Genomic DNA, 110,447 nt, shown 5'->3' on the forward strand with positions numbered 1-110,447 from the left:
TGAAGGCCGCTCGGGCGGTCAGGGGCGCGGCCAGAGCCATGAGGGTCAGGGCGGCCGGGGCCAAGGATCGGATCAGGCGGGCGAAGGCCAGCAAGGGCAAGGGACTCTGGCTGACCGCCAACAGGCGCTGCGCGATGAACTGAATCGCCAGCAGCAGAACCTGCCGGGCGCCGGAACACCCGAAGGCGACGCCGCACGCGAGTCGCTGGGGCGTGCAGGTCGTGCCATGGATGAGGCCGAAGATGCCCTGCGGAGCGACGACCTTGCCGAAGCGATCGACCGCCAGTCCGAAGCAATGGAAGCGTTGCGCGAAGGGATGCGCGAGCTGGGTGAGGCCATGGCCCAGAACCAGCAGAACCAGCCCGGTCAGGGTACGCAGGAAGGCGACATGCAGGCCAACAACCGCGATCCGCTGGGTCGGAATCCGGGTGCTGCGGGCTCGATCTCGACCGAGGAGAACCTGCTGCAGGGGGATGATGTGTACCGCCGTGCCCGCGAGTTGCTGGATGAAATCCGTCGCCGCACGGGCGAAACCGACAGGCCCAGAATCGAACTGGAATACCTCAAAAGGCTGCTCGAGCGGTTCTGACCGGCAGAGTTACTCGGTCGCGGAGCCAGCCTGCGATTCCAGCCAGATCCGGGCCTGATCGACCATCGAGACATACGACTGCAACACAGGCTCGGCCTGGGGAACTGCCTCGCTGATCTGGCGGGCGTTGCCGTAGATCAGGAACAGGATGACCCCGATGATCAGGATCAGCGCAAAGCCCCGCAGGAACCCGCCCGATTTCCGCGGCGGGGCTTCGGCGGGCTCTGCCGCGGTCGGGGCGTCGTCGCTGCGCAAAGTCGAATTGATGCTGTCCACATCCGGCAGCGCCTCTTTCTGACCGGTTCCCGAGGCGGTTTCGGTCGCCGCAGGAGGTTTGGGCTTGGGGGCCGGTTCCGGCTGCAGATCCAGGCCCAGATCCGGCTGACTTTCCAGGCCGGACCCTTCTTTGGCGCGCAGTTCGGCCTCACGCGCGGCTTCCTCTCGCAGGATTGTCGCAACGGCCGGATCGACGTTGCCGGTCGGAGCGGCTGGCCGGGCTTCGTCCGTGGGTTCGGGATCGGGCTGTTCGGCTTCGACCTGTTCGTCTTCTGCCTGCTCCGGTTCCGGCGCAGCAGCTTCGGCGGCCGGCGGCTCAGACGTATCCGAGGGCGCGCTTTCGGCCGGCCCATCATCGGTTTCGGCCGCGACAGGCTCAGCCTCCGGGTGTTTGGGTTGGAACCAGGTCTGCTCGCAGCTCGAGCATTGCACGTCTCGGCCTTCTTCCGGAATGACCTCATCCGGAACCTCGTACTGGGCATTACAGTTCGGGCATGTTAGTCGCATACTGCCTCCCCGGCCGCCAGCGGCCTGTCGTCGTTTTTCCAAGAATGATAATCCGTTAAGGCGAAACAGCAAAGCGCGTTTTCGGCCCGGTGGATCAAGTGTCGCCAAATGGACTCGGTGCAGGCATTGAAACCGTGGTCGTGCTCGGGCAAGAAGGGCGCAAGCAATATTGAGGGCAGGCGTGATCGAGCTTGAAAATGTCAGCTACAGCTATGGCGGCGGTGAACTGCTGAGCAATGTCTCGGTCCAGTTGCAGCCGGGGTCGTTCCATTTTCTGACCGGCCCGTCCGGAGCGGGCAAAACGACCCTGTTGAAACTCTGCTATGGCGCGTTGCTGGCCAGTTCGGGGCGGATCAGCGCCTTTGACCAGGACATTGCCCGACTGGACCGGGACCAGATGGCCCTGCTGCGCCGCCGCATCGGTGTCGTTCATCAGGACTGCCGGTTTCTGGACCACATGACTCTGGCTGAGAATGTCGCCCTGCCACTGATGGTGTCGGGACGCTCTGTCGAGTCCGAGCAGGAAGATCTGACCGAACTCCTGTCCTGGGTCGGTCTTGGTGGCCGCCTGGACGCACTTCCGCCGGAGCTTTCGGGCGGCGAGCGGCAACGGGCTGCACTGGCGCGGGCGGTCATCCTGTCACCGGACGTGGTGTTGGCCGACGAACCCACCGGCAACGTCGACTGGGAGATGTCCCAGCGTCTGCTGCGTCTGCTGATCGAGCTGAACCACATGGGAAAGACCGTGGTGATCGCCACCCATGATCTGAGCTTGATCCGGGCGGCCAAAAGCCAGGTGCAGGCCCGGGTTCTTCGGATCTCGCAGCGGCGGCTGCAACTGGCGGGGGCGGATCTATGATTGCCGATGACATTCGCGCCCTGCTGCGCCGGGACGCCCGGGCCGACCGCGTCGTGCCGCCAACGGGATTTACGGCGCACCTGACCCTTTTCGTGTCAGGTGCGATGGCCTTTCTGACAGTATTCGCGCTGGCGCTGTCGCTGGCTTCGGGGAGGTTGGCCGATCGCTGGGCCTCGGAGCTGGCCGGAGCGGCCACTCTGCGGATCAATGCGCCTGCTGAACAGCGTGCCGCGCAGACCGAGGCCGCTCTGGAGGTTCTGAAACAGACCTCGGGCGTGGCCTCGGCCCGCGCGCTCAGCGCCGAAGAACAGGCCGCGCTGCTGGCCCCCTGGTTCGGGCCCGATCTGCCGCTGGACACCCTGCCGGTGCCGCAGCTGATCGAGATCATCGAGGGCGAGCCGGGGCTGGACACGATGGGCCTGCGCCTGCGGCTGGCGGCCGAGGTGCCAGGCGCGGTTCTGGATGACCATTCCCGCTGGCGCGAGCCGCTGGTCGATGCAGCCACCTCGCTGCGGCGGTTGGGCTGGATCTCGATCCTGCTGATCGGCGGGGCCACGGCGGCGATGATCACGCTTGCTGCCAATGCCTCGCTTGCGGCCAACGCCCAGATCATCGAGGTGCTGCGTCAGGTCGGCGCGCGCGACCGTTTCATCGCCGGTGCTTTCGTGCGGCGCTTCACCTGGCGCGCGTTTTTCGGTGCCGTGGTGGGGACGGTTCTGGGCCTGACCGGGGTGCTGCTGCTGCCCGAGGCATCGGATGCGGGCGGTTTCCTGACCGGCCTTGGATTCCAGGGCGCCGACTGGTTGTTGCCCGCCGTAATCCCCTTATTGGGCGCAGCCGTGGCCTTTGCCGCGACATGGTCGGCGGCCCGTCGCAAATTGAAGGAGCTCTCGTGATGGCAATGGCGGTCCAATGGGTGCGCTCGCTGATCTTCATGGTAACGATCTACGCATGGATGGCGTTTCTGGGCCTGGTCTTCGCGCCCTATGCGCTGTTCTCCAAGCGCGGGGCCCTGCGCGCCTGCAAGACCTATGCGCGTACGACCATATGGCTGGCGCGCTGGATGGTGGGCATTCGCGGCGAGGTGCGCGGCAACGTGCCCACGGGTGAAGTGGTGATCGCCGCCAAGCATCAATCCTTCTTCGACATCATCCTGATCTTCGACGCGATCCCCCATGGCAAGTTCATCATGAAGCGCGAACTGCTGTGGACCCCGATCATCGGCATGTATGCCCGTCGTCTGGGCTGTATCCCGGTCAATCGCGGCAAGCGAGGCGCGGCAGTGGCCAAGATGGTCAAGGACGTTTCCAAAGAGTTTACCGAGCCCGGGCAACTGGTGATCTATCCGCAGGGCACCCGCGTGGCGCCGGGGGTCTACAAGCCCTACAAGGTCGGCACCGCCGTACTGTACGAGGGGCTGGGCTTCCCCTGCGTGCCGGCGGCCACCAATGTCGGTGTCTTCTGGCCTCGGTCGGGGATTCTGCGCAAACCCGGCCATGCGATCGTCGAGTTCCTCGACCCGATCGAACCGGGCGTTGATCGCGACTCGTTCCTGGCCCGGCTGGAAGAGGTGATCGAGACGCGTTCGAACGCGCTGATGCGCGAAGTGGGGTTTGATCCGGATGCAGTACATCAATGACATCACCGCGCTCGAGGCGCTGTACGGCACCCCCGGCGCGGCCTCGATGCGGAAGGTTGCGCGGCAACTGACGCCGCTCTACCGCAAATGGATCATGGCGTCGCGGCTGTGCGTGCTGTCCACAGTGGGCCCCGAAGGCGTGGATGGCAGCCCCCGGGGCGATGACGGCCCGGTGGTGATAGAACTGGACCCAGGCACCCTGGCCTTGCCCGACTGGCGCGGCAACAACCGCCTGGACAGCCTGCGCAACATCGTGCGCGATCCGCGTGTGGCGCTGATGTTCATGGTGCCCGGCTCGAACAACGTGGTGCGGGTGAACGGTACCGCCCGGTTGACGGCCGACGCCGACCTGCGCGCCCGGTTCGAGAAAAAGGGCAAGCAACCGGCCACGGTGATCGTTATCGAAATCGGGGAAATCTACACGCAATGCGCCCGCGCCCTGATGCGGGCTGAAACCTGGACCGGCGGCGATCTCAGCGCCGGGTTGCCGACGGTGGGCGAGATTCTGGCCGAGGTGTCTCAGGGCGAGGAAGGCGGCGCACGCTATGATCGCGAATGGGGCGCGCGCGCCGCAAAGACGATGTGGTGATCACGCTGCCGTCGCGCCCAGCCGGGTGACCCGTGCGATCCATTTCTGGACGCTGTCCTGCTTGGGGTAGCTGGCACCGGAAAACCAGGTGAACCGCGTCGGCTTGAACCCGACAAATCCCAGAACCTGACCGCGCATCTGGTGAATCAGCGCCCGGCGGTAGACCAGCCGCATGAACCAGCCCGGCGTGTCCGAGGTGATGATGACCCGTGCAGTTCGGCCGTCGAGCATCGGCGCCGGGAATCCCAGTTTGTTGGGATTGCGGGTGTCGAACGTACGGCCGGGGATGAACATCCGGTCGATCAGCCCCTTGAGCTTGGCGGGCAGGCCGCCCCACCACATGGGCGTCGTCAGAACCAGGTGATCGCTCCATTCGAAATCCTGCAGAACCTGCTCCAGAACCGGCTCCAGCGGTTTGAAATCATGATAGTTGCCCTGTCCGAAATCGAAATCGAACTCCAAATCGCTGAGGTGAACGGTCTTCACGTCATGGCCCTTGGCGCGGGCGGCTTCGGCATAGGTGGCGGCAAAGGTGCGCGACAGGCTGCTTTCGGCGGGGTGACCGTCGAGGATGAGAATTTTCTTGGGGTGCATCGGGATTCTCCTAAAATTGACCACGGTCAGTTTATAGAATCAAAAAATGACCACGGTCAATATTAAATTTGACCACGGTCAAAAAACATGCGAACAAGCCTCATGCAAAAGACGATTCAGAAACGAACCCTGAAGACCCGCGCCAAGCTGCTGCAGGCAGCGGCGGACGTGGTGCAGAAAAACGGATACCAGGCGTTGCGCGTGGAAGAGGTGGTACAGGCCGCCGGCGTGGCCAAGGGCACCTTCTTTGCCCATTTCCACGACAAGGACGCGCTGATGGAGATCCTGATCGGGGAAAAACTGGACGCCTGCCTGGATCAGGCGCAGGCGGCGGAACCGCCGAAAACCGTGCCCCAGATCATCGAGGCTCTGGCCCCGGTGCATGATTTCATGATGTCCGAACGCTACGTGTTCGACCTGCTAATCCGCTATTCCGGGGCGGCCGCGATCTCTGAAATCGGGCCGATCGCCTATTGCTTCGAGAAATACTTCCGGATCGTGATGATGTGGCTGGATCAGGCCGAGGTTAGACAGGACGTGTCGACTGACCTGCTGGCCGAGGGCGTGCAGGCCTTTGCCATCCAGGCCATGTCACTGAAATTCTGCGCCCTGCATTCGGCGACCACATTCACCGACCGGCTGGAAACCTATCTGCGGGCGTGGCTGACTCCGGCGGCCTGACCGCCGGAGCCGAACTCATCAGGCGTGGATCGGACCATCGCCGCAGGCCAGCGCCGCTTCGCGCACGGCCTCGGAATAGGTCGGGTGCGCGTGGCAGGTCAGCGCCAGATCCTCGGCCGAGGCGCCGAACTCCATCGCAACGCAGACCTCGTGGATCAGGTCGCCCGCGCCGGGGCCGATGATGTGGCAGCCTAGAATGCGGTCGGTCTCCTTGTCGGCCAGGATCTTGACGAACCCGTCGGCGGCAAAATTCGCCTTGGCGCGGCCATTGCCCATGAAGCTGAACTTGCCCACCTTGTAGGCGCGGCCCTGCTCCTTGAGGGTGGCTTCGGTCTCGCCGACATTGGCAACCTCGGGCCAGGTGTAGATCACGCCCGGAATGACGCCATAGTTCACGTGCCCATGCTTGCCCGCGACCACTTCGGCGGCGGCCATGCCTTCGTCCTCGGCCTTGTGGGCCAGCATCGGGCCTTCGATCACGTCACCGATGGCGTAGATGCCCGGCACGTTGGTCTGCCAGTCCTTGCCGACCTTGATCTGACCGCGCGGGGTCAGCTCGACCCCCAGCGCATCCAGACCCAGCCCGTCATGGAACGGCTTGCGCCCGGTGGCGACCAGAACAGTGTCGGCCTCGATCACGTGCTCGCTGTCATCCTTGCGCAGCTTGTAGGTCACCTTGGCCTTGGTCTTGGTGGCCTCGGTCTTTTGCACCGCGGCGCCCATGACGAAGTTCAGGCCCTGTTTCTTGAGGATCCGCTGGAAGGTCTTCTGCACCTCGGGGTCCATGCCCGGGGTGATGACGTCCAGGTATTCGATCACAGTCACCTCGGCGCCCAGACGCTGATAGACCGAGCCCAGTTCCAGCCCGATCACGCCAGCGCCGATGACCACCAGCTTTTTCGGGATCTTGCCCAGCTCCAGCGCGCCGGTCGAGGTCACGACGACCTTTTCGTCGACCTCGACGCCGGGCAGCGACGCCGCCTCGGAGCCGGAGGCGATGATGATGTTCTTGGCCTCGTGCACCTCGTCACCGACCTTTACCTTGCCGGGCGCAGGGATCGAGCCCCAGCCCTTGAGCCAGTCGATCTTGTTCTTCTTGAACAGGAACTCGACGCCTTTGGTGTTGGTGTCGATCACGTCCTGCTTGTAGGCCAGCATCTGTTTCCAGTCGACCGAGGGGCTTTTGCCCTTGAGGCCCATCTTGGCAAAATTGTGCTCGGCCTCGTGCAGCTGATGGCTGGCATGCAGCAGCGCCTTGGACGGAATGCAGCCCACGTTCAGACAGGTGCCGCCCAGCGTCTCGCGCCCTTCGACGACGGCGGTTTTCAGGCCCAGCTGCGCGCAGCGGATGGCGCAGACATAGCCGCCGGGACCGGCGCCGATTACGATGACGTCATAGTTAGCCATTTTGTTCTCCCAAATCCGCGGAGTGTTCTTTTTGAAAAGGCGACCCACGGGGTGGATCGCCTGGGTGCCTGTTCAGACGGGTGTCAGAACCTTCACCTGAATATGTGCGACGCCGCCACGTTCATGGTGCATGGCCAGCTCTTCCGATTCGATGAAGCTCTGGGCCCGGTCCAGATCGGTAATCTCGAACAGGGCAACCGCATGATCGCGCTGTTCGGGGTCTTTCCAGACGTGCAGATCGACAATCCCGGCCGCCTTGCGCATCGGCTTGTCCTCGCGGAACACCTTCAGCCAGGCGTCGAAATCGGCCACGTCGGCCTGCCAGAGTACATGCGTCGCCATGATCACAGATCCATCAGCAGACGGCGCGGGTCTTCCAGCGCCTCTTTCACGCGCACCAGGAAGGTGACCGCGCCCTTGCCGTCGACGATGCGGTGGTCATAGGACAGCGCCAGATACATCATCGGGCGGATCTTGATCTCACCGTTGATGACCATCGGACGTTCCTGAATCTTGTGCATGCCCAGAATGCCCGACTGCGGTGGGTTCAGGATCGGCGAGGACATCAGCGAGCCATAAACGCCGCCGTTCGAGATGGTGAAGGTGCCGCCCTGCATTTCGGCCATGCTCAGCTTGCCGTCACGGGCGCGTTTGCCCTTCTCGGCGATGGCTTTCTCGATCTCGGCAAAGGACATCCGGTCGGCGTCGCGGATCACCGGAACCACTAGGCCCTGCGGGGTACCGGCGGCCACGCCCATGTGGACGTAGTTCTTGTAGACGATGTCATTGCCGTCGATCTCGGCATTGACCTCGGGCACCTCTTTCAGGGCGTGGCAGCAGGCCTTGGTGAAGAAGGACATAAAGCCCAGGCGCACCCCGTGCTTCTTCTCGAACTGGTCTTTGTACTGGTTGCGGAGGGCCATCACCTCGGTCATGTCCACCTCGTTGTAGGTGGTCAGGATCGCGGCGGTGTTCTGCGCGTCCTTCAGACGCTTGGCGATGGTCTGGCGCAGGCGCGTCATGCGCACGCGTTCCTCGCGGGCGGCGTCCTCGGCGGCCACGGGCGCGCGCGGGGCTGCGGCCGGTGCCGGGGCGGCCGCGGCCGGGGCAGCGGCGGTTGCGACGGCGCGGGCCACGTCTTCCTTCATGATGCGACCATCGCGGCCGGTGCCGGTGACCTGATCGGCCGACAGACCGGCTTCGGCCATGGCCTTTTCGGCCGAGGGCGCATTGGCCACGTCCTTGCCGGTCGCAGCTGCTGCGGGGGCAGGGGCTGCCGAGGCTGGCGCAGCCGGTGCGGCGCCTGCTTCAGCGCCCGAAATCACGGCAAGCTTGGCGGTCGCGTCGACCGTCGCGCCCTCGGGGGCCACGATCTCCGCGAGTACACCCGCAGCCGGAGCCGGGACCTCAACCGAGACCTTGTCGGTCTCCAACTCGCACAGCATTTCGTCCTGTGCGACGGTATCGCCGACCTTCTTGAACCAGGTCGATACGGTCGCTTCGGTGACGGACTCACCCAATGTCGGAACCATTACGTCGACGCTGCCGCCCGAGGCCGCAGGGGCCGCTGCCGGAGCGGCTTCAGCTTTTGGAGCGGGGGCCGCACCCTCACCGGCCTGGATCGTTGCCAACAGCGCATCAACGCCGACCGTCTCACCTTCGGCGGCTACGATCTCGCCCATCACGCCGGCTGCGGGCGACGGAACCTCGACGGTGACCTTGTCCGTCTCAAGCTCGCACAGCATCTCATCCACGGCGACGGCATCGCCGGGTTTCTTGAACCAGGTTGCGACCGTGGCTTCGGTGACGGACTCGCCCAGCGTGGGAACACGAACTTCAATCGTCATCGTTAATTATCCTTCAATGGTCAGCGCTTCGTTCACCAGCGCTTCTTGTTGGGCTTTGTGTTGGCTGGCCAGACCCGTTGCGGGCGAGGCCGAAGTGGCGCGGCCGGCATAGATCGGCCGGGTATGCTTGGCGCCGATGCGGGACAGGACCCATTCGATGTTGGGTTCGATGAATCCCCAGGCGCCCTGGTTCTTGGGCTCTTCCTGACACCAGACCATCTCGGCCTGTTTGAACCGCTCAAGCTCGTTGATCAGCGAATGGGCCGGGAACGGATAGTATTGCTCGATCCGCAGCAGGTAGACGTCGTCGATCCCGCGCGCATCGCGTTCTTCAAGCAGGTCGTAGTACACCTTGCCCGAACACATCACTACGCGTTTGATCTTGTCGTCGGGCACCAGCTGGGTGTCCGAGTTGCCTTTTTGCGCGTCGTCCCACAGCACCCGGTGGAAACTGGACCCGGTGGTGAAGTCCTCGGCGTTGCTGATCGCCAGCTTGTGGCGCAGCAACGATTTGGGCGTCATCAGGATCAGCGGCTTGCGGAAGGTGCGGTGCAACTGACGGCGCAAGATGTGAAAATAGTTCGCAGGCGTGGTGCAGTTGGCCACGATCCAGTTGTCCTGGCCGCACATCTGCAGGAAACGCTCCAGTCGCGCCGACGAGTGCTCGGGGCCCTGCCCCTCGAACCCGTGCGGCAGCAGGCAGACCAGACCGGACATGCGCAACCATTTGCTTTCGCCCGAGCTGATGAACTGGTCGAACATGATCTGCGCGCCGTTGGCGAAATCGCCGAACTGGGCCTCCCACAGTACCAGCGCGTTGGGCTCGGCCAGCGAATAGCCGTATTCGAAGCCCAGCACCGCGTATTCCGACAGCATCGAGTCGATCACTTCGTACTGCGACTGCCCGGCGCGGATGTGGTTCAGGGGATAGTAGCGCTCCTCGGTCTCCTGGTTGATGAAACCCGAATGGCGTTGGCTGAATGTGCCGCGGGTGGCGTCCTGCCCCGACAGGCGTACCGGATAGCCCTCGGTCAGCAGCGACCCGAAGGCCAGCGCCTCGCCGGTGGCCCAGTCAAAGCCCTGACCGTTTTCGAACATCTGCTTTTTGTGTTCAAGAAGGCGGCCCACCGTCTTGTGCAGGGCAAAACCTTCGGGCACCGTCACCAGCGCCTTGCCGACCTCGGCCAGGGTGTCCGGCGTGATTGCGGTGTCGCCGCGGACATATTCTTCCTTGTTCTTGTCCAGATGCGACCACCGGCCATCCAGCCAGTCGGCCTTGTTGGGTTTGTAGTCCTTGCCGGCCTCGAACTCGTCGTTCAGATGGGCCTGGAAGGCGGCCTTCATGTCCTCGATCTCGCCCTCAGGGATCAGACCGTCCTTGACCAGACGTTCGGTGTACAGCGACAGCGTGGTTTTGTGGGTTTTGATCTTCTTGTACATGATCGGGTTGGTGAACATGGGCTCGTCGCCCTCGTTGTGACCGAACCGGCGATAGCAGAAGATGTCGATGACCACGTCCTTGTGGAACTTCTGGCGGAATTCGGTCGCGACCTTGGCCGCGTGCACCACCGCCTCGGGGTCGTCGCCGTTCACGTGGAAGATCGGCGCCTCGACCATCAGCGCGATATCGGTCGGGTACGGGCTCGACCGAGAGAAATGCGGCGCGGTGGTAAAGCCGATCTGATTGTTCACCACGATATGCATGGTGCCGCCGGTCTTGTGACCGCGCAGACCGGACAGGCCAAAACCTTCGGCCACGACACCCTGGCCGGCAAAAGCCGCGTCGCCGTGGAGAAGAATGCCCATGACCTTGCTGCGATCGGTGTCGCCAAGCTGGTCCTGCTTGGCCCGGACCTTGCCAAGAACAACCGGGTTCACGGCTTCGAGGTGGGACGGGTTCGCCGTCAGCGACAGGTGCACGGTGTTGCCGTCGAACTCACGGTCGCTGGACGCACCGAGGTGATATTTCACGTCGCCCGACCCATCCACGTCCTCGGGCTTGAAGCTGCCGCCCTGAAACTCATTGAAGATGGCGCGGTAGGGTTTGCCCATCACGTTGGCCAGGATGTTCAGACGTCCGCGGTGCGGCATGCCGATCACGATATCGCTCAGGCCCAGGGCGCCGCCACGCTTGATGATCTGCTCCATCGCCGGGATCAGCGCCTCGCCTCCGTCCAGACCGAACCGCTTGGTGCCCATGTATTTCACATGCAGGAACTTCTCAAAGCCCTCGGCCTCGACCATCTTGTTCAGGATCGCCTTGCGGCCTTCCCGCGTAAACGAGATTTCCTTGCCATAACCTTCGATCCGCTCTTTCAGCCAGGCGGCCTCCTCGGGGTTCGAGATGTGCATGTACTGCAGCGCGAAAGTGCCGCAATAGGTGCGTTTCACGATCTCGACGATCTGGCGCATGCTGGCCATCTGCAGACCCAGCACGTTGTCGATAAAGATCGGCCGGTCCATGTCGGCATCAGTAAAGCCATAGGTCTTGGGGTCCAACTCGGGATGGTTGGTCGCGGCGCGCATGCCCAGGGGGTCCAGATCAGCGGCCAGGTGACCCCGGATCCGATAGGCCCGGATCAGCATCAGCGCGCGGATCGAATCCAGCACGGCGCGCTTGATCTGTTCGTCGCTGACATCAACCCCTGCCTTGGCGGCCTTTTCCTTGATCTTGTTGCCCGCTGCCTTGGCGTCGACCTCGATCCACTCGCCGGTCAGGGCGCCGGTCAGGTCATCATTCGGCATCGGTGGCCAGTCGGGGCGCGCCCACGAAGGCCCTTCGGCCTCTTTCTGGACGTCCGGTGCCGCGTCTCCCATCTGCCGGAAAAACTCGGCCCAGGCCGCATCGATTGCGCCGGGGTCCTTGGTGTACTGGGCGTATAGCTGCTCCAGGTACTCGGCATTGTGCCCCTGCATGAAGCTCGAGGCATGGAAGGCAGAATTGGGCGAGTGTTCGGTCATTGGGTTACCTCATATGGGTTGGGACCGTATTTGTTGGTGCCTGGTTGGCTGGGGCGGGACAGCCACCACAGAACCAGGAGGGGCGACACCAGAAGAACAAGCAGTGTCGGAATGACGACCAGCAGCGTGGCGCGCGTGAACAGGATGTCGAGGCTTCCGCCATGCTGGAAGCTTGAGGCGAGGCCGATGCCGAAGACCAGAACGGCAAAAGCCCCTAGGATCAAAAGGATCGGCAGCAGCGCATAGAGACCGTTGCGCCCGGTGTCATGCATGCGCCGCCACGCCACGGCCAGATGCGGAAAGAACACGATCAGCGACACGATGCTCTGCACCGGCTGGCTGGATGTGGCGGTCACCTCGACCGAGCCTTCGGATTGCACGGTCGTGACCTGTCCGAAGAAATGCCAGTCGATGACCGTGGCGATTGCGCTCCAGACCAGAATGAACAGGAAAAAATACCAATACTCGGGGCGAGAGGCCCGCCCCGAGAATGTGAAGTATTTGGAGAAACACGTTTTGACGGCTTCGTTGAAGGTCATGTGTTTCGCTCCGCTGAGGCCAGCCCGGTCAAGGGGCCGGCGGTTTACTTGCCGATTGCTTCCAGCACAGCCTCGCCCAGCTGCGCCGGGCTTTCGGCCACGACGATGCCGGCGCTGCGCATGGCTTCGATCTTGTCCTCGGCGCCACCTTTGCCGCCGGCAACAATCGCGCCCGCGTGGCCCATGCGGCGGCCCGGAGGCGCCGTGCGGCCGGCGATGAAACCGGCAACCGGCTTTTTGCGGCCCTTCTTGGCCTCATCCGCCAGGAACTGCGCGGCTTCTTCCTCGGCCGAGCCGCCGATCTCGCCGATCATGATGATCGACTCGGTCTCGTCATCGGCCAGGAACCATTCCAGCACGTCGATATGCTCGGTGCCTTTGATCGGGTCGCCGCCGATGCCCACACAGGTGGACTGGCCCAGACCCACATCGGTGGTCTGCTTGACCGCCTCATAGGTCAAGGTGCCGGAACGCGACACGACGCCGACCGAACCACGCTTGTGGATGTGGCCGGGCATGATGCCGATTTTGCAGGCGTCGGGCGTGATGACGCCGGGACAGTTCGGGCCGATCAGGCGCGATTTGCTGCCTTCCAGCGCGCGCTTCACCTTCATCATGTCCAGAACCGGGATGCCTTCGGTGATGCAGACGATCACTTCCATCTCGGCGTCGATGGCTTCGAGGATCGAATCCGCGGCAAACGGAGGCGGCACATAGATCACAGTGGCGTTGGCTTCGGTGACGTGCTTGGCCTCGTGGACCGAGTTGAACACGGGCAGGTCAAGATGCGTCATCCCGCCTTTGCCGGGGGTCACGCCGCCGACCATCTTGGTGCCATAGGCGATGGCCTGTTCAGAGTGGAACGTGCCCTGCGAGCCAGTAAATCCCTGACAGATCACTTTGGTATTTTCGTCGATGAGGACTGCCATTTTAGGCCTCCGTATTGTTTAAAGTTAGCGCAGCTCTGAAAGTCACCATCGCTGCAGCAATTCAGTTGGTCCGTGGTGTCACGTATCGCTTTTGCGCTGCTTCAGCACGTCAACCACTTGTTCTTTCGACCAGATCGCAACTGATCGTTGCATGCTGCCGCCACGAGTTTTGAGAAACTCGGGGTCGCTGTTGTAAGGGCCGGTTTCGCTGATCTCTTCTATCGGCTCGGGAAAGTTGAAAGGTTCGGCGCACGGGTTGAACAGCTTGAAACCCGCATTGTCGCGAACTCTGGCATTTCGCTTGTTATGGTGCTTGGTTGTCAGCAGGTACGGAATTTCGCTTTTGGCGAAGTTCTTGAAAAACTCCCACCTCAGCCACCATTTCAAGTGGAACAGGCAATCGCGGCACATCATAAGATCAGCCTTGGGCAGCGGGTCGGACGTTATATCAAGGTGCAAAAACTCCCGTGCCGAACCGCCATGCTGTTCTTTGACCGTCTCCACAACTTCGAGAGAGATATCCCCGCCGATGTAGTTAACGCCGCTCAGGTCTACTTCCTGCATCCAAGTCCAGTCACCGCAAGGCGCGTCGAGGAAGGTCTTCACGGAATAGTGGTCGAATATTGCCGGAAGAGCATCGCGCAGCGGAGCAGTGGCAGCAAGCGTCGAACCCGGACCTGAGCGCGGCACATTGCGCTGAGCCCAGCTCTTGGTCTCAAACGCTCGCCTGACATTGTGGCGCATAAGCGATGCCCTTTCGTACTTTCGCAGTGAACCCTAAAGCTGACGGTTAACCCTTAACCGCCTTCACGATCTTCTCGGCACCGTCTTTCAGGTTGTCCGCCGCGATTACGTCCAGGCCAGAGGTGTTGATGATCTCTTTGCCTTTCTCGACATTCGTGCCTTCCAGACGTACGACCAGCGGGACCTGCAGGCCAACCTCTTTCACGGCCGCAACCACGCCCTCGGCAATCACATCACAACGCATGATGCCGCCGAAGATGTTGACTAGGATGCCTTTGACGTTGGGATCAGACGTGATGATCTTGAACGCCTCGGTCACTTTCTCTTTGGTGGCGCCGCCGCCGACGTCGAGGAAGTTGGCCGGCTCGGCACCGTACAGCTTGATGATGTCCATCGTCGCCATCGCCAGACCCGCGCCGTTGACCATGCAGCCGATCTCGCCGTCCAGCGCGATGTAGTTCAGGTCGTATTTGCTGGCTTCCAGCTCCTTGGGGTCTTCCTCGGTGGTGTCGCGCAGTTCGGCGATGTCGGGGTGGCGGTAGACCGCGTTGCCGTCAAAGCTCAGCTTGGCGTCCAGCACCTTGAGGTCGCCGCCTTCGGCCACGATCAGCGGGTTGATCTCCAGCATCTCCATGTCCTTCTCGACGAAGGCCTTGTAAAGGATGCCCATCAGACGCACGCATTGCTTGACCTGCGCGCCTTCCAGACCCAGCGAGAAGGCGATGCGCCGGCCGTGATACGGCTGGTACCCGGTGGCCGGGTCAACCGAGAAGGACAGGATTTTCTCGGGTGTCGCTGCGGCTACTTCTTCGATGTCCATACCGCCTTCGGTCGAGCACACGAACGAGATGCGGCTGGTCTGGCGGTCCACCAACAGGGCCAGGTACAGCTCGCGCTCGATGCCCGAACCGGCCTCGATGTAAACGCGGTTGACCTGCTTGCCTACAGGGCCGGTCTGGTGGGTGACCAGCGTGCGGCCCAGCATCTTCTTGGCTTCTTCGGCGGCTTCTTCCACCGATTTGGTCAGACGGACACCGCCTTTTTCACCGGCATCGGCCTCTTTGAAGTGACCTTTGCCGCGGCCGCCCGCGTGGATCTGTGCCTTGACCACCCAAAGGGGGCCGTCCAGTTCACCGGCGGCTGTTTTGGCTTCCTCGGCGCGCAGAACTGCACGTCCGTCGGAGACCGGAGCGCCATAGCTGCGAAGAAGAGCCTTGGCCTGATATTCGTGAATGTTCATCGAAACTGTCCCGTCTGACTGCGATTAGATCGTTATAGGGGTGTCTAGCGGTAAAAATTAAAGGGTTTTCTGCTGCGATCGCGCTATTTGCCGAAGATTTTCAGCATTTGTGATCACACATTTTCGAGGTGTGATCACAAACAAACCGGTGCCAAAAAATGATTCGAGCGAGTCAGAATAGGCTTTGAAAACATATTCGAAGACCGTGTTCGCACCCCGTTTGCGCCAACATTTCCGGTCGCGTTCGAAGCGGCGGGACCGGACCTGCCAGGCCTTCTGGGCTTGGCGCATTCTCGCAGGCTGGCTAGTCTGACCGGGCCTGTGCGGGTCCGGTTGGGTCGGGCAGGTCAAACATGAACAAGCTCCGAGCAGATGACAGTGCCGAACCCAGATTTCCCCGATGTCATGACCTGGATCTTCGATGGATCCGGCAAAGCCGTGTCACTGGACGCCGATGAATTTGCCAGCTGGATACCGGCCGGACCGGAGGGGCAGTTCGCTTGGCAACACCTGAGGCTGGAAGCGTCTGGCACGGTTCCGCTTCTGCGCGCCGGCGGGCTTGATGAGTTCGTGATCGACGCTCTGACGGCGGACGAGACCCGGCCCCGCTGTACCGTCCATGGCGATGGCGTAATCCTGAACCTGCGCGGAGTGAACCTGCAAGAAGGGCAACCGCCCGAAGACATGATCTCGGTCAGGCTGTGGTTGACGGAGAACAAGATCATCGGTGTCTGGCGCCGCCCCTTGGATGCGGTTGCGGACATGCTGGCGGCAATCGACCGCGGGCAGGCACCGAAATCGCCGGGTGACTTCGTCGCGCGCTTGGCCTTGCGGCTGGCAGATAGGGCCGAACCTGCGATCACTGATCTGAACGAACGTGTGGATGATCTAGAAGAGGCGCTTCTTGAGGCGAATGCCGAGATTTCCCGGTCTGAGCTGGCGGCGATCCGCAGGTCCTCCATCGTTCTGCGCCGGTATCTGGTACCCCAGCGCGACGCGCTGACGACGCTCGAGATCGAAGACGTGCCGTGGCTGCAGGCTCACGACCGGTCGCGGTTGCGCGAAGCCTCGGAGCGCATCTACCGGATCGGCGAGGATCTGGCGGCCGTGCGGGAACGGGTTCAGATCATACATGATCAGCTGATGGACGAGCGGGCCGAACGTATGAACAGCCGTATGCTCGTGCTGTCAGTGGTCAGCGCTGTATTTCTGCCGCTGGGCCTGGTGGCGGGTGTTCTGGGGATCAATGTCGGTGGCATTCCCGGCGCTGAAAGTCCGCATGCGTTTTGGGTCGTTTGCGCCTTGCTGGTCGCACTTGGCGGGATGCTTCTGGGAGTAGCCAGGTGGCTTGGGATGTTCCGATAGAACTCGAGGGCTAAAAAGAAATGCCCCACCGGTTGGAACCAGCGGGGCAGGGTGTCATGCCTTTGGCCGGATCTTTAGTGGGGTCCAAAGATCCGATCAATGTATCAGGCCAATGAGCTGTCGATGCCCTTGCAGGCCTCGATCAGACCTTTCACGGCGTTGACCGAATTGTCGAAACCGGCCTGCTCTTCTTCATTGAGCTGGATGTTGACGACCTTTTCGATCCCGCCGGCGCCGATCACGGTCGGGACGCCCACATACATGCCCTTCACGCCCAACTCGCCATCGCAATAGGCGGCGCAGGGCAGAACGCGCTTCTGATCCTTCAGATAGGCTTCGGCCATCTCGATCGCCGAGGTTGCAGGCGCGTAGTAGGCCGATCCGGTCTTCAGCAGGCCGACGATCTCGGCGCCGCCGTCACGGGTGCGCTGTACGATGGCGTCCAGCTTCTCTTGCGTGGTCCAGCCCATCTTGACCAGATCGGGCAGCGGGATGCCCGCAACGGTCGAATAACGAACCGACGGTACCATCGTGTCGCCATGGCCGCCCAGAACGAAGGCGGTGACGTCTTTCATCGATACTTCGAACTCTTCGGCCAGGAAGTGGCGGAAACGGGCCGAGTCCAGCACGCCAGCCATGCCGCAGACCTTGTTGTGGGGCAGGCCCGAGAATTCGCGCAGCGCCCAGACCATCGCGTCCAGCGGGTTGGTGATGCAGATGACGAAGGCGTCGGGTGCATTGGCGGCGATGCCTTCACCGACCGACTTCATGACCTTCAGGTTGATGCCCAGCAGGTCATCGCGGCTCATGCCCGGCTTGCGCGGAACACCGGCGGTCACGATGCAGACATCGGCACCGGCGATGTCCTCGTAGGATTGGGTGCCTTTCAGCTTGGCGTCAAAGCCCTCGGACGGGCCGGATTCGGCGATGTCCAGCGCCTTGCCTTCCGGGATGCCCTCGGCGATGTCGAACAGAACGACATCCCCCAGTTCCTTCATTGCTGCGAGGTGGGCAAGCGTGCCCCCGATCTGACCTGCGCCGATCAGCGCGATCTTGGGTCTGGCCATTTGGATTGTCTCCGGTCGGTTTTGAAATCGCGGTTTTGCTAGTCGCTAAAACGCCGTTGCGCAAGGGTTCTGCGGCGCGGCATGCGACCGCATACCGTTTGCCTGCCCCCCGCCGGTTGCGCTAAACCACCCGCAGGACAAGCCGTTTCGGGGCCGCCGCATGGTTGAATTGAACCTGATGTTTTTTGCCGTGGCGATCCCGGCAGTGATCTTTGCGGGCATTTCCAAGGGCGGCTTCGGCTCGGGCGTGGCTTTTGCGTCGTCGTCGATTCTGGCGTTGATCCTTGATCCGGGGCAGGCGCTGGCGCTGATGTTGCCGATCCTGATGGTGATCGACCTGGCCACCCTGCGCCCCTACTGGAAACGGTGGAACTGGCCCGACGCGCGTCTGCTGATGCTGGGGGCAGTGCCGGGTGTGGCGCTGGGCGCGCTGCTGTACCGGGCGACCGACGAAGACCTGCTGCGCCTGCTGATCGGCGGCATCTCGGTGGGCTTCGTGGTCTGGCATGTAGCGCAATCCCGTGGCTGGGTGCGCGGTTTCGCCAACCGCCTGCCGCCGCCGGCCGGGCTGTTCGCCGGGCTGGTCGCCGGCTTCACCAGTTTCGTCAGCCACGCTGGCGGCCCGCCCGCCGCCGTCTACCTGCTGTCGCAACGCCTGACGAAAACCGAGTTCCAGGCCACCACCGTGCTGGTCTTCTGGGTCATCAACATCGCCAAGTTCGTCCCCTACGCCTATCTGGGCATGTTCACCCTGCAGACCGCCTGGGCCGACCTGCTGCTGACCCCCTTCGCTATCCTCGGAGCCTGGCTCGGCGTGCGTGCCCATTGGATGATGTCCGAGCGGCTGTTCTTCGGCATCGCCTATGTTCTGCTGACGCTGACCGGGTCAAAGCTGATCTGGGACGCGCTGATCTGACCCTCAGGTGTTCGTTCGGTGGCAGGGCATCGGCCAGCGTCTCATAGGCCTCGCCCGCGGCCACCAGACAGGTGAGCCCGTCGGGCAGGGTCACGGTGATCGTCCAGGTGCCGGTTTCGTCCGAGGCGAAGACCTCCATCACCGTACCCTGCCGCGCCATGCCGATGCCGCGCCGGGTCTCGCCATAGGTCTCGGCCAGCCGCTGCAGCACGTCCGGCCGGGGCGCACAGTTCGGCGCTTGCGCCTGTACCTGTTGTCCCGCCAGCACCATGATGCCCAGCCCTATCGTCATCTGAAACAACCGCTGATTCATCGCCGGTCCCCTTTGCCTGTTGACCGGACCAAGGCTGCCGGAACCCTCTGCAATTGCTGTAAAACCACCGCGCGTTGCGTCACATGCTGCAATGCGGCGATTTTGGCCTTGAAGTTTCCGGCAAAAAATGCCCCATTCTGCGCAACTTTATTTCAACGAGAGGTTCCCATGGACCCGCGCCAGCGCCCCTACCGATCCGTTCTCTACATTCCCGGCTCCAAGGAGCGGGCGCTCGACAAGGCGCGCACGCTGCCGGTCGATGCCATCATCTTTGACCTCGAAGATGCAGTTGCCGCCGATGAAAAAGAGAACGCACGCGAAACGCTCAAGGCCGCGCTGGCGACGGGCGGATACGGCCCACGCGTCAAGATCGTTCGAATCAACGGTCTGGACACCGACTGGGGCCGTGCCGATGCCGAGGCCGTCTGCGAGATGGATGCCGACGTGCTGCTGCTGCCCAAGGTCAACTCGGCCGCCGACGTGGATGCGCTGGCCGCGATCACCGGCGACCTTCCGATCTGGGCGATGATGGAGACCCCGCGCGGCATGCTGAACGCGGCCGAGATCGCGGCGCATCCGCTGATGGCGGGCTTTGTCATGGGCACCAACGATCTGGCCAAAGAGCTTCAGACCCGCTTCCGCCCCGACCGCCTGCCGCTGATGACGTCGCTGGGCCTGTGCCTGCTGGCCGCCAAGGCCGAGGGGTTGGTGATCGTCGATGGCGTCTACAACGCCTTCAAGGATACCGAAGGTCTGGCTGTCGAATGTGCGCAGGGCCGCGACATGGGCTTTGACGGCAAGACCCTGATCCACCCCGCGCAGGTCGAGACCGCCAACACCGCCTTCGCCCCCTCCGAGGCCGAGATCGACCTGGCCCGACGCCAGATCGCCGCTTTCGAAGAGGTCGAGGCCCAGGGGCAGGGCGTTGCCGTGGTCGATGGCAAGATCGTGGAAAACCTGCACGTTGTAACTGCCCGCGAAATTCTGGCAAAAGCAGAGGCGATATCAGCTTTGCAAGCGGGGTAAGCCAGCATGGGCTTCGTTCTTCTCATTCTCGGTGTGGCGCTTTGGTGGGCCGCGCATCTGTTCAAACGTCTGATGCCCGCGCGCCGCGCGGCCATGGGTGACGCCGGAAAGGGCGCCGTCGCGGGTGCGCTGGTCGTGTCGATCCTGCTGATGATCTTCGGCTATCGCATGACCGATTTCATCCATGTCTGGGCACCGCCCAGCTTCATGATCCACATCAACAACCTGCTGGTGCTGATCGCCATCTGGATGATGAGCCCGGCCGGAACCAAGGGCCGACTGCTGAACAAGGTGCGTCACCCGATGCTGGGCGGGTTCAAGCTCTGGGCCTTTGCGCATCTGCTGGTCAATGGTGATCTGGCGTCGATCATCCTGTTCGGCGGCCTGTTGGCCTGGGCCGTGGTCGAAGTGATCGTCATCAACAAGTCCGAGCCCGATTGGACCCCGGGCGAGCCCGGAACGCTGGGCAAGGATGCGATGTTCTTCGTGGCCTCGATCGTGCTGCTGGGCATCATCGGCTACATTCATGGGCTGGTCGGCCCGTCTCCGTTCCCGGGCTAGGCAGGTGATGTGATGGCAAAACTTTATCGACTGCTGACTGAAGAGGACACCTCGGACTTCTGCCACAAGGTGTCCGAGGCGCTGGCCAAAGGGTGGAAGCTGCACGGCTCTCCGGCCTATGCGTTCGATCCGTCCACCAGCAAGATGCGCTGTGCGCAGGCCGTGACCAAGGAGGTCGCGGCCGACTATTCCCCCGACATGAAACTGGGACAGCAATAATGGCAAAGACCAATCCGGGCCGCTTTTTCGAGGATTACTCCATCGGGCAGGTGCTGCACCACGCGGTGCCCCGCACCGTGACGGAGGGCGAGCGCGCGCTCTATCATGCGCTCTATCCCGCGCGCCACGCGCTTTATTCCTCGGACGAGTTCGCCCGGAGCTGCGGCCTGCCGCAAAGCCCGATCGACGATCTGGCGGCGTTCCATGTGGTGTTCGGCAAGACGGTGCCGGACATCTCGCTGAACGCGGTCGCCAATCTGGGCTATGCCGAGGGGCGCTGGCTGCAGCCGGTCCATCCCGGTGACACCCTGCGGTCGGACTCCGAGGTCATCGGGCTGAAACAGAACTCGAACGGCAAGACCGGCGTGGTCTGGGTGCGCACGCGCGGCCTGAATCAGCGCGACGAAGTGGTGATCGAATATGTGCGCTGGGTGATGGTGCGGAAATCGAACCTTGATGCGGTGGCGCCCGAAACCGTGGTGCCGGACCTGAAAAAGGCGCTGGCGCCCGGCGACCTCGTGGTGCCGAGCGGGCTGGATTTCAGCAAATACGACTTTGCTCTGGCCGGTGAACCGCACCGCTGGGGAGACTACCAGATCGGCGAAACCATCGACCATGTCGACGGCGTGACCGTGGAAGAGGCCGAGCACATGCTGGCCACCCGCTTGTGGCAGAACACTGCCAAGGTGCATTTCGACCTGACCTTCCGCCCCGATGGGCGGTTGATCTATGGCGGCCATGTGATCTCGATGGCGCGCGCGCTGTCGTTCAACGGGCTGGCCAATGCGCAGATGATCGTCGGTTTGAACGGCGGGGCCCATGCCAACCCCTGTTTCGCCGGAGACACCGTCAAGGCGTGGTCCGAGGTGCTGGACAAGGCCGAAACCGGCGTGCCCGGCGTGGGTGCGATCCGGTTGCGACTGGTGGCGACCAAGGGCGGCGAGGCCTTTGCGCTGCGCGGCCCGGATGGAAAATACAGCCCCGACGTCCTGCTGGATCTGGACTATTGGGCGCTGATGCCGATCTGAGCGGGCTGGCCCCCACAGTCTTGTGATCCCGACCGGGCCGAACCGTGCTAGGTTCGGCTCATGTCTTTTCTGCGTATCCTTGCCGCTGCACTTTGCCTTGCCCGCCCGGCGTCGGCCTGCGAACTGGCGCTGGCGCTGGCCGTAGATGTGTCCGGCTCGGTCGACAGTTCGGAATACCGCATCCAGATGGATGGCCTGGCGGCCGGACTGCGCGATCCGGTCGTGTCCGAGGCGCTGGTGCGCGGCCAGGCCCGGTTGATGCTGGTGCAATGGACCGGGACCTCGCGGCAGCGGATCACCATCCCCTGGACCAAAATTGACGGGTTCGACGCACTGGATGCGTTTGCAGCAAAAGTGTCGGCCGATCCGCGTGTCTGGCGCAATTTCTCGACCGCGATCGGTGAGGCGCTGGAAATGACCGTGAACAGCTTTCTCGAGGTGCCCGAGTGCAAGCGTCATCTGATCGACATCTCGGGAGACGGCGTCTCGAACGAAGGGGTTGAACCCACCGAGATCCGGGACCTTTTGCGCCGTCAGGGGATTACGGTGAACGCAATTGCTATCGAGGAGAGCGAACCAGACCTGACGGCCTATTTCTTTGAAAACGTCATAGTCGGCGAAGGGGCCTTCGTCGTATCGGCTGCCGGTTTCAAGGACTATCCCGAACGGATCCGGAAAAAACTTCTGCGTGAAGTCACGCGGCAGACTGCCGATCTGCGCTGAGCGCGGAAAGATTCGTGATCACATTGCTTGACCCTTGAAAACGCTAACATTGGAGGGTTGGAATGCATTTTGTGATCACGAGAATATTTTGTGTGATCACGTTTCCGAATTATCGGCCGAATTGCGGGTGATTTGATCTTTTTTGCACGCGCAGCGCGTGACAGGGTCGCAAAATGGAGTAAAAACTTCGGTAGCCAACCTCAAAAGGAGCCGCCATGGCCGATGTCAATCGGGGGAACCGCCCGCTATCGCCGCATCTGTCGATCTATCGTCCGCAGTTGACCTCTGTCACTTCCATCCTGACCCGGATCACCGGCAACGCCATGTTGGTGGCCGCGCTGTTGATCGTCTGGTGGTTCCTGGCCGCAGCCACGTCGCCCGAAGCCTTTGATCGCGCCAATGGTGTGATCACGTCGCTCCTCGGGGACTTGGTCATGGCACTGTCGCTTTGGGGTCTTTGGTACCACACGCTTGCCGGCATCCGGCACCTGATCTGGGACAACGCGATCGGACTGGATATCCCGACAGCCTACAAGCTGGGCTGGGCGGTTGTGATCGGCTCTTTCGTGCTGACTTTACTGACACTGTTGATCGTTGCCTGAGGGAGGCTGACATGCGTTATCTTACCGACCGCAAACGCGCCGTAGGCCTGGGATCGGCCAAGTCGGGCACCGAACATTTTTGGGCGATGAAGGTCAGCTCGGTTGCGCTGCTGATCCTTGTCCCGCTTTTTGTCTTCACATTCGGCCCCACGCTGGGACAGCCCTTTGACGTGGTGCTGGACTATTACTCGCGGCCATTCCCGGCGATCGTCGCGGCCCTGACGCTGGCCGTCGGGTTCAAGCATTTCGCTGATGGTGCCCAGGTGATGATCGAGGACTATGTGCACGGCACAATGGAAAAGGTTCTGATCATCCTCGTGAAGTGTCTCTCATATGGCGCCGCGGCCGCAGGTATCTTCGCCGTCGCCCGCATTGCCCTCTAACACCCCGGAGCTGAATGAAATGGCTGCTTACGAATACGAAACGCACGAATATGATGTGGTCGTGGTCGGCGCCGGTGGGGCCGGTCTGCGTGCCACGCTCGGCATGGCCGAACAAGGTCTGCGCACCGCTTGCGTAACCAAGGTTTTTCCGACCCGTTCGCACACCGTTGCGGCGCAGGGTGGCATTGCGGCGTCGCTGTCGAACATGGGCCCCGACCATTGGCAGTGGCACATGTATGACACCGTCAAGGGCTCGGACTGGCTGGGTGACACCGACGCGATGGAATACCTGGCGCGCGAAGCACCCAAGGCCGTCTATGAGTTGGAGCATTACGGTGTGCCGTTCTCGCGCACCGAAGAAGGCAAGATCTACCAGCGTCCCTTTGGTGGCCACACGACCGAATTCGGTGAGGGCCCCGCAGTTCAGCGCACCTGTGCCGCTGCCGACCGGACCGGTCACGCGATCCTGCACACGTTGTACGGGCAGTCACTGAAGAACAACGCGGAATTCTACATCGAATATTTCGCCATTGACCTGATCATGTCCGAAGACGGCCAGTGCCAAGGCGTTGTCTGCTGGAAGCTGGACGACGGCACCATGCATGTCTTCAACGCCAAGATGGTGGTTCTGGCCACGGGCGGTTACGGCCGCGCCTATTTCAGCGCGACCTCGGCCCACACCTGCACCGGCGACGGCGGCGGCATGGTGGCCCGTGCCGGCCTGGCCTTGCAGGACATGGAATTCGTGCAGTTTCACCCGACCGGCATCTACGGCTCGGGCTGCCTGATCACCGAAGGCGCCCGCGGCGAAGGCGGATATCTGACCAACTCGGAAGGTGAACGGTTCATGGAGCGCTACGCGCCCCAATACAAGGACCTCGCACCGCGCGACTATGTCTCGCGTTCGATGACCATGGAAATCCGCGAAGGGCGCGGCGTCGGTCCCGAAGGCGACCATATTCACCTGAACCTGAGCCATCTACCAGCCGAAGCCCTGCATGAGCGTTTGCCGGGCATCTCGGAAAGCGCAAAGATCTTCGCCGGCGTGGATGTCACCAAGGAACCGATCCCGGTTCTTCCGACCGTGCACTACAACATGGGCGGTATTCCGACCAACTATTGGGGCGAGGTGTTGAACCCGACCGCCGACGATCCGAACGCCGTCGTGCCCGGCCTGATGGCCGTCGGCGAAGCCGGTTGCGCGTCGGTTCACGGAGCGAACCGGTTGGGGTCGAACTCATTGATCGACCTCGTGGTCTTTGGCCGCGCGGCGGCGATCCGGGCCGGCAAGGTCGTCGACCCCGAAACGCCCAACCCGGTCCTGAACCAGGCCTCGGTCGACAAGGCGTTTGATCGGTTCGATGCGGTGCGCAATGCCAGCGGCGCAATCCCGACGGCCGATCTGCGGCTTGAAATGCAGAAAACCATGCAGGCGGATGCTGCGGTGTTCCGGACGGCCAAGACCCTGGCCGAAGGGGTCGAGAAGATGACTGCAATCGCGGCCAAGATGGAGGACATCAAGGTCACGGATCGCAGCCTGATCTGGAACAGCGACTTGATGGAGACGCTGGAACTGACCAACCTGATGCCCAACGCGCTTGCCACAATCGTCGGAGCCGAAGCGCGGAAGGAATCCCGCGGCGCTCATGCACACGAAGACTTCACTGAGCGCGATGACGAAAACTGGCGTGTTCACACCGTGTCCCGGGTTGACGGGAACAAGGTCGAACTCAGCTATCGCCCGGTCATCGTCGATCCGCTGAGCACCGAGGCTGAAGGCGGTATCAGCCTTGAAAAGATCGCGCCCAAGGCGCGGACATTCTGAGGAGAGGAACATATGGTCCAACTGACCCTCCCTACGAATTCCCGGATTACGACGGGCAAAACCTGGCCGAAACCGGAAGGCGCGAGCAACGTGCGTAAGTTCCAGATCTACCGCTGGAATCCGGATGACGGGCAGAACCCTCGGGTCGACACCTATTTCGTCGACATGGACGATTGCGGGCCGATGGTTCTGGATGCGCTGATCTACATCAAGAACAAGGTCGACCCGACCCTGACCTTCCGCCGGTCGTGCCGCGAGGGGATCTGCGGTTCCTGCGCGATGAACATCGACGGGATCAACACGTTGGCCTGTATCTACGGCATGGACGAGATCAAGGGCGACGTGAAGATCTACCCGCTGCCGCACATGCCGGTGGTCAAGGACTTGATCCCGGATCTGACCCATTTCTATGCGCAGCACGCTTCGATTATGCCCTGGCTGGAGACCAAGACCAACCGCCCTGCAAAAGAATGGAAGCAGTCGATCGAAGACCGGAAAAAACTGGATGGTCTGTACGAATGCGTCATGTGCGCCAGCTGCTCGACCTCGTGCCCCAGCTATTGGTGGAATGGCGACCGGTACCTTGGCCCCGCCGCGCTGCTGCACGCCTATCGCTGGATCATCGACAGCCGCGACGAGGCCACCGGCGAGCGTCTGGATCAGCTTGAGGATCCGTTCAAGCTGTATCGGTGCCATACGATCATGAACTGCGCAAAGACCTGCCCCAAGGGTCTGAACCCGGCCAAGGCGATTGCCGAGATCAAGAAGATGATGGTCGAACGCGCAGTTTGAACGATGACGACCAACGTGCTTGCCGCGTTGCGGCAAGTGCATGGCCCACATGCGAAATCATTGGATGTGGGCCGCCCCGGCCAAGACTATGTTCGGCACCGGGGAGGAGTGACGGATTGGAAACAGGATCACTCCGATGAAGAACGAATCCAAAAAAACAGACGCAGCCAAAGCCTTGGAATATCTTGAGCAAGCCTGGGCCTATTACGAGCCCGAGCCGGTCAAGCCTGCAAAAGATGCAGAGCCGGAGCTGTTTGAATACGCCAACGCGGCCTGAGTTTACCAAGCCAAGTCTTGAGTCCCGGCGCATATTGCGCAAAGCAGGGGAATGCCTGTACTTCTGCTTCTGCTCGGCGCCGGCGTGTTCGCCTATTTCGTCTGGCGGTCCCGCACGTCTTCTTTGACCCGGGACTGCCGGTGGCGACAGCACAGGCAGGCCGGCACGTGGAGTTGTGCGTATTGCGGGGCGGTTTCCGTCTCCGAGACGCAGCCCACGCGATGCGAACGGAAATAAGCCTTTTTGCCTGAGGGAAACGGGGTTTTCCCAAAAGTCATTCTGGGTCAATCTGCGCAAAACAGCGGAAAGATGCAGAATGCCAAATCCTCCTTCGGATGCCGCCGCCCGCCGCGGGATCGCTCCAGTCATTTGCTACCCAAATGACACCCTGCCCAGCGTTGACCTTGACCTGCTGCTGGACGCCCGAAAGAGCGCGCGAAAGACAGCCGAAGTTCTGGTGCCGCCACGTGATGCCCGTTGCTTTGAGGTGCCGGCCGGACACTTCTTTCGGATCACCTCGGTCGAAGGCCCGCAGGTCGGCGACCTGAACCTGTGGAACCTGCACGACCTGAACGAACGTTTCTATTCGGGCAAGACGCGTGCATTGCATGGCACCCATGTCACGACCGGCGAGCGGCTATGGTCCAGCTTTCCTTTTCTGCGCCCAATGGCCACGATCGTTGCGGACACCTTGGACTGGTACGGAATCGATCAATACGGCGGGTCGGTGCATGACGTGATCGGAACGCGTTGCGATCCCTATACCGGGAACTTGCTGTCGGGCACTCAATACCATCATTGCTGTCACTCCAACCTGACCAGGGCGCTGGCTGACCATACTGGTCTGGAAATTCCGGTAGCCGAGCGTTTGGTGCACGACGTGTTGAACGTATTCATGTGCACCGGCTTTACCCTCGATACGGGGCAGTATTTCATGAAGGCTTCACCGGTTCGACCGGGTGATTATTTGGAGTTCTTCGCGGAAATCGACCTAATGGGTGACCTCAGCGCTTGTCCGGGTGGGGATTGCTCGTCCGAGCACTCATCGGATACCGCCGCCTGTCACCCGCTGTTGGTCGAGGTTTTCGAACCTGCCGAAGGCACGCTGAGCGGCTGGCAAAGTCCGGCGCCCAATGGCTATGACCGTACGCATGGGCGCTGAGGCCCGGGGGTGACCCGGGCCGTTCTGTGTCAGGCGTTCGGGAAGGCGGCCTGCAGTGCGATTTCCAGCATGTCACCAAAGCTGCTCTGGCGCTCGGATGAGGGCAGCGCCTCGCCGGTCAGAAGGTGATCGGACACGGTCAGAACCGCCAAGGCCCGGCATTTGTGCCGCGCGGCCAGGATGTACAGCTCGGCGGCCTCCATTTCGACCCCCAGGATGCCGTGGCGCACCATCTGTTCGTTCAGGTCGGGGCGTTCGTCATAGAACACGTCAGACGAATAGATGCCGCCGATATGGGTTGCCGTGCCCTTGGCCTCGGCTGCCTTGGCGGCCGCCTGCAGCAGGCCCCAATCTGCACAAGGCGCAAAGTTGAGCTCTTTCATGATGCCCCGGGACGGGGTGCTGAGTGTCGTTGACGTCATGGCCAGGATAACATCCCGGACCTTCACGTTTTCCTGCATGCCGCCGCAAGACCCGATGCGGATCAGGGTTTTTGCACCGTAGTCCCGGATCAGTTCATTTACGTAAATGGACAGCGACGGCATTCCCATTCCGCTGCCCTGAATGGTGACCGGGTTTCCTTTCCATTCGCCGGTGAAACCCAGCATCCCGCGGACATCGTTGATTTGCCGCACATTGCTCAGAAAAGTTTCGGCGGCCCATTTCGCACGATACGGATCACCCGGCAAAAGCACGGTCTCGGCGATTTCGCCTTTTTCGGCGCCAATGTGAATTGTCATTTTGATACTTTTCCCGTTCAGATTTCCAGATCGGAAATATCTGCCCCGGCTTTCAGCGCTTCGTGGACCCATTTCGGTTTTCGCCCACGCCCCGTCCAGGTTTGCGCCGGATCGGCCGGATTGCGATATTTTGCTTTGGCTTTCGATCCCTTGCCGGACCGTGTGGGCTGGGATGCCAGGTCGGACAAGGAAAACCCGTAAGCGGCAGCTGCTTTCTCAGCGGCCATTAATGCTTCCTGACGCTCTCTGGCTTCAGCGTTTTCCAGCGCCTTGTCGACCTGATCGCGCAATTCAAGCAATTCCTTACGCGACAGCTTGTCCAGATTTATACCCATTGTCGTTCTCCATACCCACCTGATTCATTTTTTACTCATCAGGCAACGTTACGGAGAATCCCAATCAATGGCCATTCTTTAAACGAAATGGGCAATGGAATTAATTCTGGGCGATTATTCCGCGGCCAGCGTTTTTGGATCGGCCAGCAAAACGATATCCCCCATTATGGCATTCAGCTCGAAATTCTTGGGCGTATAGACCTTGGCAACACCCATCGATCTGAGACGATCCGCATCCTCGTCCGGGATGATGCCTCCGACGACAACCGGGATATCACCCAAGCCGGCTTCGCGCAGGCGTGTCATCACTTCCTGAACCAGCGGCAGGTGGCTGCCCGACAGGATCGACAGGCCGATCACATGGGCTTGCTGATCGATGGCCGAAGCCACGATTTCCTCGGGGGTCAGGCGGATGCCGTCATATGTAATGTCCATGCCGCAATCGCGGGCGCGGAAGGCGATCTGCTCGGCGCCGTTGGAGTGGCCGTCGAGCCCCGGCTTGCCGACCAAGAATTTCAGACGACGCCCAAGGCGGTCGCTGACTGCATCCACCGCTGCGCGCAAGTCGTCCAAGCCTTCGGTCTTGTTCGAGACCGAGCCCGAAACGCCCGTCGGGCCGCGATAGGTGCCAAAGACGCGGCGCATCTCTTCCGCCCATTCGCCGGTGGTGACACCGGCCTTCGCCGCGGCGATCGAGGGCTCCATGATGTTGGCGCCCGATTGCGCGGCGGCGCGCAGATCGGCCAGAGCCGCGGCCACGGCGGCCTCGTCGCGGGTGGCACGCCAGTCGTTCAGGCGATCGATCTGTTCCTGTTCGACCGCCGGATCGACGACCATGATCCCGCCATCCTCGGTCTGCAGGGGCGAGGGTTCGCCCTCGGTCCAGCGGTTCACGCCGACGACGATGGTTTCATTGCGCTCGATCCGGTTGAGACGCTCGGCGTTGGAATCCACCAGCCGCGATTTCATGTAGTCGATCGCCGCAACCGCACCACCCATCGAGTCCAGATTGGCCAGTTCGGCCCGGGCGCCCTGCTTCAGTTCCTCGACCTTGGCGTCGACCACCGGGTTGCCATCGAACAGGTCGTCGTATTCCAGCAGGTCGGTCTCATAAGCCAGGATCTGCTGCATCCGCATCGACCATTGCTGGTCCCAGGGGCGCGGCAGGCCCAAGGCCTCATTCCACGCTGGCAGTTGCACCGCCCGGGCGCGCGCCTTTTTCGACAGGGTCACGGCCAGCATTTCGATCAGGATGCGATAGACGTTGTTCTCGGGCTGCTGCTCGGTCAGGCCCAGAGAGTTGACCTGAACACCATAGCGGAATCGGCGGAACTTGGGGTTTTCCACGCCATAGCGCTGTTGCAGGATTTCATCCCAAAGATCGACGAAAGCCCGCATTTTGCACATTTCGGTGACAAACCGGATGCCCGCATTCACGAAAAACGAGATGCGGCCGCACAGCGCCGGAAAGTCCTCGGCCGGAACGCGGGGGCGCAGCTCGTCCAGTACCGCGATGGCGGTGGCCAGCGCATAGGCCAGCTCCTGCTCGGGCGTCGCGCCGGCCTCTTGCAGGTGGTAGGAACACACGTTCATCGGGTTCCATTTCGGTACGTTCGAATAACAATACTCGGCCACGTCCGCGATCATCTTCAGTGAAGGTTTGGGCGGGCAGACATAGGTGCCGCGGCTCAGGTATTCCTTGATCAGGTCGTTCTGCACCGTGCCCTGCAGCTTGGACACATCGGCGCCCTGTTCCTCGGCCACCGCGATATACAGCGCCAGCAGCCAGGGGGCCGTGGCGTTGATCGTCATCGAGGTGTTCATCTGCTCCAGCGGGATCTGGTCGAACAGCACCCGCATGTCGCCCAGGTGGCAGACGGGCACCCCGACCTTGCCGACCTCGCCCCGGGCCAGGGTGTGATCGCTGTCATATCCGGTTTGCGTCGGCAGATCGAAAGCCACCGACAGACCGGTCTGCCCTTTGGCCAGGTTGGATCTGTAAAGCGCGTTCGAGGCTTTGGCCGTGGAATGACCGGCATAGGTTCGGATGAGCCAGGGGCGGTCTTTCTGCGTCTGCGTCATGGTCAGAGCCTCATGCGTCGATGGGTAACAATATTTCTCTCATGGGTTCTAAAGCGCAATTTTCAGCACATGTCAATTCGCTGCGTTGCGGCATGTACGGCGTGCTGCCGATTGTGACAGCGGCGGTTTGATGGCACTGTGCGGGCATGACGCAGACCGTTGAGTTACCGATTTGGCTGTTTGTTCTGATCGTGGTGTTTGCCGCGGTCACCTTCGCCTCGCATTTCCTGTTCCCGTCGGTGCGCTGGTTCTTTCGCCGCCGGCTTGAACGGGCTGTTGAACGGTTGAACCAGCGCCTGCAACGGCCGATCCAGCCGTTCAAACTGGCCGAGCGTCATGACATGATCCAACGCCTGATCTATGACCCGCAGGTTGGTCAGGCTGTTCAGCACCACGCCGAAGAACATGGAATCCCCGAAGCGGTCGCGTTCGAGCAGGCCCGGCGCTACGCCCGGGAAATCGTCCCGTCGTTTTCGGCCTTCATGTACTTCAGCTTTGCCATTCGGTTGGCTCGATGGTTGAGCAACGCGTTCTACAATGTCCGCCTCAGCCACGAGGACGAGGCCGCATTGAAGCAGATCGATCCCAAAGCAACCGTGGTCTTTGTGATGAATCACCGGAGCAACATGGATTATGTTCTGGTGACCTATTTGGCCGCGCAACAGTCGGCGCTGTCCTATGCGGTGGGCGAGTGGGCACGGGTCTGGCCGCTCAGCCGGTTGATCCGCGCGATGGGAGCCTATTTCATCCGACGCAAGTCCGGCAGCGAGCTCTACCGACAGGTTCTGGCCAGCTATGTGCGCCTGGCCACCAATGCCGGTGTGACGCAGGCGATGTTCCCCGAGGGCGGTCTGAGCCTCAACGGGTCTTTGGGACGACCCAAACTGGGACTGCTGAAATACATCATCGACGGCACCAGTCCCGATGGTCGCGACGTCGTGTTCGTACCGGTTGCGCTGAACTATGACCGGGTGCTGGAGGATACGATTCTGACCGCCGCCGCCTTGGGCAGCGAACGGCGGTTCCGCGCGCGGATCGGCGTGATCACAAGGTGGAGCCTGAAACAGATATGGCGCCGTATCATCGGGCGTTACAAACGGTTCGGTCTTGCCTCGGTCCGATACGGCCTGCCCATTTCGCTGCAGGAGTTTCGCGAACAAGCCGGCCCGGACCTGATGACGGATCTGGCTCGAGAGTTGATGCGCCGGATTGGCCGGGCGATTCCTTTGGTCCCAGCGCCCGCCGCGTGCTGGCTCGTTCGCGAAAACGGCACCATCTCCGAGTCTGACGTTCAGTCACGGATCGTCGAGCTGATGCGGCGCGAGGGCGCCACGGACGAAGACCTGAAGGCCATCCCGCCAGCGATCGAACAACTGGTCGAACGGCGAATACTGAGCAGAAACAACGGTATGCTGTCGCCATCGGTCGAGCGGCTGGATCTGATGCAGTATTATGCGGCCTCAGCGCCCATCAGCGAAGACCCGGATGGTTCTGCGACTGCAAAAGAAATTTCTGCGGCCGCTGGGTCATAAAATTTCAATAATGATCCGAAATGGGTTGCAAAATTACTCATGGGCCAATATTCCAGCCTATGAAGCGCGCAATTCTGCGTCGCGGCGAACATGTTTGACAGAGGAGGCCACAATGGCTTTGGACACCGACGGCGGCATCGCGTCCTACGAGGCACCGGAAAAAGACCTCTACGAGATGGGTGAAATCCCTCCGATGGGATATGTGCCCAAACAGATGTATGCATGGGCCATCCGCAAGGAGCGCCACGGTGAGCCCAACACTGCAATGCAGTTGGAAGTGGTCGATGTGCCCAAGCTGGACAGCCACGAAGTGCTGGTTCTGGTGATGGCGGCGGGCGTCAACTACAACGGTGTTTGGGCCTCGCTCGGCAAACCGATCAGCCCCTTTGATGGCCACAAGGCCCCGTATCACATCGCGGGCTCGGATGCGTCGGGCATCGTCTGGGCGGTGGGCGACAAGGTGAAACGCTGGAAGGTCGGCGACGAGGTCGTGATCCACTGCAACCAGGACGACGGCGACGATGAAGAGTGCAACGGCGGTGACCCGATGTATTCGCCCAGCCAGCGCATCTGGGGCTATGAAACGCCCGATGGGTCATTTGCGCAATTCACCAACGTGCAGGCGCAACAGCTGATGCCGCGCCCCAAGCACCTGACTTGGGAAGAAAGTGCCTGCTATACGCTCACGCTGGCCACTGCCTATCGGATGCTGTTCGGGCACGAGCCGCATGACCTGAAGCCGGGCCAGAACGTTCTGGTCTGGGGCGCGTCGGGGGGTCTGGGCTCCTATGCGATCCAGCTGATCAATACGGCGGGCGCCAACGCGATCGGCGTAATCTCGGACGAAAGCAAGCGCGACTTCGTCATGGGCTTGGGCGCCAAGGGCGTCATCAACCGCAAGGACTTCAACTGCTGGGGCCAGTTGCCCACGGTCAACACGCCTGAATATGCCGAGTGGTTCAAGGAAGCCCGCAAGTTCGGTAAGGCGATCTGGGACATCACGGGCAAGGGCGTCAACGTCGACATGGTGTTCGAACACCCCGGCGAGAGCACCTTCCCGGTCTCGACCTTTGTCGTCAAAAAAGGCGGCATGGTCGTGATCTGCGCCGGGACCACCGGCTACAACCTGACCTTTGACGTTCGGTACATGTGGATGCACCAGAAGCGTCTGCAGGGTTCGCATTTCGCGCATCTCAAGCAGGCGTCTGCTGCAAACCGGCTGATGCTGGAGCGGCGTCTCGATCCCTGCATGTCCGAAGTGTTCACTTGGAAAGAACTGCCCGAGGCGCACATGAAAATGATGCGGAACGAGCACAAGCCGGGCAACATGTCTGTCTTGGTTCAGGCCCCGCGTACGGGCATGCGGACCTTGGAAGAGGTTCTGGACGCCCGCGGTTGATCACCGCGCTTTGAAAGCAAGCGCCCGCGAATCGTTCAGACGGTTCGCGGGCGTTTTGCGTTCAGAAGATGGGATATTGTTTTTCAATGCCATGCAAATTCGGGACCCGCTGTTTTTGGGGAGTAGAAAGCAGTGAATAGGCAAGAAAACAGCGTACATGTTATGGTTGTGTTAACCCTTCGTTAACTGTTTCGGAGAGACCATGATGGCGCAAAATGAGTGGATACTGGACGTATTGTCGGACCTCAACGCCTTCGCCGTTGCGAATGGGTTGACCGCGCTGGCCGAGCAGCTTGACGACACCAGGCTGATCGCAGCGGCCGAAATTGCGTCCCTGAACGATGAGGCAAAAGCGCCGTCGAATGGGAACACAGTTCGATTTGAGCCAGGTCCTGGAGGATTTGGAAAACACCAGCACGCTTGACGAGCTGGGTTCGGTTGCTGTCCGCATCAGGGACAAACTGAAGGTCGATCACATCGTCTATCACTGGGTCGATGGCGCTGGCGATCAATATGGCTACACCACCTATCCGGATGCCTGGGCCGACCGATACCGTGAACGCAACTATCACCGAATAGATCCCGTTATCCTGGGCTGTTTCCAACGGTTTCATCCGGTCAATTGGAAATCTCTGAACTGGTCCGGCAAGGTCGCCAAAGCCTTTCTGCAAGATGCTTTGGATCATGGTGTCGGCAATCAGGGCTATTCGATTCCAATTCGTGGGCCGAATGGCCAGTTCGCGCTTTTTACGGTCAATCACAGTTGCAGCGACGAGGCTTGGGAAGCCTTCATCGTAACCTACAGCCGCGAGTTGATACTGCTCGCCCACTACTTCAACCGCAAAGCTTTGGATTTCGAGCAGGACCGCAGGCCGGAATCCGCGCGCGGCCTCTCTCCGCGCGAGATCGACGCGATGACGCTGCTGGCCTTGGGCTACAGCCGGGCGCAGGTCGCGCACTCCCTGTCTATTTCCGAGCACACATTGCGTGTCTATATCGAAAGCGCCCGGTCCAAGCTGGGTGCTCTGAATACAACCCATGCCATCGCCACTGCCCTCAGCAGAGGATTAATAGTGGTTTAAGGCCCGCGCGAGGGCCACACGGTAAATTAACCACGACTTTGTACCCCCTTCGTTCCAGTACTGGACGACAAGGGGAAAAGTCATGCTGCGTTATGTTTACGCTGACGAGCTTCATAAATTTCCAAAATTGGCCGAGGGGATGTTTCGCGACCGCGCCGATCAATTCAAAACCCGCCTCGGATGGGATGTTCATGTCAATTCCAAAGGAGAGGAACGGGATCAGTATGATGATCTGAACCCGCTGTATGTCATCTGGGAAGAGCCGGACGGCAGTCACGGCGGATCGATGCGGGTATTGCCCACGACTGGCCCTGTCATGGTAAATGAGGTGTTCGGGCATCTGACCGGCGGCAGCCCAATCCGCAGCCCGTTGATCTGGGAAGTGACGCGGTTCTGCCTGTCCCGCACCGCTCATCCACACACGGCCGGGGCAATCATGCTGAGCGGGGGGGAGATCATGGAAGGCTTCGGTCTGACCCACATCGCCGGGGTCTTTGATGCAAGGATGATCCGTATCTATCGGCTAATCGGTTCCTCGCCGGTGGTCTTGGGCTCGGAGGGGGCGGGCCGTGACCAGATTTCGGTCGGTCTTTGGCCCTATTCCGCTGACGATTGCAACCGCGTGGCCGAGCGGGCGGGCATCCCGCGCGAACTGTCGCGATTGTGGTTCAAGACTGCGTTCGGGTCCGCCGCGCGGCATCGGTTCGCACTGTCTGCCTGACGTTGAATTCCGCATCTGGCGCAGGTTGGCGCGGCCCTGTAGGGTCGCGCCATGTCTCTGCCTAAGGTTACTTTTTCCGAAGATCAGGCCGCCGCGTTCGACAGCATTGCCCAGATGCTGAAAACCGCAGGCGTGGACCTGGAAGATGATGCGCTGCTCAAGCTGCCCGGCCAGGGCGAATCGGGGGTCATGGCGGTGATCGGCAAGGCCGGGTCGGGCAAGACCCTGCTGTTGGCCGAACTCTACAAGGCGCTGGCTGAGACCGGAGTTCAGATCGTCTCGGGCGACTATGAAAGCCGCAAATCGAAAGACAAGCGCAGCCTTGCCATTTTGGCCCCGACCAACAAGGCCGCCAGCGTGTTGCGATTGCGCGGTGTTCCGGCCACCACCATTCACCGCATTCTGTACACGCCGGTCTATGATCCGGAATACGAACGGATCGCCGAGTGGCTGGCGGGCAATGACGACCGCCCCGAGATCGAAGGCCTGACCGACGAGGCGTTGGACCGCGCGGCCGCGTTCTATGCCAACAACAAGTCCATCCCGGGTGCCCTGGCCGCCGCCGGCCTGCGCGGGTCGGATTTCATAACCGGATGGAAACGTCGCGACGAGCCGCTGGATATCGGGTTCGTCGATGAGGCCTCGATGCTGGATGACCGGCAGTTCGAGGATCTCAAGGAGATCTTTCCCACTTTGCTGCTGTTCGGCGATCCGGCACAGTTGGCACCAGTGAATCAGTCCGGGTCGATGGTGTTCGATGCTCTGCCCGAACCGCGCAAGCTGATCCTGCACCGGGTGCACCGGCAAGAGGCCGACAACCCCATCCTGGACCTGGCTCATGCGCTGGCCGATCCTGCGATGGGGTTCGAGGATTTCGAACGCCTTGTCGAGCAGACCGCACGCACGGATGACCGCGTGGTCTGGGGCCAGCGGGTCGAGGTCGACCTGATGGCCCGAAGCCCGGTTTTGGTCTGGCGGAATGCGACGCGTATCCGGCTGATCCAGGCCTTCCGCCAGGTGCATGGCGCCCCCGAGACCGAGCTGTTGGAAGGTGAACCGTTGATCTGTGACGGGATCGAGCTGCCGCTGAAGCACCGCAAGAAGCGGCTGGACCTCGAGGCGCGCGGGCTGATCAAGGGCGCGCAGGTGATCTATCTGGGGCCGGGGCGCAAGCCGGGGTTCTCGCGGCTGCATGTCATGGGGGCCGAAGACCCGCAGGTCAGCGCCGCGTCGATCGTGCAGATCGAAAAGCCCGACGAGGAAGAGCCCTTCATCCCCTTTGCCGCGCGCATGGGGGCCACGTTTCTGCATGGGGCCGCGGTGACGATCCACAAGGCGCAGGGCTCGCAATGGGACACGGTGCAGGTCTTTGCCCCTGACCTTTACGCCGCCGCCCGCATGGGCCGGACCGAGGCCGGGCAACCCCTGTGGAAACGGCTGGCCTATGTGGCCATCACCCGGGCGCAAGAGCGGCTGATCTGGGTGGTGCGCAACCGGCTGTCCAAACCAAGCCACCCGCTGCGGGTTGACGACCTGCGTGCGGTCCCGGCCGCAAAACTGACGCTGGAGGCGGAGGAGACGTGAAGACGATCATCGTAACTGGGGCAAGTTCGGGCATCGGGCGAGCGACGGCCGAGCTGTTTCTGGACCAGGGCTGGCAGGTCGGCCTGCTGGCGCGAAGCGCGGACAAGCTGAGGCAGGTGGCCGCGATGCGCGAAAACGCCATTCCGCTGGTGGCCGACGTGACGGACCCCCAAGCGGTGTCAGCGGCCTTCGATGAATTTCAGGCGCAGGCCGGGCGATTGGACGTTCTGTTCAACAACGCGGGTATTTTCGCGCCCGCAGGCACGATCGACGAAATCGCGCTGGACGACTGGTATCAGAGCGTCAACGTGAACCTGAACGGGATGTTTCTGTGCGCCCGCGCGGCCTTTGGCTTGATGCGCAGGCAGGTGCCCCAGGGGGGCCGCATCATCAACAACGGCTCGATCGCGGCGCATGTACCGCGTCCGAACTCGGTGCACTACACCGCCACCAAACACGCGATTACCGGGCTGACACGAAGCCTGTCGCTTGACGGCCGCGCCCATGGGATCGCCTGTGGGCAGATCGACATCGGAAATGCCAGAACCCAGATGGTGCAGAACCTGGTCGATACGGCGGTTGCTGAAGGGCGAGAGCCTGATCCGACGATGGAGGTCGAAGACGCCGCGCGCTCGGTCCTGCACATGGCCAGCCTGCCGCCCGAAGCCAACGTTCAGTTCATGACCGTGATGGCAACGACGATGCCGTATATCGGGCGCGGGTAGCGGTCAGCTTTCGCGCAACAGTCGGAAAGCCGTCGAAGCGCCCCAGCCTGCGGCGATGGCAATGACGAGGGACATCAACCCGTACCAGACCGGCTGTTGACGCGACATGTTGTAGAGAAACCGCTCGAGCCCGACTTTCCGAACGTCGATAACCGTCTCGAACTGCGAAATGACTTCGCCGTTCCGCATCAGGAAGATGCGGGTCAGGTAGTCGCCTTCGGTCAAGTCGGCCGGCATCTTGATGGAGGTGCGGAATAGCGTTTGCTCATCCACGGCAACCGTGTTCTCCCGGATCGAGTACAGGCCCTCATCCTCGCGGATCCTGACGACAGCCCGGGCGAAATCCTGAGCCTCCCGAATATGCATGGCTGCGCCGACGGACCGGATCGCGCGCCGGATCGAGATGCGATAGCGCAGATCTTCGGTGTCGGTGATGATGTCCGTGAACGGTGCGCTTGTGGCGACTGCGTAGAAGCTGGGTGCGGAATCGACCAGAACGCTGTCGGTATTCACCCAGATGCCGAATTTCTTTTCCTTGCGCCGCACCATGACCGGCTCGGACGGGCCTGCGACTGCCACGATCACCTCCAGCGGAGGGCCGGGCGGGATCGGTGCTTCGCGCTTGACGGCGCCAAAGATCAGAATCTCGGATCCGTCGAAATCGGCGGTGATGGCTACGCGATCCTGGCTGAGGCCAAGAACGACTTGCTCATCCGCGGCATGGACGGGGAGGGTCAGGAACACAAGGGCGATGAACCAGCGCAACACGTCAATGCCCCCCATCGGTGCCAAGCGAGTACAGCTCGGCCGGTTGCAACAACAGATCCAGGGCCAGCTTTCCGCAAACCGCCAAGACAAGAGCGGCTAGCAGGACGCGCAGCTGCTCGGCCGGGATGCGTGCCCCCAGCACGGTCCCGATCTGAGCCCCGATCACCCCGCCAACCAACAGTAGGACAGCCAGCACGATATCGACCGTAAAGTTGGTCGTGGCGTGCAGCATGGTGGTGAAGCCAGTGACGAAAATAATCTGGAAAAGGGATGTCCCCACAACCACTTTGGTTGGCATTCCCAGCAGATAGATCATGGCGGGCACCATGATGAACCCGCCGCCCACACCCATGATCGCCGACAACACGCCGACGAACAGCCCGACAAGCACCGGCGGAATGACCGAGATATACAGCCCCGAGGTCCGGAACCGCATCTTGAACGGCAGGGCGTGGATCCACCCCCTCTGGCGCCGTTTGACAGGGACCCCACCGGCCTTGCGGGACCTGCGCAGCGCATTGAGGCTTTCAAAGAACATCAGCCCGCCAATGACGCCCAGAAAGACGACATAGCAGAGCTTGACCAGCAGATCGACCTGACCCAGGCTTTTGAGATAGTTGAAGAAGACAACGCCCACGGCGGCGCCGATCAGACCACCCACAAGAAGGACCGTGCCCATCTTAAGGTCGACCGTCTTTCTTCGGAAATGCGCCAGCACTCCCGAGAATGACGAGGCAACGATCTGGTTCGCCTCGGTTGCCACGGCAACGGCGGGTGGGATGCCGATAAAGAACAGCAGCGGGGTCATCAAAAAGCCGCCACCGACACCGAACATGCCGGACAGGATTCCCACCATGCCGCCGAGGCCAAGCAGCAGAAAGGCGTTTACGGAAACTTCGGCGATAGGCAGGTAGATATGCATGTGGTCTAGCCGATCCGTACTGCGGTGGACTGGTAAAAACGATCAAAGGCGGGCGCGTTGCGTTGGGCGAAGAAACGGACTGGTGGGTACATGGCGGTTTCGAAGGATAAACTGGTCACGATCAAACCCCCGCCAATTCAGAAAGCGAATAGAATTCTGTCGGAGCCACGATCAGTTCCAGCCCGACTTTTCCGGCCACGATCATGACCAGTACCGCCAGCAAAACCCGCAGCTGCTCAGCCTTCAGCCGGGCGCCGACCATGCTGCCGAACTGGGCCCCAACGACACCTCCGATCAACAGGAACAAGGCCAGCACGATGTCCACGCTGAAGTTGGTCGAAGCGTGGATCATCGTCGTAAACCCGGCCACGAAAATGATCTGAAACAGCGAGGTTCCGATCACCACCTTTGTCGGCATTCCCAGGATATAGATCATTGCCGGAACCATGATGAACCCGCCGCCAACGCCCATGATGGCCGACAGGATTCCGACGCCAAAGCCGACCAGGATGGGTGGAATGACCGAGATGTACAGGTTTGACTCGCGGAACCGCATTTTGAACGGCAGTGCATGAACCCAGGTGCGTTGGCGGCGTGCGGTCGGTGCGGTGCCGCCCGCTGCCCGTGACCGGCGAATTGCACGCAGGCTCTCAATGAACATCAAGGTGCCGATGAGGCCTAGAAACACGACGTAACACAGCTGGACCGCCAGATCGACCTGCCCCAAATGCTTGAGATAGTTGAAGACGAGCATTCCCAGCGTCGCGCCGAGCAGGCCGCCGCCCAACAGAACCGATCCCATCTTCAGGTCTACGGTCCTGCGCTTGAGATGGGCCATCAGCCCCGAAAATGAGGATGCCACCACCTGATTGGCCGATGTCGCCACGGCGACTGCAGGTGGAATACCGATCAGAAACAGCAATGGCGTGATCAGAAAACCGCCTCCCACTCCGAACATGCCGGACAGAACGCCCACGGAAACACCAATCGCCAGCAGGACAAACGGGCTAACGGATACTTCGGCTATGGGAAGGTAGACGTGCATACCCTCTTAGAGCGCTTGCGGCATGCAAAATCAACTCTGCATGCCGCTTTGCAGCAAACAGGACTGAAAAGCAGTCCTGAACTGGCCTTATCAACGCTCTTTCACATAAGGCTCGCCACCGGCCCTTGGCGGGACCGCTTTGCCGACGAAACCTGCCAGGATCACCACGGTCAGGATATAGGGCAGCGCGTCCATGACTTGAACGGGGATAATGATGCCGCCCAGGTCGATATTCTGGAACCGCAGAGCAACAGCCTGCAGCAGCCCGAACAGCAAACACGCCCACATGGCGTGCCACGGCCGCCACTTGGCAAAGATCAGTGCAGCCAGTGCGATGAAACCCCGGCCGGCCGTCATGTCTTTGACGAACCCTGCCTGCAACGCTGTCGCCAAATAGGCCCCGGCGATGCCACACAGCACGCCACAGATGGCGACGGCTGCGTAGCGAAGCCCCACCACTGAGACGCCCGCGGTGTCCACTGCCGCCGGGTTTTCACCCACGGCGCGCAGGCGCAGTCCAAAGCGGGTGCGGAACAGCACCCACCAGGTGGCGGGCACCATCAGGAACGCCACGTAAACAAGAATCGAGTGGCCTGAGAGCAGTTCGGCGTAGATGGGACCGATGATCGGCACACCGCTTAGAGCTTCTGCGAAGGGGAAGTTGATCGGCTCAAACCGGCCACCCCCGAACAACGACGGAGTGCGGCCGCCTTGCTGGAACCAGTCCTGGGCCACCAGCACTGTCAAGCCGGCAGCCAGGAAGTTGATGGCGACACCGGAAATCAGCTGGTTCCCCCGGAACGTGATCGAGGCAAGCCCGTGCAGGCCAGACAGCACCAAGGACGATGCGATGCCGGCCAGCAGGCCCAGCCATACCGACCCGGTGACGGCGGCAACGGCGGCCGAGAAGAATGCGGCCATCAGCATCTTGCCTTCCAGGCCGATGTCGAAAATGCCAGCGCGTTCCGAATACAAGCCGGCCAGACAGGCCAGAAGCAGCGGCGTGGCCAGGCGAATGGTCGAGTCCAGAACCTGGACGATCGTCAGGAACAACTCCATCAGTTCGCCTCCTTCCGCAGAGCCAGGAACAGCTTTTCAAGCGGCATGCGCACCATGTTGTCCAGTGCTCCGGTGAACAGGATTACCAGCGCCTGGATCACCACGATCAGCTCGCGCGGAATCGACGTCCACAGGGCCAGTTCCGCGCCCCCCTGATAGAGGAAACCAAACAGGATGGCCGCCAGGAACACGCCGAACGGGTGCGAGCGGCCCATCAGGGCCACCGCGATGCCGATGAAGCCCGCGCCCTCGGTCGAGTTAAGAACCAGCCGCTCGGCCTCACCCATGACGTTGTTGATCGCCATCAGGCCCGCCAGAGCGCCCGAGATCAGCATCGCCACGATGGTGATACGCACCGGCGAGATACCGGCATAGACCGCACCGGTTTCTGAATGCCCATAAGCCCGGATTTCATAGCCCAGGCGGGTGCGCCAGATCAGCGCCCAGACGACGATGCAGGCGATGACCGCGACGATCAGCGAGATGTTGGCCGGAGCCGCCTTGGAGAAGTTGATCCCGATCGGGGCCAGCATCTCGTGCAGGGTGGGCAGATGCACCGCCTCGGCAAAGCGGGCGGTCGCCGGGTCTTGCGAGCCGGCCGGTCGCATCACGTTGACCAGCATGTAGTTCAGCAGCGCCGCGGCGATGAAGTTGAACATGATCGTGGTGATCACGATATGGCTGCCGCGCTTGGCCTGCAGATAGGCCGGTATCGCAGCCCAGGCCGCGCCGAACAGCATGCCGGCGGCCATCGCAGCCAGCAGAGCGATGCTCCAATGCGGCCAAGGCACATAGAGGCACACCATGGCAACGCCCAGTCCGCCCAACATGGCCTGGCCTTCGCCGCCGATGTTGAACAAACGCGCGTGAAAGGCCACCGCAACCGCCAGACCTGTGAACATGAAGTTGGTGGCATAATACAGGGTGTAGCCCCAGCCATAGGTCGACCCCAGCGCGCCGGTGACCATCAGGTTCACCGCCTCGACCGGGTTTTCGCCAATCGCCAGAATGACCAGTGTCGACAGGATTGCGGCCAGGATCAGACTGATGAGCGGGATCAGAATGACGTCGGCCCATTTGGGCATCTTATCCATGTTACGCGGCCTCCCCCGCAACACCGGCCATCAACAGGCCCAGTTCTTTTTCATCCGTTTCATGGGGCAGGCGCTCGCCCATGATATGTCCGTCGAACATCACTGCAATCCGGTCGGACAGAGAGAAGATCTCTTCCAACTCGACCGAGACCAGCAGGATCGCCTTGCCCTGATCGCGCAGGGCGACGATCTGCTTGTGAATGAACTCGATCGCGCCGATGTCCACGCCGCGGGTAGGCTGGCCCACCAACAGCAAATCGGGGTTCCGCTCGATTTCTCGTGCAACCACGATCTTCTGCTGGTTTCCACCCGAAAAGTTCTTGGCCGACAGCCAGCCATTAGGCGGACGCACGTCGAATTTCTCGATCTTGCGTTCTGTGTCGGCGCGCAGTGCGGCGTTGTTCATGAAAATCCCGCGTTGGTAGGCGGGGTCGCGGTGATAGCCGAAGGCAACGTTTTCCCAGGCGTGGAAGTCCATGATCAGACCTTCGCGCTGCCGGTCTTCGGGCACATGCGCGATGCCTTGGGCGCGGCGCGCCTGACCTTCGGCCTCGGGTCCGCTGAGTGCCAGAGGCGTACCATTCAATTTGATCACGCCTGATCCCGGGCGCATGCCGCCCAACACTTCGAGCAACTCGGACTGCCCGTTTCCGGCGACGCCTGCGATGCCCACGATCTCGCCCGCGCGGACGGTCAGGTCGATACCCTTGACGCGCTCGACACCCGCCGAATCCGTCACCCGCAGGTTCTCGATTTCAAGGATGGGCTTGCCGGGTTTGGCCGGCACCTTGTCGACGCGCAGCAGAACCTTGCGCCCGACCATCAGCTCGGCCAACTCCTCGGGGTTGGTCTCGGCGGTCTTGACCGTGGCGGTCATCTGGCCGCGGCGCATCACCGACACGGTGTCGGTGGCTTCCATGATCTCGCGCAGCTTGTGGGTGATCAGGATGATGGTCTTGCCTTCGGCGCGCAGCCGGTCGAGGATGCGAAACAGCTGGTCGGCCTCGGCCGGGGTCAGCACCCCGGTGGGTTCGTCCAGAATCAGGATTTCCGCCTTGCGGTACAGCGCCTTGAGGATTTCGACCCGCTGCTGCATGCCCACGCCGATCTCGTCGATGCGCTTGTCGGGGTCCACGAACAGCTCGTATTCTTCCTCGAGCTCTTTCAGCTCTTTCCGGGCCTTGGCCAGCGAGGGGGCCAGCAGCCCGCCATCCTCGGCGCCCAGAACGATGTTTTCCAGAACGGTGAAATTCTCGACCAGCTTGAAATGCTGAAAGACCATGCCGATACCCGCGGCGATCGCGGCCTGGCTGTCGGGGATGTCGGTCTTTTTGCCGTTGATCCAGATTTCACCTTTGTCGGCCTTGTAGAAGCCGTACAGAATGCTCATCAGCGTAGATTTGCCCGCACCGTTTTCACCGATGATCCCGTGGATCGTGCCGGGGGCGACGCTGATCGAGATGTCCTTGTTCGCTTGAACTGGCCCAAAGGCTTTGGAAATCCCTTTGAGCTCGATGGCGGGGACTGTCATGTCTTGTCCTCGATTGCCGTAGAAGCTGCGCTGATTTCGCGATCATTCGGTCGTGGCGAAACAGCGGCATGAGTGGATGCGGGACGGGAGGTTTCCCCCGCCCCGCGCGATATCAGAACTGCAGTGCCGGGCAGCTGTCGTTCTCGTAGTAGCTGACGACGGTGACATTGCCGTCGATGATGTCGCGGCGCGCCTTTTCGACGGCGGACTTCATCTCGTCGCTCACCAGCGAGGCGTTGTTTTCATCCATGGCAACGCCGACACCGTCCTGTGCCAGACCCATGGTGAACTTGCCGGTTTCGACATCTTCGCCTGCCTTCATGGCGTCATAAACGGCCACGTCCACGCGCTTAAGCATCGAGGTCAGAACCTTGCCCGGGTGCAAGTGGTTCTGGTTGCTGTCCACGCCGATCGACAGGATGCCTTCGTCGGCTGCGGTCTGCAGAACACCGACGCCGGTACCGCCTGCGGCAGCGTAGATCACGTCAGCGCCTTGGCTGATCTGAGCTTTGGTCAGCTCCGAACCCTTCACCGGGTCGTTCCAAGCGGCCGGGGTGGTGCCGGTCATGTTGGCGACGACGTTGATGTCAGGGTTCACGGCCTTCGCGCCCTGGGCGTAGCCGCAGCCAAAGTGCCGGATCAGCGGAATGTCCATGCCGCCGATGAAGCCGACGGTACCCGACTTGGATGCCATCGCGGCCATCATGCCGACCAGGTACGAACCTTCATGCTCGGCAAACGAGACCTGGCGGATGTTCGGCGCGTCCAGCCAGCTGACGTCGACGGCAACGAACTTGGTGTCGGGATAGTCAGGTGCGACGGCGGCCAGCGGATCAGCCATGGCAAAGCCCATGGTGATGATCGGGTTTGCACCGGCTTCAGCGAAGCGACGCAGGGCTTGTTCGCGCTGCGCTTCCGACTGCAGCTCGATTTCGCGATAGGATTTGCCGGTTTGGTCGGCCCAGCGCTTGGCGCCGTTATGGGCTGCTTCGTTGAACGATTTGTCGAACTTGCCGCCCAGATCGAAGATGATCGCCGGTTCGGCCAGCGCCGCACCTGCGGTCAGTGCAAACGCGGCGGCCGCGCCCATCAAGGATTTCATCAGGGTCATCATATACTCCCGTTGTTTTTTTTGGCTTCGGGGCAGGGGCTTTTGCCCAGCCCCGCTCAGAGCGAGCAGAACTGCTGTGATAGCGGCAATTAAGGCCGTCTGAAACAGCCATGGTCAACCGCTTTTTGACCATTTGGTCTCAGAAATGCCCGGCTTTCGTCAGGGTAGCGCGCGCTCCATCAAGATTGCATCTACTTTGTCAGCCTTGCCGCGCCGGTAATATCCTGGCCGAAGACCGCAGCGCGCATAGCCGCAACTTTGGTAGAGTGCAATGGCGGCCGCGTTGTCCGATGCCACCTCAAGAAACGCCCGGCGCGCACCCAGATCGTGAGCCTTGTCATGCCAAGCCTGCATGCAGGCGCGGCCCAGACCCTGCCGCTGATGATCGGGATGCGTCGCGATGGTCAGCAGCTCGGCCTCGTCGCCGATGACCTGGATCAGGGCAAATGCTGTTTTGTTTCCAACGACATGGGTGAAGCGGCTGGCAAGCAGATCAGCGAATTCATCATTAGTCCAGGGGCGGGACTGGGTGAAAGCCGCGCCGTGGGTCTCGGCCATTTCCTGTGGGGTCATGGGTCCAGCAAAGGCGGCGGCGTATCGCGCGACGGGGCGGCGTCTGCGGCACGAACGTACAGGGGGGCCGGGGGACCTGACACAAGCTCAACACGTTCGGATGCAATCCGGGCGATGGCCCGGACGACTGCATTCGCATCGTCGCACAAAAACAGGGCGCCAAGTGATTCTGCCTGTTCCTGCGTCATCAGCTGCGGCGTCCCGTCGGGCGCTTGCAGGTAAACATGTTCTCGGGGGGCTGGAATGGCTGGGGTCCGCCCTTCAGGTGCCAAAGCCGCAAGGGCTTCAAGGCCCGAAACGCCGATTGCCGGTTTGTTCAATCCAAGCGCCAGCCCCCGGGCGGCAGAGACCGAGATGCGAATTCCAGTGAAATTGCCCGGACCCGTCCCGACACCGATCGCGTCGATATCCGCCCAAGAAACCCCGCCTTCTGCCAGGATGTCCTGAAGCAAAGGCATCAGGCGTTCCGCCTGGCCGCGGGTCATGGTTTCGGCGCGGCTCACGACGATGTCTGGCCCGCGCAGCAAAGCGGCCGCGCAATGCGCGGCCGATGTGTCAAATGCCAGAATTGTCTGATCAGACGGCAACAGGGCGAACCTCGGTCACCTCGGGGATGTAATGGCGGAGCAGGTTCTCGATCCCCATTTTCAGGGTCAGCGTCGAGGACGGGCAGCCTGCGCAGGCCCCTTGCATATGCAGGTAGACGACGCCGCGGTCAAAGCCGTGGAAGGTGATGTCACCGCCGTCCTGCGCCACGGCGGGGCGTACGCGGCTGTCCAGCAATTCCTTGATCTGGTTGACGATTTCCGAGTCCTCACCCGAATGTTCAGCATGGCCGGACGCGGTTTCCACCCCGGCCCCCATCACCGGCTGGCCGGACTGGTAGTGCTCCATCACAGCGCCCAGGATGGCGGGTTTGATGTGGTCCCACTGCACGCCGTCGTCTTTGGTGACGGTTACGAAGTCATTGCCGAAGAAAACTCCGGTCACACCGCTGACCGCAAAGATGCGCTGCGCCAGCGGCGAGTTCTGCGCGGCTTCGGCGGTCGGGAAATCCGCTGTACCGGCCTCGAGCACGGTCTGACCGGGCAGGAATTTCAGCGTGGCCGGGTTGGGTGTGGATTCGGTCTGGATGAACATGGCGCGCTCCGTATCAGTTGGCTCTGATATGCGCGTCAGCGGCCGGGAAGTCAAGATTTGGAACGGTTCTAAATCGCTGCAGCCTGTCGGATGGCCATGTCCAGTCGGTCATCGCCCCAGTAAAGCTCCTCATCCACGACAAAACTGGGGGCGCCGAAGATCCCCAGCGATTTGGCGCGGGCAACCTGGTCGAACAGAGCACTCTTGATGTCAGAGTCTGCGGTTCGGTCGATCATGTCCTCGGGGAGGCCGGCGGCGGACAGGGCGCTGCGCAGGACTGGCTCTACCGAAATGTTCAGGCCTTGGCCAAACTGCGCGGCAAAAACGGCGCAGGAGAATGCAGCGCGCGCTTCACGTTGAGGGATGGCGAGCGCAAGGCGTGCGGCCTTCAGGCTGTTTTGCGGAAACTCGGCAGGTCGGGTCAGGGGCAGGCCATGCTGCCGGCACAGCCGTTCCATGTCGCGCCACATGTACCGCCCCTTGGCCGGATAGATGTTGAACGGTGAGGTTTTCCACCCCTGCTCGGCAAAAATGGGACCCAGAAGGAATGGCTGCCAGTCCACCTGCACGCCGCAGGCTGCCGCGTCCCGTTCGACCCGCATGGCGCTGAGGTAGGAATAGGTCGAGGCGAAATCGAACCAGAAGTGCAGGGTGGCGGGCATCAGGTGATCTCTTCGAGCTTCTCCTTGCTCAGGTCGCCCGGAACGATGGTAATCGGAATCGGCAAGCTGCCGGAATTCCGCGTCAACTGAGTGACCAGTGGACCGGGGCCCTTCTTGTCAGTACCTGCACCCAGAACAAGGACGCCGATTTCGGGATCCGAGCGCACATGCTCAATGATCTGCGGAACGGGTTCACCCTCGCGGATCGCCAGTTCAGGCTCGATCCCCTGCTTGTCGCGCATCCATTTGGCAAACACCTCGAAATGCGCATGGATACGTTCGCGGGCTTCTTCCCGCATCACTTCGGCCACGCCGATCCAGTGGTTGAACTCGTCCGGAGGAATGACCGAGAGGATGGTCACCCCCCCGCCCGTATGCGCAGCACGCATCGCGGCGAAACGCATGGCGTTCAGGCACTCGCGGCTATCGTCAAGAACTACAAGGAACTTGCGCATGAATGTCCTCTTCGGTTTTCGGGATCATGCCCGAGCATTCGGTGTCTGGCAACTCGGGCCGCGACGGACCGTTGCTTATTGGTTGCTGGCCGCCCAGTCCCAGTAGAGCGCGCGCGTGCGGCGCGTGATAGGGCCAATCTGATATTGCGTGTCGTCCAGTGCGGTCACGGGCGTGACCTTGTTCATGTTGCCGGACATGAACACTTCGTCCGCGTCGTGGAAATCGTCGAAGGTCAGAACAGTTTCGTGAACCGTCACCCCGTCGCGACGCAGGTTGTCGATGTGCCGCGCGCGCGTGATGCCTGCAAGGAAGGTTCCGTTCGGTGCCGGAGTAAACACCTCTCCATCCTTGGCCATGAAGATGTTGGCCGTTGCGGTTTCTGCCACGTTGCCCATGGCGTCGGTCACCAATGCGTTTGAAAACCCCTTGGATCGCGCTTCCGCCAGCATTCGGGCGTTATTTGGATACAGGCACCCGGCCTTGGCGTTGACGACCGCGCTTTCCAGAACCGGGCGGCGGAAGCGGGTGGTCGTCAGAGTGACCGAGGCCGCCTCGGGTGCCATTGGGATCTCTTCGAGGCAGATGGCGAAACCTGTGCTGTCACCCTGCGGTACGATCGCGGTCGCGTCGCCGTCGATCCCCCAGTACATCGGGCGAATGTAGACGGCGGCCTCGGTCGGGTATGCTTCCAGACCTTCGCGGATCAGTTCGACCATTTGTTCGGTGGTCACGGTCGGAGTGAGCATCAGCGCCTCGGCCGAGCGGTTCACCCGGTCGCAATGCGCGGCCAGATCAGGAGTCATGCCATCAAATCGGCGGGCCCCGTCAAACACCGACGAACCCAACCAGGCCCCGTGGTCCGCAGCCCGCATGATCGGGGCATCGCCATCGTGCCATTTGCCATCGAAATAAGTGCGGATATTCTTGCCGACTGCCATTGTGCCCTCCGTCAATTCCGCCGAACCGTAGGAGCGCGCGCACCCGAGGTCCAGCAGATTATCCGGCCGACGATGGCAACACGTCGCGCTTGACCATCGCGCGCAGGGCGAAGTTGGAGCGCAGGTTGCGGATGCCCGGAATCTGCATCAGCCGGTTTTCCAGAAACGCATCAAAGGCGGTCAGGTCACGCGCCACGACGCGCAGCAGGATGTCGCGCGAGCCTGTCATGAGGTAACACTCCATAACCTCATCGCAGCGCAGGATGGCGCGTTCGAAGGCGTCGATGGCGTGGCGGTCCTGTTTCTCCAGTTCGACCGACACGAAAATCGTGACGCCAAAGCCCAGTTTCTCGGGGTCGACCTGCGCCGAATATCCGGTGATCACCCCGTCGCGGCGCAGGCGCTCCAGGCGTCGTGCGCAGGGCGTGGGCGACAGGCCCACCTTTTCGGCCAGGTCCAGAACGGTCATTCGTCCGTCCTGCTGCAGCGCGCGCACGATCTTGCGGTCGATCTGGTCCATGGAGAAAATCCCTAAAATAATCGGCTCAGATTATTACTATCGCCAAGAGGTATGTTCTGACCAGCGTCTATTGGCGAAAATCGCTCTCTCCGATGTGGCAAACTCTATCTGTCTTTCCGGAGGAGCAAAATGGAAATAACCACGATTGACGCGCCAGATCACGAGCGTGTGGTCGAATTCAAAGACGCCGCCAGCGGGCTTTCGGGCTTTGTGGCGATCCACTCCACGCAATTGGGGCCGGCAGCGGGCGGCGTGCGGATGCGCACCTATGGTCACCCGTCCGAGGCGCTGGACGATGCGCTGCGCCTGTCGCGGGGCATGACCTACAAGAACGCAGCGGCCGATCTGCCGCTGGGCGGGGGCAAGGCCGTTATCATTGGCGACCCGAGCGCGGACAAGACGCCCCGGCTGTTGCAGGCCTTCGGGCGCGTTGTGCAAAGCCTTGGTGGCCGGTACTGGACGGCCGAGGACATGGGGATGACCCCGGCCGACATGGCCCAGATCGGCACCGAAACCGAATATGTCGCCGGTCTGCCCGATGGCCCGTTCGCCAGCGGCGACCCGTCGCCCATCACCGCCCGCGGGATCTTCAACGCCATCCGCGTGACTGCGCGGCATCGGTTCGGGTCCGACGACCTGAGCGGCAAGACCATCTCGGTGCAAGGGCTGGGCCATGTGGGCGAACACCTGTGCGCGCTGTTGCATGACGCCGGGGCGAAACTGGTGATCACCGACATCGATGCGGATCAGACCGCCCGGCTGGCGGATCGGTTCGCGGCGCAGGCCGTCGCGCCCGATGCGATCTATGCGGCCCAGGCGGATATTTTCGCGCCCTGCGCCATCGGCGGCATCCTGAACGAAACCAGCATTCCGCTGCTGAAGGTCGGCGCGGTGGCCGGAGGGGCCAACAACCAGTTGGCGACCGATGCCGACGCGCAGCGCCTGCATGACCGCGGCATCCTCTATGCTCCGGATTTCGCGGCCAATGGCGGCGGGATCGTGAACGTCGCGACCGAGATCCTGAAGATCAAGGATCGCGAAGCCTGGGTCGGTCAGCGGCTCGAGGCGCTGGAGCGGACGATGGACCGCATCCTGACCCGCGCCAAGGTCGATGGCGTCAGCCCCCATGCGGTGGCCGAATCCATCGTCGAGGAAAAACTGCACCCGCAGGCCGCCTGACCTGCAACGAAAAACGCCGCCCCGGGTCAGGGGCGGCGCTGCAGTTTCTGTCTCGGTCTCAGGCGCGGCCGGCGCCCACCATCCCCACGATCTCGTAGGTGCGGCTGAGGATCGGAGCCGCGATTTCCCGCGCCCGTTCCGCGCCACGGTCCAGGATCCTGTCGATCTCGGCCTGATCGCCCATCAGCCGCGCCATCTCGGTCGAGATCGGCGACAGCTTTGCGACCGCCAGATCGGCCAGCATCGGCTTGAAGTCACCGAACTGCTTGCCCCCGACCTCGGCCAGAACCTGCTCGACCGTCTGATCGCTTAGCGCGGCATAGATGTTGACCAGGTTGCGCGCCTCGGGGCGGCCTTCCAGCCCGTCCACCTCCGAGGGCAGGGCATCGGGGTCGGTCTTGGCCTTGCGGATCTTCTTGGCGATGGTGTCGGCATCGTCGGTCATGTTGATCCGGCTCATGTCAGACGGATCCGACTTGGACATCTTCTTGGCCCCGTCGCGCAGGCTCATCACGCGCGTCGCCGCGCCTTCGATCACCGGCTCGGTGATCGGGAAGAAATCGACGCCATAGTCGTGGTTGAACTTGATGGCGATGTCGCGGGTCAGCTCAAGATGCTGTTTCTGGTCGTCGCCCACCGGGACATGGGTCGCGTGATAGACCAGAATGTCGGCGGCCATCAGCGAGGGATAGGCGAAAAGGCCCAGCGAGGCGTTCTGCTGGTTCTTGCCCGCCTTGTCCTTCCACTGGGTCATGCGCTGCATCCAGCCCATGCGCGCAACACAGTTGAAGATCCAGGCCAGTTGCGCGTGCTCGGGCACCTGCGACTGGTTGAACAGGATCGACTGTTCCGGGTCGATGCCGGCGGCGATGAAGCCCGCGCACAGCTCGCGCGTGGAATGAGCCAGTTCTTTGGGGTCCTGCCAGACGGTGATCGCGTGAAGATCGACCATGCAGTACACGGTCTCCATCTCCGGCCCCTGCATATCCACAAAACGCTTGAGCGCACCAAGGTAGTTGCCAAGATGCAGGTTTCCCGAGGGCTGAATGCCGGAAAACACGCGCGGCGTGAACTTGGTTTCGGTCATGGAAGGGAACTCCCGTCTGGAAAAATAAGCCTCCGTCGCTTACCCATGAGGCAAAGGGACGTCAACAGCCGCGAAAGGCCCGCCCAATGAGCAGCGAGCATTACACACCCCCCGTGAACCCCCTGCCGCCCGTGGTGGTGGCGCTGGTCTTGTTCATCATGGGGATCGAACTGGCCTTCACCCTCGGCACGCGCGGCCTGGTCGGCGGACCGGGCGCGGTGGGATGGCGGCTAGAGGCGATTCAGCGCTATTCCTTCTCGGCCGACATCTTCGACTGGATGGTGATGAACGGGCGTTGGCCGGTCGAGCATGTGATCCGGTTCTTCACCTACCCCTTCGTGTCAGGCAGCTTTACCCAGGCGCTTTTTGTCTGCGTCTTCGTTTTGGCGATGGGCAAGATGGTGGGCGAGGTCTTTGGCGGTTTTGCGATGCTGGTGATCTTCGTGTTGTCCGGCGTGGGCGGGGCATTGGCCTATGCGGTGCTGCTGGACCCGCGCTATCCTCTGGTCGGGGGCTTTCCGCCGGTCTACGGCCTGATTGGCGCATTCACCTGGCTGCTGTGGCGTAGGCTGTCGCTGGTCGGAGAGAACCAGGCGCGGGCGTTCCAGTTGATCGCGGTGCTGATGGGCATCCAACTGCTGTTCGGGCTGATTTTCGGCGGCACCTCGGATTGGGTGGCCGATCTGGGTGGCTTCGCGACCGGGTTCGGGCTGTCGTTTTTCGTGGCGCCGGGCGGATGGGCGCGGCTGGTGGGGCGTATCCGACGGGACTGAGGCGGTCAGGATCTTCGCAGGGCGGACCGGAACTCGGACAGACGGAATGCGCCCAGCAGGTGGCCCAGAAGGAAGTAAGATACAGCGGCGACCACGATCAGGCCCAGCAAGGCCAGATAGCGCCAGCCCGGAACCTCGAACGTCCAACCGAACATCTGCATCGCCGCGATCAGCACCACACCCATTCCGATTGAGGCGGCCAATATCCTGGGCGCGCGGCGCTTGAACCGGTCGTCGAAACGGGCCTCCTCGCCCATGCGCCGGGCGCCCAGCGCCAACAGCGCCACCATGCCCCACCCGGCGGCCGAGGCCGCGATGGCCGGGGCGATCCAGCCGACGATCGGGTACAGCCCAAAGGCCAGCACAGCATTGATGACCATCGCCACAACGGCATATCGGAAGGGCGCGCGGGTATCCTCACGCGCGAAGAACAACGGTTGCAGCAGCTTTTGCAGCATGAAGGCCGGCAGGCCGATGCCATAGACCGCCACGGCCAGGGCGGTGGCAGCCGTGTCTTCGGGGGTGAACTGTCCACGTTCGAACAGGACCGAGACCAGCGGCACCGGGATGAGCACGAAGGCCACGGTGGCCGGAATGGTCAGCAACAGGGTGAACTCTCCGGCGCGGGAAAAGGCGTTGCGCGCGCCATCGCCGTCCCCGGCGCGCAGGCGGCGCGACAAGTCGGGCAACAGCACGATGCCCACGGCGATGCCGACCACGCCCAGCGGCAGCTGATACAGCCGGTCGGCGGCAAAGAGCCAGCTGATGGCCTTTTCGGTCTTTGACGCGACCAGCTGCCCGACAACGAGATTGACCTGCGTCACACCCATGGCAAGTGCCGCCGGTACCGCGATCCGAACCATGTTGCGCATTTCAGGGCTGAGCTTCGGTCGGCCGAACCGGATGCGAATTCCGGCGCGTTCGGTGGCGACCCAAACCAGCGCCAGTTGAGCGACCCCGGCAATGGGTATGACGGCGATGAGCCAACGGATGACCTCGCCACCGGTTGCCGCGCCTACGATCAGTGCGGTGCAGGCGAAGATGTTCAGCAGGACCGGAGCCGCAGCAGCGGCGGCAAAGCGGCCTGTGGCATTGAGAACCCCGGAAAACAGCGCGGCGAGGGACATGAACAAGATGTAGGGAAAGACGACATAACCGTAGCCGACCGCCAGATCGAAACGTTCGTCGCCATAAAACCCTTCGGCCGTCAGCCAGACCAGCCCCGGCATGAACACCATGGCCAGCCCGACCAGCGCCAGAACGGCCGCCGCCAGCAGGTTGAACGCATCCTGCGCAAACCCCTGCGCGTCTTCGCCCCCTTCCAGCCGTTTCGAGAACATCGGAACGAAGGCCGCATTGAAAGCGCCCTCGGCGAAGAACCGGCGGAACATGTTGGGTAGGCGGAAGGCTGCGACGAAAGCATCCATGACCGGCCCCGGCCCGATATAGGCTGTCAGCAGGATTTCCCGCAGAAAGCCCAGAATGCGGCTGGCAAGGGTCCAGAACCCGACCGTGAACAGGCCCGAGAACAGGCGGATCTGCTTCATGAGGCCGCCCGCTCGGCGCCTTCGGTGATCGCGGTGCGCAGCTTGGCTTCCAGCGTCCTCTGCTTGGCCTCCGAGTGGTATTTGAGCCCGAACATGTCCTTGACGTAGAACGTATCCACCACCTGCTCGCCATAGGTCGCGATCACGGCATTGGCGATATAGACATTGGCGGCGGCAAGGGTCCGGGCCAGATCGTAGAGCAGGCCGGGCCGGTCGCGGGTGTCGACTTCGATGATCGTGTAGATCTCGGACCCTTCATTGTCGAAGGTGATGTGCGTCGGGACGTTGAACGCCTTTTCCCGCTTCTTGATCTTGTCGCGGGACTTGAGTGCCTCGCGGGCCACCACCTCGCCCTTGAGGGTGCGGTGAATCATCTGGGTCAGGCGCGGCAGACGCGACAGTTCGAACGGGTGGCCGTCAGCGTCCTGAATCCAGAAAGCGTCAGTCACGTAGCCGTCCTTGGTGGTATAGCTGCGGGCATCGACCACGTTTGCGCCCACAAGCGCCAGCGCGCCGGCAATCCGGGAAAAGATGCCGGGGTGGTCGGCCATGGCAAAGCACGCCCGCGTCGCATCCCGGTCTTCGTCCGGGTGCAGCCGGATTTCCATCGCCGCCGGATCCGCGCTTTTTTCCAGCGCGCGCAGCATTTCGGCGAACTCGACATGGGTCGAGAGGTTGAGTCCCTGCCAATACGGATCGTAGTGCCGACCGGTTTCCGTTTTGAGGTCGGCCTTGGACCAGGCTGACAACGCGTCACGCAGCGCCTTCTTGGCCTCGGCGCCACGATTGGCACGGTTGAGGTCCTCCATGCCGGTTTCCAGCGCGCGCTTGGTTTCCGCGTGCAAGGCCCGTAGCAGGGTGGCCTTCCAGTTGTTCCAGGTGTTCGGCCCAACGCCGCGGATGTCGCAGACTGTCAGGACCGTCAGCAGATCCAGCCGTTTGACGGTCTGAACCGCCTTGGCGAAGTCGCGCACCGTGCGCGGGTCCGAGATGTCACGCTTCTGCGCCATGTCCGACATCAGCAGGTGATACCGCACCAGCCATTCGACGGTTTCGCATTCTTTCTTGTTCAACCCCAGCCGAGGCGCGACCGTCCGTGCGATCTTGGCCCCCAGGATCGAGTGATCCTCGGGGCGGCCCTTGGCGATGTCGTGCAACAGCAGAGCGACGTAAAGCACACGCCGGTTCACTCCGCCCTCGAGGATCGACGAGGCCAGCGGCAGCGCTTCGACAAGTTCGCCCCGTTCGATCTGCGCCAGGTTGATGATGCACTGGATCGTGTGCTCGTCCACCGTGTAGCTGTGGTACATATTGAACTGCATCATCGCCACGATGGGCTCGAACTCGGGGATGAAGGCCGACAGAACGCCCAACTCGTTCATGCGGCGCAGCGCGCGTTCGGGATTGCCGTGTTTCAGCATCAGATCCAGAAAGATGCGCCTCGCCTCTTTGTCGTTGCGCATTTCGTCATCGATCAGGTGCAGGTTGGCCGTGACCAGCCGCATCGCATCGGGATGGATCAGCATACCCGTGCGCAGACCTTCCTCGAACAGACGCAGTAGATTCAGCTTGTCGGACAAAAAGCTTTTGGGGTCGGCCACGTCCAGCCGGCCATGAACAACCCTATAGCCCGGCTTGACCCGTGGCTTGCGGCTGAAGATGCGTTCCAGCAACGGCGCGTTCTTCATATGTGACGCTTCAAGCTTGGTCAGGAAGATCCGTGTCAGTTCTCCCACCTTCGTGGCTTCTCGGAAGTACCGCTGCATGAAGATTTCGACGGCCCGGCGGCCCGCTCGGTCTTCGTAACCCATGCGGTCGGCCACCTCGACCTGCAGATCAAAGGTCAGCTGTTCGGTTGCGCGCCGTGTCACCAGATGAAGATGCGAACGTACGGCCCAAAGGAAGTCTTCGGCCTGCACGAACGTGTTGAATTCGTCCTGGGTGAACAACCCCAGCGGGACAAGTTCAGCCACGTCGTGAACGCCGTAGATGTATTTGGCGATCCAATACAGCGACTGCAGGTCACGAAGGCCGCCTTTGCCTTCTTTCACGTTTGGTTCGACCATGTAACGCTCGCCCTGCTTGTGGTGGCGTTCGTCGCGTTCATGCAGTTTGGCTTCGATGAATTCGCGTTCGGTTCCTTTGAACAGCTCGGATTTCAGCCGGCTTTCCAGCTCATCGGCCAGGTCCCGATCACCGGCCAGATAGCGCTGTTCCAGCATCGCTGTCCGGATCGTGAAATCCTCGTCTCCAAGACGCAGGCAATCACGGATCGTGCGCGAGGAATGCCCGACTTTCAGCCGTAGATCCCACAGGATGTACAGCATCGACTCGATCACGCTCTCGGCCCAGGCGGTGATCTTGTAGGGAGTCAGAAACAGCAGATCGACATCCGAAAACGGCGCCATCTCGCCGCGCCCATAGCCGCCCACGGCCAAAACCGCCATCTTCTCGCCCTGGGTCGGGTTGGCCAATGGATGCAGATGCTGTCCGGCCACAGTCATCGCGGCGCAGACCAGCCCATCGGTCAGATAGGTGTAGGATCGCGTCAACGGCCGAGCGTCAAAGGGTCGGGCGGCGAACGCCTCCTCGATGACCTGACGCCCGGATTTCTGTGCGTCCCTCAGGATCCGGACGGCCTCGTTTCGGGCTGCGGCCGTTTCCGGAATGTCTTTCAGGGCCTTCGACAGCAGAGCGTTGACCTTTTCGCCATCGAAGATTTCGCTGGCGTCGCAGATCAATGCGCCAGCCGGCGCGGGGATCGTCACAAGCTGATCAGAAACCGGCGCCAGAGAAGCTTTGCGGGGCAGGGTCAATCACAACTACCTGTTTGTTCTGGATCGTGGCCACGGCCAGACCTCGTTCATTCGTACCGTTCGGGCGCAGACGGAAAATTCCGCCAACACCCTGGAACCCGGCATTCTGGGTCAGGGCCGCGGCGGAGAGGGCATTGGACTTGCCTTGGCTGGCCAGAGCGCCAATGGCGGCGATGCCGTCATAGGCTAGGCCGCTGATCGGATGCGGTGCCTCGCCATAGGTCGCGTTGTAGCGCACGCGATAGGCCTGGGCCTTGGCAGGGTCAGGCAAGGCAAACCATCCGCCCTGCACTCCCGGCAGTTCCAGCGTCTGGGCCGGAATGTCCCAGCGTGTCAGGCCAATATATTGCACGGTTGCCGGTGAGACACCGGCCTCGGGCAGCAACTGGCTGAAAAGCGGCAGCGCGCCGGCGGTCGTGGCGGTCAAAAAGAGCGAATCCGCCCCCGTCGAGTCCACAGTTGCCTTGATCGCAGGAATGGCGTCGATCACGCCCTGCTGAGATCGATCAAAACCGACCACACCCGCATTCGCCACACGGCTGTTGCCAAGTGCGTTCGAGATTGCCGCCTGGCCCAATTGGCCTGCCGCATCGTTGCTGTGCACGATGACGGTGCTTTTCTTTCCCTGTTTGCCGGCGAAGCTGACAAGCCGGTTGGCCGTGTTGTCGAAGGTCGGGCCAAGGACAAACACGTTTCCGCCGGCAATGCTGGTATTGTTCGAGAAGGACAGAACGTTCACGTTCTTGCTCAGAACCGCAAGGCCGGCAGCATTTGCAGCCTGCGCGTAGACCGGCCCCAGAATGACCTTTGCGCCGTCGGCAACGGCCTGTTGTGCAACTGCGGCTGCCGTGTTCGGATTGCCGGCAGTGTCATAGACGCGAAGATCGATCTGGACGTTGTTCAGATCGGCCATGGCCAGCCGTGCAGCGTTCTCAAGGCTTTGCGCCAACGCGGCGTCGCCCGATTTGGGCACCAGCAGGGCAACGGGGATCGGCTCTGACGTGTCTATCGACGGTCCGCGCCCGGTGGCGCCGGGTTCGCAGGCGGCCAAAAATGCCGCCGTGGTCAGGCCGATGGCGAATTTCGCCAGTTTGCGAACGGGCTTGCAAACGGTAAACATCTAAATGAAAACTCCCTGATCCGGCGGCAAAGAACGCTGCTGTTCTATCACGCCGCGATAATAAACGTCACGCTGCGAGGGTCCAGCTTTGAATTTCCAAAAGGTAAGATTGGCTGGGGGGCTGTATTTTGTTGCCACTCCGATCGGAACGGCGCGCGACATTACACTCAGGGCGCTGGACGTTCTGGCCTCGGCGGATGTGATCGCCGCGGAAGATACGCGCAGCCTGCGCAGATTGATGGAGATTCACGGTGTACCCCTCGAGGGGCGGCGCATCCTGACCTATCACGACCACAGCGGCACGGCTGCGCGTGAAAAACTGATTGCCGAACTGTCCCAGGGCAAGTCCGTGGCCTACGCGTCCGAGGCCGGCATGCCCCTGATCGCCGACCCGGGTTATGATCTGGGCAAGAAGGCGGCCGAGGCCGGGTTCAGCGTGACCTGCGCCCCTGGAGCGTCAGCCGTCGTTACGGCGCTGACCCTGGCGGGCTTGCCGACGGACGCCTTCTTTTTCGCCGGATTCCTGCCGAATGCGTCCGGCGCCCGCCGAACACGGATCGAGGCGTTGCGGGATGTTCCCGGGACGCTGGTGTTCTACGAATCTCCCAAGCGATTGGGGGCGTGCCTGTCGGATCTGGCGCAGGTTCTGGGTGGCGAGCGTCAGGCCGCGGTCTGTCGTGAACTGACCAAGAAGTTCGAAGAAATCCGGCGGGCTAGCCTTGCAGAGCTGTCCGAACAGTATCGAGATGCCACCGTGAAGGGCGAGATCGTCTTGCTGGTGGACCGTGCCCATTCACAAGCCGTTAACGATTCGGATGTAGAAGAGGCGCTGCGACAGGCTCTGGAAACGCACTCGGTGCGGGATGCGGCGGATCTGGTGTCCAGGATGTATAATTTACCACGGCGGCCGATCTACCAGAAGGCCCTGAAGATAGGAAAGGGATGATATGGCGCTACGGTCGGTCCAGGGCTCGGTTTCCTATCACTCCGGGCAGGCGGCCGAGAACAGCGTCGCTGCCGATTACGAGAGCCGAGGGTTCAAGGTCTGTCACAGGCGTTGGCGCGGCGCGGGTGGCGAGATCGACCTGATCGTCCGGGATGCACAGGGCCTTGTGTTCGTCGAGGTCAAGAAAAGCCAAACCTTTGACAGCGCCGCCGCCCGGATCAGCAAGCGGCAGATCGACCGGATATGCGCCTCGGCGGCGCAGTATTTGGCCCAGGAACCGGGCGGGCAGCTGACCGATGTCCGGTTCGACGCGGCTCTGGTGGATGCAACGGGCGCAGTGCAAATCGTCGAAAACGCCTTTGGTCAGGGCTGATCGCCATTGAACACCTGTCCCCGCTGGGCCATGTATCTGGCGTGACTACGAGGGACACGCCATGAAAATTGCCTTTCAGATGGACCCGATCGGGGCCGTGGACATCAATGCCGACAGCTCGTTCCGGCTGGCCGAAGAAGCCCAGGCCCGTGGGCACCAACTGTTTTACTACGGACCCGATCAGCTGGCCTATCAAGAGGGGCGCATCACCGCCCGCGGTCACGACATGACGGTGCAGCGGGTTGCGGACCAGCCGGCGGTTCTGGGGCCTGAGCGCGAGGTTGATCTGGCGGATTTCGATGTCGTCTGGCTGCGGCAGGACCCGCCGTTCGACATGCACTATATCACGTCGACGCACCTGCTGGATCGGTTGCGCGGTCAGGCGCTAGTGGTGAATGATCCGTTCTGGGTGCGCAACTACCCGGAAAAACTGCTGGTTCTGGATTTTCCCGACCTGACGCCGCCCACCACGATCGCCCGCGATCTGCAGACCATCAAGGCGTTCAAGGAAAAGCACGGCGATATCATCCTCAAGCCGCTCTATGGCAATGGCGGGGCCGGCGTGTTCCGGCTGGATGCCGATGACCGCAACCTGACTTCATTGCACGAGTTGTTCACCGGTTTCTCGCGCGAGCCGCTGATCGTTCAGAAATTCCTGCCGGATGTGCGCAACGGCGACAAGCGGGTGATCCTGGTCGATGGCGAACCGGTCGGCGCGATCAACCGCGTTCCGGCCGAGGGTGAGACCCGGTCGAACATGCATGTGGGTGGCCGTCCCGAAAAGATCGGGCTGACCGACCGCGATCTTGAGATCTGCGCGGCCATCGGTCCGCTGCTGAAGGAAAAGGGCCAGATCTTTGTAGGTATCGACGTTATCGGCGACTATCTGACCGAAATCAACGTGACCTCGCCCACCGGAATCCAGGAATTGGAGCGGTTCAACGGAACCAATATCGCCGAAAAGATCTGGCAGGCGATCGAGGCCAAGGTCTAGGCCGCAACCCGGGCGCTGATCCTATAGCTCAGCGCCTCGGCCACGTGGGGGCGACGCACATCGGGCGCGCCCTCCAGATCGGCAATGGTGCGGGCCACGCGCAGAATGCGGTGGTAGGCCCGTGCCGACAGGCCGAACCGCTCGGCCGCCTTGACCAGCAGGTCCTTGCCCTCGGCGTCAGGTGCGGCGACCTCTTCCAGCAGATTGCCCTCGATATCGGCGTTCTGGCGAATCCCGGGCGTGTCCTGAAAGCGCCGGGCCTGAACAACGCGCGCCTGTTGCACCCGCGCGGCGACGGTGGCCGAGCTGTCTCCGGATGGCGCCAGGTCGAGGTCGGTAAAGCCCACGGGCGGCACCTCGATCCGTAGATCGAACCGGTCCATCAACGGCCCCGATATGCGGCCCAGATAGTCCTCGCCGCAGATCGGCGCGCGCGAGCAGGCGCGGGACGGATCGCTGAGATATCCGCACTTGCAGGGGTTCGCCGCCGCCACTAGCATGAACCGGCAGGGGTATTTCACATGGGCGTTGGCGCGGGCGACCATGACCTCGCCGGTCTCGATTGGCTGGCGCAGGGTTTCCAGAACCGTTCGCGGAAACTCGGGGAATTCGTCCATGAACAGCACGCCGTTGTGGGCCAGGGAAATCTCGCCAGGTTTCGCGCCCTTTCCGCCGCCCACGATCGCCGCCATCGACGCCGTGTGATGCGGTTCGCGGAACGGGCGGGTCCGGCTGATGCCGCCTTCGTCCAGCATGCCGCACAGCGATTGGATCATCGAGGTCTCGAGGGCCTCGGTGGGCGTCAACGGCGGCAATATGCCGGGCAGGCGGGCGGCGAGCATGGATTTGCCTGACCCCGGCGTGCCGATCATGATCATGTGGTGACGGCCGGCCGCTGCGATTTCCAGCGCGCGTTTTGCCCGTTCCTGCCCTTTGACGTCGCGCAGATCGCGGGTCGAGGGCTCCAACCTGACCTCACCGGGTTGCGCGACCGGCAGGGGCGCCTGGCCGGTGAAATGGCGCACGACGTCGGCCAGGGACGCGGCCCCGATCACCTGGGTCGCGTCGACCCAGGCCGCCTCGGCACCTGACGCGCGCGGACACAGCAGCGTGCGGCCCTCGGCCGCGGCGGTCATTGCGGCGGGCAGGGCGCCGGCCACGGGCACCAATGAGCCGTCTAGCGAAAGTTCGCCCAGAGCCATGGTGCCTTCGGCGGCGTCGGCGGACAGGATGTCTATCGCACAGAGCAGGGCCAGCGCGATCGGCAGGTCGAAATGGCTGCCTTCCTTGGGCAGGTCGGCGGGCGACAGGTTGATCGTGATGCGTTTGGAGGGCAGCGCAATGGCCATCGCGCCAAGCGCGCTGCGCACGCGTTCGCGGGCCTCGGACACGGCCTTGTCCGGCAGGCCGACGATTGAAAAGGCGGGCAGCCCGGGGGATACGGCGCATTGCACTTCGACCGGGCGGGCCTCGACCCCCTGAAAGGCAACAGTATGAGCGCGGGCGACCATGGCGATCCTGTTTTTGGTTAACAGGACCTTGCTGCCATGGCGTCGGTTTAGGAATGGTTAACGGTCACACCGTTTGCCGGATCATTTGCGTGAATTTCGGCCACGTTCTGGGGTCGGCCACGGTTTTGTTGCGGCAGAAGGTGTTGCAGAAGCCCCATCTTTTGCCATCCAGCTCCAGAAATGCGGTCACCGGCTTGCCGGAATAGGGGCAGCGGTCATTGACCGAAGGCCCCGCCTCAACTACGCGGGCCGTCGAGGCTCCGCCGATCGGCCAGGGCTCGGCGTCGAGCGGCTGGTCATAGGGGAACGGGTCGTAGTCGACCGTCAGCCCCATCGCGCGCCATTGCCGAACCGCCGGGTCTGACAACAATTCCATGCAATAGTCGTGGTTCTGCACGGACACGGGCAGACCGTAGCCGATGATCCGGGCTGCGACCGGCGTATAGAACACATCGGCCAGGGAATAGCTGCCGAACAATGGGCCGGTCTCCGTGCCTGAGATTTTGCGCGCATGCGCCCACAGGGTCTCGATCCGGGTCAGATCGGCGCGGGTTTCGTTGGTCGGCTCGAACCCTTTCCAGCGGTGTTTGAGTTGCATGGGGCAGGCCGACCGCAGCGCGTGGAACCCGGCGACCATCTCGGCACACAGCCAACGGGCGGTTGCGCGGGCGGCAGCGTCTTGCGGCCACAGCCCGGCATCGGGGTGGCGTTCGGCGAGCGTCTCGGCCATGGCGAGGCTTTCGCCGACCACCGTGCCGTCGGGCAGGCGCAGCGCAGGGACCAGACGGGCCGGGGCCAGCGGCTGCATATCCCGGGCCATCGTGCCCGAATACAGGCCGATCATGTGGGTCGTGTGGGGCAGACCGGATTTTTCCAACATCAGCCAGCCGCGCATGGACCAGCTTGAAAACAGGCGGTCCCCGATGAAAAGGTCATATGTCATGGCCCGAGGATGGTCGAACGCCCGATATCAGTAAAACGCTGAATTGTGCGCGCCGTGTTCACGGAAGATGATTGATCCGGCCAGCCGACCAGGTTTTGCCGTCAAAGGCCAACTCGGTCACCGAGAGGTTGTCGATGCGATGGGCGAAGGTCTGTTGCGCGTCTAGGTCAAGGGCGCGCTGTACCTGAGTCAGGATCACGCCGAAATGGGCCACGATGACCAGATCGGCGCCTGTATGCATACCGATCAACCCGTCGATCGCCGTGTCGACCCGGGCGCGGACCGCGTTCCAGCTTTCGCCGTTGGGCGGGCGCACGTCGCCGGGGCTGTCCCAATAGGCAAAGGCCAGTTCGGGGTCTTCGGCCTCGATCTCGGCGAAGGCGCGCATCTCCCATGTCCCGAAATGGATCTCGCGCAGATCGGGATGGTGCGGCAGCCGGCGGCGCCTGCCCTGAATGGCCGTGGCCGTATCCGCGGCGCGCGTCAGGTCCGATGAAATGACCAGCGCATCCCGCGGCAGGTGATCGTGCAGGCGCGCGAGGGCCGCGTGGTCGCTCAAGTCGGCGGGAATATCGGACCAGCCCACCATCGTTTTGGCATGGGTCGGGCCGTGGCGGACGAGGTGCAACCGGGTCACGGCAACTGGCCTTTCAAAACCTGCGGTAGTCCCGCGATGACCTGAACCACAAGGCCGGCTTGGGCGGCGAGGGCGATGTTCAACCGCCCCTGCGCCTCGCGGAACTTGCGGGCCAGCGCATTGTCGGGGACGATACCGTGCCCCACTTCGTTCGAGACGATAATGACCTGCGCGGGGCAGGTCCGTAGCGCGGCCAGAAGGGCGGCCTGTTCCTGTTCAAGATCGCTGTCGGCCAGCAGGTGATTGCTGAGCCACATCGTGGCGCAATCGATAAGACAGACCTGATCCCGGCTCAGCCCCGCCAGCGCCGGGCGCAGATCCATCGGGGCTTCGATCGTGGCCCAGCCGTCGCCTCTTTGGTCCACATGGCGCCTGATTTTTAGGCGCATCTCATCATCAAACACTTGTGATGTTGCCAGGTAGACGCGGGTTTTTCCTGTTGAAACAACGAGTTGCTCGGCAAATGCAGATTTTCCCGATGCCGCGCCACCCAGGACAAAGGTTAAATCGGGATGCATTTTTTACTACCTTTACAGTGATCCACCCGGTGCGCCCTTGCGTATCGACCATACGTCGGCAAGGCAAGACCGGCGGCGCCTACGACAGATGGGAGAGCTGCATGGCACTGGATAACCCGAACGACTTCTCGATGTCCCGGCAGGCTATGAAAGCCGAATTGCTGGATGCGGAAACCGAATTGCGCCTGGCCTATGCCTGGCGCGACGAGCGCGACGAACAGGCCCTTCACCGATTGATAACGGCCTATATGCGTCTGGCCATTTCAATGGCGGCCAAGTTCAAACGCTATGGCGCGCCGATGAATGACTTGATCCAAGAGGCCGGGCTGGGCCTGATGAAGGCCGCTGACAAATTCGACCCGGATCGCGGGGTCCGCTTTTCGACCTATGCGGTGTGGTGGATCAAGGCCAGCATTCAGGATTATGTGATGCGCAACTGGTCGATGGTGCGGACCGGTTCGACCTCGTCCCAGAAATCCCTGTTCTTCAACATGCGGCGCGTTCAGGCGCGGCTGGAGCGCGAAGCCGCGACCGATGGCGTCGAATTGGACCGCCATCAGCTGCACCAGATGATTGCGGCCGAGATCGGTGTACCGCTGCGCGATGTGGAAATGATGCACGGCCGGTTGGCCGGCTCAGACTTTTCCCTGAACGCCGTTCAATCGGCCGACGAGGATGGTCGCGAGTGGATCGACGCGTTGGAGGATGATCGCGAGCAGGCTGCGGAAACTGTCGAGAACAGCCACGATACCCGCCAGTTGCGCGAATGGTTGATCACGGCGATGCAGGCGCTCAACGATCGGGAACGGTTCATCGTGCGCGAGCGCAAGCTGCGTGAGCCGGCGCGCACATTGGAGAGCCTGGGTCAGGAACTGGGTTTGTCCAAGGAACGCGTGCGACAGCTTGAGGCAGCGGCGTTCGTGAAGATGCGCAAGAACCTTGAAGCTCAATCGCGCGAGGTGCAACACTTCTTCGCATGAGACATCTTGCGATTCTGACGACGGCCGTGCTGTCGCTGACACTTTTGACCCGGCCAGTTCTGGCCGGGGAGCTTATCCCCGACGATATTTTGGCGCAGATGAGGGACGCCGATGTGGTGATCCTTGGTGAGGTTCACGACAACCCCCTACACCACCTGGTCCAGACCGAAGCGATTGCGGACATTGACCCGTCTGCAATGGTCTGGGAAATGGTAACCGAGGAAGGGGCTCAGAGACTGGCGCAGACTGCCGCCTCGAATCCCGAGGAGTTGTCACGCATCCTGAGATGGGCCGAAACGGGATGGCCGCCGCTCAGCATGTATTACCCTGTTTTCCAAGCATCAGAGGCTCCGGTATACGGAGCGATGGTGCCGCGCGCGGCTGCGCGAGCTGCGATGGAACGCGGTGCCGCAACGACCCTGGGCGCGGATGCGGCGCGATATGGGTTGAACATTCCGTTGGCGCCCGAGGATCAGGCGGCGCGCGAGGCCGAGCAATTGGCAGCGCATTGCAACGCAGTTCCCGCCGAGGCCTTGCCGCAACTGGTGGCGATCCAGCGTCTGCGCGATGCTGTTCTGACCCGGGCCATTCTGCGTGCAATTGATGAAACCGGCGGTCCGGTGGCGGTGATTACCGGAAACGGGCACGCGCGCAAGGATCAGGGCATTCCGACCTTTCTGTCGCGCCTGCGTCCGGGCCTGAAGGTCTTTGTTCTCGGTCAGGCCGAAGACGGTGTCGTGACCGGTGAATTTGACGCGGTGATTGACAGCCCCGCGGCCGAACGCGAAGACCCTTGCAAGGCCTTCGAGTCCCAGAATTAAGCGCTGGAACTCGGGGCATGGGTTGCATAGTGTCGAGGCCGAGCACGACCGGGAAGGGCTGAACATGCTGGCATCCAAACGGATCCTCCTGATCCTTGGCGGTGGGATCGCGGCCTACAAATCGCTGGATCTGATCCGAAGGTTGAAGGAGCGCGGGGCGGCGGTGACCCCGGTCCTGACCCGCGCTGCCGAGGAATTCGTGACCCCCTTGTCCGTGTCTGCACTTGCCGGTGAAAAAGCTTATCGTGATCTGTTCGACCTGACGGACGAGGCCGAGATGGGACATATCCAGCTGTCACGTTCGGCTGATCTGATCGTCGTGGCCCCGGCGACTGCGGATTTGATGGGAAAGATGGCCGGGGGTCTGGCCAATGATCTGGCATCGACCCTGTTGATGGCCACGGATACCCCTGTTTTATGTGCGCCGGCGATGAACGTGCGGATGTGGAACCATCCGGCAACTCGCCGGAACCACAAGCAGTTGATCGCGGACGGCGTCCGGTTTGTCGGACCCAATGACGGTGACATGGCTTGTGGCGAGTTCGGCCCCGGCCGCATGTCAGAACCTCTCGAAATCGTGGCGGCGGTCGAGTCTGCCTTGTCGGATGGCCCACTGAAGGGTAAGCGGATTCTCGTGACGTCGGGGCCGACGCATGAGCCGATTGATCCGGTTCGGTACATCGCAAACCGATCCTCGGGGGCGCAGGGGACGGCGATTGCCAACGCTTTGGCGGCCCTGGGGGCCGAAGTCGTTTTCGTAACCGGCCCCGCGGATGTGCCACCACCCCAGGGCGTCCAGGTTGTGCAGGTTGAGACTGCGCAACAAATGTCGGATGCGGTGGACGCGGCTCTGCCGGTGGATGCGGGCGTGTTTGCCGCAGCCGTGGCCGATTGGCGGGTAGACGGGGCATCAGACCGCAAGTTGAAGAAAAGCCGCGACGGAATGCCTGCACTGCAATTTGCCGAAAACCCGGACATCCTCAAACGGATTTCGCATCTGGAGACCGGCCGACCTAGCTTGGTCGTGGGTTTCGCCGCCGAGACGGATGATGTGATCGCCCACGCAACCGCCAAGCGGGCGCGCAAAGGGTGCGATTGGATTCTGGCCAATGATGTCAGTCCGGTGACCGGCATCATGGGTGGGGCCGAAAATGCGGTCGTGCTGATATCGGATGCGGGTGCCGAGGAGTGGCCGCGCATGGGCAAGGACGCAGTGGCCGTACGGCTGGCGGAAAAGATCGCGGCCGCGCTGGCGCTGTGATGCGGTTGTTTGACAGAAGATGAAGGTTGGGATGCGCTGATGGTGGCAATCCGGGTGATCCGAGAAGACGGGGCCGATCCGGCCATTGCATTGCCGTCCTATGAAACGGCCGGGGCAGCCGGCGCGGATGTGCGGGCCAACCTGCCTGATCGAGGATCGATCACCCTTCAATCCGGTGAGCGCGCCTTGGTTCCGACCGGCCTGCGGGTAGAGATTCCGGATGGATATGAGATCCAGGTGCGTCCGCGCTCGGGACTTGCGTTGAAACACGGGATCACGCTGCCGAACGCACCGGGCACGATCGACAGCGACTATCGCGGTCCCTTGGGGGTGATCGTGCTGAATGCGGGTCAGGAAGCCTTTGAAATCGGACATGGCGACAGAATTGCGCAGCTTGTCGTGGCCCCGGTGATCCAGGCGCGGTTCGAGATGGCGGACAGCCTGCAGGAATCGCAGCGCGGTTCCGGTGGGTTCGGATCCACGGGGCGCGCCTGATGGTTCTGGTACTGGCACTGGCAGCGGGGCTGTGGGGGCTTGGCTACCTCGCTGGTGCCTCGCGTACTGCCCGTTGGGTGTCGGTTTTGGTGTTGCTGGCAGGTGTGGTTCTGTCTCATCTGGTTTTGCCCGACGGGAACCCACTGCGCGAGGCCACAGGCGGCTCGGCCGCGATGTGGCTGATCCTGGGTGGTTTCGTTCTGCTGGCCATGGGTTATGGCGCTGTGGTGAAAGCCCTGAGGCGCCGGGCCAATCCACCGTCGGATATTCGACCGCACAGCCCATCTGACCAGTTCAGCGAAGCCGAACTGGAGCGCTATGCCCGTCACATCGTCCTGCGCGAGCTTGGTGGACCCGGGCAGAAACGGATGAAGACCGCTCGTGTATTGGTGATCGGGGCAGGTGGATTGGGCGCACCGGCGCTGCAGTACCTTGCCGCCGCCGGCGTGGGCACGATTGGCGTCATTGATGATGACGTCGTCGAGAATGCCAATCTGCAGCGGCAGGTCATCCATCGGGATGCAGACATCGGAATGCCCAAAGTCTTTTCTGCGCAGCAAGCAATGGAGGCGCAGAACCCCAATGTCATCGTTCGCCCCTATCACCGCCGCCTGACGGACGACATCGCGGCCGACCTGTTCGCGGATTATGACCTTATCCTCGACGGCACCGACAATTTCGAAACCCGGTATCTGACCAACCGCACCGCGGTGGCTTTGGGCAAGCCCCTGATCTCAGGCGCGCTGTCCCAATGGGAAGGCCAACTGAGCGTGTTTGACCCCGCCAACAACGCTCCCTGCTACCAATGCATTTTTCCCGAAGCGCCTGCGCCGGGTCTGGCGCCCTCCTGCGCCGAGGCCGGGGTGGTCGGGCCACTGCCGGGCGTGGTGGGGGCGATGATGGCGGTCGAGGCGGTCAAGGTAGTCACGGGTGCAGGTCAGGCCTTGCGTGGCGAGATGCTGATCTATGACGCGCTTTATGGCGAAAGCCGCAAGATCACCCTGTCCCGGCGGGACGATTGCCCGGTTTGCGGTCAACCCGTTTGATCGCGGCCACTGGACGATCTTGCCCGGCATTCCTAGCTTGACGCTTGAAGGAGACCCCAATGACCAATCCGATCCTGTCCGACTGGACGATCCCGTTCGAAATCGCGCCCTTTGCCGAAATCTCGGATGACGATTTTGCCCCGGCACTGGAAGCTGCTCTGCAGGCCCATGCCGACGAGATCGACACCATCGCGACGAATACTCAGCCCGCGAGTTTTGCCAACACGATCGAAGCGCTGGAAGCGGCGGGCGAGGCCTTGAACAAGGTTCTGTCGGTGTTCTTCACGGTCGCTGGCGCAGACAGCAACCCGGAGCGCGAGGCGTTGCAACGGGAGTTTTCGCCCAAGCTTGCAGCGCATTTCGCCGCAATTTCCTCGAACAAGGCGCTGTTCCAGCGTGTGGACGACCTTTGGGCGAAACGAGATACGCTGGATCTGACCGAGGAACAGGATCGGGTTTTGATGCTCACCCATCGCGGGTTCGTCCGCTCGGGTGCGGCGCTGCACGGGGCGGAAGATGCCCGGATGCAGGAGATCAAGGCGCGTCTGGCGTCATTGGGCACCGCGTTCACGCAAAACCTGCTGGCGGACGAGCGTGGCTGGTTCATGGAGCTGACTGAAGATGACCTGGCGGGACTGCCGGGTTTCGTGGTTGATGCGGCACACGCGGCCGGTCGGGAAAAAGGGGCCAAGGGGCCGGTTGTCACGCTGTCGCGGTCTCTGATCGTGCCGTTCCTGCAGTTCTCGCCACGTCGTGACCTGCGGGAAAAGGCTTACCGTGCCTGGGCGTCACGCGGGGCAAACGGAGGCGAGACCGACAACCGAGCGATTGCCGCCGAAATCCTTCAGCTACGCGAGGAACGGGCCAAACTGCTGGGCTATGACAGCTTTGCGGCCTTCAAGCTCGAGACCGAGATGGCCCGAACCCCCGAACGGGTGCGCGACTTGCTGATGCAGGTCTGGGCACCCGCCAAGGCCCGGGCCGAGGCCGACGCGGAGATCCTGACGCGGATGATGCAGGAGGACGGCGCCAACGGTCCGCTCGAACCTTGGGACTGGCGGTACTATGCCGCAAAACGGCGCAAGGCCGAGCATAATCTGGATGAGGCAGAACTCAAACCCTACCTGCAGCTGGAGCGCATGATCGAGGCTGCCTTTACCTGCGCCAACCGCTTGTTCGGGTTGGAGTTCGCGCCGTTGGACGTGCCGCTGTACCATCCGGATTGCCGAGCCTGGGAGGTGACCCGGCGTGGCAAACACGTTGCCGTATTCATCGGAGACTATTTTGCGCGTGGATCGAAACGGTCGGGTGCGTGGTGCAGCGCGATGCGGGCGCAGGCCAAGTTTCCCAAGGTCCAGACGCCAATCGTCATCAATGTTTGCAACTTCGCCAAGGGCGATCCGGCGCTGCTGTCATATGACGACGCACGGACCCTGTTTCATGAATTCGGGCACGCACTGCACCAGATGCTGTCGGATGTGACCTATGACAGCATCTCGGGGACCAGCGTTGCCCGGGATTTCGTGGAGCTGCCCAGCCAACTGTATGAGCATTGGCTGGAAGTGCCGGAGGTTTTGGCCGAGTTTGCAACTCATGCCGAAACCGGAGCTCCGATGCCACCGCAACTGCTGGACAGAGTTCTGGGTGCCGCCAATTTCGATCAGGGTTTTCAGACGGTCGAATATGTCGCCTCGGCGCTGGTCGACCTGGCCTTTCACGACGGTCCGGCCCCGGCGGAACCCATGGCGAAGCAGGCTGAGGTTCTGGCCGAGATCGGGATGCCGCTTGCCATCGGTATGCGCCACGCGACGCCGCATTTCGCTCATGTATTTGCGGGTGATGGCTACAGCTCGGGTTACTACAGCTACATGTGGTCCGAAGTGATGGATGCCGACGCATTTGCTGCCTTCGAAGAGGCAGGAGGCGCGTTTGATCCCGAGCGGGCGCAGGCTCTGGAGGACAACATTCTGTCCAAAGGAGGCTCTAAGGAGGCCGAAGATCTCTATCTGGCGTTCCGGGGCCGGTTGCCGGGTGTCGAAGCCCTGCTGAAAGGTCGGGGACTGGTGAACGCGTAGCGGTCGAATTGCGCTTGGCAAGACGGGGGCGGCAGCCCCCGATGGCCTTAGTACCCGAGTGCGCGGTCGACGAGATGCAGCAGCGGTCGTCCGGATTCGCTGCGTTGTATGTTTTCGCTAATCACCTGCGCAGCCGTTTCGGGCCGGGTTTCCGACGCGATATGCGGCGTGACGGTCACATATGGATGCGCCCAGTACGGATGATCGGGGGGCAGCGGCTCGGTGCGGAACACATCCAGCGTGGCATGCCCCACTTGGCCGGTGTTCAGCGCCAGCAGCAGCGCTTCGTCGTCAATCAGCGGGCCTCGGCCGGGGTTCAGAATGCGCGCACCTTTTGGCAGAAGTGCCAGAGTGTCCGCGTTCAGAGTGTTTTCCGTGGCTGCGGTTTCAGGCAGCAGAAGGACGAGTATCTCAGCCCGGCTCAGGGCGACGCGCAGCCCGTCCGGTCCGTGCAGGCACGTGACACCAGATACGTCCTTGGCCGATCGGCTCCACCCTGTCACGTTGAAGTTCAACGCCGCCAGCGCCTGTGCCGCAGCCTGCCCCAGGGCGCCAAGTCCCAGAACGCAGACCGATCGCTGTGTGGCAAGCGGAGGCGGATCCGGGGCCCAAACCCCATCCTGGACCGTGATGTGTCGATCCATGCCCAGATGGTAGCGCAGAACGTGTCCAACGACCCATTCGGTCATGCCCTGGGTGAGACCGTGATCGACCATCCGGGCCAGCGGCACGGTCAGCGTGTCGTTCGAGGCTATCTTCTCGACACCGGCCCATAGGCTGAGCACGGCCTTCGCGCGCGTGTAGGGCGTGAAATCAAGTAGCCCTCCATTGGGTGCATAGACAATGTAATCCACCTGATCGGGCGGCAGGTCGGTGGCGATAGTGGCTTTGATCCCGGCATCGGCCAGCCCGGTTCTCAGCAAGGGCTCGTAAACCGGCCAAAGTGCCGGGCGGGCGGAAAACAGGACGTTCACGGACATGGTCGGCCTTTCGGATCAACGAGGACGGTGAATATGCGCGCTCTGCACGATGCCGAAGGCGGCCATCAGAACCAACATGGCCGAGCCCCCATAGCTGACCATCGGCAACGGGACACCGACCACCGGCGCCAGCCCCATGACCATCGACATGTTGACGGCGAAGAACAGAAAGAAGTTCAGCGAAATGCCCAGTGTCACCAACGATGAGTACCTGTCCTTGGTCGACAGCGCGGTGACGAGGCAGAAGATCAGGATCAGTCCGTAAAGCAGCAATAAGGTTGTACCCCCGACAAAGCCGAACTCTTCGGCCAGTGTCGTGAAGATGAAGTCGGTATGCTTTTCGGGCAGGAAGTTCAGGCGTGACTGGGTGCCTTGCATGAAGCCTCGACCGTTCCAGCCGCCGGAGCCCAGGGCAATCTTGGACTGGGTGATGTGATACCCCGCGCCCAACGGATCGGTCGAGGGGTCAAGGAATGTGTCGATGCGCCGGAATTGATAATCCTTGAGCAACTGCCAATCGGTGCCACGGCTTTTGAACACCGTTGAAACCAAGCCGACACCCGCCGCGATGACCGCTGCGAAATAGGCCCAATGCACGCCCGCCAGAAACATCAGGCCTCCTCCGGCCGCCAACAGCAGGATTGCAGTTCCCAGGTCAGGCTGACGCAGCACCATGAAGGTCGGGATCAGGATCAGGACAACCGGGATCAAGACCCAAACCGGGCGCGAGGTTTTGTAGGAGGGAAGCCAATCGTAGTAGGCCGCCAGCAACATGACCAAAGTCACCTTTGCCAGTTCGGAGGGCTGCAGGCGCATGAACCCCAGGTCGATCCAGCGTTGCGCACCCATGCCGATGGTGCCGAACAGTTCGACGAACAGCAGAAGCCCCAAAGATACAAGATAGGCGACGACGGACATGTTGCGCCAGAACCAGATCGGAACCAATGCGACGATGAACATGACTGTCAGGCCCAGGCCAAACCGTTCCATCTGTGGTTCCGCCCACGGCGACCACGAGCCGCCGGCCACCGAATACAGCATCAGAAAACCGGCACTTGCGACGCTGATCAGCAAAAGCGTCAGCGGCCAGTTCATGTACAGAACCTTGCGGATCCCCGTCGGCGTGGTCTTGACCGCATATTCAAGATAGCTCATGCGCGGTCCTTTTCGTCAGGGCGCGCTTTCGGGCGGCGATCACCTTCCAGACGTTTCTGCTGTTCCTTGATGCGGTCGCGGTCGGCCACGGGATATGCTTCCAGCGGCGGGGTGCCGTTGTACAGAGCCTGCAGCATCACGTCCCGGGCCACGGGGGCTGCAGCCTTCGAACCGCCGCCGCCATGTTCGACAACGACGGCCACCGCATATTTCGGATTGTCGTAAGGGGCAAAGCTGACATACAGCGCGTGGTCCCGCCGTTCCCAGGGCAGGTCTTCGTTGCGGATGACCCCGGCGGCCCGTTCGGCCTTGGTGATGTTGCGCACCTGGCTGGTGCCGGTCTTGCCGGCCATGCGGAATTCGTCTGCGATGATCCGGCTGCGATAAGCGGTGCCGCGACGGTCGTTCGAGACCTTGTACATCGCGTTGCGCACCTGTTCCAAGTTGGCCGGATTGACGTCCAGCGGCTCGCCCGCGCCCGTAGGCTGTTCGACCCCGTCGACACTGCGGATCAGACGCGGTGTCACCGATCGGCCGGTCGCGATGCGTGCAGTCATGACGGCCAGCTGCATCGGCGAGGCCAACATGAAGCCCTGCCCAATCGAGGCATTTGCCGTGTCGCCGACCAGCCAGTCCTGTCCGTGGGTGGTCTGTTTCCATTCCTGGTTCGGCGCAAGGCCAGCCGCCACGGCGGACATCGGCAGGTCGTGTTTGATGCCGAGGCCGAATTTGCGCGCCATGTCCGAAATCTTGTCGATCCCGACCCGCAGGGCGACGTCGTAATAGTAGACGTCGCAACTGCGCTTCAACGAGGTCTCCAGATCGACCATCCCGTGTCCGCCGCGCTTCCAGCAGTGGAATCGACGGCTGCCCACCTTCAGGTAGCCGGGACAATAGACGGTGTTGCCCGGACCGACGACGCCGGCCTCGAGCGCGGCCAGCGCGGTGATCATCTTGAAGGTCGAACCGGGCGGGTAGGTGCCCTGAACCGTCTTGTTGGCCAGCGGGCGGTGGTTGTCCTGGGTCAGAGCCTGGTAATCCGCGACCGATATCCCTCGCACGAACAGATTGGGGTCGAAGCTGGGGGTCGAGCTGATGGCCCGCAGATCGCCCGTCTCACAGTCGATCACGACCACGGCGGCGCTTTCTCCGGCCAGCCGGGCCTGTGCGTATTCCTGCAGGTCGGCGTCGATGGTCAATTGCAGGTCGGCGCCGGGCTGGCCCTCGCGGCGGTCAAGTTCCCGCATAACCCGGCCGGTCGCGTTGACCTCGACGCGCTTGGCGCCCGCCTTGCCGCGCAGCAGGTCTTCCTTCTTGGCCTCAAGCCCGACCTTGCCGATCTGAAAGCGCGGGATCATCAGAACCGGCTCGGGGTCTTCCATCTTGCTCAGGTCATAGTCGCTGACAGGTCCGACATACCCGACCACATGGGCGAAATCCTCGTAGCGGGGATATTGGCGGGTCAGTCCGACTTCGGGCGTGACGCCGGGAAGGGCGGGGGCATTGATCGCCACCTTCGAGATATCTTCCCAGGTGACCTGGTCGGCCAGCGTAACCGGCAGAAACGGCGCTGTACGTTTCATCTCGGCTTTGGCCCGCTCGATCTCGTCTTCGTTCAGCGGAATCAGTTGTGACAGTTTGGCAATGACCTTGTCGACGTCGCCCGCATCCTCGCGCACGATCACGATGCGGTAGGACGGCGCATTCTGCCCGATGATCTGACCATTGCGGTCATAAATGCGCCCTCGGGTTGGCGGAATGAGCCGGATGTTGATGCGGTTTTCTTCGGCCAACAGGCGATATTGGTCGGCCTGATCGACCTGCATGTAACGCATGCGGGCCGCCAGGCCGCCGACGAATGCGAATTGCATGCCACCCAGCACCAGCGCGCGCCGGGTCAGCCTTTTGTATGCGGCACCTTGTGTTTTGGGTGTGCGTTTCATGAGCGTGTTCCCACAGTGGCAACATCTACCGCAGATGGCCTGCGGACGCCAAATATGGTTTGGCTGAATGCAACGACAAGCGGGTAGGCGAGGACCGTGAAGACCACTTGGACAAATACCGGGCCAATGCTGGCCTGACTGACGGACAGCAGCGCCAGAACTGTCCGGTTGAAGGCAAAGATTGCCGCGATGACGACGCCCACCGTCGTCCACTCGCCCACGAATCCGACGTCGCGCATTCCGGGGCTCGCCGATCGCAGATAGGCAGAACCGATTACGACGGATGCCGCCAGCAGTCCCGGCGGCCGTTGCAGCAACAGGTCGGCCATCAGCATGACCGCAGCTATGCTGAGTGTCGGTACATATTCCGGCCGCCTGAGGACCCATGCAAAGGTCAGGCAGATCAGGAAGTCAGGAAAGGGCAGACGACCCGGTTGCGTGTTCAGAGGCAACAGGTGAAAGAACATCACCGTCAGAGCGAGGAAAAGGTACAGGCCCCGCATCAGCCATAGACGTGACGCGGCGCTATCCATCGGCGGCCTCCTCGGTCGGGAGAAGAGCCTCGGGGCGCGGAGGTCCGACGATGCCGCCCGGGTCTCGGATCGGGGCGGCCGAGTGGTAGCGCAGGACGCGCAGGAATTCCAAACGCTCGAAATCCGCGGACAGTCGGACGCGCAGACGCCCCCCCGGATCTGCGGCGATCTGGCCGATCAGAAGGCCCGCAGGAAATACGCCGCCGTCGCCTGAGGTCACCACACGGTCGCCGGGTCGCACCAGTTCACGGCTTTCAAGAAACTCGACGGCTGGGGCAGGGGTATTGTCACCGGTAATCAGCGCGGTCTGGCCCGAGGGCTGGATCGTGGCGGGAATCGCGCTCGAGGCGTCGGTCAACAGGATGACCCGCGCGGTATCCGGGCCAACGCCAGAAATCCGGCCCACCAGCCCGATGCCGTCCATTGCGGCCCAGCCGTCGACGATCCCGTCACGCTCGCCGACGTTCAGCAAGACAGATTGCCGAAATGGCGAGCCGCTGTCGGCCATGACGACCCCGGTAATATAAGTCAGACGCGGATCCAGTCGAACGTTGTTCAGGTCCAGAAGCCGCGCGTTTTCCTGCTCCAGCTGCAGGGCCGCCTCTTTCCAGGCGCGCATGCGGCGCAGTTCACTGCGCAGTTCCTGGTTCTGCTCGCTCAGCCTTTGGTAGCTTTGGAAATCCCGTACGAGGTTAATCGCGGCCGTGACCGGAACCATCGCCCATTCCATCGAGGGCACAACGGCATCCACCACTTGGGCCCGGAACCTTTCGACCCGCGGGCTGTCGATGCGCCAAATCAGGAATATGCCCAGCAGGCACAGAACAACGATCCCCATGAACAAGCGGCGCAAGGGGGTGGTGTAGTCGTCGCGCTGTGCTCGGTCTTTTGCCACAGGACTCCTTCCCGTGCTGCTCGTGCCCGATCTTGAACCCTCAGATCAGAGGGTGCGCGCCTTAGCTTTCGTAGTCAATCGCGTGGCGCAGCTGTTTTTCGTATTCCAGTGCCTTGCCGGTGCCCAAAGCCACACAATTCAGGCTTTCGTCGGCAATCGACACGGCCAATCCGGTCTGTTCGCGCAGGGCCAGGTCCAGATCACCCAGCAGCGCGCCGCCACCGGTCAGCATCACGCCCCGGTCCACGATGTCCGCGGCCAGATCCGGCGGGGTGGTTTCCAGCGCGGTCATCACCGCCTCGCAGATCTGCTGGACGGGTTCCGACAGCGCCTCGGCCACCTGGGCCTGGCTGATCTCGATTTCTTTGGGAACACCGTTCAGAAGGTCGCGCCCGCGGATGTGCATCGACTGCCCGCGCCCGTCATCGGGCATCCGGGCGGTGCCGATGGTGGTCTTGATCCGCTCGGCGGTGGATTCGCCCACCAGCAGGTTCTGCTGACGACGCAGGTACGAGATGATCGCCTCGTCCATGCGGTCGCCCCCCACGCGGACCGAGCGAGCATAGACGATGTCTCCCAGCGACAGGACAGCCACTTCGGTGGTTCCGCCGCCGATATCCACGACCATGTTGCCGGTGGGATCGGTGATCGGCATCCCGGCTCCGATGGCGGCGGCAATCGGCTCGGCGATCAGACCCGCGCGCCGCGCGCCTGCTGACAGAACCGATTGACGGATTGCGCGCTTTTCAACCGGCGTTGCCCCATGGGGAACGCAGACGATGATCTTGGGCTTCGAGAAGGTCGAACGCTTGTGCACCTTGCGGATGAAGTGCTTGATCATCTCCTCCGCGGTGTCGAAATCGGCGATCACCCCTTCGCGCATGGGGCGGATGGCCTCGATCGAGCCGGGGGTGCGGCCCAGCATCAGCTTGGCGTCCTCGCCCACGGCCAGAACCTTCTTGACCCCATCCTTGACATGGTAGGCAACAACCGAGGGTTCCGACAGGATCACGCCACGCCCCTTGACGTAGACCAGCGTGTTGGCCGTCCCGAGGTCGATGGCCATATCCGCTGTGAACAGGCCGCCCAAACTGTCAAAGATCCCCATATTCCCCTGATCCTGTCTGTCAGATGTTTTCTACTGCCCGCGACTCGACGGTTCCGGGACGGATGACTTATAGGGTGCCATGACGCCCGGTTAAAGGCCTGATTCCGCGTAAATCAGCACCTTTCCGCCTCTTTGACAGGGACTTTAGAAGGCAACATGCTCTCATATCAACACATTTACCACGCAGGAAATCTGGCGGACGTGCAAAAGCACGCTTTGTTGGCATGGATGCTGGACTACATGACCCGCAAGGACAAGCCGATCAGCTATCTAGAGACCCATTCGGGGCGTGGTCTGTACCACCTCGATGCGGCCGAGGCCGTGCAGACCGGAGAGGCGGCGGCAGGGATCGGGCGCGCGCTGAGCAACGGGTGGTTTGCCGACGATCACCCGCTGGCACGCGCGTTGCACGCGGTCCAGGCGCAGTTTGGCGAAACGGCCTATCCCGGATCGCCGATGATTGCGGCAAGCCTGCTGCGACCGCAGGACAGTCTGCATTTCGCCGAGCTTCATCCGCAGGAATACGCGGCGCTGAACAAGGCTCTGTCTGGGCGCGGTGCCAAGACCTACAGACAGGACGGGCTCGAGCTGGCTCAGTCGGTTCTGCCGCCGACACCTCGGCGCGGGGTGATGCTGATTGACCCCAGCTACGAGGTAAAGGCGGACTATGGCCGCCTGCCGGGGTTGATCGCCAAGTTGCACCGCAAGTGGAACGTGGGTCTCATTGCCCTTTGGTACCCGATCCTGACCGATGATCGGCACGTGCCAATGGTGTCGGCACTGAAGAGCCTGGATCTTCCCAAAACGTTCGTGCACGAAGTTCGGTTTCCGCCTGCGCGGAAGGGGCACCGGATGATCGGTTCGGGTATGTTCGTGGTCAACGCACCCTTCGGGATCGAAGACGAGGCGGCGCGTCTTTCCGACCTGTTCGCAAAGATCTGACAGCGCTTCAGGGGCGAAGGTCTCCCGCCCCGTCTGACAGCATCAAAGATGCCGCCAAACGTGTTGGGCCCGGCACCGCGCCTTGGCGCGGTGCCGGGCCCAAGTCCGTCAGGCTGCGCGGCGAAGCCGGGCTGCCGCGGGCGCGGGAGCCCTGCCTGCCATGTCTGATCAGGTCAGATCCTTGTAGCTGATCTCGCGCGTATCCGCGCCCGGGCCGGCCTTTTCGCGGCGCATGATCAGACGGTTCAGCGCGCTGATATAGGCCTTGGCCGACGCCACCACGGTATCCGTGTTCGCGGATTGGCCCGTGGCGATCATGCCGTCTTCCTCCAAACGGACGGAAACAGTGGCCTGTGCGTCGGTGCCCTCGGTGACGGCATGCACCTGGTAGAGCTGCAGATGCGCCTTGTTCGGGTAGATGGTCCGGATCGCCTTGAAGGTCGCGTCGACCGGTCCGTCGCCGTGCTCGGTGGCGATGACATCCTTGCCGTCGACCTCCAGTTCGACCGTCGCTTCGGCCTGACCGCCGGTGCCGCAGGTGACTTTCATCGAGACCAGCTGCAGGTGGTCGTTGGCCTCGTCATCTGCACTCATCAGCGCGATCAGGTCGTCGTCGAACACCTCTTTCTTGCGGTCGGCCAGATCCTTGAACCGCACGAAGATGTCCTTGAGCTGGTTGTCCCCGATCTCATAGCCGAGTGTCTCCAGCTTGTCGCGCAGCGCGGCCCGGCCGGAATGCTTGCCCAACGGAAGCGAGGTGCCCGAAAGGCCGATATCCTCGGGGCGCATGATCTCGAAATTCTCGCGGTTCTTCAGCATGCCATCCTGATGGATGCCGCTTTCATGTGCGAAGGCGTTCTTGCCGACGATAGCCTTGTTGAACTGCACCGGAAAGCCCGAAACCGTCGCCACCCGACGCGAGATGTGCATGATCTTGGTGGTGTCGATGCCCGTCTTCCACGGCATGATGTCGTTGCGGGTGCGCAGGGCCATCACGACCTCTTCCAGCGCGGTATTGCCCGCGCGTTCGCCCAGGCCGTTGATCGTGCATTCGATCTGCCGGGCCCCGCCTGCAACGGCGGCCAGAGAGTTGGCGGTCGCCATTCCAAGGTCGTTGTGGCAATGGGTGGCGAAAACCACTTCGTCCGCGCCCGGAACGGTTTCGATCAGACGTTTGATCAGGTCCGCGCTTTCAATCGGCGCGGTGTAGCCTACCGTATCGGGAATGTTGATCGTGGTCGCGCCGGCCTTGATCGCAATCTCGATCACGCGGCACAGGTAATCCCATTCGGTCCGGGTCGCATCCATCGGCGACCATTGCACGTCTTCGCAAAGATTGCGGGCGTGGCTGACGGTCTCGTGGATCTTTTCGGCCATCTCGTCCTGGGTCAGGTTCGGAATGGCGCGGTGCAGCGGCGAGGTGCCGATGAAGGTGTGGATCCGGTTCTTTTCGGCGTGTTTCACCGCCTCCCAGCAGCGGTCGATATCGGCGAAATTCGCACGGGCCAGGCCGCAGATGCGGGCGTTCTTGGACCGCTGCGCGATTTCCGAAACGGCCTTGAAATCACCCTCGGAGGCGATCGGAAAGCCGGCCTCGATGATGTCGACGCCCATGTCATCCAGAAGCTCGGCGATTTCCAGCTTTTCGTCATGGGTCATGGTGGCGCCGGGGCTTTGTTCGCCGTCGCGCAAAGTGGTGTCAAAGATCAAGACGCGGTCTTGGTCGGTCACGTTGGTCATGGGAGTCACTTTCTTGTCTGTCCTAAAGCCATTGGCGCGCAGGCGTCCTCCTCTGAGCGGGCGCGCCGGATGGCACGCTCAGAGGCGGATTAGGATCAGTAGGCCACGCAGAGCAGCGCCGGCGAAAGCGGCGAAAGCAAAAGAGATATCTGCGCGGTTGATCATGGGTCCGAGGTTATACACCCCGAACCGGGAATGAAAAGAAGGAAAATGCGCGGCCGTCCGATTTCGCGAAAGGAACGGAAACGGGGATTGATTGCGTCGGCAACTCCGCTAGCTGGAGGGCGATGAGAAATGCTTTGGTTATAGGTGCGAGTGGCGGGATCGGCCGAGCCGTCTGCAATGAACTGCTGTCGCGGTCGGTTCGTGTGGTCGGTCTGTCGAGGTCGGAAAATGGGCTGGATCTGATGCAGCCGGAACTGGCCGATGAGATGCTGGGCCGGATCGAGGGGCCGTTCGACCTTGTTCTGGTCGCGTCCGGCGCGCTCGAGATCGACGGGGCGGAACCGGAAAAGACTATTCGGGCGGTCTCGGCCAAGGCCATGATGGACCAGTTCGCCCTGAACGCGGTTGGGCCGGCGCTGGTGCTGAAGCATGCGCATAGCCTGTTGCCGCGCAACGGGCGGTCGGTTTTCGCCGTGCTGTCTGCGCGTGTGGGTTCGATCGGGGACAACCGTCTGGGCGGTTGGGTCAGCTATCGCGCGGCCAAGGCGGCGGTGAACCAGATCGTGCATACGGCCGCTATCGAACTGGCCCGAACCCACAAGGATGCGATCTGCGTCGTCCTGCACCCCGGAACGGTCAAGACCCCGTTCACGCAGAAATACCTAGGCCGCCATCCCGCGGTCGAGCCGAGTGACGCCGCCCAAAACCTTCTGCGGGTTGTGGATGGTCTGACGGCTGATCAGACCGGCCAGTTTTTCGACTGGGCCGGCCAACCGGTTCCCTGGTAGCGGGCTATCCGTCCGATGGGGTGACTTCCGGGTCCTGTTCGGCCTCCGGTGCCTGCGGCTCGTTGCCCGATGGTTGCGCCGCGCCTGCTTCCGACAGAGCGCCGTTTTCCCACGTGCCGCTTTCCTCTTCGCCATTTGCATAGCGCATTGTTCCAGTGCCCTGGCGTTTGCCGTTCACGAAGTTGCCTTCATAGACATCGCCATTTGCATATGTCGCGACACCTGCGCCGGTGATTTTGCCCTCGGTCCACTGGCCGGAATACTTGAAGCCATTCGCCATCTCGACCTCGCCCTGGCCATGGCGCTGACCGTTCTGGAAATCACCGGTATAGACCGTCCCATCCGCGTAGGTGGCTGTGCCCTTGCCTTGACGCACGCCGTCTACCCACTCGCCATCGTAGCGAGAGCCGTCGGCACGGGTCAGAACGCCGGTGCCATGCGTTCGGGCATTCTTGAACTGTCCTTTGTAGATCGTGCCATTCGTGTAGGTCGCGGTGCCCTGACCTTCGATCACCCCGGCAACCCAGTCGCCGTCATAGGACGAGCCGTCAGGATAGGTGATCCGGCCTTTGCCATCGGCGAGGTCCGCCTTGAAGTCACCGACATAGACTGAGCCGTCGGGATAGGTCAGTTCGCCCAACCCTTCGATCTGACCGTTTTTCCAATCTCCGGTGTAGACATAGCCGTCGGTGCCAGTGAACGTACCCTTGCCGTGTCGGCGGTCGTCGACGAAATCGCCTTCGTAGGTATCGCCGTTCGCGTAGGTCGCCTTTCCCTTGCCCTGCCGGCGCCCGTCCACCAGGGCGCCTTCGTAAACATCACCGTTGGCCTGTTTCAGTACGCCGGTTCCGGTGATCCGGTCCTCGGTCCATTCGCCGGAATAGATCATGCCGTCGGGCAAGTTCAGCGATCCGTTGCCCTGACGCTGGCCGGCAACGATATCGCCTTCGTATACCGCGCCGTCCGCATAGGTGATCTTGGCTTTGCCCTGGCGAACGCCGTCCACCCAGTCGCCATCATAGACATAGCCGCCGGGGTCGGTCATGACGCCCTTGCCGTCATGCTGGGCATTCTTGAAGCCACCTTCGTAACGCATTCCGTTCGCGTATTGCGCGATGCCGGTTCCGTTTATGGCGCCGTCGGTCCAGTCGCCCTCGTAGGTGCCGCCGTCGGCAAAGGTGATCTTGCCCTTGCCGTGCGGGCGACCTTTGACGAAATCGCCCTCGTAGACCGATCCATTGGCGTAACGTGCCACGCCCTTGCCCTGAATTTCTCCTTCGACCCACTCACCGGTGTATTCAAAGCCGTCGGGTAGGCGATAGGTGCCGGTTCCGTGACGCAGTCCGTTTTCAAAGGTGCCTTCGTAGACCCCGCCCACATCGTCATCTGCGGTGATGATCTGGCCCTGCTGCGCGGACGCGCTCTGTGCGGCGATGCCCATTGCGGCAACGGCAATCGTTGTACGAAAAGCGTTCATGGTAGTCCCTGCCTGCCCGATTGTCCCGTGGTGCATTGGTTCGTGCAAAACTATGACACTGATGAAGGTCGGGCAACGGGTTTTGCCGCATTGGCCTTTCACTTGCGGCCTGATCTGCTAAATGCCTTTTCAGGTGACGAGGGCAAGAGGGCAAAGATGGCCGACCATTTCCGCATCACGCTGGCGCAGCTGAACCCAACGGTGGGCGACATTGCAGGCAACGCCGCAAAAGCCCGTTCCGCATGGGAGCAGGGCCGCGCTGCGGGGGCCGATCTGGTGGCTCTGCCAGAGATGTTCGTCACCGGTTACAACACTCAGGACCTGGTTCTGAAGCCGTCGTTTCACATGGCTGCCATGGCGGCTGTGCAGCAGTTGGCGGAATCCTGCGCGGATGGTCCGGCGATGGCCATCGGTGGGCCTTGGGTCGAGGGTGGCAACCTCTACAACGCCTATCTGATCCTCAGCCGGGGGCGGATCGTCAGCAAGGTGTTGAAACACCATTTGCCCAACGAAACTGTGTTCGACGAGGTTCGGTTGTTCGACGCCGGGCCGTTGGGTGGCCCCTATGCGGTGGGCAACACACGCATCGGCAGTCCGATCTGCGAGGATGGTTGGCACGAGGATGTTGCCGAGACGTTGCAGGAGACGGGCGCCGAGTTTCTTCTGATCCCCAACGGATCACCCTATTTCCGCGACAAGCACGATGTGCGCCTGAACCAGATGGTGGCCCGTGTGGTCGAAACCGGGCTGCCGGTGATCTACCTCAACATGGTGGGCGGGCAGGATGATCAGGTTTTCGATGGCGGGACATTTGGCCTGAATCCCGGCGGCGAACTGGCCTTTCGAATGCCGGTCTTCGACGAGGCGGTGATGCAGATCGATCTGCGGCGCGGTGATGAAGGATGGGCCATCGTCCCCGCCGAAATCGCCGAACAGCCGGACGCGTGGGAGCAGGACTATCGCGCCATGGTGCAAGCGTTGCGCGACTATATGGGTAAGACCGGGTTTTCCAAAGCACTGCTGGGACTGTCCGGAGGGGTCGATTCCGCGCTTGTTGCGGCCATCGCGGTTGACGCTCTCGGGGCCGAAAATGTGCGTTGCGTGATGCTGCCGTCGGAATACACCAGCGCCGAGTCGCTGGAGGATGCCGAAGCCGTCGCCAAGGCGCTGGGTGTGCGATACGACTATGTTCCGATCAGCCAGTCCCGCGCCGCCGTCACCGAGACCCTGGCGCCGCTGTTTGATGGTCTTCAGGCCGACATTACCGAGGAGAACATCCAGTCCCGTCTGCGCGGTCTGCTGTTGATGGCGATGTCCAACAAGTTTGGCGAGATGCTGCTGACCACCGGCAACAAATCCGAAGTGGCGGTCGGGTATGCCACGATCTATGGCGACATGAATGGCGGCTACAACCCGATCAAGGATCTGTACAAGACCCGGGTGTTCGAAACCTGCCGCTGGCGCAATGCCAATCACCGCGACTGGATGAAAGGACCGGCCGGCGAGGTCATTCGCCCCTCGGTCATCGACAAACCACCCAGTGCCGAGCTGCGCGAGGATCAGAAGGACAGCGACAGCCTTCCCGATTACCCGGTCCTGGACGGCATTCTCGACATCTTGGTTGATCAGGATGGCTCGATCGCGGATTGTGTTGCAGCCGGGTACGACGAGGCTGATGCCCGCCGGGTCGAGCACCTGATCTATATCAGCGAATACAAACGCTTTCAGTCCGCGCCGGGCACGCGCCTGACACCTCGGGCCTTCTGGTTGGACCGGCGCTATCCGATCGTGAATCGTTGGCGCGATCCGAGCTGACGGAAACTGCGGCTGAGCGCCCCGTGCCCGGGTCCGGGTGTTTGTTTACAAATGGGCGGCAATGAGGGGGGTCTCATGCTAACTGTTCTGCAGGTGGGGCGGAATTGCTGACAGCGCTTGGCCGCATCCTTGTTTTTTGGACATTTTTTTGCCATAGTTTAGGACCGATCTTGCCACATATTTTGAAAGATCGGCGCGCGGGGGCCGGGCATTGATCTGTCGGCCGAAGCGCAGTTGAAGACCAAGTTTTCTGGTGACGCATCCGTGGTGGGGTGCCGGTTATAAGGTTTAGGTGGTCCGATGGTTGATGGATATGACAAACCGCTGCATGCGCCGTTGAGGTACAAGACAATGGAGACGCCGGCGCGCGAATTGGATGAGGCGCGTCTGGAAGCGGCAATCGCCGGTGTGTTGGCCGAGGCTGACGCAGACAGCGAGGAACCGTCCGAGGAGTTCTCAGCCAAACACCCGGAATTGCCCGAGCTTCAACCCGAAGAGACCGAGTCAGAGACCCAAAACTCGGGTGTCGCAGCTTTGTTGCGTCAGAAATGGGCCGAGTTCTCGGGCGCGGCCTGAACCGGGTGCCGGTCTAATTGCATTGTGGCGTTTGCATCGACGCCACACAGCCGAACAAAGTGATGCTTTTTCCGTTATTCAGGATTGCCGGATGACATTTGCCAAGGCTCGATGAAGCTCGTGTCTGACTAGCAAGTTCCGTTGATGCCCGGCCCCAAGCCCAACCCTGTTGAATCCGATCTTTGTCTGCCCAAATCCGTTGACGTTGTGATCGTCGGCGGAGGGATTATCGGTGTTTCAACCGCGCTGGAACTGGCGGAACGTGGCAATTCCGTCCTCTTGTGCGAAAAAGGCCAGATCGGCGCCGAACAGAGTTCAAGGAACTGGGGCTGGGTTCGCCTGGGGCTGCGCGACCCGCGCGAAATACCGTTGATGACCGAGTCGCTCAGGATCTGGCAATCGCTTGATGAGCGGATCGGGCGCAAAACCGGCTATTTGCAATCCGGCATTCTGTTCGGTGCGCGGACCGACCGGTCCGCAGCTGATATGGAACGCTGGTTGCGAAACCTCGAAGGCTACCAGACCGGAGCGCGCATGGTTTCCGGATCCGAGTTGGAACAGCACATGCCCGGCCTCAAGACCAAGCTGAAGGCCGCGCTATTCACGCCGCAGGACGGACGGGCCGAGCCGCAATGGGTTGCTCCGGCGTTGGCCGAGGCGGCGCGCGACCAAGGCGCGGTCATTATGACGAATTGCGCGGTACGCTGCCTCGACCTGCAAGCTGGTCGTGTTGCCGGGGTTTATACGGAACGGGGGCGGGTCGCTTGCGATCAAGTGGTTCTGGCCGGGGGGGCTTGGTCGCGGTTGTTTGCCGGTAACGAAGGAATTGCCCTGCCACAGCTGAAGGTGCTGAACACGGTTCTGCGGACCTCGCCTGTGGAGCCGGGTCCGGAAACAGCTCTGTGGTCGGATGATTTTGCCATTCGCAAACGCGCCGACGGCGGGTACACGATCGCCTCGGGCCATGAAAACACGGTGGATATCGTTCCTGACAGTTTTCGGTTGGCCGCGAAATTCCTGCCGGCATTCGCGCAGGAATGGAAATCGCTCAGATTCCGCCTGTCGCACCGCTGGACCATTGAGGCGCGTCAGCGCCGGTCATGGGCGCCCACCGACGTAACCCCGTTCGAACTCTGTCGGATACTGGACCCCGAGCCGTCGCAAAGGGCGCTCCGCAAGTCATGGGCCAAGGCCCGTCAGGCGCTTCCGGCACTGGTTGGTGCCGAAATCGTGCAGAGCTGGGCAGGGATGATCGATGTGACCCCGGATGCAATCCCGGTCATCTCAAACGTGCAGGAAATCCCGGGACTGGTGATCGCAACCGGATTTTCGGGACATGGATTTGGCATAGGGCCCGGGGCCGGCCGCCTGGTGGCCGATCTGGTGACGAACACAGCGCCTTGTGTGGACCCGGCCTCCTTTCGACTGTCGCGGTTTTCGGACGGTACGAAAGTACGGCCGGACCCGGGGTATTGATCAGCCCATCATCTGATAGCTGACAGGCACAAATCGGAAGCCTCCGCCGCGCGGCTCGACATAGCCGGCGGCCGGGAAAGGCATGTGGTACCCGATCATCGGGACCTTGTCCGCGGCCAGCATACCCAACACGTTCCGACGCGATGCGGTGGCCGCTGCCTTGTCCATGTCAAACCGGACTTCCCATTCCGGATGCGCGAAGGACCATACATAGTGATTGGCAAGATCGGCGGTCAGGATCAGCCGCTGACCGTTGCTTTCGAGATGATAGACCATATGGCCAGGCGTATGCCCGAAGGCCGCCATGGCGGTCACGCCGGATGCGACCTCGCCACCGTCTTCGATGAACGACATCTTTTCGGCCATCGGAGTGACCTTGGCTGCCACAAGATCGCCGACGCGGTTGCCGGCCTCCTGTGCTGACCAGAAATCATACTCGGCCGCGGCGGTCACATAGCGTGCGTTCGGAAAGGTCGCGGCATCGTTGGTCGTCATGCCGCCAATGTGGTCGGGGTGCATGTGGGTCAGGACGACAACGTTGATCGCCTCGGGGCCAACGCCCGCATCGGCCAGAGCCTTCTGGATACCGCCTTGGCCCAATCCCGTGTCAAACAGGATCAGTTCGGATCCGGTATTGACGAGCGTTGGCGTGAAGAAGAACTGGGCAATGTCGGGCGAGATGAAATTGTCGGCCGATACCTTGGCAAACTCCTCGTCTGACGCGCCACCGCCGAAGATCTCTTGGGCGCCGTCTCTCGGCAGGCTGCCATCCAACAGGGTCGTGACCGTGAAATCGCCCAGTTGAAAGCTGCGGGCGACGGTCGAGTTAGCCTTGGTTTCGGCCCCGGCAGCCAGTGACTGTGTCGCGATAGATGCAAAAGGTAGCGCAGCGGCCGTGCCCAAAGCGGCCCGGCGGGTCAGTTTCATGGTCATTTCAAAGTCTCCCTGTCAGATTACGTGCATCGAATTAGAACGCTTTCGGATAATTGCCACTTTCCACTCTACCATATGGGCTGCGCGCTGGCCGATCGCATGTTAAATCTTGTTCATGTCCCGCTCAGGAAACAAAACCGTTCCGACCGATCAAAGCGTCCAGGAGTTTTTGGCAGCGATCCTGCCGGCCGCGCGCGCAACGGAGGCGCAGAGGCTGAACACCCTGTTTGAAACCGTCACCGGGTTTCGGCCAGTCATGTGGGGGCCATCCATCGTTGGATACGGGCGGTATGACTACCGCTACAAGTCCGGGCGGGAAGGCACGTTTCTTGCCACCGGGTTTTCCCCACGCAAGGCCGCGTTTTCGATCTATATCATGCCGGGCTACTCCGATTTCGGCAGTATTCTGGCGCGCTTGGGCAAGCACAAGACCGGCAAGTCATGTCTGTACGTGAACAAGCTGTCGGACATTGACGAGGACGTGTTGGCCGAATTGATCCGCGCAGGGTTGGATGACCTGTCATCACGTTGGCCGATCAAGTCCGAGTAAACGGCAAGCATTCGCACCGCCTTCTGGACAAAAACGCGCTCATGTGACATGAGCCGCGCCAACAGGAGACATCCATGACAACCACCCGTTTCGCCCCTTCGCCCACCGGTTATATTCATGTGGGCAACCTGCGCACCGCGCTGATGAACTATCTGATCGCCCGCAAGGCCGGCGGCACGTTCATCCTGCGTATCGACGACACCGACCCCGAACGGTCGAAGGAAGAATATGTTGATGCGATCAAGCAGGATCTCGAGTGGCTGGGTCTGCACTGGGACCGGGTGGAGCGGCAGTCGGACCGGCTGGACCGCTATGCGGAAGCCGCCGGCAAGCTGCGCGAGATCGGCAGGTTCTACGAAGCCTTTGAGACCCCGACCGAGCTGGACCTCAAGCGCAAGAAGCAGCTGAACATGGGCAAGCCGCCGGTTTATGATCGGGCCGCCCTGAACCTGTCTGAGGCCGAGAAAGAGGCGCTGCGGTCTGAACGTGGCAACGGTGTATGGCGGTTCAAGCTGGATCATGAGCGCATCGAGTGGACGGACGGCATTCTGGGCGACGTGTCGATCGACGCGGCCTCGGTGTCGGATCCGGTGCTGATCCGTGGCGACGGGCAGGTGCTGTACACGCTGGCCTCGGTCGTGGACGACACCGAGATGGGCGTGACCGACGTGGTGCGCGGCGCCGACCACGTCACCAACACAGCGACCCAGATTCAGATCATCAAGGCGCTGGGCGGAACCGTTCCGCGTTTTGCCCATCACTCGTTGCTGACCGGCCCGCAGGGTGAGGCGCTGTCCAAGCGCCTTGGCACGCTGGCGCTGCGCGATCTGCGCGAGCAGGGCGTGCAGCCGATGGCGCTGTTGAGCTTGATGGCGCGGTTGGGCTCGTCCGACCCGGTGGAACTGCGCAGCGACATGGCCGAGTTGATTGAAGGTTTCGACGTCACCCGGTTTGGGTCGGCGCCGACCAAGTTCGATGTGCAGGACCTGTTTCCGCTGACGGCCCGATATCTGCAGACGCTGCCGCTCGAGAAGGTTTCCGACGCGGTGGCCGCGGCCGGTGTGCCCGATGAACTGGCCGAGCCGTTCTGGATGATGGCGCGCGAGAACATCACCACGCTGAACGACCTGAAAGGCTGGTGGGAGCTGTGTCGCGACGGGGCCGAGCCGCTGATCGACGAGGAAGACCGCGAATTCGTTGCGCAGGCGATGGAACTGCTGCCCGAGGGGCCGTTTGACGGCGAGACCTGGGGCAAGTGGACGGCGGCCGTGAAAGAGGCGACCGGCCGCAAGGGCAAGGGCCTGTTCATGCCCCTGCGCAAGGCGCTGACCGGGATGGAGCGTGGCCCCGAGATGGCGACCTTTCTGCCGTTGCTGCAGGTCGTGCGGGCGCGAAAATAAGACACCGCGCGGTGGTGTCGCCTTCGAACTGAACAAGAACCAGTGGCGGGTGCTGCAGGCGCCCGCCTTTTTTACGCGGTCTGAACGATCCGGGCCGAGACCCGGGACAGGTGCTCATCGACCAAGGCTGTTTCGTCGGGGTGAAGCTGTTGGTGGCGCGGATAACGCGGCGCGTTCCGGTCATTCAGGATCGGCGCGTCCCACCCGTCGGTCGTGGCGAAGAAACGCTCGACACCCGGCAAGCCGAATGCGCGCAAGTACCCCTGCACCACAACGTCTACATAGCTGAGCAAAACCGGGTGGCTGTGCGTCGGGTCCTTGCGCTGCTGTTCAGGAACCGCATAGACCGCAATCTCGACCTCTGTCTTCAGAGGATGAGTTATGGCGTGGGTGGCAGGGATTCGATCATAGGCCCACTCCCGTTCATCCAGTGCCGCCCAGTCGTTTTTGGGGACATGTGCGATCATGCCGTCGATCTCGCAGTCGGGATCCGGCACCGCGGTCAAGAAGGCGACCGGGCGCAGATCGGTATGCCGCCATGCCCGGCGCCAGCCCTTGAGCCGCGCCGGTCGCGGGTCGGGAAAGTCATGCGTGGCAAGGTTTACGAGGCTGCCATAGCCAAAGAAATAGGGCTCTGCCATTTCGCGTGCTGTCCTTCTTGACGATTGATGTATGTCAAACCGTTTTTTTGCGGCCTGTGCAATAAGGCTTCATCTTGAAATTCGGGGGGAGGATCTGATGCGGATCACCAAACGAACAAATATCGCCGTACGGCTGCTGATGTATTGCGCTGCACATCCGGACCGGCTCGTCACGAAATCCGAGATTGCGGATGTCTGCAACATTTCGGAAAACCATCTGGCGCAAGTCATCAACCAGCTGGGTCAGCTGGGGTATCTGAGTACGCAGCGCGGTCGCAACGGTGGCATGACGCTGGGTCGGCCGGCGGACCAGATCCGGATCGGATCCGTCTTTCGCCATGTCGAGGGCAGTTTGCCGATCGCCGAGTGTTTTGCGGATGCCGACAACACCTGCCCGTTGACCGATGCCTGCCGCCTGCGTCTGGCGCTGCAGGACGCGGCCGAGGTCTTCTTTGCGTCGCTGGATGAAATATCGCTGGATGCTTTGGTTTGCGACAACGATCCGCTGCTGAAAATTCTGCAACCCGTTACCTGCGCGCGTTGAATTCAGTCGCTGGCCCGCAGAACGCGGGCCGGGCTGACGGATAGGGGGCGGAGGGCGAAGAATAGCCCCGCCAGCAGCGTGACGGCCAGCCCGGCAGCGACGATACCCAATGCCGAAGGCCACATCACCGCAAAGCTGGTATCGAAAATGAATGTCGCCACAGCCCAGCCTCCAAGGATGCCGGCCAGCAGCGCCACGCAGCCCGCAGCCGCACCCAGAAGCGCCGAGCGCAAGCCAAAGCTGAGAAGTATCCGTTGGCGATCTGCGCCGATCGTCTTGAGGATTGCGGCCTCGTAGCGACGTGCGGGCTCTCCCGCGGCCGCAGCGCCGATCAGAACCAGAAAACCGGTCAGCAAAGACACACCGGCGCCGTAGGAGGTGGCCGAGGCCAAACCGGCAAGCAGGCCCGAGACACGGTCGATCGCGTCCCGAACCCGGATCGCGGTGATGTTGGGGAACTGGGTCGCCAGGTCTTGAAGGATGGCTGCCTCGGCCTCTTCCTTGGCGTAGACCGTTGCAATGAAACTATGAGGGGCGCCGGCCAGTGCCGACGGGTTCATCGACATGATAAATCCCATGCCCGCGTTCGAGAAGTCCACCTCGCGCAGCGATGTTATGGTCGCGGTGATATCACGCCCGAGAATATTCACCATCAGCTCGTCACCAAGATTGAGACCCATTTCCTCGGCCTCTTCCGCGGCAAAGCTGATCTGAGGTGGGCCTGAATAGTCCTCTGGCCACCATTCCCCGGCGGTGATGCGGGCGTTTTGTGGCGCGTTGTCCGAATAGGTCACGCCGCGATCGCCTTCCAGAACCCAATGATCGCCCGCAACCTGATGTGCTGGCTGGCCGTTGATCTGCGAGATGATTCCGCGCAGCATTGGTGCGCTTTCTACGCGTGTGACACCGGGGTCGTTTTCAAGCCGGCTGCTGAAGCCGGGCATCTGGTCTTTTTGAATGTCCACGAAAAAGTACGACGGCGCCACGTCCGGCAGGTTCCCGGATATCGCATTGCGCAGAGTGCCGTCGATCTGTCCGACCGCAGCCAGAACCGACAGGCCCGATCCCAGAGACAGGACCACCGATGCGGCACCTTCACGGGGGTCGGAAATTGCGGCAAGTGCCCAACGCAACGCCGGGCGGCCGCGGGCGCGTGTTGCGGTCCTTTTTGCCACATAGCGGATGCCATGGGCCGACAGCGCCAACAGCACCAATGCGCCGACAAATCCCCCTCCGGTCCAGAGGGTTAGCCAGGGGGAGCCGCTGAACCAAGCGGCGGTGGCGATCAGTGTCGCCAGGGCCAGGCCCGTCGCCAACAGGTAAGCGGCGCGGGGCAGCCTGCGGGCACTGCTCAGTGCATCGCGGAACAGGGTCGCTGCCCGGACGTCCTCAGCCCGGGCAAGGGGCCACAGGGTGAACAGCAAGGCGGTCAGCAGGCCATACAATGCCGCCTCGAACAGCGGTTGCGGATAGACAGAGAAAACGGCCGGTACGGGAAGCCGGCTTTCAATCAGGGGTGCGAGGAGAATCGGGGCCAGCCCGCCAAGGGCTACACCAGCGGCGATCCCGACAACCGAAAGAACGCCGATCTGGATCAGATAGGTCTGAAAGATCGTGGCGCGGTCTGCGCCCAACGTGCGCAGTGTGGCGATGGTTTCGGTCTTTCGGGCGAGATAGGCGCGTACGGCCGCGGACACGCCGATGCCGCCCACAGCCAGACCCGAGAGGCCCACCAGCACCAGGAACGCGCCGAGGCGCGAAACGAATTCGGCAATTCCGGGTGCGCCGTTGCGCGCATCGGTCCAGCGCAGCCCCGAACCCTGCAGAACGCTCTCTGCCTGTTCCGAGACTTCTGTGAGGTCGGCTCCGACCGGCAGGTCCATACGGTATTTGGTCGAAAACAGCGTGCCGGGCTGCAATAGGCCCGAGTTTTTAAGATCGGTTGTGCGAACCAATGTGCGCGGGCCCAAGGTGAACCCATCTCCGGCCGCGTCGGGTTCGGATATCAGGGCGGCAGCCAGCACAAAGTCCTGCGTGCCCAGTGCAAAACTGTCGCCGATGTCCAGCCCCAGACGCTCGATCAGAACCGGGTCCATCACTGCCCCGGGAAGGGTGGTATTTCCGTCCAACGCCTCGGACAGCGAGATTTCGGGGCTCAACCGGACGGCACCGATCAGAGGATAGGCCTCATCGATGGCCTTGACCTGAGTAAGTCCGCGTTGCGGTGCGTCGCTGCGGGTCACGGCCATCGAGCGGAAATCGACGACTTCGGACACGCGATCGGCGTTTTGCTCCATCCACGCGGTTTCTGCTTCGTCCGCAAAGCGATAAGTCAGCTCTATCTGGGCATCGCCGCCCAGCAAGGCCGCCCCCTCTTGTGCAAGGCCGGTCATGATTGCTTGCCGCACCGATCCAACCGCAGCGATGGCGGCAACCCCCAGGGTCAGACAGGCCAGAAAAACCCGAAAACCGCGTAAGCCGCCCCTGAGTTCACGTCGGGCCAGGCGCGTCGCCAGGCGCAAGCTCATTCCGCTGCCTCTTGGCTGGCCTCTTCGGTGATGCGGCCGTCGCGCAATCGGACAACCCGGTCGCATCTGCGGGCCAGCGAGTGGCTGTGTGTGACCAGAACCAGCGTCGCCCGGTGCCGGTCGCGCAGGCCGAACAGCAAATCAACGATAGCCGCGCCATTCGTCTCATCCAGATTGCCGGTCGGTTCGTCCGCCAAAAGGATCCGAGGCCTCGGGGCCGAAGCGCGGGCCAGCGCGACCCGCTGTTGTTCGCCGCCCGACAGTTGCGCCGGGTAGTGATCGCGCCGATGCGAAAGCCCCACCGCCGCCAATTCGGCCTCGGCCCGATCGAAGGCATCGCGGTGACCGGCCAGTTCCAGCGGGGTGGCAACGTTTTCAAGCGCCGTCATGGTCGGGATCAGATGGAAATTCTGGAAAACGACTCCCATCGCGTCGCGCCGAAACCGGGCAAGCGCATCCTCACTCATCGAGGTCAGGTCTTGTCCCAATGCAGTGATGCGACCCGCGGTCGTCTGCTCCAGCCCGCCCATCAGCATCAACAGCGAGGATTTGCCCGAACCTGACGGACCGACGAGGCCCAGCGTCTCTCCCTCTTTCACGGTCAGATTGATGTCCCGCAAGATTTCGACGGGTCCGGCATTGCCATCCAGCGACAAAGCGGCATTTTGGAGTGTCAGAACGGGTTCAGTCATTAGTCTTTCCGAAAGGGGCAGTCATTTGGGATATGGAGCGGTCAGGAACTTGCGCAAGGCTCTGGCGGCGGGGCTGTTGTCGCTCTGCGGCATTGCTGCCACAGCCGAGCCGTTGGTCCTGGCCGCTCTCGGAGACTCGCTGGCTCAAGGCTACGGCCTTGTTGAGGAAGACGGGTTCGTCCCTCAACTAACCCGGTGGCTGGATGCGCAAGGCGTCGAAGTGAAGATAATCAACGCCGGTGTTTCCGGGGACACAACGGCCGGCGGTGCGGCGCGTGTGGGCTGGACCCTGACACCAGAGGTGGACGGGATGATCGTGGCGCTGGGCGGAAACGACGTTCTTCGTGGGATCGATCCGGCCGTTTCGAAGTCGAATCTGGAAAAAATTCTGACCGAGGCGCAAACGGCCAATGTTCCGGTTCTGCTGATCGGCATGCAGGCCCCGGGCAATTATGGCGCGGACTACAAACAGGCGTTTGACGCGATGTATCCGGATCTGGCCACCCAGTTCGGCACGCTCTATGCCCCCAGCTTTTTTTCCGGGTTGCAGGCGGATGGCGACCCCGGAGCCGTGCAGACCTACATGCAACCAGACGGGATCCACCCCAATGCGCGCGGCGTTGCGCTGATCGTGGATGATCTGGGACCTGCTGTCCTTGATCTGATCGCCGCCGCAAAACAGCGGCAGTAAACCGTGCCCGGGCGTTTCTTTCTGACGCGGCCGTTCTCCCAGATTTCCGAATTCCTGGGTCGCGAAACTGCTTGGCCGGATGAACAGCCGCGCCAGAACATACAGCCCGGTCAGGAAGTTATCGTTCTGACCGCTGAAGGCGCCGGGCCCATGCGGTGGGGCATGATTCCCGTAGGGCGCGTCAATGCCCGGGGGCGACCGGTCATGGAAACGATCATCAATGCGCGGTCGGAAACGGTTTTTGACAAATCTGCTTTCGAAGGTGTCGGTCGCGCGGTTGTTCCGGTTGATGGCTGGTACGAGTGGACTGGCGAAAAGCGCCGCAAAACCGCGTGGCGGATTGAATCCGCCGACGGAATCCCCTTGTTGTTTGCCGCGATTACGGACAGATGGATCGCGCCCGGTGGTCAGCATGTCGATCAGTTCGCTGCTGTGACCTGCGAGCCGAACGATGATCTGCGGCCGATCCACCACCGCATGGGTGTCCTGTTGCGGCCCGAAGACGTCCGGACCTGGCTGAACGGATCGGACAGGCAAGCGGCAAGCCTTTGTGTCCCGTGGCCAAACGGAAGACTGAAGATTGAAAAAGCCGAAGGGGTGGATTGGTCGGGGCCTTGACCGCTGCCTTAGACGACGGTGACGACCGTTCCGATTGGGACGCGGTTGTAAAGGTCGATCACGTGCTCATTCAGCATTCTGATGCACCCGTTCGACACGGCTCGTCCGATGGTCTGCGGCTGGGTCGTTCCATGGATGCGGAAATACGTGTCGACGCCATTCTGAAACAGATACAGGGCACGCGCGCCCAGCGGGTTGTCTCCTCCACCGGGCTGGACATAGTCATTGTCCTTGAATTTGGCATAGGCAACGGGGTCCCGCTCGATCATCTCTTCGGTCGGGCGCCAGGTGGGCCATTCCTTTTTCACGTCGATTGTCGCAGTTCCGGTAAATTCCAGCCCGGCCTTACCGACGCCACAGCCATAACGGATGGCTTTGCGGGGCTCGGTCACGAAATACAGGTAGAACGAACGCGGTGCGACCAACAATTGCCCGGGCAAAAACTGCTTCTTGATCCGAACGATTTGCGGAGTCGGGTCGTATTCGACCGGCTTCTTCTTCGCGTGGGCCGTGCCGGGCACGGCGCTGAGAGCAGCGGCGGAGATCAGAAAATTGCGGCGTGAGAACATGTCAATACTCGGCTAATCAACAAAGAAAACAGGGTAGCAGTCTGTTCACAATAGCCGATCCGGTCAATTCCCGCGCGGGTTTCACCGGAAAGTGATGTTGTTTTCCTGCCCCACCGGGGCTGGAAAGCGCGATCAGAAACCGCGCAAAAAAACGGGGGCGACGGTCATCCGTCGCCCCCAGAGACCTGGTTTAGGCCAGTTCGATGTTGTCGGCGCTTTCGCGACCGTCGCGACCAGCGCGCAGTTCATAGGTGACTTTCTGGTTGTCGGCCAGGCCGGTCAGGCCCGAACGCTCGACGGACGAAATGTGCACGAACACGTCTTTGCCGCCCTCTTCGGGTGCGATGAAGCCGAAACCTTTGGTGGTGTTGAACCATTTTACGGTGCCTGCGGGCATATCCGTATCTCCTGTTTTTAGCGCTGCCCACGGAATTGCGGCAGCCCGGCGTCGTTGTCTGGATCGATAGACTGAACGCCGAAAACGGAGACAGTAGGTCGAAGTAGAATAACGTAAGCTCTTTGCATATGGCACTGAGAGGGCCATATGGCAAGGGTCAGTTGGGCAGAATGTGTTGTGCTTTCAGGGGCCAGCGGGCGTTTTGAACATAAATCCGCCGAACTGAACTCGAATCTGCTACGGACTTTTCGGTGTCAGATTATCGCGTCCCATCCGGGCAGAACGGACACGAATCCAATATCGAATCGGCCAAGAAATAGGATCGGTCACCTGTTTGATAGTCGACTCCAGTCAATGGCATTCGGACGCCCGAGAGCCCGTATCGGCACAAGCAATCAGCCAGATGCTGGGATGTCGTTTTCTAGATTCGTGCAGAGATGATGTTGAACATCGCGAATGCAGCGATCCACAGGAACACGGTAAAAATCAAGGTCGCAAGTGCCAGGAGAAGCATGCGAAAAAGGTTGCGATTTGGAGTGGTTTTGAGTGCACCCGGTGCAGGTGAGTCGTGCCCCCAATCTATCTTAAAGAAATAGCTGTTAGCCCCGTAAACCGTCAGAAGCAGACGAAGACGGGTGGGCGGTGCGCCGCTTACCCTCAATAGATACTCGGTATACTCTGTCTTGAAGTTGAAGAATGGAAACACAGACGCCAAGATCAGCGAAGACACCCACGCCGAAATGCTTGCGAGCACAAAGAAGCCAAGCAACAGTAGCGCTTCCGCCATACCGTTCTCCAACTGTCCATCATCCCGGTGATAGTATGGGCTGATTTCTGCCCACACTATCCATCCGGAGATGTGTCAGGGGTGCTACCGCGCAAATTTCTTGTGCTTCAACCGCTTGGGCTCCAGCGCGTCCGGTCCAAGGCGGCGCTTCTTGTCTTCTTCGTAGTCCTCGAAGTTGCCCTCGAACCATTCCACATGCGCATCGCCCTCGAAGGCCAGGATGTGCGTACAGATCCGGTCGAGGAAGAAACGGTCGTGCGAGATGACCACGGCGCAGCCGGCGAAATCGACCAGCGCGTCTTCCAGCGCGCGCAGGGTTTCGACGTCCAGGTCGTTGGTCGGTTCGTCCAGCAGCAGGACGTTGCCGCCCTCCTTCAGCAGGCGGGCCATGTGGACGCGGTTGCGCTCACCCCCTGACAGCAACGAGACCTTTTTCTGCTGGTCGCCGCCCTTGAAGTTGAAGGACGAGCAATAGGCGCGGGAATTGACCTGCGCGTCACCCAGTTGGATGATTTCGGCACCGCCGGTGATCGCCTCCCACACGGTGTCGTTGTCGTTGAGATCGTCGCGCGACTGATCGACATAGGACAGTTCTACCGTGTCGCCGTATTCGATGGTGCCTGCATCGGGCTTTTCCTGGCCGGTCAGCATCTTGAACAGGGTCGACTTACCGGCGCCGTTGGGACCGATGACGCCGACGATGCCGCCCGGCGGAAGGCTGAAGGACAGGTTCTCGATCAATTGCTTGTCGCCCATATGCTTGGCCAGCCCGTTGACCTCTATCACCTTGCTGCCCAGGCGCGGGCCGTTGGGGATGACGATCTGGGCGCGGGTCAGCTTTTCGCGCTCGGACTGTTCGGCCAACTCGTTGTAGGCGTTGATGCGGGCCTTGGATTTGGCCTGACGCGCCTTTTGCCCCTGACGCATCCATTCCAGTTCGCGCTGCAGGGTCTTCTGCTTGGACTTGTCCTCGCGGGCTTCCTGCTCCAGCCGCTTGGCCTTCTGTTCCAGCCACGAGGAATAGTTGCCCTCGTACGGAATGCCACGGCCGCGGTCCAGCTCGAGAATCCAGCCGGTGATGTCATCAAGGAAGTAGCGGTCGTGCGTGACGATCAGGATGGTGCCCTTGTAGTCGATCAGGTGCTGTTGCAGCCAGGCGATAGTCTCGGCGTCCAGGTGGTTGGTCGGTTCGTCCAAGAGCAGCATGTCGGGCGCTTCCAGCAGCAGCTTGCACAGTGCCACGCGGCGTTTCTCGCCGCCCGAGAGGTTGGCGATGTTGGCATCGTCCGGCGGGCAGCGCAGTGCCTCCATCGAAACGTCGATCTGACTGTCGAGGTCCCACAGGTTTTCCGCGTCGATCGCGTCCTGCAGGGCGGTCATCTCTTCCATCAACTCGTCCGAGTAGTTCTCGGCAATCTCCATCGCGATTTCGTTGAAGCGGTCGACCTTGGCCTTTTTTTCGGCCACGCCCAGCATGACGTTTTCGCGGACGGTCAGGGATTCGTCCAACTGAGGTTCTTGTGGCAGATAGCCGACCTTTGCGCCCTCGGCGGCCCACGCCTCGCCGGTGAAATCGGTATCAAGGCCGGCCATGATCTTCATCAGGGTCGACTTACCGGCGCCGTTCACGCCGACGACACCGATCTTTACGCCGGGCAGAAAGCTCAGGTGAATGTTTTCAAAGCACTTCTTGCCACCGGGATAGGTCTTTGAGACACCCTGCATGTGGTAGACATATTGATAGGCGGCCATGTCGCGTCCTCTGGGTCGGGGAATTCAGGTTGACCCGCTTGATAGCCAAGCGGGACGGGCGGGGCAAGCTGGTGCTTTGGCGAATTTCTGGCTGGCCTTATGCGCCGGCCGGACCGGACTGGGAGGGATGCTGGGAATGCCGGAACTTGCGCAATTGGTATCGGGTTGGGCCAAGGCCGGACGGATCGAATGGATCGGCGTCAGACCGGGGCGACGATTGGATATGATCGCACTGGGTCAGGCCATGATCCGGGAAGATGGGGTTGAGGGCGATCGCAGTCGCCCGGGGAAGCGTGCGGTGACCCTGATTCAGAACGAGCATCTTGCCGCGATCGGCAGCTATTTGGGACAAGGCCCAGTCACACCGGACGTGCTGCGGCGCAATCTGGTGGTTTCCGGCATCAATTTGGGCGCTCTCAAAGGGCGCGAGGTTCAGGTCGGCACCGCCATTTTGCGGATCACGGTTATCTGCGCGCCTTGCAGCAGGATGGAAGAGGCGTTGGGCAACGGGGGGTACTCTGCAGTGCGCGGGCATGGCGGCTGGTGTGCCGAAGTGGTGCGATCGGGGGCGGTCGGTTTGGGCGATGCTGTGCAACCTGTTGATTGACAAGGCCGGTGAGTTCTGGACTACAGCAGGGGATGTTGCGAAGCGCGATACCATATGCGCGGCCCGGTCAGGTCGTGGGACTGTTCGGGGGATCGTTCGATCCGCCGCATCAGGGGCATGTGCACGTTACACTGGAGGCGATGAAGGCTTTTGGTTTGGATCGGGTCTGGTGGTTGGTGTCGCCGGGGAACCCGCTGAAGTCTCGCGGCCCGGCTCCGATCGATCAGCGAGTTGAGGCTGCACGGTCCATCATGCAGCATCCCAAGGTTGAGGTGACTGACATTGAGGATCTGACGGGCACCCGCGCCACGGCTGACACACTTGCTGCCTTGCGGCGGCTCTATCCGCAGGTTCGGTTCGTTTGGCTGATGGGGGCTGACAACCTGGCCCAGTTTCACAAATGGAAGGACTGGCGGTTGATCATGGACACCGTTCCTGTGGGCGTGGTGGCGCGCCCCGGAGATCGGATTTCGGCCCGCATGTCACCGGCGGCGCGTGTCTATGCCAAATACCGGATTGACGGAACGGCGCGGCATCTTTTGGGTCGGGCCGATGCGCCTGCCTGGTGTTTCGTGAACGTGCCGATGGTCGACGTCAGCTCGACTCAGATACGCTCTAAAGGCGGCTGGACCTGACAGGTGTTGCCTGAACAGCCCCGATGGGCACATAATTCTGGTGCATGGTTGTTTGCCTGTGATCTCTGGGATTTTATTTGACCCATGACTGATCGTATTTCGAGACGTTTCTTTCTGGCCGGCGCCGGTTCGCTTCTGATCCCCACCGTGGGTTTTGCCGGGGCGCCAACGGTCTCGTTGCGGCCTGTTGCCCGTGGCGCCGAGTTGAGCGGTGCCGAACGCATCATTCAGGCGGCGCGATTGAAAGGCGAAGTGGTCTTCGCCGTGGCCGACGTGAAAACCGGCGCGCAACTGGAGGAATTCGGCGGGGCCCGCGGCTTGCCGCCGGCCAGCGTCGCCAAAGCCCTGACCGCGCTTTACGCGCTGGACGTTCTGGGGCCGGACCATCGGTTCGAAACAAAGCTGATCGCAGATGGTCCGATTAAAAACGGGATCCTCAAGGGTGATCTGATACTGGTCGGAGGCGGCGATCCGGTATTGGATACCGATGCTCTGGCCATGATGGCCGCCAACCTGCGCAAGGCCGGACTGACCGAGGTTCGGGGGGCGTTCAAAGTGTACAGCGGCGCATTGCCCTATGTATTCAGCATAGACCCCGGTCAGCCTGATCATGTGGGCTATAGCCCTGCGATCAGTGGAATTTCCCTGAACTTCAACCGTGTGCATTTCGAGTGGAAACGCCAAGGGTCCAGCTATGACGTGACCATGGACGCACGCAGTGCCAGTTATACGCCGTCGGTGGACATGGCCGCGATGCGGATCGAAAATCGCAACCTTCCGGTCTACAGCTATCAACCCAGCGCGCGGCAGGACCGCTGGACAGTTGCCAAGGGCGCGCTGGGTAATGGTGGCGCCAGGTGGTTGCCCGTGCGCAAACCGGGTTTGTATGCCGGGGATGTGTTCCGCACTCTGGCCCGGGTGAACGGCATCGTCCTGGGGCGGGTTCAAGTCACACGCGAGGCCCCCAGCGGCACCGTTCTGGTCACGCATCAGAGCGATGAACTTACCAGCATAGTGAAAGGGATGCTGAAATATTCGACCAACCTCACGGCCGAGATGGTGGGGCTGGCTGCGACAGTCGCGCGGGGTAGGCGGCCGCAAACACTGGCAGAGTCCGCGGATGAGATGAATCGCTGGTCGGCTCAGACCTATGGCGCGTCCGGTATTGCTATGGTGGATCATTCGGGGTTGGGCGATGCTTCGCGAATGGTGCCGTCTGGCCTGGTCAAAGTTCTGGTGGCCGCTCAGCAACATGAAACGCTGCGACATCTGTTGAAGCCGTTTACCCTGACCGACGCCAAAGGCCAGCGGATCCAAGGGCACCCGATCAAGGTCGACGCCAAGACCGGAACCCTGAACTTTGTATCTGGCTTGGGCGGGTATCTGACCACCGCCGAAGGATCCGAGTTGGCCTTTGCGATATTCACTGCCGATCTTCCGCATCGGGCGACCATCGCGCGTGAAAGCCGCGAACGCCCTGAAGGCGCGCGCAGCTGGAATCGCAGGTCTCGCAAACTGCAGCAGGCCCTCATCGAGCGCTGGGGCGCGCTTTATGGCAGCTGAATCCGATCAGACCGTGTGACGCGCCCGTGCGCCGCGCTCAATCGCTGCGGCGTGCAGCCGATCGATCTCCAACTCATATCGGATCTCTTCCAGCAGTCGCAGTTCGGTCTCGGCGAGCGAGCCATCGGCAGCGGCTACATCGCAGGCCAGAGCATAGGCCGTTTCGTTCAACCGCTCAGGCAGGTTGTCTCGGATCAGACCAAACAGTGCGTCCAGACCATCTTCCTGCTCGAACAGATCGAACACGATCTGCGAAACCCGGCGCATACGGTCGATATCGTAGTCGGCAAACACAGGCAGCATGTTCACGGCTGTCTCGATCTTGACCAGTTCGACGGTGCGGATGTTCTCGTCCGAGGCTGAGACGGCCACCATGATCGCCACAAGGCAATCCTGCGGCGACATCGGGTGGGAAACGGGTTGGGTCATGGGAACGTCCTGCGATTGGTATCGTGCCGCACGTTATTGAGGTGTGGCAAAGGGTTCAATATCTTGTTTTCCAATACATACCGATGTCTGTTTGTGCCCAGATCAGATTTTTCCGTGTTCCTGGTCACGAGCAACCGTCTGAAATCGTAGCAGGGGCGGCGTTTCTCGCCTGCGGTCATTGACTCACGCTGCATCTGCACAATAGGAGATGCCGGTCGGTCGCATTGAGTGACCGTCGCTGATTTCCCGATGGAGAACGAACGAAATGTCTGAACTGCGTGAAACCGCCATGACGTCAAAGGCTTGGCCTTTCGAAGAGGCGCGCCGGTTGCTCAAACGCTATCAGAAGTCTCCACCGGAAAAGGGCTTCGTTCTGTTCGAAACGGGATATGGCCCGTCGGGCCTGCCGCATATCGGCACTTTCGGTGAGGTGGCGCGGACCACGATGGTCAAGCGCGCCTTCGAGACCCTGTCGGACATTCCTACCAAGCTGATCTGCTTTTCGGATGATCTGGACGGGATGCGCAAGGTTCCCAGCAACGTGCCGAACCCAGAGGCCCTAGAAGCCTATCTGCAGCAGCCGCTGACTTCGGTCCCTGACCCGTTCGGTGAGTATCCCAGCTTTGGTGAACACAACAACGCCATGCTACGTCGGTTCCTTGATACGTTCGGGTTCGAATACGAGTTCTATTCGGCGCGCGACTTTTATCGTTCGGGTCAGTTCGACGAAATCCTGAAGCGTGCAGTCGAACGTTATGACGACATCATGGCCATCATGCTGAAAAGCCTGCGGGAAGAGCGACAGCAGACCTATTCGATCTTCCTGCCGATCCATCCGGAAACGGGCCGGGTCCTCTATGTCCCGATGAAAAAGGTGTGCTCCGAGACCTACACCGTCACCTTCGATGATGAAGATGGCAAGGAGTGGACGCTGCCCGTGACCGGCGGCAATGTGAAGTTGCAGTGGAAGCCGGATTTCGGAGCGCGCTGGGCGGCGTTGGGCGTCGACTTCGAGATGTATGGCAAGGAACATGCGACCAACGAAAAGATCTATGACGCGATCTGCCGGGCGCTGGGCGGCCGTGCCCCCGAGCATTTCTCGTATGAGCTGTTCCTCGATGAAAACGGGCAGAAAATCTCGAAGTCGTCCGGAAACGGAGTGTCGATCGACGAGTGGCTGACCTATGCGCCGACCGAGAGTCTGGCCTATTTCATGTATCAAAAGCCGAAGACGGCAAAGCGGATGCATTTTGACGTCATCCCGAAGGCATATGATGAATACCATCAGCAGTTGCGTGCCTACCACGGGCAGGATCTGAAGGCTCAGTTGAACAACCCGGTCTGGCACATTCACGGCGGTGACGTGCCGGAATCGACGTTGATCGTACCCTTTGCAATGCTGCTGAACCTCGCGTCGGTTTCAGGTGCCGAGGACAAGGAGACTCTGTGGGGCTTCATCCGCCGCTATGCGCCCGAAGCCACGGCCGAAAGCCACCCGGACCTCGACAAGGCCGCCGGTTTTGCAGTGCGCTACTTCAACGACTTCGTGAAGCCGACCCGCAAGCATCGGGCGCCGACGGAGCAAGAGCGCGAGGCGCTTGAGGCCCTGAAGTCGGCGCTTGAAGCCTATGACGGTCCGGTCGAGGACGAAGCTCTGCAATCGGTGGTCTATTCCATCGGCCGCGAGCGCTTTGACCCGATGCGCGGCTGGTTCACAGCCCTCTACGAGGTGTTGTTGGGCGCCAGCCAAGGCCCTCGGTTCGGCGGGTTCATCGCCCTTTATGGCGTCCCCGAAACGATTGCACTGATCGACAAGGCCCTGGCCGGAGACCTGGCCTGATTTGACCCGATACTGCATGGGGCTACCTTTCCGGCAGGAGGTGGCCCCATGCGTCGACTTTTGCTTGCAGTTTCCCTGAGCGCCGGTCTGGCAACAGCCGCAGTTGCCCAAAGTGGCGACATCGAAGCCAATATCGCGGCGCAGATTGAAGCCTTCAAGGCCGATGACTTCGCCACGGCCTTCACCTTCGCCAGCCCCAACATCCAGACAATGTTCCGCACGCCCGAGAATTTTGGCGCGATGGTGCGCGACGGCTATCCAATGGTCTGGCGCCCGGCTGAGATCCGATTTCTGGAATTGCGGCAGATCTCAGGGTTCTGGTGGCAGAAAGTGATGGTGGTGGATGCGAACGGCGGGGCTCACATCCTGGACTATCAGATGGTCCAGCTGGAAAACGGCTGGAAGATCAACGGGGTGCAGCTGCTTGGCAATTCCGATCCATCGGCGTGATGCAACGCCCACCGTCACGATGATATGAGCGACGGTTAATCCCTTTTCGATACTCAGACCAGCGTGTCCGGGCGGCTTCCGGATTCGGAATTTGGCATGCGCCATAGCCTGAAGAGTGGGCGCGTTTGGGAAAGGGTATTCAATGAACAAGGCAATCACCGACGGCATCGTTTTCACGCCGCCGCAATTCGCGAATGGTCTGGATGTGTGGTCCAGTGGTGATGGCACTCCGGGCTCACCGACCTATGACGGATCGGGAACGGGAGTGTTCGTGCCTGCAGATGCGGAGTTTGGCGGTTGTCTTGAGATACTGAAGGTCAACGCCAGGCAGCAACTGCGGTACATGGGGCAGACGCCGCTTCTGCCGGGCTGCTATTTGCAGATCAAGGCGCGGGTCAAAGCGATCAGCGGGCCATTGCCGCAGGTCCGGATCGCTGGATGGGCCGGAGGGGCCGGCGACGTGCACCTTTCCGGACTGGCCGAACAGGGCCCGGCCATCCAGCTGTCGGGCTATGGCGTGGTGCACGAGGTCACCGCCATCGTTGGGATTGGGCAGCGGCCGGGCGTGGACATGCCTTGGGGCATTTCGGCGCTATACGGGCATTTCGGCCTCGATATCGAGGGGGCAAACGGCGCGCTCGTTCGGATCGATGATATCGAAATTACCGATGTCACCGGGATCTTCTTGCGCGACATGATCAGCCTTGTGGACGTGCGGGACTATGGCGCGTTGGGGGATGGTGTGACCGACGACTCGGCTGCGTTCGAGGCGGCAGACCAAGCCGCGGGAGGTCGCCGCATCTATGTGTCGCAGGGAACCTACCACCTGGCACAGGATGTTGGGCTGGACGCGGAGGTCGACTTTGAGGGCACGGTCACGATGCCTGATGACAAGATGCTTCTTCTGACCAAGAATTTCGATCTGCCGACTTACATCTCCGCCTTCGGCGATGAAGCCCTGGCCTTCAAAAAGGCGTTTCAGGCGCTGTTGAACAACTCGGATCATGAATCGCTGGACCTGGGCGGCCGCAAGATCTCGGTGTGCGAGCCGATCGACATGCAGGCCGCCGTACCCAATCGCGGCAGCTACTCCACTCGCCGCGTGATCCGCAACGGGCAGTTCGACGTCAAGAGCAGCGCCTCATGGGACACCGAGACCTTTACCTCTGTCTCAACATACGATCCGGCGGATCCTTACAAGTTGTCCGGTGTGGCCAACGTGGCCAATATCCCGCTCGGGTCGTTGGTTCAGGGCAGCGGCGTTGGACGTGAGATCTATGTTCGGTCCAAGGATGAAGGTGCCGGTGAGATCACCTTGAACGCACCTATCTATGATGCGGCTGGCACGCAGACATTCACGTTCGTTGCTTTCAAGTACCTGTTGGATTTCTCGGGCTTCAGTGCGCTCCAGAAATTCGCCATGGAAGACATCGAGTTTCAATGCAACGGGCGCTGCAGCGCGATCCGCCTGTCGCCGGGCGGGAACACGTTCGTTTTGAAGAACTGCTTTGTCAGCCGTCCGTTGGATCGCGGCATCACTTCAATCGGGGTGGGGTGCCAGGGCATGTTGATCGACGGTTGCCAGTTCCTGTCCAGTGAAGAGTCTCTGGACGTGCCCGACCGCAGTTCGATTGCCATCAACGCCAATGCCAACGACGTCAAGCTGCGCCACAACCGGGCCGTTCGTTTCCACCACTTCGCGGTTCTGGGCGGAGACAACAACCTGGTTCTGGGCAACCACTTCTTTCAGGGCGACAGCGTGCCGAACGGTGTGCGCAATGCGGGTTTGGTGATGATCGGGGCCTACAACAGTTCTTCGATCGCCGACAATTATATCGACAACTGTTTCATCGAGTGGAGCAATGAGCGCGATGCCGAACCCGACTACACCTCGGGCTATTCCTTCAGCGCCATGAGCATCACCGACAACATCTTCTATTCAAGTGACGTTGCCCCGTGGTTCGCCTATATCGTCGTGCGCCCGCATGGCGTCGGGCATTTTTTGAACGGAATGACGGTCACGGGCAACAAGTTCCGAACGGCGAACGGGTCAATCGACCGCGTGGACAAAGTTGATACAACTTTTGCCGATCTGAATCCTGATCGGCATGTGAATGTCACGTTCGCAGACAACACGTATCACAACGTGACACTCAAGACCGCGAACCCGCTGCGGGTCCGACACGAACAGAATACGGCGGCCTCTGCCTGGACGGTGGACTCGGATGGTGCATTCCCCTTTGGTGGGCAGGCCCGCAGCTGTGACAGCGTCGTCGTGCTGGACGGGCTGAGAACCGCCTTTGGAACTCTGCGCTATACGGCCCCCTATGTTCAGTTGCAGCAAGGGACGAACCAGGACCAGATCAAGTTGCGTTGGTCCGAGGCCTTGAGTGGTGAAGTTTCGGTGATCATGCGGATCGAGGTCTGATCCGTGTCGGCCGGTCGCTTTTGGGGCGGCCGGCGCGCAGCATTCAGAACTCGCGCCACAGCGCGAATCTCAGGCCTGACCTGTCCCGGGCGGCGTTGCGCTCGACCCCGATTATCCAGGTGTTGGGGCCGCTTTCGGATCGAAACATCGCCGAGGGTCGCGCGCTCCAATAGAGGGGGCGGCCAGGTACATAGGACGTTTCGATCTGGAGCAGGAGATTGACTCGACGGTGCGACGACAAACCCACTGTCAGGTCCAGTTTTCGGATCAGAGCGTCATGGCTTCGGTACTCCAGCGCGGCATCAGCCGCCAGCCAGCCACTGCCATATCGGGCCTGAAATCCTTTGCCCCAAGACAGGGTTGCCTTGTACATCGCCCATGCGCGGGTTTCACGGTGATGCGCGCCGACACCCAACTCGGCCGCCAGACGCCCGCCGTTGGAAAATTCGGCAACCGGTAGGCGCGCAAACACCACGGCGTGACCGTAGAGTTCTTGATGCTCTTCCGCGTCCAAACCCAGCGTCAGATTTGGGCGCATTCCCCATTCCCCATAGAGCGAGGACTTGAAGCGGATGCCCTTCCCGGGCTCGGAAAACGCCGTCAGGGCCAACGATGTGAACGAGGCGCCTTCTTCACGAAGCCATGCCCCGGCCAAGGCCGGAGTCGAAAACACAAGACTTGCACACAGGAAGGCGATCAGGCGGTCCATTTGCGCAGGATCATCAACCTTGGTTAACGGAAGGTTAGCGCTCGGTTCATTTTTCGGAAACTTTTTCGCGCCAGCTCAACGAAAGGCAGGACGTTTGAATAACCTGTGCTAGGCTTGGGTCAGACAAGGGAGATGACCGATGCCGAAGATATCAAAAGACGCCAGTGTTCAGACCGTTATCACCACTTTCGAAATGACCCCCGGAACCTGCCAGGACCTGCTAGAAGCGTTGACCGACGCCTATGCGAACTTCATTTCCAAGCAGCCCGGTTTTGTCGCAGCCGGACTGCATGTCAACGATGCCCAGACCCGCATCGCGAACTATTCGCAGTGGGAGCGGCGGGAGGACTTTCTGGCCATGCTGCGAACGCCTGAAATGCGCGAGCGCAACCGCAAGATCAACGAATTGTGCAAAAGCTTCGAGCCGGTGATGTACGACGTGGCCGAAACATTTGACTGATCCTGACCTGAATCAAGGTCAGAAGACTTTGGCTACTGCTATCTGAACGCGAAACTCAAGGAGACGCCAGCCATGTATCACAATATTCTTGTCCCGATTTCCTTCGATGCCGAGCGTGACACGTCGGGGCCGCTGAAACTGGCCAAACTATTGGCGACGCCAGATGCGAAAGTGACCCTGTTGCATGTTGTCGAGCATATCCCGGACTACGCAATCTCTTACATGCCGGCCGAATACCTGACCGAAGCGCGGCGCGCGATCCAGGATGAGCTGAACATTCTGGCCGCCAAGCTACCGAACGCCAAGGGCGTTGTGGTCGAGGGCCATTCGGGGCGCACGATTCTGGATTGGGCGGAAACCAACAAACCTGACCTGATCATTATGGCGTCGCACCGACCGGGGATGCAGGATCTGTTGCTCGGCTCGACCGCGACACATGTGGTGCGCCACGCCAGTTGCGCAGTTCACGTCGTTCGCTGATTTTATGGCGGGCAAAGGTCTTCGCGTGTCATCTTCCACGCTTTGCCGAACCCGCCATTGAGAAGCCCATCAACAATCTCGAAACGCACAAAACGGAAATCCGCGAAGTCGATATATAGTCCGGCCTTCGGACGCTGTGACAAGTAGCGTGCCCGAAGCGCGGTATGCTCCTTGGTCGCCCGTGGGGTCGTGCGCGCCGTGCAGTGCAGGGTCAGCCGGGGACGGGTCAGTGGATCACCTTTGTCAGCGGGCTCGCCGATCAGCAACGCGCAGGCCGGATTCGCCTCCAACGCGCGTGAGTGCTCCGCCAGATCCGAGATCAGGGTGAGCGGCCATCCAGCACTGTCGGTGGCCAGTGCGATGCGGCTGATCGACGGCAGTCCGTTGTCCGGATGTACCACGGCAAGCGCAGCAAAACGGGCCTGCGTGATAAGATCAAGGGCCAGTTCCCGCGCAGTCTCGTCGACCGGTTGAAATGGGTTTCGAGTGTTCACGTGGCGCCCTCGCTGGATTGCGTCATTCCGATGCCTCGGCTTTGCCACATAGTTGGTGTATCGCCAAGTTTATGAAGCTGAAGACAACCGTATACAACGAACCCGCACCAGATCCGCGCTTGGCACGTCGGCAGCGTAAGGCTGATGCCCTGCGCCGACATGCGCTGTCCCCGCTGCGCATTCTGCTGATGGTGCTGGCCCTGCCGCTGACGACGGGGATGATCGCGCTGGGTGTATATCTCCGGACCTCAGACCTGGAGCGGACCGAAGCCGTGATGCACCTTGTGGCGCTGGCTGGTTGCGACGCGGCACGCTCCGTTGGCCTTGGACCGATGCGCGAGGGACAGCTTGGATACCACAAACGCAACGACCCTGACGGCGACGGGATCGCATGCGAGTCCAGTGTCCGGGCCGCGACGCGGTCGGCTGTGCCGGTCCAGGCACCTGCGTCCACGCAAAGCACGGCGCCCAAACCCCGGGCTGTCGGAAACGCCAAATTTGTCCGCCCCTGACGGTCCTTGAAGACACCTATCTTCATGGTTGAACCTTTTCTCGCACATGATCGCGTTGCCTGTGTCCCTGCGTGATTTGGGCGGGACGTGGTAGGATCATACCGTCCGCTGGCAGTTTGCCGCGGTTCGGGGTCAGGACCCCAAGCGAGGGAGGACAACCATGTTTGCACGCGTTACCCAGTTCAAGATGAAGCCCGGCACCCGCGAGGCCGCCACGGCCCGAATGAACGATCTGAAGGATCAGATCATGGGCATGCCCGGTATGCACTGCTTTACGAATGTGATGAACGAGGACGGCAGCGGCTATGTGATCTCGGTCGTCGAAAGCGAGGCGACATCAAACGCAAACGCCCCCAAGGTTGCCGAGTTGTGGGGCCAGTTTGCCGAGTATCTTGAAGGACCTCCGACGCCGATGGGGTATGATGTCATCGCCCATTGGGAAAAGGGGTGACATCGGCCGCCACCCGGGGATGGCCTGATGCCTTACAAGATCACACCGCGTATTGCCGCCGAGCTTATCGCGCACGAAGCGATCGTGCGCGAGGCCTATCTGGATTCCGTTGATGTCTGGACCTGGAGCGTGGGGATCACGTCGGCCTCGGGCCACACGGTCTGGCCGCGTTATCTGGACAACCCCCAGACCTTGCGGCGCTGCTTTGAAGTGTATGAGTGGGCTATCCGCACCAACTATCTGCCTGCGGTGGAAACGGCCTTTGCCGGCCACGCCCTGACCGAGGCGCAGTTGGGCGCGGCCTTGTCCTTTCACTACAACACCGGGGCCATAGACCGGGCCGTTTGGGTGGGCAGATGGAAGGCCGGGGATGTGGCCGGCGCTCGACGCGCGATCATGTATTGGCGGCGGCCGCCTGAAATACGCCCCCGGCGGCGCAAGGAGCGCGCTCTGTTCTTCGATGGCGTATGGTCGGGCACCGGCACCGGAACCGAGTATCAGGTGCGAAAACCGTCCTATCGGCCAGACTGGTCCAGCGCGGCGACGGTTCAGATCGGCGACGTTCTGCAAGACCTGTTCGGTTAGGCCCGACAGGTCATGCTTGCTTGCGAAATCCTTGCCGGCCGGTCAGGATCGGCGTCATGACCCGAGACGAATTCAACGCCTTTTGCGCATCTCTCAAGGCCACAAGCCACGTCGTGCAGTGGGGCAATGCGGATGTATGGAAAGTGGGCGGCAAGGTGTTCGCGATCTGCGGCTGGAACGACGGCAAGGACGCCTTTACCTTCAAGGCCACCGATCTGGCCTATGAGGTGCTGCAGGATCAGCCCGGCATCCGCCCCGCGCCTTATCTGGCCTCGCGGGGCATGAAATGGCTGCAGGTTTACGACGAA

Annotated in this window: 114 protein-coding genes and 1 pseudogene (2 of these 115 cut by a window edge); 59 read left to right on the forward strand and 56 right to left on the reverse strand. The window is 61.6% G+C overall.

Translation table 11 applies throughout. From position 1 onward, the window contains the following. A protein-coding gene (locus ACR3EK_RS00315; RefSeq protein WP_480632395.1) for a TIGR02302 family protein crosses the window boundary here: on the forward strand, positions 1–589 show its 3' end. Its footprint begins 1,955 nt before the window's first position; 589 of the gene's 2,544 nt are visible here — the last part of the coding sequence; the start codon falls outside the window, past its left edge; the stop codon is at positions 587–589. Between the two features lie 9 nt (positions 590–598). On the opposite strand, the gene ACR3EK_RS00320 is transcribed toward ACR3EK_RS00315, so the two are convergent. Further along, entirely contained in the window at positions 599–1,372 is a 774-nt protein-coding gene (locus ACR3EK_RS00320) for a zinc-ribbon domain-containing protein (RefSeq protein WP_170436051.1), read from the reverse strand. A 181-nt stretch (positions 1,373–1,553) separates the two neighbouring features. On the opposite strand from ACR3EK_RS00320, the gene ACR3EK_RS00325 reads away from it, so the two are divergent. The 4 genes from ACR3EK_RS00325 to ACR3EK_RS00340 are packed head-to-tail and all read left to right on the forward strand — an operon-like array spanning position 1,554 to position 4,459. Next, positions 1,554–2,231 (forward strand): cell division ATP-binding protein FtsE, encoded by a 678-nt coding sequence (locus ACR3EK_RS00325; protein WP_170342228.1) that lies wholly within the window; start codon positions 1,554–1,556, stop codon positions 2,229–2,231. Beyond that, positions 2,228–3,127: a cell division protein FtsX gene (locus ACR3EK_RS00330; protein ID WP_170360108.1), complete on the forward strand. Its 900-nt coding sequence runs from the start codon at positions 2,228–2,230 to the stop codon at positions 3,125–3,127. Before ACR3EK_RS00325 ends, ACR3EK_RS00330 begins: the two co-directional genes overlap by 4 nt. Continuing rightward, positions 3,127–3,870: a lysophospholipid acyltransferase family protein gene (locus ACR3EK_RS00335; RefSeq protein WP_480632396.1), complete on the forward strand. Its 744-nt coding sequence runs from the start codon at positions 3,127–3,129 to the stop codon at positions 3,868–3,870. The genes ACR3EK_RS00330 and ACR3EK_RS00335 overlap by 1 nt, the downstream gene beginning before the upstream one ends. After that, the gene (locus tag ACR3EK_RS00340; RefSeq protein WP_480632397.1) at positions 3,854–4,459 is read left to right on the forward strand and encodes a pyridoxamine 5'-phosphate oxidase family protein; all 606 of its coding nucleotides are present in this window, start codon (positions 3,854–3,856) and stop codon (positions 4,457–4,459) included. Before ACR3EK_RS00335 ends, ACR3EK_RS00340 begins: the two co-directional genes overlap by 17 nt. On the opposite strand, the gene ACR3EK_RS00345 is transcribed toward ACR3EK_RS00340, so the two are convergent. Then, the gene (locus ACR3EK_RS00345; RefSeq protein WP_480632398.1) at positions 4,460–5,053 is read right to left on the reverse strand and encodes an NAD(P)H-dependent oxidoreductase; all 594 of its coding nucleotides are present in this window, start codon (positions 5,051–5,053) and stop codon (positions 4,460–4,462) included. It abuts the gene before it with no gap. Positions 5,054–5,155: 102 nt separating this feature from the next. Here ACR3EK_RS00345 and ACR3EK_RS00350 point away from each other — a divergent pair, with 102 nt between their 5' ends. Further along, entirely contained in the window at positions 5,156–5,734 is a 579-nt protein-coding gene (locus tag ACR3EK_RS00350; protein WP_170342920.1) for a TetR/AcrR family transcriptional regulator, read from the forward strand. Positions 5,735–5,752: 18 nt separating this feature from the next. Here ACR3EK_RS00350 and lpdA read toward each other — a convergent pair whose 3' ends face one another. The 8 genes from lpdA to sucC all read right to left on the reverse strand — a co-directional run bounded on the left by lpdA (position 5,753) and on the right by sucC (position 15,401). Continuing rightward, the gene (gene lpdA, locus ACR3EK_RS00355) at positions 5,753–7,141 is read right to left on the reverse strand and encodes a dihydrolipoyl dehydrogenase (protein WP_170526080.1); all 1,389 of its coding nucleotides are present in this window, start codon (positions 7,139–7,141) and stop codon (positions 5,753–5,755) included. A gap of 72 nt (positions 7,142–7,213) precedes the next feature. Next, positions 7,214–7,483, reverse strand: coding sequence for a hypothetical protein (locus ACR3EK_RS00360; protein WP_170342212.1), 270 nt, complete (start codon positions 7,481–7,483; stop codon positions 7,214–7,216). A gap of 2 nt (positions 7,484–7,485) precedes the next feature. Continuing rightward, positions 7,486–8,988, reverse strand: coding sequence for a 2-oxoglutarate dehydrogenase complex dihydrolipoyllysine-residue succinyltransferase (gene odhB / locus ACR3EK_RS00365; protein ID WP_480632399.1), 1,503 nt, complete (start codon positions 8,986–8,988; stop codon positions 7,486–7,488). A 6-nt stretch (positions 8,989–8,994) separates the two neighbouring features. Beyond that, on the reverse strand, positions 8,995–11,949 hold the full coding sequence (locus ACR3EK_RS00370) for a 2-oxoglutarate dehydrogenase E1 component (protein ID WP_480632400.1): 2,955 nt from the start codon (positions 11,947–11,949) through the stop codon (positions 8,995–8,997). Continuing rightward, on the reverse strand, positions 11,946–12,488 hold the full coding sequence (locus tag ACR3EK_RS00375; RefSeq protein WP_170540710.1) for a DUF805 domain-containing protein: 543 nt from the start codon (positions 12,486–12,488) through the stop codon (positions 11,946–11,948). The genes ACR3EK_RS00370 and ACR3EK_RS00375 overlap by 4 nt, the downstream gene beginning before the upstream one ends. A gap of 44 nt (positions 12,489–12,532) precedes the next feature. Next, positions 12,533–13,417, reverse strand: a complete 885-nt coding sequence (gene sucD, locus ACR3EK_RS00380) for a succinate--CoA ligase subunit alpha (protein ID WP_170452241.1) — start codon at positions 13,415–13,417, stop codon at positions 12,533–12,535. 78 nt (positions 13,418–13,495) lie between these two features. Next, complete coding sequence (locus tag ACR3EK_RS00385; RefSeq protein ID WP_480632401.1) at positions 13,496–14,161, reverse strand: hypothetical protein; 666 nt, start codon at positions 14,159–14,161, stop codon at positions 13,496–13,498. Positions 14,162–14,207: 46 nt separating this feature from the next. Further along, positions 14,208–15,401, reverse strand: coding sequence for an ADP-forming succinate--CoA ligase subunit beta (sucC, locus tag ACR3EK_RS00390; RefSeq protein WP_093963486.1), 1,194 nt, complete (start codon positions 15,399–15,401; stop codon positions 14,208–14,210). A gap of 372 nt (positions 15,402–15,773) precedes the next feature. Between sucC and ACR3EK_RS00395 the strand changes: the two genes are divergently transcribed. Beyond that, on the forward strand, positions 15,774–16,766 hold the full coding sequence (locus ACR3EK_RS00395; protein ID WP_480632402.1) for a zinc transporter ZntB: 993 nt from the start codon (positions 15,774–15,776) through the stop codon (positions 16,764–16,766). A gap of 104 nt (positions 16,767–16,870) precedes the next feature. Here the strand turns inward: ACR3EK_RS00395 and mdh are convergent, their stop codons facing one another. Next, positions 16,871–17,833, reverse strand: coding sequence for a malate dehydrogenase (gene mdh, locus ACR3EK_RS00400; RefSeq protein WP_260064089.1), 963 nt, complete (start codon positions 17,831–17,833; stop codon positions 16,871–16,873). A 160-nt stretch (positions 17,834–17,993) separates the two neighbouring features. Between mdh and ACR3EK_RS00405 the strand changes: the two genes are divergently transcribed. Next, positions 17,994–18,749 (forward strand): sulfite exporter TauE/SafE family protein, encoded by a 756-nt coding sequence (locus tag ACR3EK_RS00405; protein ID WP_480632403.1) that lies wholly within the window; start codon positions 17,994–17,996, stop codon positions 18,747–18,749. Between the two features lie 13 nt (positions 18,750–18,762). Here ACR3EK_RS00405 and ACR3EK_RS00410 read toward each other — a convergent pair. Beyond that, positions 18,763–19,062 (reverse strand): annotated as a pseudogene (locus tag ACR3EK_RS00410) (hypothetical protein); the annotation flags it as partial. A 168-nt stretch (positions 19,063–19,230) separates the two neighbouring features. Between ACR3EK_RS00410 and ACR3EK_RS00415 the strand changes: the two are divergent. The 11 genes from ACR3EK_RS00415 to ACR3EK_RS00465 all read left to right on the forward strand — a co-directional run bounded on the left by ACR3EK_RS00415 (position 19,231) and on the right by ACR3EK_RS00465 (position 27,660). Continuing rightward, positions 19,231–20,088 (forward strand): HpcH/HpaI aldolase/citrate lyase family protein, encoded by an 858-nt coding sequence (locus tag ACR3EK_RS00415; protein ID WP_480632404.1) that lies wholly within the window; start codon positions 19,231–19,233, stop codon positions 20,086–20,088. Between the two features lie 6 nt (positions 20,089–20,094). Beyond that, positions 20,095–20,649 (forward strand): NnrU family protein, encoded by a 555-nt coding sequence (locus ACR3EK_RS00420; RefSeq protein ID WP_170343328.1) that lies wholly within the window; start codon positions 20,095–20,097, stop codon positions 20,647–20,649. Positions 20,650–20,661: 12 nt separating this feature from the next. Beyond that, complete coding sequence (locus ACR3EK_RS00425) at positions 20,662–20,868, forward strand: DUF1737 domain-containing protein (protein WP_480632405.1); 207 nt, start codon at positions 20,662–20,664, stop codon at positions 20,866–20,868. Then, positions 20,868–21,896, forward strand: coding sequence for a MaoC family dehydratase (locus tag ACR3EK_RS00430; protein WP_480632406.1), 1,029 nt, complete (start codon positions 20,868–20,870; stop codon positions 21,894–21,896). Before ACR3EK_RS00425 ends, ACR3EK_RS00430 begins: the two co-directional genes overlap by 1 nt. Before the next feature lie 60 nt (positions 21,897–21,956). Then, positions 21,957–22,619: a DUF1194 domain-containing protein gene (locus tag ACR3EK_RS00435; RefSeq protein WP_170367634.1), complete on the forward strand. Its 663-nt coding sequence runs from the start codon at positions 21,957–21,959 to the stop codon at positions 22,617–22,619. Positions 22,620–22,834: 215 nt separating this feature from the next. Further along, complete coding sequence (gene sdhC / locus ACR3EK_RS00440) at positions 22,835–23,221, forward strand: succinate dehydrogenase, cytochrome b556 subunit (RefSeq protein WP_170360135.1); 387 nt, start codon at positions 22,835–22,837, stop codon at positions 23,219–23,221. An 11-nt stretch (positions 23,222–23,232) separates the two neighbouring features. Beyond that, positions 23,233–23,604, forward strand: a complete 372-nt coding sequence (sdhD, locus tag ACR3EK_RS00445; RefSeq protein ID WP_093963475.1) for a succinate dehydrogenase, hydrophobic membrane anchor protein — start codon at positions 23,233–23,235, stop codon at positions 23,602–23,604. 19 nt (positions 23,605–23,623) lie between these two features. Beyond that, complete coding sequence (gene sdhA, locus ACR3EK_RS00450) at positions 23,624–25,429, forward strand: succinate dehydrogenase flavoprotein subunit (protein ID WP_093963474.1); 1,806 nt, start codon at positions 23,624–23,626, stop codon at positions 25,427–25,429. A gap of 12 nt (positions 25,430–25,441) precedes the next feature. Then, positions 25,442–26,221: a succinate dehydrogenase iron-sulfur subunit gene (locus tag ACR3EK_RS00455; RefSeq protein ID WP_170343321.1), complete on the forward strand. Its 780-nt coding sequence runs from the start codon at positions 25,442–25,444 to the stop codon at positions 26,219–26,221. A gap of 136 nt (positions 26,222–26,357) precedes the next feature. After that, positions 26,358–26,498: a hypothetical protein gene (locus ACR3EK_RS00460; protein ID WP_170343320.1), complete on the forward strand. Its 141-nt coding sequence runs from the start codon at positions 26,358–26,360 to the stop codon at positions 26,496–26,498. Positions 26,499–26,814: 316 nt separating this feature from the next. After that, complete coding sequence (locus tag ACR3EK_RS00465) at positions 26,815–27,660, forward strand: urea carboxylase-associated family protein (protein WP_480632407.1); 846 nt, start codon at positions 26,815–26,817, stop codon at positions 27,658–27,660. A 29-nt stretch (positions 27,661–27,689) separates the two neighbouring features. On the opposite strand, the gene deoD is transcribed toward ACR3EK_RS00465, so the two are convergent. From deoD to ACR3EK_RS00480, 3 genes are all read right to left on the reverse strand, one after another. Further along, entirely contained in the window at positions 27,690–28,400 is a 711-nt protein-coding gene (deoD, locus tag ACR3EK_RS00470; RefSeq protein WP_480632408.1) for a purine-nucleoside phosphorylase, read from the reverse strand. 17 nt (positions 28,401–28,417) lie between these two features. Next, complete coding sequence (locus tag ACR3EK_RS00475) at positions 28,418–28,735, reverse strand: H-NS histone family protein (RefSeq protein ID WP_170342178.1); 318 nt, start codon at positions 28,733–28,735, stop codon at positions 28,418–28,420. Between the two features lie 114 nt (positions 28,736–28,849). Then, on the reverse strand, positions 28,850–30,817 hold the full coding sequence (locus ACR3EK_RS00480; protein ID WP_480632409.1) for a protein meaA: 1,968 nt from the start codon (positions 30,815–30,817) through the stop codon (positions 28,850–28,852). Between the two features lie 146 nt (positions 30,818–30,963). Here ACR3EK_RS00480 and ACR3EK_RS00485 point away from each other — a divergent pair, with 146 nt between their 5' ends. The 7 genes from ACR3EK_RS00485 (at position 30,964) to ACR3EK_RS00515 (ending at position 37,860) form a co-directional block, all read left to right on the forward strand. Then, positions 30,964–32,349, forward strand: coding sequence for a 1-acyl-sn-glycerol-3-phosphate acyltransferase (locus ACR3EK_RS00485; protein WP_480632410.1), 1,386 nt, complete (start codon positions 30,964–30,966; stop codon positions 32,347–32,349). Positions 32,350–32,461: 112 nt separating this feature from the next. Then, a complete protein-coding gene (gene ccrA, locus ACR3EK_RS00490; protein ID WP_480632411.1) occupies positions 32,462–33,748 on the forward strand; it encodes a crotonyl-CoA carboxylase/reductase in 1,287 nt (428 codons plus the stop codon). A 205-nt stretch (positions 33,749–33,953) separates the two neighbouring features. After that, positions 33,954–34,172, forward strand: a complete 219-nt coding sequence (locus tag ACR3EK_RS00495) for a hypothetical protein (protein ID WP_480634048.1) — start codon at positions 33,954–33,956, stop codon at positions 34,170–34,172. After that, on the forward strand, positions 34,111–34,830 hold the full coding sequence (locus ACR3EK_RS00500; RefSeq protein ID WP_480632412.1) for a helix-turn-helix transcriptional regulator: 720 nt from the start codon (positions 34,111–34,113) through the stop codon (positions 34,828–34,830). Before ACR3EK_RS00495 ends, ACR3EK_RS00500 begins: the two co-directional genes overlap by 62 nt. Before the next feature lie 82 nt (positions 34,831–34,912). Beyond that, on the forward strand, positions 34,913–35,551 hold the full coding sequence (locus tag ACR3EK_RS00505) for an acyl-homoserine-lactone synthase (protein ID WP_170360153.1): 639 nt from the start codon (positions 34,913–34,915) through the stop codon (positions 35,549–35,551). A 51-nt stretch (positions 35,552–35,602) separates the two neighbouring features. Next, on the forward strand, positions 35,603–37,135 hold the full coding sequence (locus tag ACR3EK_RS00510; RefSeq protein WP_480632413.1) for an ATP-dependent DNA helicase: 1,533 nt from the start codon (positions 35,603–35,605) through the stop codon (positions 37,133–37,135). Then, positions 37,132–37,860 carry an SDR family oxidoreductase gene (locus ACR3EK_RS00515; protein WP_480632414.1) on the forward strand — a complete coding sequence of 243 codons (729 nt, stop codon included), beginning with the start codon at positions 37,132–37,134 and terminating at the stop codon, positions 37,858–37,860. The genes ACR3EK_RS00510 and ACR3EK_RS00515 overlap by 4 nt, the downstream gene beginning before the upstream one ends. A 3-nt stretch (positions 37,861–37,863) precedes the next feature. Here the strand turns inward: ACR3EK_RS00515 and ACR3EK_RS00520 are convergent, their stop codons facing one another. From ACR3EK_RS00520 to ACR3EK_RS00585, 14 genes are all read right to left on the reverse strand, one after another. Continuing rightward, a complete protein-coding gene (locus ACR3EK_RS00520) occupies positions 37,864–38,643 on the reverse strand; it encodes a TIGR02186 family protein (protein ID WP_174819824.1) in 780 nt (259 codons plus the stop codon). Then, positions 38,630–39,550: a sulfite exporter TauE/SafE family protein gene (locus ACR3EK_RS00525; protein WP_170343309.1), complete on the reverse strand. Its 921-nt coding sequence runs from the start codon at positions 39,548–39,550 to the stop codon at positions 38,630–38,632. The genes ACR3EK_RS00520 and ACR3EK_RS00525 overlap by 14 nt, the downstream gene beginning before the upstream one ends. Positions 39,551–39,671: 121 nt before the next feature. Continuing rightward, positions 39,672–40,595 (reverse strand): sulfite exporter TauE/SafE family protein, encoded by a 924-nt coding sequence (locus tag ACR3EK_RS00530; RefSeq protein ID WP_170343308.1) that lies wholly within the window; start codon positions 40,593–40,595, stop codon positions 39,672–39,674. A gap of 90 nt (positions 40,596–40,685) precedes the next feature. Further along, on the reverse strand, positions 40,686–41,654 hold the full coding sequence (locus tag ACR3EK_RS00535) for an ABC transporter permease (protein WP_170367643.1): 969 nt from the start codon (positions 41,652–41,654) through the stop codon (positions 40,686–40,688). Continuing rightward, complete coding sequence (locus ACR3EK_RS00540) at positions 41,654–42,748, reverse strand: ABC transporter permease (RefSeq protein WP_480632415.1); 1,095 nt, start codon at positions 42,746–42,748, stop codon at positions 41,654–41,656. Before ACR3EK_RS00540 ends, ACR3EK_RS00535 begins: the two co-directional genes overlap by 1 nt. Position 42,749: 1 nt before the next feature. After that, on the reverse strand, positions 42,750–44,279 hold the full coding sequence (locus ACR3EK_RS00545; protein ID WP_480632416.1) for an ABC transporter ATP-binding protein: 1,530 nt from the start codon (positions 44,277–44,279) through the stop codon (positions 42,750–42,752). A gap of 112 nt (positions 44,280–44,391) precedes the next feature. Further along, entirely contained in the window at positions 44,392–45,390 is a 999-nt protein-coding gene (locus ACR3EK_RS00550; protein ID WP_480632417.1) for a BMP family lipoprotein, read from the reverse strand. Positions 45,391–45,549: 159 nt separating this feature from the next. Next, positions 45,550–45,963, reverse strand: coding sequence for a ribosomal protein S18-alanine N-acetyltransferase (gene rimI, locus ACR3EK_RS00555; RefSeq protein ID WP_170360164.1), 414 nt, complete (start codon positions 45,961–45,963; stop codon positions 45,550–45,552). Further along, positions 45,960–46,550, reverse strand: a complete 591-nt coding sequence (tsaB, locus tag ACR3EK_RS00560) for a tRNA (adenosine(37)-N6)-threonylcarbamoyltransferase complex dimerization subunit type 1 TsaB (RefSeq protein WP_480632418.1) — start codon at positions 46,548–46,550, stop codon at positions 45,960–45,962. The genes rimI and tsaB overlap by 4 nt, the downstream gene beginning before the upstream one ends. Continuing rightward, complete coding sequence (locus ACR3EK_RS00565; RefSeq protein WP_093963451.1) at positions 46,540–47,103, reverse strand: NifU family protein; 564 nt, start codon at positions 47,101–47,103, stop codon at positions 46,540–46,542. The genes tsaB and ACR3EK_RS00565 overlap by 11 nt, the downstream gene beginning before the upstream one ends. Positions 47,104–47,171: 68 nt before the next feature. Then, entirely contained in the window at positions 47,172–47,765 is a 594-nt protein-coding gene (locus ACR3EK_RS00570; RefSeq protein ID WP_170360169.1) for a 2-hydroxychromene-2-carboxylate isomerase, read from the reverse strand. After that, the gene (locus tag ACR3EK_RS00575) at positions 47,765–48,220 is read right to left on the reverse strand and encodes a universal stress protein (protein WP_170342153.1); all 456 of its coding nucleotides are present in this window, start codon (positions 48,218–48,220) and stop codon (positions 47,765–47,767) included. The genes ACR3EK_RS00570 and ACR3EK_RS00575 overlap by 1 nt, the downstream gene beginning before the upstream one ends. A gap of 75 nt (positions 48,221–48,295) precedes the next feature. Next, positions 48,296–49,159: a branched-chain amino acid aminotransferase gene (locus ACR3EK_RS00580; protein WP_170360171.1), complete on the reverse strand. Its 864-nt coding sequence runs from the start codon at positions 49,157–49,159 to the stop codon at positions 48,296–48,298. A gap of 58 nt (positions 49,160–49,217) precedes the next feature. Continuing rightward, positions 49,218–49,679 (reverse strand): Lrp/AsnC family transcriptional regulator, encoded by a 462-nt coding sequence (locus tag ACR3EK_RS00585; protein ID WP_480632419.1) that lies wholly within the window; start codon positions 49,677–49,679, stop codon positions 49,218–49,220. A 129-nt stretch (positions 49,680–49,808) separates the two neighbouring features. Between ACR3EK_RS00585 and ACR3EK_RS00590 the strand changes: the two genes are divergently transcribed. Beyond that, positions 49,809–50,858 carry a Glu/Leu/Phe/Val family dehydrogenase gene (locus ACR3EK_RS00590; RefSeq protein WP_480632420.1) on the forward strand — a complete coding sequence of 350 codons (1,050 nt, stop codon included), beginning with the start codon at positions 49,809–49,811 and terminating at the stop codon, positions 50,856–50,858. A gap of 58 nt (positions 50,859–50,916) precedes the next feature. Here ACR3EK_RS00590 and trpS read toward each other — a convergent pair whose 3' ends face one another. Then, positions 50,917–51,945: a tryptophan--tRNA ligase gene (trpS, locus tag ACR3EK_RS00595; RefSeq protein WP_170530015.1), complete on the reverse strand. Its 1,029-nt coding sequence runs from the start codon at positions 51,943–51,945 to the stop codon at positions 50,917–50,919. Positions 51,946–52,031: 86 nt separating this feature from the next. On the opposite strand from trpS, the gene ACR3EK_RS00600 reads away from it, so the two are divergent. Further along, a complete protein-coding gene (locus ACR3EK_RS00600) occupies positions 52,032–52,718 on the forward strand; it encodes a rhomboid family intramembrane serine protease (RefSeq protein ID WP_170342144.1) in 687 nt (228 codons plus the stop codon). Between the two features lie 5 nt (positions 52,719–52,723). Here the strand turns inward: ACR3EK_RS00600 and murJ are convergent, their stop codons facing one another. From murJ to ACR3EK_RS00615, 3 genes are read right to left on the reverse strand one after another with little or no spacing between them, the layout of a single operon-like run. After that, a complete protein-coding gene (gene murJ / locus ACR3EK_RS00605; RefSeq protein WP_480632421.1) occupies positions 52,724–54,265 on the reverse strand; it encodes a murein biosynthesis integral membrane protein MurJ in 1,542 nt (513 codons plus the stop codon). Further along, complete coding sequence (locus tag ACR3EK_RS00610; RefSeq protein ID WP_480632422.1) at positions 54,262–57,081, reverse strand: [protein-PII] uridylyltransferase; 2,820 nt, start codon at positions 57,079–57,081, stop codon at positions 54,262–54,264. The genes murJ and ACR3EK_RS00610 overlap by 4 nt, the downstream gene beginning before the upstream one ends. Next, the gene (locus tag ACR3EK_RS00615) at positions 57,041–58,201 is read right to left on the reverse strand and encodes a penicillin-binding protein activator (RefSeq protein WP_480632423.1); all 1,161 of its coding nucleotides are present in this window, start codon (positions 58,199–58,201) and stop codon (positions 57,041–57,043) included. The genes ACR3EK_RS00610 and ACR3EK_RS00615 overlap by 41 nt, the downstream gene beginning before the upstream one ends. An 88-nt stretch (positions 58,202–58,289) precedes the next feature. On the opposite strand from ACR3EK_RS00615, the gene rsmI reads away from it, so the two are divergent. From rsmI to gshB, 3 genes are all read left to right on the forward strand, one after another. After that, entirely contained in the window at positions 58,290–59,147 is an 858-nt protein-coding gene (gene rsmI, locus ACR3EK_RS00620; RefSeq protein WP_480632424.1) for a 16S rRNA (cytidine(1402)-2'-O)-methyltransferase, read from the forward strand. A 1-nt stretch (position 59,148) separates the two neighbouring features. Continuing rightward, positions 59,149–59,520 carry a YraN family protein gene (locus tag ACR3EK_RS00625; RefSeq protein ID WP_170360187.1) on the forward strand — a complete coding sequence of 124 codons (372 nt, stop codon included), beginning with the start codon at positions 59,149–59,151 and terminating at the stop codon, positions 59,518–59,520. A 61-nt stretch (positions 59,521–59,581) separates the two neighbouring features. Next, entirely contained in the window at positions 59,582–60,514 is a 933-nt protein-coding gene (gene gshB / locus ACR3EK_RS00630) for a glutathione synthase (protein WP_170360189.1), read from the forward strand. Here the strand turns inward: gshB and ACR3EK_RS00635 are convergent. The 4 genes from ACR3EK_RS00635 to cobU all read right to left on the reverse strand — a co-directional run bounded on the left by ACR3EK_RS00635 (position 60,511) and on the right by cobU (position 64,123). After that, a complete protein-coding gene (locus tag ACR3EK_RS00635) occupies positions 60,511–62,025 on the reverse strand; it encodes a YifB family Mg chelatase-like AAA ATPase (RefSeq protein ID WP_480632425.1) in 1,515 nt (504 codons plus the stop codon). The two genes, gshB and ACR3EK_RS00635, sit on opposite strands and share 4 nt — an antisense overlap. 64 nt (positions 62,026–62,089) lie before the next feature. Next, the gene (locus ACR3EK_RS00640) at positions 62,090–62,968 is read right to left on the reverse strand and encodes a glutathione S-transferase (protein WP_480632426.1); all 879 of its coding nucleotides are present in this window, start codon (positions 62,966–62,968) and stop codon (positions 62,090–62,092) included. A 58-nt stretch (positions 62,969–63,026) separates the two neighbouring features. Continuing rightward, complete coding sequence (locus ACR3EK_RS00645; RefSeq protein ID WP_480632427.1) at positions 63,027–63,605, reverse strand: histidine phosphatase family protein; 579 nt, start codon at positions 63,603–63,605, stop codon at positions 63,027–63,029. After that, complete coding sequence (cobU, locus tag ACR3EK_RS00650; protein WP_170360197.1) at positions 63,602–64,123, reverse strand: bifunctional adenosylcobinamide kinase/adenosylcobinamide-phosphate guanylyltransferase; 522 nt, start codon at positions 64,121–64,123, stop codon at positions 63,602–63,604. Before cobU ends, ACR3EK_RS00645 begins: the two co-directional genes overlap by 4 nt. Positions 64,124–64,224: 101 nt before the next feature. Here cobU and ACR3EK_RS00655 point away from each other — a divergent pair, with 101 nt between their 5' ends. The 6 genes from ACR3EK_RS00655 (at position 64,225) to ACR3EK_RS00680 (ending at position 70,801) form a co-directional block, all read left to right on the forward strand. Further along, positions 64,225–65,103, forward strand: a complete 879-nt coding sequence (locus tag ACR3EK_RS00655; protein ID WP_093963433.1) for an RNA polymerase factor sigma-32 — start codon at positions 64,225–64,227, stop codon at positions 65,101–65,103. Then, positions 65,100–65,924, forward strand: coding sequence for a ChaN family lipoprotein (locus ACR3EK_RS00660; RefSeq protein ID WP_170445625.1), 825 nt, complete (start codon positions 65,100–65,102; stop codon positions 65,922–65,924). Before ACR3EK_RS00655 ends, ACR3EK_RS00660 begins: the two co-directional genes overlap by 4 nt. Positions 65,925–65,988: 64 nt before the next feature. Then, positions 65,989–67,185 carry a bifunctional phosphopantothenoylcysteine decarboxylase/phosphopantothenate--cysteine ligase CoaBC gene (gene coaBC, locus ACR3EK_RS00665; protein ID WP_170342599.1) on the forward strand — a complete coding sequence of 399 codons (1,197 nt, stop codon included), beginning with the start codon at positions 65,989–65,991 and terminating at the stop codon, positions 67,183–67,185. A 39-nt stretch (positions 67,186–67,224) separates the two neighbouring features. Then, complete coding sequence (gene dut / locus ACR3EK_RS00670) at positions 67,225–67,680, forward strand: dUTP diphosphatase (protein WP_480633996.1); 456 nt, start codon at positions 67,225–67,227, stop codon at positions 67,678–67,680. Next, complete coding sequence (locus tag ACR3EK_RS00675; protein ID WP_170438457.1) at positions 67,680–68,726, forward strand: HesA/MoeB/ThiF family protein; 1,047 nt, start codon at positions 67,680–67,682, stop codon at positions 68,724–68,726. Before dut ends, ACR3EK_RS00675 begins: the two co-directional genes overlap by 1 nt. A 59-nt stretch (positions 68,727–68,785) precedes the next feature. Continuing rightward, positions 68,786–70,801: a M3 family metallopeptidase gene (locus tag ACR3EK_RS00680; protein ID WP_480632428.1), complete on the forward strand. Its 2,016-nt coding sequence runs from the start codon at positions 68,786–68,788 to the stop codon at positions 70,799–70,801. Between the two features lie 47 nt (positions 70,802–70,848). Here ACR3EK_RS00680 and ACR3EK_RS00685 read toward each other — a convergent pair whose 3' ends face one another. The 6 genes from ACR3EK_RS00685 to ACR3EK_RS00710 form a co-directional block, all read right to left on the reverse strand. After that, the gene (locus ACR3EK_RS00685; RefSeq protein ID WP_480632429.1) at positions 70,849–71,781 is read right to left on the reverse strand and encodes a 2-hydroxyacid dehydrogenase; all 933 of its coding nucleotides are present in this window, start codon (positions 71,779–71,781) and stop codon (positions 70,849–70,851) included. Between the two features lie 15 nt (positions 71,782–71,796). Further along, on the reverse strand, positions 71,797–72,936 hold the full coding sequence (gene rodA, locus ACR3EK_RS00690) for a rod shape-determining protein RodA (protein ID WP_170372184.1): 1,140 nt from the start codon (positions 72,934–72,936) through the stop codon (positions 71,797–71,799). Beyond that, positions 72,933–74,879: a penicillin-binding protein 2 gene (gene mrdA / locus ACR3EK_RS00695; protein ID WP_170360207.1), complete on the reverse strand. Its 1,947-nt coding sequence runs from the start codon at positions 74,877–74,879 to the stop codon at positions 72,933–72,935. The genes rodA and mrdA overlap by 4 nt, the downstream gene beginning before the upstream one ends. Beyond that, a complete protein-coding gene (locus ACR3EK_RS00700; protein ID WP_480632430.1) occupies positions 74,876–75,412 on the reverse strand; it encodes a rod shape-determining protein MreD in 537 nt (178 codons plus the stop codon). Before ACR3EK_RS00700 ends, mrdA begins: the two co-directional genes overlap by 4 nt. After that, positions 75,405–76,307: a rod shape-determining protein MreC gene (mreC, locus tag ACR3EK_RS00705; protein ID WP_093963424.1), complete on the reverse strand. Its 903-nt coding sequence runs from the start codon at positions 76,305–76,307 to the stop codon at positions 75,405–75,407. The genes ACR3EK_RS00700 and mreC overlap by 8 nt, the downstream gene beginning before the upstream one ends. 61 nt (positions 76,308–76,368) lie before the next feature. Next, entirely contained in the window at positions 76,369–77,415 is a 1,047-nt protein-coding gene (locus ACR3EK_RS00710) for a rod shape-determining protein (RefSeq protein WP_093963423.1), read from the reverse strand. Positions 77,416–77,571: 156 nt separating this feature from the next. On the opposite strand from ACR3EK_RS00710, the gene ACR3EK_RS00715 reads away from it, so the two are divergent. Beyond that, positions 77,572–78,357, forward strand: a complete 786-nt coding sequence (locus tag ACR3EK_RS00715; RefSeq protein WP_480632431.1) for a 23S rRNA (adenine(2030)-N(6))-methyltransferase RlmJ — start codon at positions 77,572–77,574, stop codon at positions 78,355–78,357. Positions 78,358–78,525: 168 nt separating this feature from the next. Here ACR3EK_RS00715 and ACR3EK_RS00720 read toward each other — a convergent pair whose 3' ends face one another. Beyond that, on the reverse strand, positions 78,526–80,097 hold the full coding sequence (locus ACR3EK_RS00720) for a 2-isopropylmalate synthase (protein WP_480632432.1): 1,572 nt from the start codon (positions 80,095–80,097) through the stop codon (positions 78,526–78,528). A 287-nt stretch (positions 80,098–80,384) separates the two neighbouring features. Between ACR3EK_RS00720 and ACR3EK_RS00725 the strand changes: the two genes are divergently transcribed. Then, positions 80,385–81,050, forward strand: a complete 666-nt coding sequence (locus ACR3EK_RS00725) for an SDR family NAD(P)-dependent oxidoreductase (protein WP_480632433.1) — start codon at positions 80,385–80,387, stop codon at positions 81,048–81,050. 4 nt (positions 81,051–81,054) lie between these two features. On the opposite strand, the gene ACR3EK_RS00730 is transcribed toward ACR3EK_RS00725, so the two are convergent. Next, a complete protein-coding gene (locus ACR3EK_RS00730) occupies positions 81,055–82,527 on the reverse strand; it encodes an MORN repeat-containing protein (protein WP_480632434.1) in 1,473 nt (490 codons plus the stop codon). 156 nt (positions 82,528–82,683) lie between these two features. Between ACR3EK_RS00730 and ACR3EK_RS00735 the strand changes: the two genes are divergently transcribed. From ACR3EK_RS00735 to ACR3EK_RS00745, 3 genes are all read left to right on the forward strand, one after another. Continuing rightward, positions 82,684–84,342 carry an NAD+ synthase gene (locus tag ACR3EK_RS00735; RefSeq protein ID WP_170438447.1) on the forward strand — a complete coding sequence of 553 codons (1,659 nt, stop codon included), beginning with the start codon at positions 82,684–82,686 and terminating at the stop codon, positions 84,340–84,342. Positions 84,343–84,642: 300 nt separating this feature from the next. Beyond that, the gene (locus ACR3EK_RS00740; RefSeq protein ID WP_480632435.1) at positions 84,643–84,918 is read left to right on the forward strand and encodes a hypothetical protein; all 276 of its coding nucleotides are present in this window, start codon (positions 84,643–84,645) and stop codon (positions 84,916–84,918) included. A 144-nt stretch (positions 84,919–85,062) separates the two neighbouring features. Next, positions 85,063–86,394 (forward strand): NAD(P)/FAD-dependent oxidoreductase, encoded by a 1,332-nt coding sequence (locus ACR3EK_RS00745; protein ID WP_480632436.1) that lies wholly within the window; start codon positions 85,063–85,065, stop codon positions 86,392–86,394. Here the strand turns inward: ACR3EK_RS00745 and ACR3EK_RS00750 are convergent, their stop codons facing one another. Beyond that, positions 86,395–87,327, reverse strand: coding sequence for an MBL fold metallo-hydrolase (locus tag ACR3EK_RS00750; protein ID WP_170448410.1), 933 nt, complete (start codon positions 87,325–87,327; stop codon positions 86,395–86,397). 115 nt (positions 87,328–87,442) lie between these two features. Between ACR3EK_RS00750 and ACR3EK_RS00755 the strand changes: the two genes are divergently transcribed. Both ACR3EK_RS00755 and gltX read left to right on the forward strand, forming a co-directional pair. Beyond that, positions 87,443–87,877: a DUF1801 domain-containing protein gene (locus ACR3EK_RS00755; protein WP_170343273.1), complete on the forward strand. Its 435-nt coding sequence runs from the start codon at positions 87,443–87,445 to the stop codon at positions 87,875–87,877. Between the two features lie 74 nt (positions 87,878–87,951). Further along, positions 87,952–89,277, forward strand: a complete 1,326-nt coding sequence (gltX, locus tag ACR3EK_RS00760; RefSeq protein ID WP_480632437.1) for a glutamate--tRNA ligase — start codon at positions 87,952–87,954, stop codon at positions 89,275–89,277. Positions 89,278–89,348: 71 nt separating this feature from the next. Here gltX and ACR3EK_RS00765 read toward each other — a convergent pair whose 3' ends face one another. Further along, the gene (locus ACR3EK_RS00765) at positions 89,349–89,918 is read right to left on the reverse strand and encodes a gamma-glutamylcyclotransferase family protein (protein ID WP_480632438.1); all 570 of its coding nucleotides are present in this window, start codon (positions 89,916–89,918) and stop codon (positions 89,349–89,351) included. Between the two features lie 97 nt (positions 89,919–90,015). Here ACR3EK_RS00765 and ACR3EK_RS00770 point away from each other — a divergent pair, with 97 nt between their 5' ends. Beyond that, positions 90,016–90,462, forward strand: a complete 447-nt coding sequence (locus ACR3EK_RS00770) for an RrF2 family transcriptional regulator (protein ID WP_093963764.1) — start codon at positions 90,016–90,018, stop codon at positions 90,460–90,462. Positions 90,463–90,464: 2 nt separating this feature from the next. Here ACR3EK_RS00770 and ACR3EK_RS00775 read toward each other — a convergent pair whose 3' ends face one another. Further along, positions 90,465–92,990 (reverse strand): ABC transporter permease, encoded by a 2,526-nt coding sequence (locus tag ACR3EK_RS00775; protein WP_480632439.1) that lies wholly within the window; start codon positions 92,988–92,990, stop codon positions 90,465–90,467. Continuing rightward, on the reverse strand, positions 92,987–93,682 hold the full coding sequence (locus tag ACR3EK_RS00780; RefSeq protein WP_480632440.1) for an ABC transporter ATP-binding protein: 696 nt from the start codon (positions 93,680–93,682) through the stop codon (positions 92,987–92,989). Before ACR3EK_RS00780 ends, ACR3EK_RS00775 begins: the two co-directional genes overlap by 4 nt. 49 nt (positions 93,683–93,731) lie before the next feature. Between ACR3EK_RS00780 and ACR3EK_RS00785 the strand changes: the two genes are divergently transcribed. Both ACR3EK_RS00785 and ACR3EK_RS00790 read left to right on the forward strand, forming a co-directional pair. Beyond that, on the forward strand, positions 93,732–94,373 hold the full coding sequence (locus ACR3EK_RS00785) for an arylesterase (RefSeq protein WP_480632441.1): 642 nt from the start codon (positions 93,732–93,734) through the stop codon (positions 94,371–94,373). 3 nt (positions 94,374–94,376) lie between these two features. Then, positions 94,377–94,991, forward strand: a complete 615-nt coding sequence (locus ACR3EK_RS00790; protein ID WP_480632442.1) for an SOS response-associated peptidase — start codon at positions 94,377–94,379, stop codon at positions 94,989–94,991. 8 nt (positions 94,992–94,999) lie between these two features. Here the strand turns inward: ACR3EK_RS00790 and ACR3EK_RS00795 are convergent, their stop codons facing one another. The 4 genes from ACR3EK_RS00795 to ettA all read right to left on the reverse strand — a co-directional run bounded on the left by ACR3EK_RS00795 (position 95,000) and on the right by ettA (position 98,496). Then, positions 95,000–95,560: a L,D-transpeptidase gene (locus ACR3EK_RS00795; protein ID WP_170365294.1), complete on the reverse strand. Its 561-nt coding sequence runs from the start codon at positions 95,558–95,560 to the stop codon at positions 95,000–95,002. A gap of 190 nt (positions 95,561–95,750) precedes the next feature. Then, entirely contained in the window at positions 95,751–95,957 is a 207-nt protein-coding gene (locus ACR3EK_RS00800) for a cold-shock protein (RefSeq protein WP_093963409.1), read from the reverse strand. Positions 95,958–96,378: 421 nt separating this feature from the next. Next, the gene (locus tag ACR3EK_RS00805; RefSeq protein ID WP_480632443.1) at positions 96,379–96,744 is read right to left on the reverse strand and encodes a hypothetical protein; all 366 of its coding nucleotides are present in this window, start codon (positions 96,742–96,744) and stop codon (positions 96,379–96,381) included. An 84-nt stretch (positions 96,745–96,828) separates the two neighbouring features. Beyond that, positions 96,829–98,496 (reverse strand): energy-dependent translational throttle protein EttA, encoded by a 1,668-nt coding sequence (gene ettA / locus ACR3EK_RS00810; protein WP_093963407.1) that lies wholly within the window; start codon positions 98,494–98,496, stop codon positions 96,829–96,831. 136 nt (positions 98,497–98,632) lie between these two features. On the opposite strand from ettA, the gene ACR3EK_RS00815 reads away from it, so the two are divergent. From ACR3EK_RS00815 to dacB, 3 genes are all read left to right on the forward strand, one after another. Next, a complete protein-coding gene (locus tag ACR3EK_RS00815; RefSeq protein ID WP_480632444.1) occupies positions 98,633–99,103 on the forward strand; it encodes an MOSC domain-containing protein in 471 nt (156 codons plus the stop codon). Positions 99,104–99,135: 32 nt separating this feature from the next. Then, a complete protein-coding gene (locus tag ACR3EK_RS00820) occupies positions 99,136–99,738 on the forward strand; it encodes a nicotinate-nucleotide adenylyltransferase (RefSeq protein ID WP_170460865.1) in 603 nt (200 codons plus the stop codon). Positions 99,739–99,822: 84 nt separating this feature from the next. Next, positions 99,823–101,301: a D-alanyl-D-alanine carboxypeptidase/D-alanyl-D-alanine endopeptidase gene (gene dacB, locus ACR3EK_RS00825; RefSeq protein WP_480632445.1), complete on the forward strand. Its 1,479-nt coding sequence runs from the start codon at positions 99,823–99,825 to the stop codon at positions 101,299–101,301. Between the two features lie 6 nt (positions 101,302–101,307). On the opposite strand, the gene ACR3EK_RS00830 is transcribed toward dacB, so the two are convergent. After that, on the reverse strand, positions 101,308–101,730 hold the full coding sequence (locus ACR3EK_RS00830) for a tellurite resistance TerB family protein (protein WP_093963405.1): 423 nt from the start codon (positions 101,728–101,730) through the stop codon (positions 101,308–101,310). A gap of 265 nt (positions 101,731–101,995) precedes the next feature. On the opposite strand from ACR3EK_RS00830, the gene ACR3EK_RS00835 reads away from it, so the two are divergent. From ACR3EK_RS00835 to ACR3EK_RS00845, 3 genes are all read left to right on the forward strand, one after another. After that, positions 101,996–103,570, forward strand: coding sequence for a lysine--tRNA ligase (locus ACR3EK_RS00835; protein ID WP_480632446.1), 1,575 nt, complete (start codon positions 101,996–101,998; stop codon positions 103,568–103,570). 48 nt (positions 103,571–103,618) lie between these two features. Further along, entirely contained in the window at positions 103,619–104,020 is a 402-nt protein-coding gene (locus ACR3EK_RS00840; RefSeq protein WP_480632447.1) for a DUF4864 domain-containing protein, read from the forward strand. 142 nt (positions 104,021–104,162) lie between these two features. Further along, on the forward strand, positions 104,163–106,448 hold the full coding sequence (locus ACR3EK_RS00845) for a glycosyl hydrolase family 28-related protein (RefSeq protein WP_480632448.1): 2,286 nt from the start codon (positions 104,163–104,165) through the stop codon (positions 106,446–106,448). A 43-nt stretch (positions 106,449–106,491) separates the two neighbouring features. On the opposite strand, the gene ACR3EK_RS00850 is transcribed toward ACR3EK_RS00845, so the two are convergent. Next, complete coding sequence (locus tag ACR3EK_RS00850; RefSeq protein ID WP_480632449.1) at positions 106,492–107,157, reverse strand: hypothetical protein; 666 nt, start codon at positions 107,155–107,157, stop codon at positions 106,492–106,494. A 139-nt stretch (positions 107,158–107,296) separates the two neighbouring features. Here ACR3EK_RS00850 and ACR3EK_RS00855 point away from each other — a divergent pair, with 139 nt between their 5' ends. Further along, positions 107,297–107,617 (forward strand): antibiotic biosynthesis monooxygenase family protein, encoded by a 321-nt coding sequence (locus ACR3EK_RS00855; protein WP_093963400.1) that lies wholly within the window; start codon positions 107,297–107,299, stop codon positions 107,615–107,617. Between the two features lie 72 nt (positions 107,618–107,689). Next, on the forward strand, positions 107,690–108,097 hold the full coding sequence (locus tag ACR3EK_RS00860; protein WP_093963399.1) for a universal stress protein: 408 nt from the start codon (positions 107,690–107,692) through the stop codon (positions 108,095–108,097). Positions 108,098–108,099: 2 nt separating this feature from the next. Here ACR3EK_RS00860 and ACR3EK_RS00865 read toward each other — a convergent pair whose 3' ends face one another. Further along, positions 108,100–108,591 (reverse strand): HugZ family pyridoxamine 5'-phosphate oxidase, encoded by a 492-nt coding sequence (locus tag ACR3EK_RS00865; RefSeq protein WP_480632450.1) that lies wholly within the window; start codon positions 108,589–108,591, stop codon positions 108,100–108,102. Between the two features lie 71 nt (positions 108,592–108,662). On the opposite strand from ACR3EK_RS00865, the gene ACR3EK_RS00870 reads away from it, so the two are divergent. The 4 genes from ACR3EK_RS00870 to ACR3EK_RS00885 form a co-directional block, all read left to right on the forward strand. Then, the gene (locus ACR3EK_RS00870) at positions 108,663–109,103 is read left to right on the forward strand and encodes an excalibur calcium-binding domain-containing protein (RefSeq protein WP_170360265.1); all 441 of its coding nucleotides are present in this window, start codon (positions 108,663–108,665) and stop codon (positions 109,101–109,103) included. A 160-nt stretch (positions 109,104–109,263) separates the two neighbouring features. After that, complete coding sequence (locus ACR3EK_RS00875) at positions 109,264–109,554, forward strand: hypothetical protein (protein WP_170365278.1); 291 nt, start codon at positions 109,264–109,266, stop codon at positions 109,552–109,554. A gap of 27 nt (positions 109,555–109,581) precedes the next feature. Continuing rightward, positions 109,582–110,139 carry a lysozyme gene (locus tag ACR3EK_RS00880; protein ID WP_170420640.1) on the forward strand — a complete coding sequence of 186 codons (558 nt, stop codon included), beginning with the start codon at positions 109,582–109,584 and terminating at the stop codon, positions 110,137–110,139. Positions 110,140–110,195: 56 nt separating this feature from the next. Then, a protein-coding gene (locus ACR3EK_RS00885) for an MmcQ/YjbR family DNA-binding protein (RefSeq protein WP_093963394.1) crosses the window boundary here: on the forward strand, positions 110,196–110,447 show its 5' portion. Its footprint extends 102 nt past the window's final position; 252 of the gene's 354 nt are visible here — the first part of the coding sequence; the start codon lies at positions 110,196–110,198; its stop codon lies beyond the right edge, outside the window.

This window comes from Ruegeria sp. BC8, assembly GCF_056535705.1.

Coding starts and splice junctions, on each gene's coding strand:
- lpdA (WP_170526080.1), bottom strand. CDS start 7,141: ATGGCTAACTATGACGTCATCGTAATCGGCGCCGGTCCCGGCGGCTAT.
- ccrA (WP_480632411.1), top strand. CDS start 32,462: ATGGCTTTGGACACCGACGGCGGCATCGCGTCCTACGAGGCACCGGAA.
- ACR3EK_RS00860 (WP_093963399.1), top strand. CDS start 107,690: ATGTATCACAATATTCTTGTCCCGATTTCCTTCGATGCCGAGCGTGAC.
- ACR3EK_RS00510 (WP_480632413.1), top strand. CDS start 35,603: ATGTCTCTGCCTAAGGTTACTTTTTCCGAAGATCAGGCCGCCGCGTTC.
- ACR3EK_RS00340 (WP_480632397.1), top strand. CDS start 3,854: ATGCAGTACATCAATGACATCACCGCGCTCGAGGCGCTGTACGGCACC.
- ACR3EK_RS00545 (WP_480632416.1), bottom strand. CDS start 44,279: ATGACAGTCCCCGCCATCGAGCTCAAAGGGATTTCCAAAGCCTTTGGG.
- odhB (WP_480632399.1), bottom strand. CDS start 8,988: ATGACGATTGAAGTTCGTGTTCCCACGCTGGGCGAGTCCGTCACCGAA.
- sucC (WP_093963486.1), bottom strand. CDS start 15,401: ATGAACATTCACGAATATCAGGCCAAGGCTCTTCTTCGCAGCTATGGC.
- ACR3EK_RS00745 (WP_480632436.1), top strand. CDS start 85,063: ATGCCCGGCCCCAAGCCCAACCCTGTTGAATCCGATCTTTGTCTGCCC.
- ACR3EK_RS00460 (WP_170343320.1), top strand. CDS start 26,358: ATGAAGAACGAATCCAAAAAAACAGACGCAGCCAAAGCCTTGGAATAT.
- ACR3EK_RS00485 (WP_480632410.1), top strand. CDS start 30,964: ATGACGCAGACCGTTGAGTTACCGATTTGGCTGTTTGTTCTGATCGTG.
- ACR3EK_RS00330 (WP_170360108.1), top strand. CDS start 2,228: ATGATTGCCGATGACATTCGCGCCCTGCTGCGCCGGGACGCCCGGGCC.
- ACR3EK_RS00755 (WP_170343273.1), top strand. CDS start 87,443: ATGTCCCGCTCAGGAAACAAAACCGTTCCGACCGATCAAAGCGTCCAG.
- ACR3EK_RS00780 (WP_480632440.1), bottom strand. CDS start 93,682: ATGACTGAACCCGTTCTGACACTCCAAAATGCCGCTTTGTCGCTGGAT.
- ACR3EK_RS00775 (WP_480632439.1), bottom strand. CDS start 92,990: ATGAGCTTGCGCCTGGCGACGCGCCTGGCCCGACGTGAACTCAGGGGC.
- ACR3EK_RS00415 (WP_480632404.1), top strand. CDS start 19,231: ATGGACCCGCGCCAGCGCCCCTACCGATCCGTTCTCTACATTCCCGGC.
- ACR3EK_RS00435 (WP_170367634.1), top strand. CDS start 21,957: ATGTCTTTTCTGCGTATCCTTGCCGCTGCACTTTGCCTTGCCCGCCCG.
- ACR3EK_RS00375 (WP_170540710.1), bottom strand. CDS start 12,488: ATGACCTTCAACGAAGCCGTCAAAACGTGTTTCTCCAAATACTTCACA.
- ACR3EK_RS00680 (WP_480632428.1), top strand. CDS start 68,786: ATGACCAATCCGATCCTGTCCGACTGGACGATCCCGTTCGAAATCGCG.
- ACR3EK_RS00335 (WP_480632396.1), top strand. CDS start 3,127: ATGGCAATGGCGGTCCAATGGGTGCGCTCGCTGATCTTCATGGTAACG.
- ACR3EK_RS00585 (WP_480632419.1), bottom strand. CDS start 49,679: ATGGACCAGATCGACCGCAAGATCGTGCGCGCGCTGCAGCAGGACGGA.
- ACR3EK_RS00675 (WP_170438457.1), top strand. CDS start 67,680: ATGGTTCTGGTACTGGCACTGGCAGCGGGGCTGTGGGGGCTTGGCTAC.
- ACR3EK_RS00465 (WP_480632407.1), top strand. CDS start 26,815: ATGCCAAATCCTCCTTCGGATGCCGCCGCCCGCCGCGGGATCGCTCCA.
- ettA (WP_093963407.1), bottom strand. CDS start 98,496: ATGGCCGCCTATCAATATGTCTACCACATGCAGGGTGTCTCAAAGACC.
- gltX (WP_480632437.1), top strand. CDS start 87,952: ATGACAACCACCCGTTTCGCCCCTTCGCCCACCGGTTATATTCATGTG.
- ACR3EK_RS00540 (WP_480632415.1), bottom strand. CDS start 42,748: ATGGATAAGATGCCCAAATGGGCCGACGTCATTCTGATCCCGCTCATC.
- ACR3EK_RS00455 (WP_170343321.1), top strand. CDS start 25,442: ATGGTCCAACTGACCCTCCCTACGAATTCCCGGATTACGACGGGCAAA.
- ACR3EK_RS00635 (WP_480632425.1), bottom strand. CDS start 62,025: ATGGTCGCCCGCGCTCATACTGTTGCCTTTCAGGGGGTCGAGGCCCGC.
- ACR3EK_RS00765 (WP_480632438.1), bottom strand. CDS start 89,918: ATGGCAGAGCCCTATTTCTTTGGCTATGGCAGCCTCGTAAACCTTGCC.
- ACR3EK_RS00505 (WP_170360153.1), top strand. CDS start 34,913: ATGCTGCGTTATGTTTACGCTGACGAGCTTCATAAATTTCCAAAATTG.
- ACR3EK_RS00530 (WP_170343308.1), bottom strand. CDS start 40,595: ATGCACGTCTACCTTCCCATAGCCGAAGTATCCGTTAGCCCGTTTGTC.
- ACR3EK_RS00640 (WP_480632426.1), bottom strand. CDS start 62,968: ATGACATATGACCTTTTCATCGGGGACCGCCTGTTTTCAAGCTGGTCC.
- rodA (WP_170372184.1), bottom strand. CDS start 72,936: ATGAGCTATCTTGAATATGCGGTCAAGACCACGCCGACGGGGATCCGC.
- dacB (WP_480632445.1), top strand. CDS start 99,823: ATGACTGATCGTATTTCGAGACGTTTCTTTCTGGCCGGCGCCGGTTCG.
- ACR3EK_RS00520 (WP_174819824.1), bottom strand. CDS start 38,643: ATGGGGGGCATTGACGTGTTGCGCTGGTTCATCGCCCTTGTGTTCCTG.
- ACR3EK_RS00720 (WP_480632432.1), bottom strand. CDS start 80,097: ATGACCAACGTGACCGACCAAGACCGCGTCTTGATCTTTGACACCACT.
- ACR3EK_RS00420 (WP_170343328.1), top strand. CDS start 20,095: ATGGGCTTCGTTCTTCTCATTCTCGGTGTGGCGCTTTGGTGGGCCGCG.
- ACR3EK_RS00880 (WP_170420640.1), top strand. CDS start 109,582: ATGCCTTACAAGATCACACCGCGTATTGCCGCCGAGCTTATCGCGCAC.
- sdhA (WP_093963474.1), top strand. CDS start 23,624: ATGGCTGCTTACGAATACGAAACGCACGAATATGATGTGGTCGTGGTC.
- ACR3EK_RS00655 (WP_093963433.1), top strand. CDS start 64,225: ATGGCACTGGATAACCCGAACGACTTCTCGATGTCCCGGCAGGCTATG.
- ACR3EK_RS00480 (WP_480632409.1), bottom strand. CDS start 30,817: ATGACGCAGACGCAGAAAGACCGCCCCTGGCTCATCCGAACCTATGCC.
- ACR3EK_RS00430 (WP_480632406.1), top strand. CDS start 20,868: ATGGCAAAGACCAATCCGGGCCGCTTTTTCGAGGATTACTCCATCGGG.
- ACR3EK_RS00385 (WP_480632401.1), bottom strand. CDS start 14,161: ATGCGCCACAATGTCAGGCGAGCGTTTGAGACCAAGAGCTGGGCTCAG.
- ACR3EK_RS00795 (WP_170365294.1), bottom strand. CDS start 95,560: ATGTTCTCACGCCGCAATTTTCTGATCTCCGCCGCTGCTCTCAGCGCC.
- ACR3EK_RS00855 (WP_093963400.1), top strand. CDS start 107,297: ATGCCGAAGATATCAAAAGACGCCAGTGTTCAGACCGTTATCACCACT.
- ACR3EK_RS00550 (WP_480632417.1), bottom strand. CDS start 45,390: ATGACCCTGATGAAATCCTTGATGGGCGCGGCCGCCGCGTTTGCACTG.
- ACR3EK_RS00345 (WP_480632398.1), bottom strand. CDS start 5,053: ATGCACCCCAAGAAAATTCTCATCCTCGACGGTCACCCCGCCGAAAGC.
- coaBC (WP_170342599.1), top strand. CDS start 65,989: ATGCTGGCATCCAAACGGATCCTCCTGATCCTTGGCGGTGGGATCGCG.
- ACR3EK_RS00360 (WP_170342212.1), bottom strand. CDS start 7,483: ATGGCGACGCATGTACTCTGGCAGGCCGACGTGGCCGATTTCGACGCC.
- murJ (WP_480632421.1), bottom strand. CDS start 54,265: ATGAAGCAGATCCGCCTGTTCTCGGGCCTGTTCACGGTCGGGTTCTGG.
- ACR3EK_RS00835 (WP_480632446.1), top strand. CDS start 101,996: ATGTCTGAACTGCGTGAAACCGCCATGACGTCAAAGGCTTGGCCTTTC.
- ACR3EK_RS00800 (WP_093963409.1), bottom strand. CDS start 95,957: ATGCCCGCAGGCACCGTAAAATGGTTCAACACCACCAAAGGTTTCGGC.
- ACR3EK_RS00600 (WP_170342144.1), top strand. CDS start 52,032: ATGAGCAGCGAGCATTACACACCCCCCGTGAACCCCCTGCCGCCCGTG.
- ACR3EK_RS00850 (WP_480632449.1), bottom strand. CDS start 107,157: ATGGACCGCCTGATCGCCTTCCTGTGTGCAAGTCTTGTGTTTTCGACT.
- ACR3EK_RS00750 (WP_170448410.1), bottom strand. CDS start 87,327: ATGACCATGAAACTGACCCGCCGGGCCGCTTTGGGCACGGCCGCTGCG.
- ACR3EK_RS00565 (WP_093963451.1), bottom strand. CDS start 47,103: ATGTTCATCCAGACCGAATCCACACCCAACCCGGCCACGCTGAAATTC.
- ACR3EK_RS00580 (WP_170360171.1), bottom strand. CDS start 49,159: ATGGCAGTCGGCAAGAATATCCGCACTTATTTCGATGGCAAATGGCAC.
- ACR3EK_RS00425 (WP_480632405.1), top strand. CDS start 20,662: ATGGCAAAACTTTATCGACTGCTGACTGAAGAGGACACCTCGGACTTC.
- ACR3EK_RS00370 (WP_480632400.1), bottom strand. CDS start 11,949: ATGACCGAACACTCGCCCAATTCTGCCTTCCATGCCTCGAGCTTCATG.
- ACR3EK_RS00840 (WP_480632447.1), top strand. CDS start 103,619: ATGCGTCGACTTTTGCTTGCAGTTTCCCTGAGCGCCGGTCTGGCAACA.
- ACR3EK_RS00525 (WP_170343309.1), bottom strand. CDS start 39,550: ATGCATATCTACCTGCCTATCGCCGAAGTTTCCGTAAACGCCTTTCTG.
- ACR3EK_RS00535 (WP_170367643.1), bottom strand. CDS start 41,654: ATGGAGTTGTTCCTGACGATCGTCCAGGTTCTGGACTCGACCATTCGC.
- ACR3EK_RS00875 (WP_170365278.1), top strand. CDS start 109,264: ATGTTTGCACGCGTTACCCAGTTCAAGATGAAGCCCGGCACCCGCGAG.
- mrdA (WP_170360207.1), bottom strand. CDS start 74,879: ATGAAACGCACACCCAAAACACAAGGTGCCGCATACAAAAGGCTGACC.
- ACR3EK_RS00805 (WP_480632443.1), bottom strand. CDS start 96,744: ATGGCGGAAGCGCTACTGTTGCTTGGCTTCTTTGTGCTCGCAAGCATT.
- ACR3EK_RS00320 (WP_170436051.1), bottom strand. CDS start 1,372: ATGCGACTAACATGCCCGAACTGTAATGCCCAGTACGAGGTTCCGGAT.
- ACR3EK_RS00590 (WP_480632420.1), top strand. CDS start 49,809: ATGGAAATAACCACGATTGACGCGCCAGATCACGAGCGTGTGGTCGAA.
- ACR3EK_RS00815 (WP_480632444.1), top strand. CDS start 98,633: ATGCCGGAACTTGCGCAATTGGTATCGGGTTGGGCCAAGGCCGGACGG.
- ACR3EK_RS00570 (WP_170360169.1), bottom strand. CDS start 47,765: ATGCCCGCCACCCTGCACTTCTGGTTCGATTTCGCCTCGACCTATTCC.
- ACR3EK_RS00870 (WP_170360265.1), top strand. CDS start 108,663: ATGAAGCTGAAGACAACCGTATACAACGAACCCGCACCAGATCCGCGC.
- sdhC (WP_170360135.1), top strand. CDS start 22,835: ATGGCCGATGTCAATCGGGGGAACCGCCCGCTATCGCCGCATCTGTCG.
- ACR3EK_RS00735 (WP_170438447.1), top strand. CDS start 82,684: ATGGCCGACCATTTCCGCATCACGCTGGCGCAGCTGAACCCAACGGTG.
- gshB (WP_170360189.1), top strand. CDS start 59,582: ATGAAAATTGCCTTTCAGATGGACCCGATCGGGGCCGTGGACATCAAT.
- trpS (WP_170530015.1), bottom strand. CDS start 51,945: ATGACCGAAACCAAGTTCACGCCGCGCGTGTTTTCCGGCATTCAGCCC.
- ACR3EK_RS00700 (WP_480632430.1), bottom strand. CDS start 75,412: ATGGATAGCGCCGCGTCACGTCTATGGCTGATGCGGGGCCTGTACCTT.
- ACR3EK_RS00495 (WP_480634048.1), top strand. CDS start 33,954: ATGGCGCAAAATGAGTGGATACTGGACGTATTGTCGGACCTCAACGCC.
- dut (WP_480633996.1), top strand. CDS start 67,225: ATGGTGGCAATCCGGGTGATCCGAGAAGACGGGGCCGATCCGGCCATT.
- sdhD (WP_093963475.1), top strand. CDS start 23,233: ATGCGTTATCTTACCGACCGCAAACGCGCCGTAGGCCTGGGATCGGCC.
- ACR3EK_RS00615 (WP_480632423.1), bottom strand. CDS start 58,201: ATGTTTACCGTTTGCAAGCCCGTTCGCAAACTGGCGAAATTCGCCATC.
- mdh (WP_260064089.1), bottom strand. CDS start 17,833: ATGGCCAGACCCAAGATCGCGCTGATCGGCGCAGGTCAGATCGGGGGC.
- rimI (WP_170360164.1), bottom strand. CDS start 45,963: ATGACCCCACAGGAAATGGCCGAGACCCACGGCGCGGCTTTCACCCAG.
- ACR3EK_RS00660 (WP_170445625.1), top strand. CDS start 65,100: ATGAGACATCTTGCGATTCTGACGACGGCCGTGCTGTCGCTGACACTT.
- ACR3EK_RS00350 (WP_170342920.1), top strand. CDS start 5,156: ATGCAAAAGACGATTCAGAAACGAACCCTGAAGACCCGCGCCAAGCTG.
- ACR3EK_RS00500 (WP_480632412.1), top strand. CDS start 34,111: ATGGGAACACAGTTCGATTTGAGCCAGGTCCTGGAGGATTTGGAAAAC.
- ACR3EK_RS00710 (WP_093963423.1), bottom strand. CDS start 77,415: ATGGGGATCTTTGACAGTTTGGGCGGCCTGTTCACAGCGGATATGGCC.
- ACR3EK_RS00770 (WP_093963764.1), top strand. CDS start 90,016: ATGCGGATCACCAAACGAACAAATATCGCCGTACGGCTGCTGATGTAT.
- ACR3EK_RS00715 (WP_480632431.1), top strand. CDS start 77,572: ATGCTCTCATATCAACACATTTACCACGCAGGAAATCTGGCGGACGTG.
- ACR3EK_RS00685 (WP_480632429.1), bottom strand. CDS start 71,781: ATGTCCGTGAACGTCCTGTTTTCCGCCCGCCCGGCACTTTGGCCGGTT.
- ACR3EK_RS00820 (WP_170460865.1), top strand. CDS start 99,136: ATGTTGCGAAGCGCGATACCATATGCGCGGCCCGGTCAGGTCGTGGGA.
- ACR3EK_RS00625 (WP_170360187.1), top strand. CDS start 59,149: ATGGCGCTACGGTCGGTCCAGGGCTCGGTTTCCTATCACTCCGGGCAG.
- sucD (WP_170452241.1), bottom strand. CDS start 13,417: ATGGCAGTCCTCATCGACGAAAATACCAAAGTGATCTGTCAGGGATTT.
- ACR3EK_RS00740 (WP_480632435.1), top strand. CDS start 84,643: ATGGTTGATGGATATGACAAACCGCTGCATGCGCCGTTGAGGTACAAG.
- ACR3EK_RS00845 (WP_480632448.1), top strand. CDS start 104,163: ATGAACAAGGCAATCACCGACGGCATCGTTTTCACGCCGCCGCAATTC.
- deoD (WP_480632408.1), bottom strand. CDS start 28,400: ATGACAATTCACATTGGCGCCGAAAAAGGCGAAATCGCCGAGACCGTG.
- ACR3EK_RS00475 (WP_170342178.1), bottom strand. CDS start 28,735: ATGGGTATAAATCTGGACAAGCTGTCGCGTAAGGAATTGCTTGAATTG.
- ACR3EK_RS00725 (WP_480632433.1), top strand. CDS start 80,385: ATGAGAAATGCTTTGGTTATAGGTGCGAGTGGCGGGATCGGCCGAGCC.
- ACR3EK_RS00405 (WP_480632403.1), top strand. CDS start 17,994: ATGGTTGAATTGAACCTGATGTTTTTTGCCGTGGCGATCCCGGCAGTG.
- ACR3EK_RS00395 (WP_480632402.1), top strand. CDS start 15,774: ATGACAGTGCCGAACCCAGATTTCCCCGATGTCATGACCTGGATCTTC.
- ACR3EK_RS00830 (WP_093963405.1), bottom strand. CDS start 101,730: ATGACCCAACCCGTTTCCCACCCGATGTCGCCGCAGGATTGCCTTGTG.
- ACR3EK_RS00575 (WP_170342153.1), bottom strand. CDS start 48,220: ATGCGCAAGTTCCTTGTAGTTCTTGACGATAGCCGCGAGTGCCTGAAC.
- cobU (WP_170360197.1), bottom strand. CDS start 64,123: ATGCATCCCGATTTAACCTTTGTCCTGGGTGGCGCGGCATCGGGAAAA.
- ACR3EK_RS00730 (WP_480632434.1), bottom strand. CDS start 82,527: ATGAACGCTTTTCGTACAACGATTGCCGTTGCCGCAATGGGCATCGCC.